At 32.7% G+C, this 115,343-nt stretch carries 92 protein-coding genes (2 of these 92 cut by a window edge); 63 read left to right on the top strand and 29 right to left on the bottom strand.

What is annotated here, in order from left to right:
• Positions 1-901 carry the 5' portion of a hypothetical protein gene (locus IW18_RS13840; protein ID WP_041518471.1) on the bottom strand. 281 nt of this gene lie to the left of the window's left edge, so the window shows 901 of its 1,182 coding nt (coding positions 1-901); it begins with the start codon at positions 899-901; the stop codon falls past the left edge of the window.
• A 220-nt stretch (positions 902-1,121) separates the two neighbouring features.
• A complete protein-coding gene (locus tag IW18_RS13835) occupies positions 1,122-3,893 on the bottom strand; it encodes a TonB-dependent receptor (RefSeq protein ID WP_041518470.1) in 2,772 nt (923 codons plus the stop codon).
• A gap of 233 nt (positions 3,894-4,126) precedes the next feature.
• Between IW18_RS13835 and IW18_RS13830 the strand changes: the two genes are divergently transcribed.
• The 3 genes from IW18_RS13830 (at position 4,127) to IW18_RS13820 (ending at position 7,576) form a co-directional block, all read left to right on the top strand.
• On the top strand, positions 4,127-4,810 hold the full coding sequence (locus IW18_RS13830; RefSeq protein WP_041518469.1) for a response regulator transcription factor: 684 nt from the start codon (positions 4,127-4,129) through the stop codon (positions 4,808-4,810).
• A gap of 221 nt (positions 4,811-5,031) precedes the next feature.
• A complete protein-coding gene (locus IW18_RS13825; RefSeq protein ID WP_041518468.1) occupies positions 5,032-6,111 on the top strand; it encodes a sensor histidine kinase in 1,080 nt (359 codons plus the stop codon).
• Between the two features lie 169 nt (positions 6,112-6,280).
• Entirely contained in the window at positions 6,281-7,576 is a 1,296-nt protein-coding gene (locus tag IW18_RS13820) for a porin (RefSeq protein ID WP_041518467.1), read from the top strand.
• A gap of 2 nt (positions 7,577-7,578) precedes the next feature.
• Here IW18_RS13820 and IW18_RS13815 read toward each other — a convergent pair whose 3' ends face one another.
• From IW18_RS13815 to IW18_RS13805, 3 genes are all read right to left on the bottom strand, one after another.
• Positions 7,579-8,649 carry a glycosyltransferase gene (locus IW18_RS13815; protein ID WP_041518466.1) on the bottom strand — a complete coding sequence of 357 codons (1,071 nt, stop codon included), beginning with the start codon at positions 8,647-8,649 and terminating at the stop codon, positions 7,579-7,581.
• Positions 8,650-8,880: 231 nt separating this feature from the next.
• A complete protein-coding gene (locus IW18_RS13810; protein ID WP_041518465.1) occupies positions 8,881-9,435 on the bottom strand; it encodes a hypothetical protein in 555 nt (184 codons plus the stop codon).
• A 63-nt stretch (positions 9,436-9,498) separates the two neighbouring features.
• The gene (locus IW18_RS13805) at positions 9,499-12,930 is read right to left on the bottom strand and encodes a hypothetical protein (protein ID WP_041518464.1); all 3,432 of its coding nucleotides are present in this window, start codon (positions 12,928-12,930) and stop codon (positions 9,499-9,501) included.
• A gap of 172 nt (positions 12,931-13,102) precedes the next feature.
• Here IW18_RS13805 and IW18_RS13800 point away from each other — a divergent pair, with 172 nt between their 5' ends.
• Together IW18_RS13800 and IW18_RS13795 are read left to right on the top strand one after the other, a co-directional pair.
• The gene (locus IW18_RS13800; RefSeq protein ID WP_041518463.1) at positions 13,103-14,164 is read left to right on the top strand and encodes a helix-turn-helix domain-containing protein; all 1,062 of its coding nucleotides are present in this window, start codon (positions 13,103-13,105) and stop codon (positions 14,162-14,164) included.
• A gap of 113 nt (positions 14,165-14,277) precedes the next feature.
• Positions 14,278-16,455 carry an outer membrane beta-barrel family protein gene (locus IW18_RS13795; RefSeq protein WP_041518462.1) on the top strand — a complete coding sequence of 726 codons (2,178 nt, stop codon included), beginning with the start codon at positions 14,278-14,280 and terminating at the stop codon, positions 16,453-16,455.
• A gap of 286 nt (positions 16,456-16,741) precedes the next feature.
• Here the strand turns inward: IW18_RS13795 and IW18_RS13790 are convergent, their stop codons facing one another.
• The gene (locus IW18_RS13790; protein WP_041518461.1) at positions 16,742-16,969 is read right to left on the bottom strand and encodes a DUF5808 domain-containing protein; all 228 of its coding nucleotides are present in this window, start codon (positions 16,967-16,969) and stop codon (positions 16,742-16,744) included.
• A 170-nt stretch (positions 16,970-17,139) separates the two neighbouring features.
• On the opposite strand from IW18_RS13790, the gene IW18_RS13785 reads away from it, so the two are divergent.
• The gene (locus IW18_RS13785; RefSeq protein ID WP_041518460.1) at positions 17,140-17,490 is read left to right on the top strand and encodes a helix-turn-helix transcriptional regulator; all 351 of its coding nucleotides are present in this window, start codon (positions 17,140-17,142) and stop codon (positions 17,488-17,490) included.
• Between the two features lie 883 nt (positions 17,491-18,373).
• On the opposite strand, the gene IW18_RS13780 is transcribed toward IW18_RS13785, so the two are convergent.
• Both IW18_RS13780 and IW18_RS13775 read right to left on the bottom strand, forming a co-directional pair.
• Positions 18,374-19,633 carry an aspartate kinase gene (locus tag IW18_RS13780; protein WP_041518459.1) on the bottom strand — a complete coding sequence of 420 codons (1,260 nt, stop codon included), beginning with the start codon at positions 19,631-19,633 and terminating at the stop codon, positions 18,374-18,376.
• A gap of 120 nt (positions 19,634-19,753) precedes the next feature.
• Complete coding sequence (locus IW18_RS13775) at positions 19,754-20,242, bottom strand: GNAT family N-acetyltransferase (protein ID WP_041518458.1); 489 nt, start codon at positions 20,240-20,242, stop codon at positions 19,754-19,756.
• A gap of 172 nt (positions 20,243-20,414) precedes the next feature.
• Between IW18_RS13775 and fbp the strand changes: the two genes are divergently transcribed.
• Both fbp and IW18_RS13765 read left to right on the top strand, forming a co-directional pair.
• Positions 20,415-21,422, top strand: a complete 1,008-nt coding sequence (fbp, locus tag IW18_RS13770) for a class 1 fructose-bisphosphatase (protein ID WP_041518457.1) — start codon at positions 20,415-20,417, stop codon at positions 21,420-21,422.
• A gap of 143 nt (positions 21,423-21,565) precedes the next feature.
• The gene (locus IW18_RS13765) at positions 21,566-22,054 is read left to right on the top strand and encodes a hypothetical protein (RefSeq protein WP_123902546.1); all 489 of its coding nucleotides are present in this window, start codon (positions 21,566-21,568) and stop codon (positions 22,052-22,054) included.
• A 199-nt stretch (positions 22,055-22,253) separates the two neighbouring features.
• On the opposite strand, the gene IW18_RS13760 is transcribed toward IW18_RS13765, so the two are convergent.
• Positions 22,254-22,685, bottom strand: coding sequence for a tellurite resistance TerB family protein (locus IW18_RS13760; protein ID WP_041518455.1), 432 nt, complete (start codon positions 22,683-22,685; stop codon positions 22,254-22,256).
• A gap of 169 nt (positions 22,686-22,854) precedes the next feature.
• Between IW18_RS13760 and IW18_RS13755 the strand changes: the two genes are divergently transcribed.
• The 5 genes from IW18_RS13755 to IW18_RS13735 are packed head-to-tail and all read left to right on the top strand — an operon-like array spanning position 22,855 to position 26,211.
• Positions 22,855-23,448, top strand: coding sequence for a HupE/UreJ family protein (locus tag IW18_RS13755; RefSeq protein WP_041518454.1), 594 nt, complete (start codon positions 22,855-22,857; stop codon positions 23,446-23,448).
• A 5-nt stretch (positions 23,449-23,453) separates the two neighbouring features.
• Positions 23,454-23,885, top strand: coding sequence for a deoxycytidylate deaminase (locus IW18_RS13750; RefSeq protein WP_041518453.1), 432 nt, complete (start codon positions 23,454-23,456; stop codon positions 23,883-23,885).
• Positions 23,885-25,462 (top strand): S41 family peptidase, encoded by a 1,578-nt coding sequence (locus IW18_RS13745; protein WP_041518452.1) that lies wholly within the window; start codon positions 23,885-23,887, stop codon positions 25,460-25,462. The genes IW18_RS13750 and IW18_RS13745 overlap by 1 nt, the downstream gene beginning before the upstream one ends.
• 18 nt (positions 25,463-25,480) lie before the next feature.
• Entirely contained in the window at positions 25,481-25,846 is a 366-nt protein-coding gene (locus tag IW18_RS13740) for a nuclear transport factor 2 family protein (RefSeq protein WP_041518451.1), read from the top strand.
• A 53-nt stretch (positions 25,847-25,899) separates the two neighbouring features.
• Positions 25,900-26,211, top strand: a complete 312-nt coding sequence (locus IW18_RS13735; protein ID WP_041518450.1) for a hypothetical protein — start codon at positions 25,900-25,902, stop codon at positions 26,209-26,211.
• Between the two features lie 100 nt (positions 26,212-26,311).
• Here IW18_RS13735 and IW18_RS13730 read toward each other — a convergent pair whose 3' ends face one another.
• The 3 genes from IW18_RS13730 to IW18_RS13720 all read right to left on the bottom strand — a co-directional run bounded on the left by IW18_RS13730 (position 26,312) and on the right by IW18_RS13720 (position 27,807).
• Entirely contained in the window at positions 26,312-26,917 is a 606-nt protein-coding gene (locus tag IW18_RS13730; protein WP_041518449.1) for an FAD-dependent oxidoreductase, read from the bottom strand.
• 3 nt (positions 26,918-26,920) lie between these two features.
• Positions 26,921-27,121: a hypothetical protein gene (locus IW18_RS13725; protein WP_017496183.1), complete on the bottom strand. Its 201-nt coding sequence runs from the start codon at positions 27,119-27,121 to the stop codon at positions 26,921-26,923.
• 107 nt (positions 27,122-27,228) lie between these two features.
• Positions 27,229-27,807 (bottom strand): MarC family protein, encoded by a 579-nt coding sequence (locus tag IW18_RS13720; protein WP_041518448.1) that lies wholly within the window; start codon positions 27,805-27,807, stop codon positions 27,229-27,231.
• A gap of 317 nt (positions 27,808-28,124) precedes the next feature.
• On the opposite strand from IW18_RS13720, the gene IW18_RS13710 reads away from it, so the two are divergent.
• From IW18_RS13710 to IW18_RS13610, 21 genes are all read left to right on the top strand, one after another.
• Positions 28,125-28,694, top strand: coding sequence for a DUF3109 family protein (locus IW18_RS13710; RefSeq protein ID WP_041518446.1), 570 nt, complete (start codon positions 28,125-28,127; stop codon positions 28,692-28,694).
• A gap of 336 nt (positions 28,695-29,030) precedes the next feature.
• Positions 29,031-30,008 (top strand): ribonucleotide-diphosphate reductase subunit beta, encoded by a 978-nt coding sequence (locus IW18_RS13705; protein WP_041518445.1) that lies wholly within the window; start codon positions 29,031-29,033, stop codon positions 30,006-30,008.
• Positions 30,009-30,275: 267 nt separating this feature from the next.
• Positions 30,276-32,675: a ribonucleoside-diphosphate reductase subunit alpha gene (locus IW18_RS13700; protein ID WP_041518444.1), complete on the top strand. Its 2,400-nt coding sequence runs from the start codon at positions 30,276-30,278 to the stop codon at positions 32,673-32,675.
• A gap of 208 nt (positions 32,676-32,883) precedes the next feature.
• The gene (locus IW18_RS13695; RefSeq protein ID WP_041518443.1) at positions 32,884-33,159 is read left to right on the top strand and encodes a hypothetical protein; all 276 of its coding nucleotides are present in this window, start codon (positions 32,884-32,886) and stop codon (positions 33,157-33,159) included.
• Positions 33,160-33,327: 168 nt separating this feature from the next.
• The gene (locus IW18_RS13690; RefSeq protein WP_041518442.1) at positions 33,328-34,725 is read left to right on the top strand and encodes a DUF1800 domain-containing protein; all 1,398 of its coding nucleotides are present in this window, start codon (positions 33,328-33,330) and stop codon (positions 34,723-34,725) included.
• Positions 34,726-34,737: 12 nt separating this feature from the next.
• Positions 34,738-35,904, top strand: coding sequence for a DUF1501 domain-containing protein (locus tag IW18_RS13685; RefSeq protein WP_041518441.1), 1,167 nt, complete (start codon positions 34,738-34,740; stop codon positions 35,902-35,904).
• A gap of 570 nt (positions 35,905-36,474) precedes the next feature.
• On the top strand, positions 36,475-37,302 hold the full coding sequence (locus IW18_RS13680) for a prephenate dehydratase (RefSeq protein WP_041518440.1): 828 nt from the start codon (positions 36,475-36,477) through the stop codon (positions 37,300-37,302).
• Positions 37,303-37,472: 170 nt separating this feature from the next.
• Positions 37,473-38,618, top strand: a complete 1,146-nt coding sequence (locus IW18_RS13675) for a pyridoxal phosphate-dependent aminotransferase (RefSeq protein ID WP_041518439.1) — start codon at positions 37,473-37,475, stop codon at positions 38,616-38,618.
• 207 nt (positions 38,619-38,825) lie between these two features.
• Positions 38,826-39,686 (top strand): prephenate dehydrogenase, encoded by an 861-nt coding sequence (locus IW18_RS13670; RefSeq protein ID WP_041518438.1) that lies wholly within the window; start codon positions 38,826-38,828, stop codon positions 39,684-39,686.
• A 12-nt stretch (positions 39,687-39,698) separates the two neighbouring features.
• Positions 39,699-40,781, top strand: coding sequence for a bifunctional 3-deoxy-7-phosphoheptulonate synthase/chorismate mutase type II (locus tag IW18_RS13665; RefSeq protein ID WP_041518437.1), 1,083 nt, complete (start codon positions 39,699-39,701; stop codon positions 40,779-40,781).
• Positions 40,782-41,102: 321 nt separating this feature from the next.
• Entirely contained in the window at positions 41,103-44,309 is a 3,207-nt protein-coding gene (locus IW18_RS13660; RefSeq protein ID WP_052480172.1) for a VIT domain-containing protein, read from the top strand.
• Positions 44,310-44,450: 141 nt separating this feature from the next.
• On the top strand, positions 44,451-45,434 hold the full coding sequence (gene rsgA, locus IW18_RS13655) for a ribosome small subunit-dependent GTPase A (protein WP_041518436.1): 984 nt from the start codon (positions 44,451-44,453) through the stop codon (positions 45,432-45,434).
• Positions 45,435-45,582: 148 nt separating this feature from the next.
• The gene (dtd, locus tag IW18_RS13650) at positions 45,583-46,035 is read left to right on the top strand and encodes a D-aminoacyl-tRNA deacylase (protein ID WP_041518435.1); all 453 of its coding nucleotides are present in this window, start codon (positions 45,583-45,585) and stop codon (positions 46,033-46,035) included.
• Positions 46,036-46,099: 64 nt separating this feature from the next.
• Positions 46,100-48,007, top strand: coding sequence for a DUF3857 domain-containing protein (locus tag IW18_RS13645; protein WP_041518434.1), 1,908 nt, complete (start codon positions 46,100-46,102; stop codon positions 48,005-48,007).
• A gap of 5 nt (positions 48,008-48,012) precedes the next feature.
• Positions 48,013-50,037, top strand: a complete 2,025-nt coding sequence (locus tag IW18_RS13640; protein ID WP_041518433.1) for a DUF3857 domain-containing protein — start codon at positions 48,013-48,015, stop codon at positions 50,035-50,037.
• A gap of 1 nt (position 50,038) precedes the next feature.
• A complete protein-coding gene (locus IW18_RS13635; RefSeq protein WP_041518432.1) occupies positions 50,039-52,033 on the top strand; it encodes a DUF3857 domain-containing protein in 1,995 nt (664 codons plus the stop codon).
• Positions 52,034-52,035: 2 nt separating this feature from the next.
• Positions 52,036-52,362, top strand: a complete 327-nt coding sequence (locus IW18_RS13630) for a nucleotide pyrophosphohydrolase (RefSeq protein WP_041518431.1) — start codon at positions 52,036-52,038, stop codon at positions 52,360-52,362.
• 132 nt (positions 52,363-52,494) lie between these two features.
• On the top strand, positions 52,495-53,718 hold the full coding sequence (locus IW18_RS13625; RefSeq protein WP_041518430.1) for a 3-phosphoshikimate 1-carboxyvinyltransferase: 1,224 nt from the start codon (positions 52,495-52,497) through the stop codon (positions 53,716-53,718).
• Positions 53,719-54,075: 357 nt separating this feature from the next.
• The gene (queA, locus tag IW18_RS13620; protein WP_041518429.1) at positions 54,076-55,125 is read left to right on the top strand and encodes a tRNA preQ1(34) S-adenosylmethionine ribosyltransferase-isomerase QueA; all 1,050 of its coding nucleotides are present in this window, start codon (positions 54,076-54,078) and stop codon (positions 55,123-55,125) included.
• 311 nt (positions 55,126-55,436) lie between these two features.
• Complete coding sequence (gene kynU, locus IW18_RS13615; RefSeq protein WP_041518428.1) at positions 55,437-56,714, top strand: kynureninase; 1,278 nt, start codon at positions 55,437-55,439, stop codon at positions 56,712-56,714.
• Positions 56,715-57,076: 362 nt separating this feature from the next.
• Positions 57,077-57,514, top strand: a complete 438-nt coding sequence (locus tag IW18_RS13610) for a glycine zipper family protein (RefSeq protein ID WP_041518427.1) — start codon at positions 57,077-57,079, stop codon at positions 57,512-57,514.
• Positions 57,515-57,576: 62 nt separating this feature from the next.
• Here the strand turns inward: IW18_RS13610 and IW18_RS13605 are convergent, their stop codons facing one another.
• Both IW18_RS13605 and IW18_RS13600 read right to left on the bottom strand, forming a co-directional pair.
• The gene (locus IW18_RS13605; RefSeq protein ID WP_041518426.1) at positions 57,577-59,388 is read right to left on the bottom strand and encodes a hypothetical protein; all 1,812 of its coding nucleotides are present in this window, start codon (positions 59,386-59,388) and stop codon (positions 57,577-57,579) included.
• Between the two features lie 370 nt (positions 59,389-59,758).
• Entirely contained in the window at positions 59,759-61,321 is a 1,563-nt protein-coding gene (locus IW18_RS13600) for a hypothetical protein (protein WP_041518425.1), read from the bottom strand.
• A gap of 115 nt (positions 61,322-61,436) precedes the next feature.
• On the opposite strand from IW18_RS13600, the gene IW18_RS13595 reads away from it, so the two are divergent.
• On the top strand, positions 61,437-63,827 hold the full coding sequence (locus tag IW18_RS13595; RefSeq protein WP_041518424.1) for a penicillin acylase family protein: 2,391 nt from the start codon (positions 61,437-61,439) through the stop codon (positions 63,825-63,827).
• A gap of 315 nt (positions 63,828-64,142) precedes the next feature.
• Here IW18_RS13595 and IW18_RS13590 read toward each other — a convergent pair whose 3' ends face one another.
• From IW18_RS13590 to IW18_RS13560, 6 genes are all read right to left on the bottom strand, one after another.
• The gene (locus tag IW18_RS13590; protein WP_041518423.1) at positions 64,143-64,592 is read right to left on the bottom strand and encodes a hypothetical protein; all 450 of its coding nucleotides are present in this window, start codon (positions 64,590-64,592) and stop codon (positions 64,143-64,145) included.
• Positions 64,593-64,766: 174 nt separating this feature from the next.
• Positions 64,767-66,215 (bottom strand): serine hydrolase, encoded by a 1,449-nt coding sequence (locus tag IW18_RS13585; protein WP_041518422.1) that lies wholly within the window; start codon positions 66,213-66,215, stop codon positions 64,767-64,769.
• Positions 66,216-66,402: 187 nt separating this feature from the next.
• Positions 66,403-66,870 carry a nuclear transport factor 2 family protein gene (locus tag IW18_RS13580; RefSeq protein ID WP_041518421.1) on the bottom strand — a complete coding sequence of 156 codons (468 nt, stop codon included), beginning with the start codon at positions 66,868-66,870 and terminating at the stop codon, positions 66,403-66,405.
• Between the two features lie 51 nt (positions 66,871-66,921).
• Positions 66,922-68,430 (bottom strand): serine hydrolase, encoded by a 1,509-nt coding sequence (locus IW18_RS13575; RefSeq protein ID WP_041518420.1) that lies wholly within the window; start codon positions 68,428-68,430, stop codon positions 66,922-66,924.
• Positions 68,431-68,507: 77 nt separating this feature from the next.
• Positions 68,508-69,314, bottom strand: coding sequence for a helix-turn-helix domain-containing protein (locus IW18_RS13570; protein ID WP_041518419.1), 807 nt, complete (start codon positions 69,312-69,314; stop codon positions 68,508-68,510).
• Positions 69,315-69,849: 535 nt separating this feature from the next.
• On the bottom strand, positions 69,850-70,443 hold the full coding sequence (locus IW18_RS13560) for a GNAT family N-acetyltransferase (protein WP_041518417.1): 594 nt from the start codon (positions 70,441-70,443) through the stop codon (positions 69,850-69,852).
• A 376-nt stretch (positions 70,444-70,819) separates the two neighbouring features.
• Here IW18_RS13560 and IW18_RS13555 point away from each other — a divergent pair, with 376 nt between their 5' ends.
• On the top strand, positions 70,820-72,163 hold the full coding sequence (locus IW18_RS13555; protein WP_041518416.1) for an FAD-dependent oxidoreductase: 1,344 nt from the start codon (positions 70,820-70,822) through the stop codon (positions 72,161-72,163).
• A gap of 134 nt (positions 72,164-72,297) precedes the next feature.
• On the opposite strand, the gene IW18_RS13550 is transcribed toward IW18_RS13555, so the two are convergent.
• The gene (locus IW18_RS13550) at positions 72,298-73,815 is read right to left on the bottom strand and encodes a helicase HerA-like domain-containing protein (RefSeq protein ID WP_041518415.1); all 1,518 of its coding nucleotides are present in this window, start codon (positions 73,813-73,815) and stop codon (positions 72,298-72,300) included.
• Between the two features lie 379 nt (positions 73,816-74,194).
• On the opposite strand from IW18_RS13550, the gene IW18_RS13545 reads away from it, so the two are divergent.
• The 8 genes from IW18_RS13545 (at position 74,195) to IW18_RS13510 (ending at position 80,680) form a co-directional block, all read left to right on the top strand.
• Entirely contained in the window at positions 74,195-75,019 is an 825-nt protein-coding gene (locus IW18_RS13545; RefSeq protein ID WP_041518414.1) for a MotA/TolQ/ExbB proton channel family protein, read from the top strand.
• Between the two features lie 56 nt (positions 75,020-75,075).
• The gene (locus tag IW18_RS13540) at positions 75,076-75,702 is read left to right on the top strand and encodes an ExbD/TolR family protein (RefSeq protein ID WP_041518413.1); all 627 of its coding nucleotides are present in this window, start codon (positions 75,076-75,078) and stop codon (positions 75,700-75,702) included.
• 19 nt (positions 75,703-75,721) lie between these two features.
• The gene (locus IW18_RS13535; protein WP_041518412.1) at positions 75,722-76,267 is read left to right on the top strand and encodes an ExbD/TolR family protein; all 546 of its coding nucleotides are present in this window, start codon (positions 75,722-75,724) and stop codon (positions 76,265-76,267) included.
• A 39-nt stretch (positions 76,268-76,306) separates the two neighbouring features.
• The gene (locus IW18_RS13530) at positions 76,307-77,107 is read left to right on the top strand and encodes an energy transducer TonB (protein ID WP_041518411.1); all 801 of its coding nucleotides are present in this window, start codon (positions 76,307-76,309) and stop codon (positions 77,105-77,107) included.
• Complete coding sequence (locus tag IW18_RS23370; RefSeq protein WP_026983456.1) at positions 77,107-77,337, top strand: hypothetical protein; 231 nt, start codon at positions 77,107-77,109, stop codon at positions 77,335-77,337. Before IW18_RS13530 ends, IW18_RS23370 begins: the two co-directional genes overlap by 1 nt.
• 1 nt (position 77,338) lies before the next feature.
• Positions 77,339-78,262 carry a PstS family phosphate ABC transporter substrate-binding protein gene (locus IW18_RS13520; RefSeq protein ID WP_041518410.1) on the top strand — a complete coding sequence of 308 codons (924 nt, stop codon included), beginning with the start codon at positions 77,339-77,341 and terminating at the stop codon, positions 78,260-78,262.
• A gap of 17 nt (positions 78,263-78,279) precedes the next feature.
• Complete coding sequence (locus IW18_RS13515; RefSeq protein WP_041518409.1) at positions 78,280-79,947, top strand: tetratricopeptide repeat protein; 1,668 nt, start codon at positions 78,280-78,282, stop codon at positions 79,945-79,947.
• Between the two features lie 100 nt (positions 79,948-80,047).
• Positions 80,048-80,680, top strand: coding sequence for a 7-carboxy-7-deazaguanine synthase QueE (locus tag IW18_RS13510; RefSeq protein WP_041518408.1), 633 nt, complete (start codon positions 80,048-80,050; stop codon positions 80,678-80,680).
• Positions 80,681-80,768: 88 nt separating this feature from the next.
• Here the strand turns inward: IW18_RS13510 and IW18_RS13505 are convergent, their stop codons facing one another.
• A complete protein-coding gene (locus tag IW18_RS13505; RefSeq protein ID WP_041518407.1) occupies positions 80,769-81,314 on the bottom strand; it encodes a YfiT family bacillithiol transferase in 546 nt (181 codons plus the stop codon).
• 11 nt (positions 81,315-81,325) lie between these two features.
• Positions 81,326-82,036, bottom strand: a complete 711-nt coding sequence (locus IW18_RS13500) for a class I SAM-dependent methyltransferase (protein WP_041518406.1) — start codon at positions 82,034-82,036, stop codon at positions 81,326-81,328.
• A gap of 74 nt (positions 82,037-82,110) precedes the next feature.
• On the opposite strand from IW18_RS13500, the gene IW18_RS13495 reads away from it, so the two are divergent.
• From IW18_RS13495 to IW18_RS13485, 3 genes are all read left to right on the top strand, one after another.
• On the top strand, positions 82,111-82,605 hold the full coding sequence (locus IW18_RS13495) for a YkgJ family cysteine cluster protein (RefSeq protein WP_041518405.1): 495 nt from the start codon (positions 82,111-82,113) through the stop codon (positions 82,603-82,605).
• Between the two features lie 98 nt (positions 82,606-82,703).
• Positions 82,704-83,939 carry an ABC transporter permease gene (locus IW18_RS13490; RefSeq protein ID WP_041518404.1) on the top strand — a complete coding sequence of 412 codons (1,236 nt, stop codon included), beginning with the start codon at positions 82,704-82,706 and terminating at the stop codon, positions 83,937-83,939.
• Between the two features lie 338 nt (positions 83,940-84,277).
• Positions 84,278-84,529 (top strand): GIY-YIG nuclease family protein, encoded by a 252-nt coding sequence (locus tag IW18_RS13485; RefSeq protein WP_041518403.1) that lies wholly within the window; start codon positions 84,278-84,280, stop codon positions 84,527-84,529.
• Between the two features lie 141 nt (positions 84,530-84,670).
• Here the strand turns inward: IW18_RS13485 and IW18_RS13480 are convergent, their stop codons facing one another.
• Together IW18_RS13480 and IW18_RS13475 are read right to left on the bottom strand one after the other, a co-directional pair.
• Entirely contained in the window at positions 84,671-86,791 is a 2,121-nt protein-coding gene (locus IW18_RS13480; protein ID WP_041518402.1) for a cation:proton antiporter, read from the bottom strand.
• Between the two features lie 3 nt (positions 86,792-86,794).
• A complete protein-coding gene (locus tag IW18_RS13475; RefSeq protein WP_041518401.1) occupies positions 86,795-87,370 on the bottom strand; it encodes a hypothetical protein in 576 nt (191 codons plus the stop codon).
• 393 nt (positions 87,371-87,763) lie between these two features.
• Here IW18_RS13475 and IW18_RS13470 point away from each other — a divergent pair, with 393 nt between their 5' ends.
• Positions 87,764-88,594, top strand: a complete 831-nt coding sequence (locus tag IW18_RS13470; RefSeq protein WP_041518400.1) for a phospholipase A — start codon at positions 87,764-87,766, stop codon at positions 88,592-88,594.
• A 188-nt stretch (positions 88,595-88,782) separates the two neighbouring features.
• On the opposite strand, the gene IW18_RS13460 is transcribed toward IW18_RS13470, so the two are convergent.
• Positions 88,783-89,307 (bottom strand): hypothetical protein, encoded by a 525-nt coding sequence (locus IW18_RS13460; protein WP_041518399.1) that lies wholly within the window; start codon positions 89,305-89,307, stop codon positions 88,783-88,785.
• Between the two features lie 435 nt (positions 89,308-89,742).
• Between IW18_RS13460 and IW18_RS13455 the strand changes: the two genes are divergently transcribed.
• From IW18_RS13455 to IW18_RS13400, 12 genes are all read left to right on the top strand, one after another.
• Entirely contained in the window at positions 89,743-90,339 is a 597-nt protein-coding gene (locus IW18_RS13455) for an RNA polymerase sigma factor (RefSeq protein ID WP_052480171.1), read from the top strand.
• A gap of 200 nt (positions 90,340-90,539) precedes the next feature.
• Entirely contained in the window at positions 90,540-91,685 is a 1,146-nt protein-coding gene (locus tag IW18_RS13450; RefSeq protein ID WP_052480170.1) for a FecR family protein, read from the top strand.
• 113 nt (positions 91,686-91,798) lie between these two features.
• The gene (locus IW18_RS13445) at positions 91,799-95,182 is read left to right on the top strand and encodes a SusC/RagA family TonB-linked outer membrane protein (RefSeq protein ID WP_084607953.1); all 3,384 of its coding nucleotides are present in this window, start codon (positions 91,799-91,801) and stop codon (positions 95,180-95,182) included.
• Positions 95,183-95,187: 5 nt separating this feature from the next.
• Positions 95,188-96,633, top strand: a complete 1,446-nt coding sequence (locus IW18_RS13440; RefSeq protein ID WP_084607952.1) for a RagB/SusD family nutrient uptake outer membrane protein — start codon at positions 95,188-95,190, stop codon at positions 96,631-96,633.
• Positions 96,634-96,649: 16 nt separating this feature from the next.
• A complete protein-coding gene (locus IW18_RS13435; protein WP_041518397.1) occupies positions 96,650-97,417 on the top strand; it encodes a DUF4843 domain-containing protein in 768 nt (255 codons plus the stop codon).
• Positions 97,418-97,449: 32 nt separating this feature from the next.
• A complete protein-coding gene (locus IW18_RS13430) occupies positions 97,450-98,943 on the top strand; it encodes a PKD-like family lipoprotein (protein WP_041518396.1) in 1,494 nt (497 codons plus the stop codon).
• 73 nt (positions 98,944-99,016) lie between these two features.
• Positions 99,017-99,889, top strand: a complete 873-nt coding sequence (locus IW18_RS22700) for a thioredoxin family protein (RefSeq protein ID WP_052480168.1) — start codon at positions 99,017-99,019, stop codon at positions 99,887-99,889.
• 4 nt (positions 99,890-99,893) lie between these two features.
• Positions 99,894-101,369: a retropepsin-like aspartic protease gene (locus tag IW18_RS13420; protein WP_041518395.1), complete on the top strand. Its 1,476-nt coding sequence runs from the start codon at positions 99,894-99,896 to the stop codon at positions 101,367-101,369.
• Positions 101,370-101,397: 28 nt separating this feature from the next.
• A complete protein-coding gene (locus IW18_RS23365; protein WP_052480167.1) occupies positions 101,398-102,783 on the top strand; it encodes a TlpA family protein disulfide reductase in 1,386 nt (461 codons plus the stop codon).
• Between the two features lie 93 nt (positions 102,784-102,876).
• Positions 102,877-105,711 carry a M16 family metallopeptidase gene (locus IW18_RS13410; RefSeq protein ID WP_041518394.1) on the top strand — a complete coding sequence of 945 codons (2,835 nt, stop codon included), beginning with the start codon at positions 102,877-102,879 and terminating at the stop codon, positions 105,709-105,711.
• A 145-nt stretch (positions 105,712-105,856) separates the two neighbouring features.
• The gene (locus tag IW18_RS13405; RefSeq protein ID WP_041518393.1) at positions 105,857-107,920 is read left to right on the top strand and encodes a protein-disulfide reductase DsbD family protein; all 2,064 of its coding nucleotides are present in this window, start codon (positions 105,857-105,859) and stop codon (positions 107,918-107,920) included.
• Positions 107,921-108,310: 390 nt separating this feature from the next.
• Positions 108,311-109,504: an MFS transporter gene (locus IW18_RS13400; RefSeq protein WP_041518392.1), complete on the top strand. Its 1,194-nt coding sequence runs from the start codon at positions 108,311-108,313 to the stop codon at positions 109,502-109,504.
• A 98-nt stretch (positions 109,505-109,602) separates the two neighbouring features.
• On the opposite strand, the gene IW18_RS13395 is transcribed toward IW18_RS13400, so the two are convergent.
• Both IW18_RS13395 and IW18_RS13390 read right to left on the bottom strand, forming a co-directional pair.
• Entirely contained in the window at positions 109,603-111,183 is a 1,581-nt protein-coding gene (locus IW18_RS13395; RefSeq protein WP_041518391.1) for a Na+/H+ antiporter, read from the bottom strand.
• Between the two features lie 24 nt (positions 111,184-111,207).
• Complete coding sequence (locus IW18_RS13390; RefSeq protein WP_041518390.1) at positions 111,208-112,104, bottom strand: helix-turn-helix domain-containing protein; 897 nt, start codon at positions 112,102-112,104, stop codon at positions 111,208-111,210.
• 193 nt (positions 112,105-112,297) lie between these two features.
• Here IW18_RS13390 and IW18_RS13385 point away from each other — a divergent pair, with 193 nt between their 5' ends.
• From IW18_RS13385 to IW18_RS13375, 3 genes are read left to right on the top strand one after another with little or no spacing between them, the layout of a single operon-like run.
• Positions 112,298-113,275 carry an aldo/keto reductase gene (locus IW18_RS13385; RefSeq protein ID WP_041518389.1) on the top strand — a complete coding sequence of 326 codons (978 nt, stop codon included), beginning with the start codon at positions 112,298-112,300 and terminating at the stop codon, positions 113,273-113,275.
• A 59-nt stretch (positions 113,276-113,334) separates the two neighbouring features.
• Positions 113,335-113,706 carry a nuclear transport factor 2 family protein gene (locus IW18_RS13380; RefSeq protein WP_052480166.1) on the top strand — a complete coding sequence of 124 codons (372 nt, stop codon included), beginning with the start codon at positions 113,335-113,337 and terminating at the stop codon, positions 113,704-113,706.
• A 26-nt stretch (positions 113,707-113,732) separates the two neighbouring features.
• Positions 113,733-114,710 carry an aldo/keto reductase gene (locus IW18_RS13375; RefSeq protein ID WP_041518388.1) on the top strand — a complete coding sequence of 326 codons (978 nt, stop codon included), beginning with the start codon at positions 113,733-113,735 and terminating at the stop codon, positions 114,708-114,710.
• 130 nt (positions 114,711-114,840) lie between these two features.
• On the opposite strand, the gene IW18_RS13370 is transcribed toward IW18_RS13375, so the two are convergent.
• Positions 114,841-115,343: the 3' portion of a hypothetical protein gene (locus IW18_RS13370; protein ID WP_041518387.1), read on the bottom strand. The gene runs 250 nt beyond the window's last position; only the last 503 of its 753 coding nucleotides appear in the window; its start codon lies off the right edge, out of view — the gene reads right to left on this strand; its stop codon occupies positions 114,841-114,843.

Raw genomic sequence — 115,343 nt, 5'->3', positions numbered from 1 at the left:
ATTTGATAGCTTGGTTTTCAGCGAAGTTAGCAACAGCTGCAGTACTTCCAGGACCAACAAGAGTTAAGTTTGTGATAGTTGGGTTAGAAATTGGTGCAAAAGCGTATCCAAATTCAAAGTTATCAGCTTCAATTCCTCTGTTTCCTTTTCCGAAATCTAATTTACCATACCAGTTTTCGTTTGTTCCACTCCAACCTTCAGTCCAGTCAAATTGGTCATCTTCGTTACCGATAGAGATTAAGTTTTTAGTATTTACAGTTCCTCCGAAGAATTCAAATCCGTCATCAGCACCGTAATAAGCTTGTACATTTTCAACAACTGTACCTGAACCAACTCCAAAGAATGAAAGTCCGTTGAATTCTTTTTCAGTATTGAAAGCAGCACCAGCGTACTCAATTCTTAAATACTTAATAGAACCTGAATTATCATTAGCAATAGTTCCACCATAAGTCAATTCAGCAACTTCAGATGTAGCTGTAGTAGTTTTACCATTATCACGGTTGATTGGTGCTTTTCCGCAAATTACCAATCCACCCCATTTACCAGCAGCTTTAGTTGTAGCAGTCATGATAACTGGTTTAGCAGCTGTACCGTTTACGTTGATTTTTCCTCCTTGAGCAACAGCAATGTAAGATGCAGTTCCGCCTGTTCCTTCAATTACAGTTCCAGCAGGAATTGTCAAAGTAGCACCATTTTCTACTCTAATACCGCCAGTTAATTTGTAAGTTTTAGTTGCATCAAGAATTACTTCGCCATCAGTGATTTTTCCTTGAAAGTTAGCAGGATCTGCTGTAAACGAAGAAGTAGGTTTTTTTCCATTATCGTCATTAGAAGAACAGCTTGTAAGCAAAGCTCCTGATAATGCAAAAACTGTAACGAAATTTAAAATTGATTTTTTCATAATCGTTTTAATAATTTTTTTGTGTGTGTTTAATTTCTTGTTGCAAAGATGGATTAGAAATCTTTTTTAGATGTTAAGCAAGTGTGATTGTTAGTTTAATAAAAAGCGGTTTTTATATTAACTAAACGTTAACAGCTTAACACGTTGTTTATAGTCGAAGATGCGCAAAAAAAAAGACAGCTCTAAAGCTGTCTTTTACTAATTAAAAGGTATGTCTTATTTAGAATTCATAACTAAATTGCAAGCTTAGGTTTAATCCTTTTTTGTAACTTAAAATGTCAACATCTCCAGATTGGTTTTCCTGAACTCTTTTTATAGTTGGATCAAGAATGTTTTTTACAACTAAACCAAGGCTATAGTTTTTGCTAAGTTTAGATTTTGCAATAAAATCTAATGAACCCGCAGCTTTGTCAACTAAGTCACCTTTTTGAAGCGTACCAATTGCATTAACTCGATCAGAGAAATAATTGTAAGCAATGGTTGTTGTTAGGTTGCTTTTTTTGTCATTCCATTCATTGTAGAAAGATAAATCTGCATTTAATAACAAAGGAGAAGCTCCTGTAAATTTACCGGTTGTATTGGTAAAAGTAGTTGGGCGTGATCCTTCTGTTTCTTCCTGAACTTTTTCGTTGTCTAATTCTTGTTTGCTGTATAAATACGAAACGTTAATTCCACCACTTAATTTTTTAGTATTTTCACTATCAAAAGTAAAAAGTGTTTTCTTGTATTCTAACTCAGCTCCTGCAACATAACCATAATCTCCAGAGTTTACGTAAGAGATGTCATTTGTAGAAGAGTTGATAACCACTTCATTGATTGGGTTTAAGATATATTTTCCAAAACCTGTAACAGAAAGAACTTCGTCGCTGTTAGGGAACATCTCCCATTTTAAGTCAAAGTTGTAATCATCTGAAGCATATAAGAATGGGTTACCAATTTTTGCTTGTAAAAACTCTTCATAAATAAAAGGTGATCTTTCTTTGAACTGTGGAAGAGTATAAGTTTTACTGAATCCAAAACGTAAATTTTGTTTTTCGTTAAGTTCGTATTTCAATACCAAACTTGGCAAGAAAGCTGTTTTTTCTAATTTATCGCTTCCTCCAGCAGGATCTAATTGTGTACTCCAATCAACATTTTGTGTGATAACTTCAGCTCTTAATCCTAAAACTGCAGTTAATTTGTTGAATTTATATTCTGTATTTAAATAACCACCATTGATAGTTAAATCTCCACTGTATGTTTGTGGATCAAGTGCATTTGGAACTTCTGGTCCTCCACGGAAAGTTGAAATCGTGAAGAAGTTGTTGTTCAAATTTTGTTGATTGTAAAATAAATCCAGGTTGTTAGGATCTACGACATCACCAGTGTGTGAAACAGGGAATGTTGTAGTTTTAAAGTTGAATTGAGTTGCCTCGAAATCTCTGTTTTTAAATCTTCCGTTGTAACCTACAGTAAATTTTCCTTTATAATCTCCATCTTCATTTTTGCTGAATTTGTAGTTTACAGATAAATTTGCTGCCAATTCGTTTTCCTTCAAAGTTTGGAAATAACGGTGATTATTAGGAGCAGATTGAGAGTTGATTACATATCCCTCAGGTAAAAGATTCATTGTATTATATGTTCTGTCTGGAATGTCTTGTTTTACAGTGTTGAAAGAACCTCCCCAGTTAAAAGTACTTCTATCGCTTAATTTATGTTCTCCCAATAATTGGTTTACCCATAAAGCTGATTTCTCGTATTCATTTCTTCTGATGTAACCGTTTCCTTCGTTTGCTAAGTCAACAATGTATCCTCTTGATTCTTCTTTTCTTTGTGTAGAAGTATTGATATACAAACTATTGAAGTTGATTTTGTTTTTGCTGTTGATTTTGTATCCAACATTAAACATTCCGGTAGTATTAGTGCTGTACGCAAGATAGTTGTAATCTAAATCTTTTCCTGCAACACCAGCTGCATTAACACTTCCTTTAGCAACACCTTCTGTTCTTGAAGCATAATCGTTTGTGAAAGATGCGGTACCAAAAATGCTTATTTTTCCTTGTTCACCAACGTTGTATGAATCACCGCCTGAAATTCCGAAAGAACCTGCAATTGGTGTTTTTTTGTCAAATTGTAAAGAACTGTAATTGTATTCTGTTAAAGGATTATTTGGAATCGAAGCTTTACTGAATCCAAAAGCATTTGGTCCTTTTTGCAAAGTAAAGTTATTTTCTCCAATAGCATTTGTGTTGACTTTTGATTCAAAATCAACTTTGAAGAATCCGTTTCCTTTGTAGTCTTTTGAAACGATATCAACATTTCCTCCGGCGAAATCTCCAAAGAACTTTCCGTTGTATACTTTATCAATAGAAACATACTCAATAATGTCGGTTGAGAAAATGTCTAAGTTGATGTTTTTCTTTTCAGGATCGTTTGAAGGAATTGGAAGTCCGTTCATTGTTGTAGAGTTGTAACGATCACCTAAACCTCTCACGAAAATGTTATTAGTTCCTTCCTGTTTTGTAATACCGGTAGTTTTAATAACCGCATTGGCAACGTCACTTACTCCTTTTTTAGAAAGTTCCTGCGCACCAATCGATTGTTTTATATCAACAGCATTTTTTTGTTCTAATAGTAAAGCAGATTCCTTTTGTCTGTTTACAGCTGATGATTTTACAACAACATCTTTTAGAGTAAAACTTCCTGATGAAAGAATTTGATTAACTGTAATAGTTTCGTTTGCTTTTACAGTTACTGGTTTTTCAACAGATTCATATCCAACGAAACTAAAAATAATAATGTAATTTCCTGGATTTACGCTTAACGAATATTTTCCGTCAATGTCAGTGTTCGCACTTGTATTAGTTCCTTTTACTAAAACATTTGCGAAAGGTAAAGCTTGATTGTTGGTTTCTTTGTCGGTTAATACACCAGAAATCGTACCTTTGTTTTGCGCGATCGAAATCGTACAAATAAATAATGTAATAAATAGAAATTTTAAATTGAATTTCATTTTTGTGTTGTGTTTGATTTATTTTTGTGCAAAGAAAGAAACGCCGTGTAAAGTTCATGTTAGGCACTTGTTATGTTTTTGTGTCTTGTAGATTATCAAATTGTTACCAGATTAAATTACCGTTAACCGCAATTTTTAACGGTTATTTTGTTAGTATATTTACCCTGTGAAATAAAAAACATCGAATGTTTAATGAAGAAAATTTGATGTAAAAATCTCAATTTTTGCTATTTATGAAAAAAACACAAACCAAGATTTTATTAGTTGACGATGAACCAGATATCTTAGAAATCGTTGGCTATAACCTTGCTCAGGAAGGCTACCAAATTGTAACAGCTTCGAACGGAAAAGAAGCTATAGCAAAAGCTCAGAAAGAATTGCCGGACTTAATTATTATGGATGTAATGATGGCGGAAATGGACGGAATGGAAGCTTGCGAACACATCAGAAAAATCCCAGAATTAAATAATGTTATCATAACATTCTTGACAGCCAGAAGCGAAGATTATTCTCAAGTTGCTGGCTTTGATGCAGGTGCAGATGATTACATCACAAAACCAATAAAACCAAAATTATTGGTAAGCAAAGTAAAGGCTTTGTTAAGAAGGTTAAAAGAACAAGAAGTTGTTAGCGATACCTTAAACGTTGGCGGAATCGAGATCAACAGAGAAGAATATAAAATCATAAAAGGCAATGTAGAAATTGCTTTACCAAGAAAAGAATTCGAATTATTTTACTTGTTAGCATCAAAACCAGGAAAAGTTTTTAAAAGAGACGAAATTCTTGATAAAGTTTGGGGTAATGAAGTTGTAGTAGGAGGAAGAACAATTGATGTTCATATTAGAAAACTACGCGAAAAAATAGGCGAAGACCTTTTTAAAACTATAAAAGGTGTTGGTTATAAATTTGAAGTTTAGACATTCAATAAATATTTGAACCATATAAGTGATATAAGTTCATTTAAATTATAGTACAACATACTTTTCGTATCAAAGTTTATCTTTGTCAAAGTTTAAAACTTTGACAAAGATTTCTTTTTTTAAGTTCTTAATGTAATCCATACAATTGCGCTTTGCTTTAAATGAACTTATATCACTTATATGGTAAAAATAAAATCTCTTAATGATTAATAATATCAATGAAAATTAATTTTAAAAAAACATACAAATTTGCTGTCAAGTCGGCATTATATATAAGTCTTTTTGCAACAGGATTTGTGCTGATATTGATGTCTTTATTGTATAAAAATCAATTAGAACATCAAATTGCATTTGGAATAATTTTTCTGATATCAATTTATATATTCGCTTTTTTGGTTTTACAATATCGTGTCGAACGTTTTATTTATAGAAGAGTAAAGAAAATCTACGATGAGGTTTCGTTATTAGAATCAACAACACTTATCAATCAGCCTATTACTACAGATATGGAAACGCTTTCGCGTGAAGTGAAAAAGTTTGCAACAGATAAAAAGCTTGAAATTGAAATGCTTGAAATTCGTGAACAATATCGAAGAGAATTTTTAGGAAACGTTTCGCATGAACTTAAAACACCTTTATTTACGGTTCAGGGTTATGTATCAACTTTGCTTGATGGAGCAATGGAAGATAAAAACATTAGGAAAAAATATTTAAAACGTGCCGAAAAAGGTGTAGAACGTTTAATTTATATTGTTGAAGATCTGGATATGATTACCAAATTAGAATCGGGTGATTTAGATTTAAACATGACTGATTTTGATATTGTCGAATTGATTCAGAATGTTTTCGATTTGTTGGAAATGAAAGCTGACAAGAAAAAAATCAAATTGGCTTTTGAAAGTAAAAATGTCAAGTCAGTTATTATTCGTGGAGATCAGGATAGAATTCAGCAAGTGCTCGAAAACTTGATTGTAAACTCTATTAAATATGGTAAAGAAGGCGGATTAACCGAAGTTGGAGTTGTAAATCTAACTAAGAAAAAAGTCTTAATCAGAATTAGTGATAATGGAGAAGGAGTTGAAAAACAAAATATTCCAAGACTTTTTGAACGTTTTTACAGAGTTGATAAAAGCGGAACGCGTTCTGAAGGTGGTTCCGGTCTAGGATTAGCAATAGTAAAGCATATTATTGAGGCTCATAAAGAGAAAGTATATGTGGAAAGTGAGTTTGGAATTGGTTCTGAGTTCTCTTTTACGCTTGAAAAAGCATATAAAACAGTAAAATTAGAAGTTAAATAATTGTAATCAGGTTTGAGTTGAAACCACTAAAACAGTGCGTTTTAACAATTACCAAACCTGAGCTAAAACTTCGTAACATTAAATTTTTATTATAGTAACATCCTGTTAATGATTTCTTAACATAGGAGAGTCATCTTTGCACCTTGAAATTAAGGGAATTATAGAAAGGATGATAAAAAGAAAAATCTTAGCCGTTTTATTGCTCATAACTTGCGCTTCAAATGCACAAGAATTAAGTAAGTCTGATGTGAAAAAAGAAGTAGTTCGTCTTCTTGATTCAATCAACAAAGCTAAATTACCAGATACACAATCAGGAGCAGGTACCGCAGAACATTGGTATGATAGAATATCTTTAAGAGGTTATGCTCAAATTAGATATAATGGTTTGTTTTCGACAAACGATAAAGTTTCCTGCGAGCAATGTGATAAATCTTGGGGAACAACTTCGACAGATCCAGATGCAAAATCCAACAACGGACTTTTTATCAGACGTGCACGTTTAGTATTTTCAGGGCAGGTTCATCCAAATGTTTTTTTCTATTTTCAGCCGGATTTTGCCAGTTCACCTAGCACCGGAATCCAGAATTTTGTTCAAATTCGTGATTTATATTTCGATCTTTCTTTTGATAAGAAAAAAGAATATCGCGTTCGTATTGGTCAAAGTAAAATACCTTATGGTTTCGAGAATATGCAATCCAGTTCGCAACGTTTGGCTTTAGATCGTAATGACGCAATGAATAGTGCAATATTAAACGAGCGTGATTTAGGGATGTTTTTTTATTGGGCTCCGGCCAAAATTAGAGAGCGTTTCGCCATGTTGGTAAATGATGGTTACAAAGGTTCAGGCGATTATGGAGTTTTTGCTTTTGGGGTTTATAACGGACAAATCGCTAATAAACTAGACGGAAACAGAGACTTAAATGTTGTAGCCAGAGTTACATATCCGTTTGTTATTGGTAGTCAAATCATAGAACCGGGAATTCAGGCGTATACCGGAAAATGGGCTTTTACAGGCGAAATTTCACCTGGAGTAAAAGTTGATGATCCGCAATATGTAAAAGATCAGAGAGTAGGAGCAACATTTGTACTGTATCCAAGACCTTTTGGAATCCAAACCGAATATAATATTGGTAGAGGACCTCGTTACAATACCTTGACCAATACTGTTGATGAAACAGATCTAAACGGTGGTTATGTGTTGTTCAATTATAAATTAGACTTTAAAAAACAACATATTTATCCTTTTGCTAAATTTCAATATTATGATGGAGGAAAAAAATATGAAAAAGATGCCAGAAGCTATGTTGTTAGAGACTACGAAATTGGTATAGAATGGCAACCGTTTAAAGCTTTCGAGCTTACGGCAGAATATGTTATTGCAGATCGTACTTTTGAAGACAGCGCGCTTCCAATAAACAGACAACAAGGAAATTTATTGCGATTGCAAGCGCAGTTTAATTTCTAAAATTAATCCTCAAAAACTGAAAATAGAGAATCCCAATCTATACTTTCGTTAAATTGAGTTAAACCTTTAAACGACTTTACTTTTGAAAGATCTTCAATGGTAAAGTCGTCTTGCATTGCGTACGGTACCAAATTTTCTTCCTGAAGTTTTATCGCCAGATATTCTTGTTCATATTGACCAGGTGTTGGAATAAAAAAGGCTTTCTTGCCCAATTTAGCCAAATCCATTACAGTAGTATAACCAGAACGGCATAAAACAAATTCACTCTCGTTAAACGTTTGTTCCAGTTGCTTAGAATTCATGAAATTGTAATAAGTCACGTTACCAGCTTGCCATTTGTTTTGAGTTTTCTCAACAATACCTTGTACAAAAACCACTTTACCCTTAAAATTAACCACTTCTTTTTGAAGTTTTTCATCCAAAAAAGTACGTTGAGGTTCCGGTCCTGACAAAATAATCATTAGATCATATATTTTTGGAGTTTCCTTTTTACGCATTCTGCTCAAAGGCCCAATATATTTTAAGTTAAGATCATTCGTTTTAAGATGACCAAGTTCTCCTGTTAGATTTGTCTTTTCATTAGTATCAGGAATCCAGCATTCTGTGTATTTTTTTATAATATATTGATGACATTTACTGGTAAACCAAGTCGTGTTTCCAGTCATTACATTCAATTGATGCGTCATAAAAACAGAAGGGATCTTTTTACTAAAAACACCCAATCGGTTATCAGAAATAATTCCGTCAATACCGTGTTTTTTAATCCAGCCTCTCACCATCTTTTTCTCATCCATAATGGCGACGATCATTTTAGGTAAGTTCTTAATTAGTTTCCATTTAAAGTTTTTACCATTCTTTGCATATTCAATATGGTAGGAAGGCAGTTCCAGAGTTTGTATGTATGGAAATTCTTTACGTAATAAAGCCAACGCAATACCATCAGAAGCTATTATCGGAATAAAATTATTTTCTTGCAGCGCTTTAATAATTGGGATGCATCTTGTCGCGTGACCCAACCCCCAGTTTAATGGAGCAACTAAAATTGTTTTGTTTGCAGAATAGTCAATGCTCATAGTTTAACGCTTTTTAAAAACGAAGATAGAGAAATATGTTTTCCGTGTTATTTCGAGCATATTACTAAATTATTAACTCTAGATTTTTTTTAAGGTTTTAAGGCATTGAGTGATTATCCCGAAGTTTCGGGACTAAGGTTTTTTGGATTGAACAAAAAAAGCCGAACGTAAGTTCGGCTTCAAAGTTTTATGTCTTAGCACCTTAGTATCTAAGTGCCTTAGTACCTTTTATTAATCCTGAATATAGGTTTTATTACCATTTTTATTAATGTAGTATTTACCACCTTTTGGGCCAGTATATACTTTTTTACCGTTGTATTCACCTGTAACTTTATCAGCAACTTTTGGTGCTTTTTCGTTGGTTTCTTTTACTGTTTTAGTTGCAGCTTTTTTTGTCGAAGCTGCGTCACTTTTTACAGTTTTTGCAGCTGCATCAGCTTTTGTAGCTGCTTTCTTTGCGTCAGTTTTTGCGCTTTCAGCTTTATCAGTAGCTTTTTTTGCAGTTTTAGTAGCATCGCTTTTTGCTTTAGCAGCATCTTTGTCTGCAGCTGTTTTAGCAGTCTTTGTAGACTCTTTTTTTGCTTTTGTTGCAGCATCAGTAGCTTTGTCTGCAGCTTTTTTAGATTTTGTAGCTTCTTTTTTCGCATCAGCTGTTGCTTTACTTGCATCAGTTTTTGCTTTTTTCGTAGCAGCTTCAGTTTTGCTTTTAGCTGTTTTAGCAGTTTCCTGAGCATAAAAATTACTAGAGAAAACAACTATAAAACATAGCAATAAGAATTTTTTCATAATTTAAAGATTTAAAGTTTCTATTAAAATTAATCAATTTATGAATATGTTTTTCGCAAAGTGTTAAAAATATGCACGAAGTTGTATGTTGCCTGTATGTACCACAGAACCGGTTTCGCTTTTTCGACCTTGGTAATTTAAATTAATATCTAGAAATTGAGTGATATTCTTCTGTAACAGAAGCTTCCATACTAAATTTTGTCCTGCCTGAAGTCCTTCCAGCATTTGAAATCCAACAGAAGAAAATTCATTTCCTGTAAATTTATTTTGATAAAAAGAAAACTCTCCGTTTATCGTTATCTTTTTTTCGCCCGCAAAGGAGAAAGAAGTTCCGAGTCTGTTTTGGACAAGTGTTTCAAAATTCCCTATCTGATTATCTTTGTTTTGAAATTCGTAAAAGAAATCTAAACTCGTATTTTTCGAAAATAAATAACTGATTTTTGGAGCCAATTGATATCCTTTTAAATCATAATTTTTCTCAACAAAATCTTCTGAAACTAAATTTGTTTTAATCGTCTTAGTGAAAAAATTAAACAACCAGCTTTTTTGATACAAGTGTGTGTATTGTAATTGATGTGAACCGTTTTTGATATTTTGCGAACCAATCGAAAGTAGATTTTTACCTTTATTAATCAGATAAGTATAGGTTACAGAATGTTTTTGTTTTCCTCTATTGAAATATAAACTGTTTCTAAAACTAGAATTTAAACCTAGAATATTTTCTTCAGAAGAATCAAACGGATTCAGCTCTAAACGTTCGCCCTGACTTTTTACCTTTCGATCCATAATAAACGAAGTTTGGTTGTAGAAATACGAAATCAGTTTTTTAAAACCTTTCTCATTTTGCCATTGCAACGGATTCAAGGCGACAGATTGGGAAAATTTATTTTGATTGGTTTTGATGTAGATTTGATTGGGTAAAAAGATTCGAATAAATCTTGCCTGATCCGGAAAAGCAGCAATCTCAAATTCTTCTAATTCCTGAATTCCGTTGCCGTTATAATCATTCCATGTATAAACACCTTGTCCCGTTGGAACTTCGATATACGTAAACTCTTGTTGCGCAATAGTTCCGGAACTGGTTTCGTAAGTTGTTCCAATTTGCATCAATTGATTAAAAAAGCGATCGTTGTATAAGATTCTCGAATTTAAAGATGGTTCATTTTTTCGGGACGAATCCGTAAAATCCAAATTTCGATAACTGGCATAAACCGCTAAATCCGTTTTTTTATTCTGAATCAATTTCGATTTCAGATAATAGGTTTGCGAATTGTTTACATGTTGCAGTAATCCGTTTTGTAAACTATCATTTCGACGTTGCAAATAACCAATTTCAACAAAAACTTTAGTACTATCGCCACGACCAACAAAAGCTCCGTATTCTGAAAATCTTTGACTTAAAGCCGAGAACTGATTGGTAACTTTATCTTTTTCCTGATTATCTTCGATTTGCATACTTGCACCAACCCAGTTTTTACCAAAATGATATTTAGTTCTGGTTTGATTTCTAATAAATTTAGAAGTCGAATTTGTTGCATCACTATTCAAAAAACTACCTTGATTTTCTATCGTCCACTTTTTTAATTTGAATAAAGCGGTCGTTGTATGTCTCGATCCCGAATAACTCTCGGAATAATCTAATTTTTCAAATTGATAGGAAAATAAGCCAAGGTTAGTGGTTTCCTTTTTAGCAAACAAATCAAAATTTAGACCTGTAACCAGTAAACTTTGATTGCCATAAAGAGTCGAATTTAAATTCCAATCCCGATTAAATTCAATATTATACAAACGCTCCACCGATCTGAAATTTTCCTGAACAAATTGATAATTTGCAAACCCATCCAAAGTCCACTCGCGGGTAAAAAGACGTTTTTTAATGTTGGTTTTTAGTGCAACACCGCTATTATTACCATCGTCAATCGTAGAAAATAAGTTCTTGTCATTATTACTCATGGCAATTTCAAAATCAACTAACGTTTTTTCGTCAGGATTGTATTTGCCTAAAAAGGTAGCAACCTGAAGTTTAATAGGCGCGACCAGTTGAACAATTGGCTCGTAATTTCCTTGTAAAGTACCATTAATTGGTGCGGCATATTCATAAATGCGTTCGACAGAATTGTTGTTCTTAATGATGTAATTTCCAAGATTTGCTCCAACAAGACTAAATTTTACATTGTATAAAACATTACTCGCGTCAGTAGAGTATTCGTAGATTTCGACAGAATTGTCAATTGTTTTTTTGTATAAAACCTTATTGTCTGCATATTTATCAACATAGGCCGATGGCGCTTTCATTAAACTGGGATCGTCACCGGCCTGACTTAAAATCTGTACCTGTTCTTTAGAAAGGTTTTGTTGTAAAGGCTGGTTTTTCATATCGTTTTCAGAATAAACATAACCACCAAAACTCCAGTTTTTGTTCTCGTGCGTTGCGCCGGCATAAGTTACCAATCGATTGTAATTTCTTTCAGAATATTGATATTCAACATTAATACGCATTTCTGAAGTAATTGTAAAAAGCGATGTAAAAGTGATTTCTCCTGCATTATAATCGATCACATAATCATTGTTTTCACCTCGTTTTAGCAAAACACCATTTACATAAACACGCTCAGATCCGGAAATGACCAAAACATACAATTCGCCATTTTGTCCCTTTAATTTATAAGGTCCCTGATTGCCTTCCTGACCCGTAAAAGTACTTTTGGCATATTGACCTTTTACAAAAGCAACAGAGGCAAAAATGTTGGTTTTACTCTCTTCAGTATTAAAATTAAAACTGGCAGAAAGTCCCTGAACTTTTTTATTGAAATTTAGAAATTGAGTTTTCCTGTTTTCCAGAAAAACATCTCCAGCCCGAATGTTCCAATCATTGCTAAAGATTTCCATGAAAATGTTGTCGAACTGATCTAGCTTTTGCGAATATCCGCCGTCTTGCAACGGAATATTACTATCTTGAAGTGAAGCTCGCAAACTAACTTTGTCTGATATTTTTCCGGTAATCTGAAGATCAAGGTTAGAATTTAAAACCGTATTTTGATTATTTCCAACCGTAACGCCTCGAGTAATACTACCAGAAGTATTCAATCCATCAAACGGAGTCACTTTTTTGGCATTCGTATTATCAATTTTGTATAATTTTTCAGTACCAACATCATTCGTAACAACTTGGTCTGCTTTGTATCGGCTATATTCTTTGGTTAGAAAATCGGGATATTTTAAATAATTTACAATTAAAGTGTCCGAAGTGGAACTTAGTTTTTCATTAAAAAGCAAAGTCCCTTTCTGGAAGTCAATGGTATAAAAACTTGAATTTATAGGTTCGTTTTTAGTGTTTAAAATTTGAAAAAAACTCGAATTAATGCTCACTTGTTCCAAATGAATTGTATCTCGGCTTACAATTACTTTTTTTGTTTTATACGATGATTCTGTTTCCTGAGCCTGAAGACCAGAAAACCAAAATAGCACCGTTAAAAACAGTAATTTTTTCACCATAAATATTTTAACTCTAAAAAGTCAAAAGTAGTATTTATAATTGGGAAAAAAATGAGGCTTTTATGAGAGGTCTATGCAAGAAAATTTAGTCGATAAATTCTGAATATTTATTTGTAAAGGCATAAACATCAATCTTTTTTTTAGCTTTGTGAGGATATAACAAATTAAAATTATGGATACAGGAAAAGAACTTTTATTCTTTTTTAGTGCTTTGGGAGTTTTCAACGGACTTATTCTAGGTGTTTATTTCTTTTTCTTTACCAGAAAAAAATACCTTACCAATTATTTTCTTGGAGCACTTTTATTTGCGTTGAGCATTAGAATAGGGAAATCTGTATTTATATATTTTAATCCCACTTTACCCAAAACGTATTTGCAATTTGGGCTTACAGCTTGTTTTTTTATTGGTCCTTTTCTATATTATTTTCTTAAATCGGCCGTTTCCGAAATTAACGTAATGCCAAGATCGTGGAAGTTTACACTTTTATTCTGGGCACTATTAATAGTTAGTGTTGGAGTTGTTTATCCGTATGAATATTATCCCGAGCTTTGGACCAATTATTTTATAAGGATTATCTATTTTCAGTGGTTTGTTTATGTTGTTCTTTCAGGTTTTTTAATCAAAGAAATATTAGCAAAAATCTTAAATAGAAAGCACAAAACAACGCCTTCGGAAACTTGGTTTGGAATGCTTTTTCTAGGTAATTTTCTACTATTCTTCTTTTATTTTCTTGCAATAGTTAGAGCCCCGGCCGCTAGTTATATTAGTGGAGCAGTTGTTTTTTCGTTTATTTTATATCTAATTATTTCGATCCTTTTATATCGAAAAAAAACCGATGATTTGTTTTTGTTGAATGGACCCAAAAATTCAGGCAAAAAAATAGACTTGGCAGAAGCCACGATTTTATCCGAAAAACTGGAAAAAATTATGCTTGAGAAAGAATGGTATAAAAATTCTAATCTTACTTTACAGGATTTGTCTAAAGAACTCAATATTTCCAGTCATCAGTTATCACAATTTTTAAATAGTAATTTAAATAAAAATTTTACCAGTTTTGTAAATGAGTTCAGAATAAATGAAGCTTGTAAAATCATAACTTCAAATGATAAACTAACATTAGAATCTGTTGGTTATGATGTAGGTTTTAATTCTAAATCGACTTTTTTTTCGGCCTTTAAAAAACATACCGGAACAACTCCTTTAAACTATCAACTCCAAGCTTTACATACGTAGAATCACGTTTGAATTTATAAATCCGTACTCCTGATTTCTATTTGGATTACCTCATGTTGCAATTTACAATAGACTTTTGTGGCAAACAAAGTCAAATTTTAAATTGCCAATTTATGAGATTCCATGTTCCTGTTTTTATTTTTATCTTTTGCTTATTCTTTTCTGTTTTAGAAACAAAAGCACAATCTAAACCAACACTTCCAGAGAAAGTCACAAGTCAAAATAATGAATTGAATGAAGTTGTGATTAAAAGAGACGCTTCACTAGTTAAATATTCTGCAAACGGAACAATCGATGTTAATGTCGCCAATACTTTGCTCTCGACCAGTAGTTCTGTAAATGAGTTGTTGAGTCGAGTGCCAAATGTTATTATTACAGAAGGACAAATAAGCGTACTTGGAAAAGGTGAAGCTATTATTTACCTGAACGGAATATTGATTAATTACGAAAGATTTGCAGCGATACCAGTTTCGCAAATTTCAAAAATTGAAGTGATTTCAAATCCATCTTCAAAATATGATGCCGAAGGAAAAGCAGTAATCAATATTATTACTAAAAAAAATATAGAAAGTGGTATAATGGGAACCGCAAGTCAGCAAGTAACCGTTTCGGAATTTGCAGGAGCAAGTACCAATACATTACTAGATTTTAATTATGCAAAGGGCAAGTTTTCGTTTATTACCAATTACGGATTGCAATTGGGCAAAGGGCGCGAATTATTATACACGACCAGAACGCGACCCAATCCCGAGGATTATATGCGATCTCAATTAACTACAGATTGGAAAAGGCAATTTAATAATTACTCTAATTTTGGGCTTGGATTGCAATATACGTTTTCAGACAAGAATTATATCTCATTGGCATATAGTGGTAATATTCAGGATTTGGGCGGTGTAGTATTAAGTCGAAATTCAATAGAAAACAATGCAGGAAATAGTTTTTATACAACAGATATCGCCAAAAACGATGTCTTACTAAATCAGTTTATTAATTTAAATTATAATGCAATAACAGATCGCAAAGGTTCGTCTTTATTTATTGGAACTCAACATTCTAATTATAACGGAACTGTAAGAGATTTTATTGATGAAAATAGTTTTATTGACGAACTTAACAAAGAAAAATATCTCAAGAATAATGTTGACAATAGAATTAATATTATCAGTATTCAAGCCGATTATTTAAAAAAGATAAATAAAAATTCAAAGCTTGAAACTGGAGTGAAGTTTAGCAATGCAACCATACTATCCGGATCAGACTTCCTGATATCAGATTCAAAAAATGAAGGTTTTGGACTTGATGATCAACTTTCGAGCAATTTTAAATATGTAGAGAAAATTAATGCAGCTTATTTTAATTTTGGAAGTTCATTAGGAGAAAAGTTCAATTTTTCTGTTGGCGCTCGAGCCGAATGGACTAATTATGATTTATATACTACTGCAAACGGAATCCAGCAATTCAAAAAAAATTATGGCAATATTTTTCCAAATGTTTTGCTGAATATGGATATTTCAGATGATTGGAAAGTACATGCGTCTTATGTTTCAAGAATAACCAGACCAAGATATCAAGCCTTAAACCCTTTTGTTATTTATCAAGATCCGTTTACTACAATCGAAGGGAATCCTAATTTGTTGCCAGAGAAAGTTCATGCTTTTGAAATTGGTACATTATACAAAAAGTTTGATTTTAAAATAGGATATACCTATAAAACTGATCCTATTAGTGGAGCAGCTTTACGTGGTGACAAGCCAAATAGTTATATTTTAAGATCACTGAATTTAGACAGAGAACATAGCTTTTTTACATCAATATCAAAAACTTTTACGAAGAATTGGTGGAATTCGACCAATACCATAAGTATGAATTTGACTAAAAGTATAGATGATTTTTACGGATATGCACTAGGCCCGGTCAAACCTCAAATATATCTGTACTCTAACAATACATTTACTATTCCGAACCTTTTTAAAATTCAATTGCTAGCCTGGTATTTAGGTAACAAAAGTTATGGATTGGGTAGTGATAATAGCAGATCGACGGTTACTCTAGGAATTGAAAGGAACTTTTTTAAAGATGCCTTAAAGCTAAATTTTACGGCAAATGATATTTTCCATGATTTCATGGTTTCCGGAGATTATAATGTGGGACAAACCGAAATTTATTATCACAGAACCTACACCACAAACTACTTTAGACTAATTGCAACCTATAGTTTTGGGAATTCAAAAAAGGCAACTTACAAAAAAACAGAAATTGAGCAAACAGAGAATAACAGAGCGCGATAAAGTGCAAACAAAACCAGCTTCACAATTTGAAGAAGTCTAATTCAAGTATTTGATATTTATGCAGGAGCTATTTTTTACTTTTTATTTCAGTGTACATTGTGATCATGAAAATAAGTGCTAAGACAAGTGATGTTCCAGTTTTTATTATTTTATCAGTATGATCAAGATCGAAAAAAAAATGGGCTAAATAAAGACAGCTAATGATGGCTATACTGTATTTGAATATAAAGAATTTCATTTTTTATAGAGGATTAGACGGGGGAGTCGAACCTGTTTTTAAATTTAATTATGTCGTGCTTTCTCCTATTATAAGAAGAATTGTAATGAAAATAATGACAAGAAACACAGAATTGGGATTTGCAAAATTAATAGTCCACCCTAGTTCTTTTATCCTTTTTGGAGGAAACAATCTACTGTCTTTTGGATTGTAGTATAAGAATCCCCAAATCCAGTTGTCTGGATCGTTGTTCCATTCGTTTTGGGTTTCTTGACTCGGCTCAATATCAGTATTCATGAGTTTAATTTTTTTGTCAGTCCAAAATTACCAATTTGTAAGAGTTTGTATTATGTGATTATCGGGTATTTCAATTATGGAGTGTTATTTTTAAAAAATAAATGATTTTTTTGTGAGTATATTTTTATAAATGTGTCCTCTGTTGTTTTATAAGGAAAACTTTATAGATTATGAATATCATTGTAGGGAATAAGCTCAAAACTCTTAGAAAAAATAAAGACCTGTCTCAAGAAGAAGTGGCTGACTTTCTAAACATCTCACAATCGGCTTATGCGCGAATGGAAAGCGGAGAAAGCCATTCTTGGGCAAACCATATTTTAAAAATCTGTGCGATTTTTGATATTTTGCCCGAGGATTTATTAAAAATTGATACTATTGGAGGAAAAGAAAATAGAAAAGAAAAGGCTTTTAAGGTTAATGTTTTTCAACTTTCTGATCAAATAATCGAACAATATGACGAACGAATAAAAGAACTAAAGAAAACCATTAAGGATTTGAAAAAAGAAATGAAAGTATCATGAAGTACGAGCATTTTTTTTTAGGTATTACAAAATCTAAGTTCATTTTAAATTTACATCAGTACGGAAATACTGTAGTGATTTATATTCTCTTTTTATAGAAAATAAAAGTTCTCTGTAGAACAAAAATAAAAGTAATTAATGTTGGAAACAAGGGATTAAAATCAGTTTTGCCAAGTTTATACAATATGCATAACGAAACTGAAAATAAAAGGAATAGGTATGCGGCAAATAGTTTGCTTTTTTCTGTTATCATAAAGGAATTATATTATATGGGAGTAGAATTATTTATAGATTACTAAATATTCGCTGGAAAAATCTTTAAAAAAATTACCCTTTTTTTTCTTTGTGAGTCTTATTATATCTATATGCAAGTGCTATAATTATGATAAGTAGTGTTATTGTTACTGATCCGTTAGTCATTTTTTTGTTTTTTTTATAAAGTTAAAATTACTACCTATTTAAAATAACTCTTATTCGGAAATAGGGTATTTAAGTCTGAATTTGAATATTTAGTTTTTTTTACACCTGTAAAATCTGTTATAAATAATCCATGCAGAACAGGACCCAACTATAATTGGAGATGTTCTAATAAGTAATTCTTTTGTAGAAGAAACTCCTAAAAATAGAACTTGATAAAACCCAAAAGCTATATAACAAATACAAGCGATGAAGTATATTTTTACAAATAATTTACTGGATTTTGACATTAATAAGGGTTTTATTAAAAGATAAAAATACTAAAGATTAATAAAAAGTCTTACTCGATAATCGGTTATTTTGGATTTAAATAAGTATAAACATTAAAAGCAAAAAAGGCTTCACTTTTGGTGAAACCCTTTTTTAGATATTTTTGAATTGAAATAATTAACTTTAAAAAGAAGATTTAGTTAATCTCTTTAGTAACAATTTGCATCGTTTCGCGGCTTACTTGTTTTAATAAAACCTCTTTATTTTCTTCGACCGTTTGAGCAGCTTGTTCCGTAAAATGACGAATTGTATATAAAGTCACATTTTCGTTATAATCTACTTTGAATTTTTTCGAAAGAATCGCGTTCAATTCGTTGAAATTTCCAAATTTATCCTCCACACAAACAGAAAAACTAATTGCTGAATTCTGAATCAAATTTACTTTGATTTTAAATTCATGAAACAAAGCAAAAATCTCGCTGATGTTTTCTTCCATGATAAAAGAAAAATCTATTGATGAAAGCGAAATCAAAAGCTGATTTCTTTTTACAATAAAACAAGGATATTGCGGTTCTAAGTCAACACCTTTAGAAACACAAGTTCCTTTTAATAAAGGGTTGATAAACGATTTTACATACAACGGAATTTCTTTTTTCTGTAATGGTTGTAATGTTTTTGGGTGAATAACGGTTGCGCCATAAAAAGCCAATTCGATTGCTTCGCGATACGAAATCTGATTCAATAAACTTGCATTTTCAAAATAACGCGGATCGGCATTCATAACACCAGGAACATCTTTCCAGATTGTAACACTTTCAGCATTTAAACAATAAGCAAAAATTCCGGCAGTGTAATCAGAACCTTCACGCCCTAAAGTAGTCGTAAAGTTGTTTTCGTCGGCACCTAAAAATCCTTGAGTAATGTTTAATATTTTGCGTTTTACATTTTTGCTAATGTTTTGTTGAGTGGCATCCCAATCTACTTCGGCATCTCTGTAAGTTGCATCGGTTTTAATAAAATTACGAACATCAAGCCATTGTGTTTTAATGCCTTTGTAATTCATAAAATGACTTAAAATTGTTGTCGAAATTAATTCTCCAAAACTTACAATCTGATCGTAAACGAAATTGTAATTTGGGGATTTATTATGAGCCAGAAAATATTCTAATTCAGTAAATAATGCTTTTACAGCAGTAAAAACCTCATGCTTTTCATCTTCAAACAAATCCAATAAGATTTGATTGTGATATTTTTTTATTTCTTGAACAGATGAATTTAACTCTGTCGATTTATCAAAATAATTCTTGATTACAACTTCAAGAGCATTTGTTGTTTTTCCCATAGCCGAAACTACAAGAATTACATCTTCATAACCTACTTTTTGTAAAACGTCGTATACGTTTTTAATTCCATCGGCATCTTTAACTGATGCTCCACCAAATTTAAATACTCTCATGTTTAATTTTAGATTTTTAATTTTAGATTTCAGATTACATGAAGTCTAGTATATCTTGTGTTTTTTTCTGCCACGAACAGAAAATCTTTTTAATCTTAATAATCTGTGGCAAATATATTTTTATAATTTTTCTAGAAACGAATTAATTCCGGCTTCGTCCATTTGTACCACTTGCCATCCGTTAAGGATTTTTGCACCTGAATTTTCGTAAAACTTTACAGCTGGAGTATTCCAATCTAGAACATTCCATTCGACTCTTCGTACATTATCTCTCTTTCCTTGTTGCATAATTTCAGAATATAACGCAGATCCTAAACCAGTCCCGCGCATTTTTTCTTTAACTATTAAATCTTCAAGGTGTATTGTTTTTCCTTTCCAGGTAGAATAGCGATAATAGTACAAAGCAATTCCAACAATTTCTTTCTGTTTTTGATTGTTTTCAATTTCTGCAACAAAAACATGAAATAAAGGTTTTTCGCCAAAGCCATCGCGTACCAAGTCATCAACTGTTATTACAACTGCATCAGGTTCATTTTCGAATATTGCCAATTCATGGATCAATTCTAGAACCGATTTCATGTCTTCAGATTTTCCTTTTCTAATATTCATATATTCTTATTATTAACTACTTATTTTCTCAGAAAGCATTTTTTTATTTGATGCTTACTGCTTTTAATTAGCAAATATACAATAGTGGCAAACTAACAAAATAATTTTTGAATCATTCTCACAAAAAAAGCGATATTTGTGACTTATAATCAAAATCTATAACGATATAGCAATGGAAGAACGCAATAAAACACTGGGAGAGTTTATTATTGAGAACCAAAAAGCATTTCAGTATTCGTCGGGGGAGCTTTCCCGAATTATCAACTCTATACGTTTGGCGGCCAAAGTCGTCAATTATAAAGTAAACAAAGCCGGATTGGTGGATATTATTGGCGCCGCAGGCGAACAGAATATCCAGGGAGAAGATCAACAAAAATTAGATGTGTATGCCAACGAAGTATTTATTCAGACGTTAATTAACCGTGAGATTGTCTGTGGTATTGCTTCAGAAGAAAACGACGAATTTATTACTGTCAAAGGGAGCGACAATAGTAATAATAATAAGTACGTGATCTTAATGGATCCGCTTGACGGATCTTCAAACATTGATGTAAATGTTTCTTTAGGGACTATTTTTTCTGTTTTTAGAAGAATAACACCAATTGGAACGCCGGTAACTAGCGAGGATTTTTTACAACCGGGAATCAATCAAGTGGCAGCAGGTTATGTAATTTATGGAACTTCGACAATGTTGGTTTATACTACAGGTCATGGCGTAAATGGTTTTACATTGAATCCTGCCATTGGTACATTTTATCTTTCACATCCGAATATGAGATTTCCAAAAGACGGACATATCTATTCTGTAAACGAAGGGAATTATGTTCATTTTCCGCAAGGAGTAAAAAATTACATTAAGTATTGTCAAAGAGAAGAAGATGACAGACCTTATACTTCTAGATATATCGGAAGTCTGGTTTCTGATTTTCATCGAAATATGATAAAAGGCGGAATCTATATTTATCCAACCAGTTCAAAAGCACCAAAAGGAAAATTACGTTTATTATATGAATGTAATCCAATGGCATTTATTGCAGAACAAGCGGGAGGGAAAGCAACAGACGGTTTTGGAAGAATTATGGAAATTCAACCAACAGAATTGCATGAAAGAGTTCCGTTTTTCTGCGGAAGTCATAATATGGTAGAAAAGGCAGAGCAGTTTATGGCGGAGGCGGAATAGTTTTCAGTCGCAGTCTCAGTTTTTAGACTCATTCAAACCCGACAGGTTTTTAAAACCTGTCGGGTTTTGTTTTGTGGTGAATTTAATTTAAATAATTTTTGAGAGAAATGGTGTATATTTTTATATATTTAACAAAAAAAATTATGAGGAAATTTACTTTATTTTTTTTATTAGTATTGGGTTTTTTAACTTCTTGTTCTTCTGATTCTGATAATAGAACTGATTTGTATTCATCAATTGTTATAGATGGATTTAGTTTTGAGCCAACTAAAGGAGTTTACTTTAGTCAAAAGGCAAGTTTTGATTCGCAGAAAAGTGTTCGTTTTTTGGTTACAAATGAGAAGAAAAGTGAAAACCTTTATATAGATCTTTCGTTTCCTTCTACACAAAAGAATTTAACTGGCATTTATTCATTTGGACCTGGATCGGCTAATGAACTTCTTGGGTTTTGTGAATTAGTAACCCCAAAAACAAGATATTATATTGGTGGAAATTCAATAAAGGTAACAGATTTAGGAAATAATAATTTTAAGTTTGAATTTATGGGTACGCAAGTCTTAGATGTTGTCAAAAACTATCAGGTGAATTTTGCAGGAGGACTTGAAGGAAAGTTCGAATTACAGGTTAAGTAAAAAAGTTTCAACGGGAGTTTTTATCTAAATTTAGTAATAACATTTTTAAAACCTGTCGGGCTTCTTTTTGCGATGAATTATAATATCACCTTAAAAAACAAAAAAACCGAGAGATTTCAAAGAATCTCTCGGTTTTATATTTTAGTTCCATTTTTAGAATTTCAGTTTAGAACTGAAAACTGTAACTGAAAACAGAATACTATTTATGCATGTGTTGCATTTCATAAACAAAAGTATCACCATCAACTTTTTTATCAACTAATGATAATGCTTTTGCGATAATATAATTTACGTTGCTTGGAGTAAATCCTAAAGCAATACCTAATTTTCTTAACATAACTTCTTGTTGGTCTTCAAGATGATGATCAACGTGTACCATTCTTGTTAAATCGTATAAACGCTCTAAACGCTGAACATGTAAATAAGGTGGGTTAATTGGATATTTTAATGGATCGTTAAGAATTTCTTCGTACTCAGACTCTGAAATTTCTAAACGTGAAGCTAATTTATCTAAGAAACTCTTCTCTTCAGGATGTACAATTCCATCGGCTAATGCTACACGAACAATAGCTGAAAAGTGACCTTTATTTCTTTGTTTGAATTCGCTATCAAATAAATCTGAAAATGACATAATTATAAGTTTTTTATCTCGCAAAGATAATTTTTATTTTAAATTATTAAATTTAAAGTTCTCATAAAATTTAACTTAATTTTTATTAGTTGTTTTAAAACAGCACGGAAGTATTTTTCAAAATAAATCGTAAGTTTACAACCCCTAATCATTTAATAGTACCACTAGTATGTCAGAGTTTTGGATTTATTTTCAAATAGGATTAAAGCATGTTTTAGATATTAACGCTTACGATCACGTTCTTTTTTTAATCGCATTAACAACACCTTATTTGTTTAAAGACTGGAAACGCATTTTGCTGTTAGTTTCTGTTTTTACAATAGGTCATACACTGGCTTTATTGCTTTCGGTTTACGGAATTATTGCGATCAAAGTAAATACAGTCGAATTTCTAATTCCGATAACAATTTTAATAACAGCGATTTTTAATCTTTTTACAGCAGGAAAAACATCTAAAAACGATGGAGTGAATTTAGTGTTTTTTGTAACCTTGTTTTTTGGAATTATACATGGTCTTGGATTTTCAAATTATTTCAAGACTATTTTAGGAGGATCACCTAGTTCAAAATTACTACCTTTAGGCGAGTTTGCTCTCGGGATAGAAGCAGCTCAGTTAGTTGTGGTATTTGTAGTTTTGATAATATCATATATTGTACAAACTGTATTTCGTTTTTCAAAACGCGATTGGGCACTTGTAATGTCGGCTTTTATTGTTGGAGTAGTTGTTCCGATGATTATAGAAAGTCCAATTTGGAACAGATAAATTAAATGGAAGAAAAAAAATTAAATAAATACGATAAAGCTTATCTAAGAATCGCAACAGAATGGGGAGCACTTTCTTATTGCAAGCGAAAACAGGTAGGCGCCATTATCGTAAAAGACCGAATGATTATTTCTGATGGATATAACGGAACGCCATCCGGATTTGAAAATTGCTGTGAAGACGAAGAAGGATTAACACGTTGGGATGTTTTGCATGCCGAAGCAAATGCAATACTTAAAGTAGCCAGATCAACACAATCGTGTGAAGGAGCAACTTTATATATTACACTTTCTCCTTGTAAAGAATGCAGTAAATTGATACACCAATCAGGGATAAAAAGAGTGGTTTATCACAACGGATATCGTGACGACTCCGGAATTCAATTTTTAATAAAAGCAGGTATCGAAGTAGAACACATTCCTGTTTTAGAAGAATAATGAAATTTAATTCAAAATATTTGCCAATCATCATCGGAGCTACTTTAGCTCTCGGTATTGTCATCGGAAGCTTAATGAGTGCTCCCGCTGATGACCAGCTTTTGGCTAAAAACTACTCGAAAACCAAGCTGAATAAACTCATTGATTTTATCAATAACGAATATGTTGATAGTATCAATACAGATTCTATTGTAAACCTTACAGTAGATAATATTCTCTCAAAATTAGATCCTCATTCTGTTTATATTCCGCCAAGCGAACAAGCAGAAGTTGCTGAAAGTATGAAAGGTGATTTCGTGGGAATCGGGATTAATTTTTATATGTATAAAGATTCAGTTGCAATTATAAAACCAATCGAAAACGGGCCTTCGGCAAAAGCAGGGATAAAATCCGGAGATCGAATTTTATTTGCAGGAAAAACAAAATTATTTGGACGTAAACTACCTTCAGATAGTTTGTTTTCAAAATTAAAAGGAATAAAAGGTTCTGAGATTGAATTGACGGTTTTTAGAAAATCAGAACAAAAGAAATTGAAAATTAAGGTAAAAAGAGATATCATTCCTATAAAAAGTGTTGATGCGTCTTTATTGCTTGATAATAAAACAGGCTATATCAAGATTAATCGTTTTGCCGAAACTACTTTTAATGAGTTTAAGACTGGCTTGACAAGATTAAAACAAAACGGAATTGAATCACTTATAATTGACCTTCGCGATAATGGAGGTGGTTATATGGAAGAAGCCATTGCTATAGCAGATGAATTTTTGAAAGATAAACAATTGATCGTTTTTACAAAAAATAAGAACGGAACAACCGAGAAAACTTACGCCACAAAAACAGGAAGTTTTGAAACAGGCAAGGTCTATGTTTTAATTAATGAAAATAGTGCATCGGCAAGTGAAATACTGGCCGGAGCAATTCAGGATAGCGATCGCGGAACTATTGTAGGACGTCGTTCTTTTGGAAAAGGATTAGTGCAGCGCGAAATGGATTTTAATGACGGATCGGCAGTGAGATTAACTGTAGCTCGTTATTATACACCAACAGGAAGATCGATTCAAAAACCTTATAAAAAAGGGAATGAAGAATATTTTAAAGAATCTGAGGCGCGAATAAAATCTGGAGAACTTTATGCTAAAGACAGTATAAAAGTTGCAGATTCATTAAAATTTAAAACGCCAAAAGGTAAAATCGTTTACGGTGGCGGCGGAATCGTTCCGGATGTTTTTGTGCCAATAGAAGCAGAACACGGAAATGAGAATGTTGCTTATTTACTTCAAACCGGAATTGTAGGGCATTTTGTTTTTGAAGAATTAGATAAAAATCGTGATGCTTTTGCAGGACTTCATTTTAATGAGTTTTTGGTAAAAATGAAGAACTCTGATGCGTACTTTAAAAAGTTTAGAAACTATATTTTAATGACAGGTTTAGATCTGAAATTAGATAAAACCAAAGGTTTGGTAAACCGTTATATAACAGCAGAGTTTGCCAGACAATTGTTTGGTGAATTGTATTACTACGATGTCATCTTGAAAGATGACGCCATGATTAAAACCATTTTAAATCCGAAAAAGTAATCCTTAATTCTTATTGAAATGAAAATAGACGCCATTGTTAATGCTGAGATTGAACTTCTAACTGCGATTAAAAATGCCGATGTTTCGACTTTGGATAAAATGTTGCATGACGACTTGCTTTTTAATTTGCCCGACGGTCAAACGATTACCAAAGAGTTTGATTTAGAAACTTATCGTTCCGGTAAAATGAAAATTGAAGTTCTGGAAGCTTCAGATCAAATTATTCGTATAATTGGTGATACAGCTGTTGTTAGTGTGATTGTTTTGCTAAAAGGAGTTTATGATGGTAAGGTTATCTCTAATTCGTTTCGTTATAGTAGAGTTTGGAAACAATTCGACGAAAGCCCTAAAGTAATTGCTGGAAGTTGTATAGAGTTGAAATAGATTACGGATAATTTTAATAAACCTTTAGACCTTTGTGGTTAACAAAATAAAATATGAAAAATTTAAAAAGAATTGGTTTTCTTGCAGTTTTAATAATGTTTGTGGTTTCTTGCGCGTGTATGAAAGATAAGAATACGATTTCAGGAAAAGTTGAATCTATCGAGTTTGGAAAAGACGGTTATACGGCCAAAATCAATACAGCCAAGAACGAAGTTTATTTTGCGACAATTAGCATTGTAAATGTTGGAGGGCCTCAAAATTATAAGAAATTAAAAGAAGGAGATGAGGTTTCGTTAAAAGGCGAAATCTGGAAAACTGATACTGAGAAACATATCAAAGTAAAAGAAATTGTTTCTGTGAAATAAGAGTTTAAACCATATAAGTTATATAAGTTATATAAGTCAATATAAATGCTTCGCGCATAAATTAAATGAACTTATATAACTTATATGGTGAAAATAAATTTTATCGAATACTATCGTGGGCGTGAGTTTGTACGCCGTTATTCCATAAAGTAAGAATATCTGTAGCAACTGCTGCGCCACTTCCGGCTGCAATAGCCAATTGACTTCTCCAGCCTGCTAAAGTTCCAATAACATAAATACCGTCGGTTACTTTATGATCGTCGTTTTTAAGCTGAATACGTTGTTTTTCTGGAAGCGCTTTTTTATGAGGTTCAATATATTGCATTAAACCTTCAATGTCAAAAGTATTTGCAGAACCAATCCCAATAACGATATTTTTGGTTTTGTATGAATTTTTATTTGTAGTAACAGTAAATTCAGGAAAAGAGCCTTCTACTTTAATTACTTTTTCATTTGGTATTTGAGAGATGTGTGGATAAGTCATTGCTAAATCCTGAGAACTTTCAATTAGCAAATCAGATCCCAATTTACCTGGTGTAATGCCGTAAGCATTGTAGAAAATTGCCTCTTGTAAAGAAGAATTTTTTTGATGCGTAAATATTCCTATTTTTTTATCGGTAACAAAAGCTTTGTTTTTGGCAGATCCTAAAACGAGAGCACAAGACATTCCTGAAACGCCGCCGCCGATAATTAAAACGTCAAACATATATTATCTTCCGTTTGTTTTTTCTTCAATTCTTTTAGAAATTCTAAAAATCAAAAGAATTAAAACGGCACAAAATGAAGCTGCGATTCCAATAAAAGCAACTACACTGTCTCCCTGAAAAGGGTTTTTGAAGTCTAGCAATGTAATATTAAAAACAATTAAAGCCAATGCCAGAAGCACTAAGATTGAAGTAAAGATTTTCATAATGGTTGTTTATTTGTCTAAAATAATAAAGTAAAACCCTCAGATGTGAAAAATATCTTAAAGTTGTATTTTAGAAATTTTATGGGGTAAATTTATAAAAATAAATGTTAGACAAACAAACCTTTAACATTAGCAGCAAATAATTTAACAGCAATTGCTAAAAGTATGACTCCAAATGTCTTGCGAACCACGCCAAGTCCGTTTTCTCCTAATAAATTTTCGATTTTTTTAGATGATTTCAAAACGATATAAACTAAGATGATATTCAGTATAATAGCAATAATAATATTGATGGTGTGAAATTGAGATCTAAGCGAAAGTAAAGTCGTCATTGTTCCCGCGCCGGCAATTAGCGGAAATGCTAATGGTACGATCGATGCAGATCCCGGTTCTTCGTCGCGGTATATTCTAATTCCTAAAATCATTTCTAAAGCTAGAAAAAACAGCACAAAAGAACCTGCAACCGCAAACGAATGTACATCGATACCAATAAGACTCAAGAATCCTTCTCCAACAAATAGAAAAACAATCATAATAAGTCCTGCAACGATCGAAGCCTTTTCAGATTCAATATGCCCCACTTTTGCTCTTAAATTAACAATGATCGGAATTGAACCTACAATATCAATTACAGCAAAAAGTACCATTCCAACAGTAATTATTTCTTTAAAGTCAATTTCTAACATATTACTTTGATTTTAAGGGTTTAAAATTTTTGCAAAGGTAGATAATAAAGATAGGTGTTTTTTTAATACGATGTATTTTTGTTATAAAAACACGTATCAGTATCTTAAAAAGTGATATTTGTAACAAATAATAATTTAACCGCAAAGATTCGCAAAGATTTACGCAAAGTTTGCAAAGGATAGAACTGATAAAGCTTTGCGTCCCGAGGCTTCGGGATTGCGTAAATCCCTGCGCCCTTTGCGGTTAAATATTTTGAGTGTTTTATCTGTTTTCTTTGACTATCTTTGCACTTTATAAATAACAGTATTTTAGTATCATGTTTCAATTAGGTAAAACCATTATTTCAGAAGATATTCTTGAAAAAGAATTTGTGTGCAATTTGTCAGCTTGTAAAGGAGCTTGCTGTGTTGACGGAGATGCTGGAGCGCCACTGAGTGAGGCCGAAACTAAAATTATGGAGGAAATTTACCCAAAAGTAAAACCATTTTTACGTAAAGAGGGAATTGCTGCTATAGAAGCGCAAGGAACTTGGGTAAAAGGAACTGACGGTGATCTTGAAACACCGCTAATCGATGAGAAAGATTGTGCTTACGTTATTTTTGACGGTAAAACTGCGCTTTGCGGAATTGAGCAAGCTTATAACCAAGGAATCGTAGATTGGAAAAAACCAGTTTCTTGTCATTTATATCCAATTCGTGTAAAAGATTTTACAGAGTTTGCTGCGGTGAATTATGATAAATGGGATATTTGCGATGATGCTTGTTCTTTAGGTAAGGAATTAGAAGTTCCAGTTTATAAATTTGTTAAAGAAGCACTAGTTCGTCGCTTTGGTGAAGACTGGTATTTGGAACTTGAAAAAGTAGCTCAGGAGCTCAAAAAATCTTAAAAATTCGGCAGCCATTACTATGACTGCGAATAGCTTCTTTTTAGCTCAAAAAAATAAAAGTGAAGCTTAAAAAAACTTTTAAAAAGTATTAAAAAATTCTTGCTTTTTATAATAAAAAGTCTATATTTTACAGCCCTTTAGAGTGTAAATATGGGTTTTAAAATACTCATTTACAATAATTTAATTATTGTCTGAAAAATATCCCATTTTTTGTCCGTTGTTAAAAACTACGCCCTTTTGTGAATAAGTTTGGCTTTTATTTTTGGCAACAATTGACAATCTTTGTAATCTACTGAAATAGTAAAATTTTGGTATAAAAATTAAATAAATACAGTCATGTCACAAGTCGAACCAATATTACAAGAAAATAAAAATCGTTTCGTTATTTTTCCAATCAAACATCATGATATTTGGGAATGGTACAAAAAGATGGAAGCTAGTTTTTGGACTGCGGAAGAAATCGATTTGCACCAGGATTTGACAGACTGGAATAATAAATTAAGTGACGACGAAAGATATTTCATTAAACATATTTTAGCATTTTTTGCTGCTTCTGATGGAATCGTAAATGAGAACCTTGCAGAGAACTTTGTAAACGAAGTTCAATATGCTGAAGCGAAGTTTTTCTATGGTTTTCAAATCATGATGGAAAACATTCACAGTGAAACATATTCTCTATTAATCGACACTTACGTGAAAGATGAAGCAGAGAAAGCAGAATTGTTTAATGCATTGGAAGTTTTTCCTGCAATTAAGAAAAAAGCAGACTGGGCTTTAAAATGGATCGAATCTGATTCGTTTGCCGAAAGACTAATTGCTTTTGCTGCCGTTGAAGGAATCTTTTTCTCAGGTGCTTTCTGTTCTATTTATTGGTTGAAAAAACGTGGTTTAATGCCAGGTTTAACTTTTTCTAACGAACTGATTTCTCGTGACGAAGGTGTACACTGTGACTTTGCAGTACACTTACACAATCATCACTTGATTAACAAAGTGCCAAAAGAAAGAATTAAAGAAATCATTGTTGATGCTTTAGATATTGAAAGAGAATTTGTAACAGAATCTCTTCCGGTAAGTTTAATTGGAATGAATGCTGTCTTAATGACGCAATATTTAGAGTTCGTTGCCGATAGATTATTAGTAGAATTAGGTTGCGAGCGTGTATATGGATCAGCGAATCCGTTTGATTTCATGGACATGATCTCTCTTCAGGGAAAAACTAACTTCTTTGAAAAACGTGTTGCCGAGTATCAAAAATCAGGTGTGATGAACACAGATAGTGATGCTCAGAAAATTTCATTTGATGCAGATTTTTAGACAACAAAATAATGTTAGTGTTTTCTATATAAACACTTAATAGAATAAAATTTAACAATACAATTTTAAGATTGAATCTCTTTGCCCCAAATCGTAGATTCAATGATATTTTTTAATGCATTTCGGTTTGATTTTCAGACTGGAATCAGGTAACTATTGAGAATCCTGCAATTCTCAATAAATAATTTTAAAACACGCAATGTTTAAGCGCTGGAACTCGTTCTTCTAGTGTCTTTCATTTTTTCAATAATTAAATATAGTAAGCTTATGTATGTAGTAAAAAGAGATGGCCACAAAGAGCCCGTAATGTTTGATAAGATTACAGAAAGAATCAAAAAATTGTGTTACGGTTTAAATGAACTTGTAGATCCTGTTAAGGTAGCCATGAGAGTTATCGAAGGATTGTATGATGGGGTTTCTACTTCTGAACTAGATAATCTTGCGGCAGAAACGGCGGCTTCTATGACAATTGCGCATCCAGATTATGCTCAATTAGCAGCGCGTGTGGCAATTTCAAACCTACATTCAAATACAAAAAAATCGTTCTCAGAAACGATGAAAGATATGTACAACTACGTAAATCCAAGAAATGGACAAGAAGCGCCATTACTTTCGGATGAAGTATTTAAAGTAATTCAGGAAAACTCAGCTTTCCTAGATTCTCATATCATTTATACAAGAGATTTCAATTACGATTACTTTGGTTTCAAAACCTTAGAGCGTTCGTATTTGCTAAAAATAAACGGTAAAATTGTCGAAAGACCACAACATATGTTGATGCGTGTTTCGGTTGGTATTCACCTTGACGATTTAAAATCAGTAATCGAGACTTACGATTTAATGTCTAAAAAGTTCTTCACGCATGCAACACCAACGTTGTTTAATGCAGGAACTCCAAAACCACAAATGTCTTCTTGTTTCCTTTTGGCAATGCAAGATGATAGTATTGATGGTATTTATGATACCTTAAAACAAACGGCTAAAATCTCGCAATCAGCGGGAGGAATTGGTCTTTCTATTCATAACGTTCGTGCGACTGGATCTTACATTCGTGGTACAAACGGAACTTCAAACGGAATCGTTCCAATGTTGAGAGTTTTCAACGATACGGCTCGTTACGTAGATCAAGGTGGAGGAAAACGTAAAGGAAGTTTTGCTATTTATATCGAAACTTGGCATGCGGATATTTTCGAATTCTTGGATTTAAAGAAAAATACAGGAAAAGAAGAAATGCGCGCAAGAGATTTATTCTTCGCCATGTGGACTTCAGATTTATTCATGAGACGTGTACAGGAAGATACAACTTGGACATTAATGTGTCCTAACGAATGTCCTGGGTTATATGATGTTTACGGAGAAGAATTCGAAGCAATGTATTTGGATTATGAATTTAGAGGAAAAGGTAGAAAAACCATTCGTGCACGTGAATTATGGGAGAAAATCCTGGAATCGCAAATCGAAACAGGAACACCATATATGTTGTACAAAGATGCAGCAAACCGTAAATCGAATCACAAGAATTTAGGAACAATTCGTTCATCAAACTTGTGTACAGAGATTATGGAGTTTACCTCTAAAGATGAAATTGCAGTTTGTAACTTAGCTTCTATTTCGTTGCCAATGTTTATTGATAACGGAAAATTCGATCACGAAGCGCTTTACAATGTTACAAAACGTGTAACTCGTAACTTAAATAAAGTAATCGACAGAAATTATTATCCTGTAAAAGAAGCTGAAAATTCTAACTTACGCCACCGTCCGGTTGGTTTAGGAGTTCAAGGATTGGCAGATGCTTTTATCATGTTGCGTATGCCGTTTACAAGCGATGAAGCTAAAGTATTAAATCAGGAAATTTTCGAAACATTATATTTCGCAGCCGTAACCGCTTCTATGGAAATGGCAAAAGAAGAAGGACCATATTCGACATTTGCAGGATCTCCAATGTCACAAGGAGAGTTCCAATACAATATGTGGGGAATGAAAGATGAAGAATTATCTGGTCGTTGGGACTGGGCTTCATTAAGAAAAGAAGTAATGGAGCATGGGGTTCGTAACTCATTATTAGTTGCGCCAATGCCAACCGCTTCGACTTCGCAAATTCTTGGAAACAACGAAGCTTTCGAACCATACACATCAAATATTTACACACGTCGTGTATTGTCTGGAGAATTCATTGTAGTAAACAAACATTTACTTCATGATTTAGTAGACAGAGGTTTGTGGAACGAAACGTTGAAACAAGAAATTATGCGCCATAATGGATCAGTTCAAAATATTGATGTGATTCCGCAAGACCTTAAAGAATTATACAAAACAGTTTGGGAAATGTCGATGAAAGACATTATCGATATGTCACGTCAAAGAGGTTATTTTATTGACCAATCGCAATCATTAAACTTGTTCATGCAAGATGCAAACTATTCTAAACTTACGTCAATGCACTTCTATGCTTGGCAATCAGGTTTAAAAACTGGAATGTATTACCTAAGAACAAAATCAGCGGTTGATGCCATTAAATTTACCCTAAACAACGATAAAAAAGAAGAAGATGCACCGGCAACAGCAACAGCTGTAGAAACTGAAGCAATCAGTGTTGAGGATTACAAAGCTATGTTGCTAAAAGCACAAGCCGGAGATCCTGAAGATTGCGAAATGTGTGGGTCTTAATTTTTTTTAGAGGAAAGAAAATAGAATAAAGAAGAAAGATTTTATTCTTAATTAATAAAAAGCAGTTATTGTAATGATAGCTGCTTTTGTTTTTGGAGCTATTTCCCGCTTTTCGTTACAATCTTTATATTTTTAAAGAAAAAATATAAAGGATTTCCACTTCAATCGGGGCTAGAATATTTAGAATCATTATTATAAATTAAAAGAAATGGATTTGTTAGAAAAAACGATTGATAGTAAAAATGAGCTTTACAATTTTGCCTTGGAATATTTTTATAATATAAATCCAGAACAATATGAAGATATTCAATTCGATAATGTTGTTTCAAAATCTATTTCGATTTTATTAGATCACGATTTTATTCCAACTCCCTGTATTGAAATCAAATTGAATATTCTTCAAAATCAAAAAAAAGTTAGAGACTATTTTTTATATATCAATGAGGAAAAGGAAGTTATTGATGAATTTCTTGTTATGTGTTAATTCCGAACATTTCGTGTTAATACAAATAGAACAATATCCTCTAAAAATCCCCGTTCTAATTATTACCAAAGATTTTTAAAACTTAGTCCCTTAGTAACTAAGAAACTCAGAACCTTCTCTTTAAACCTTTAAGAGAAAGTCAAGTCTTATTGTAATAATTTCTGAATTATGAAAAAAAGCAATCTTTGGTCCTTACGGTTGGGTTTTTCCGGAAAAGAATCCGATGCAATAGAAAAATTAGGATTAGAAAAATTTCTAAAACATTCCTATGATTCAAAATTCGATACACAACTTCCCGCTTTTTTAAACGATGACCCTAAAACATTAATAGAACTCAAAGAACTTCGAGAATCTATTAAAACAGCAGATTCTGAGCAGAAAAAGAAAGTTCTTAAAAGAGAGATCTACTCGGCAGTTGAGTTAAAAAAATGGTGGATTGGTAAAATGCGAAATGACGAATTTCCGTTACGCGAAAACATGGTTTGTTTTTGGCACAATCATTTTGTTTCTACGACTCAAAAAGTAAAAGTCAATTACTGGATTTACCAGCACAATATGATTTTGCGAGAACATGCTTTTGGAAACTTTAAAAAATTGACCAAAGAAATTGTAAAGTCGAATGCAATGGTGAAATACCTGGATAATGTTGACAACAAAAAAGGCAAATACAACGAAAATCTAAGCCGTGAATTACTGGAATTATTCACTATTGGAATTGGAAATTACTCTGAAAGCGATATCAAAGAAGGTGCAAGAGCTCTTGCAGGATTAAATTACGGAGACGATGGTGCAATTTATAGAAGTCTTGCGCAGGATAATACCAATAAAACATATTTCGGGAAAACAGGAAACTGGAATTCAGACGATTTAATTGATATTATTTTTGAGCAAAAAAATATTCCCTATCTCATAACACGGAAAATTCTCAAATGGTTTATTTATGATAATCCCTCAGAAGAATTAGTGACCTATTATGGCGATTATTTCAGAAAAGTAAAGTTTGAAATTCAGCCATTGCTAACGAAGATTTTTACCGAAGAATATAAAAAAGAAACCTCAGGAACCAAGATCAAAGATCCGTTGGTTTACATTTTACAACTTTTAGACGAATTACATGTTGATGATCTTGACGATGGAATGGTAATGTTTTTCCTGAAACAGCAAGGAATGGATTTGTATAATCAGGTTAATGTAAAAGGTTGGGACGGCGGAAACTCCTGGCTGACTTCACAAATTTATTTACAGCGAAACAATACGTCGGATATGCTTTGCAGCGGAAGAAGTATTACCAGAAAAGCATTGAATACAATGACTCCCGATACTGATAAACCAAAAACAGAAGTGGAGAAAATCGATGTGAAAATTGACTTTGATACTAACGGAACTAATAAAACCATTATCACTGAATTATCGAACAGATTGTTGTTTAAAGTAAATGATTCGATGCAAAAAGATATGGAGAATTTGCTGAAATATGATTTTGACCCAAAAGAAGATCATGCCAATTTTGCCGTAATACGACTCTTTGATTACATCACAAAACTACCCGAATATCAATTAATTTAGAAAGCTACAGTTATGAACAGAAGGAATTTTCTAACGCTTACAGGAACTCTTACCGGCGGAATGCTGATACTTCCTGATTTTTTACATGCATTTGGTTCGCAAAGTAATTTAGTAATTGGTGAGCAATGTGTTGTATTTGTACAGTTAAATGGGGGAAATGATGGTTTAAATACCTTTATTCCGTACGACAATCCGTTGTATTATGATTTGCGTACCAAAATTTCTTTAAATAAAGATTTAGTTATCAGTAAAAATAAAGGAATGGCATTTCATCCTTCTTTGAAAGATTTTGCTCAGATGCAGCAAAACGGAGATTTAACCGTAATTCAGAATGTTGGATATCCTGAACCTATTCGGTCACATTTTCGAAGTCAGGAAATTTGGCAAACAGCAGCAGATTCTAATAAATATATCAACGAAGGCTGGTTAGGGCGTTATCTTGATTTGCAATGCAACGGACATCAGGCAACGGCAGGAATAAATCTCGATTCGATTGATAATTTGGCATTAAAAGGATTAGAGCCAAATTCAATAACCGTAAAAGATCCAAACCGATTTAAAGTAAAATCAGATAAAGAAGAAAATGTAACCTTATCCGACAATCCACAATTAGATTTTGTTCGAAAAATAGCCAATTCAGTTACCGAAGGATCCGAAGAAATTCAGAAAGCTTTGGCGAAATCAAAATCAGAAATTAGTTATCCTAAAACCGATTTATCAAAAAATCTGGAATGGATTGGAAGATTGATAAAAGGAAATCTGAACTCGAAAGTATATTATACTTCGCTTGGCGGATTTGATACACACGATAATCAGCTTGCCATTCACGAGAAACAGTTAACGACTTTAAACGATGCTTTGTACAGTTTTTATCAGGATTTAAAACAAGCGCAATTGCTTCAGAATGTTACAGTCGTAGTGTTTTCTGAATTTGGACGACGCGTAAAAGACAACGGAAACGGAACAGATCACGGTACAGCGGCTCCAATGTTTATAATTGGAGGAAACAATAAAGGAACTGTTTTAGGTAATAATCCGGATTTATCTAATTTGGATAATGGCGATTTAAAATACGAAACCGATTTTAGAAGTGTCTATGCGTCATTATTGCAGCAAAAAATGAATTTCGATTATTCTAAAATAGGGATTAAGAATAAACCGGTTTCTGGGTTGTTTTGATAATCGCAATCTTGTCATTTCGAGGAACGAGAAATCCTCGCAAGTAACTCCACAATCAAAATCGCCAATCTTTGTAGAGCTACTTGCGAGGATTTCTCGTTCCTCGAAATGACAAGAAAAGAGAAAAACGGAATGACAAGAAGAAAGAAAAACAATGCTTTAATTCGAAAAATTGAATTGTAGAACCCCAATGATTTGCGCTAATTCGTGAATTCGTGGCAAAAAAATTAGCATCTCAGCATCTCAGAGCCTCAGTATCTCATTTTAATATTCTCATTTTAAACCAATATTTTTATATTATCATACAAAACCTGCTAAATTTGTTAAGAAATCCTTTTTTGTTTCATAAAATGCAATATTTTTTTTGGTGCACTGAAATTAATTTATACATTCGCAGAGAATTTAAATAATAACACAAACAAAATGGCATCTAACCGTTTTTATTTTAGCAACTCTTTTTATTTCTTCTTTAGTAGAAGTGAGGATTGTGCTATGGTTATTTGAAAAATATAAAAGACAAATAAAACTAATATACAATCCTGATGAAAATCAGGATTTTTTTTTGAATATATGACAACGAAAATTGCAATACAAGGTATAAAAGGTTCTTTTCATCATCAGGTAGTAAAAGAGTATTTCTCTGAAAATGTGGAGATTGATGAGTGTTTGTCTTTTGAAGAATTGATTGATAGCCTACTTTCAGGAAAATCTGATCAGGCAGTTATGGCAATTGAAAATTCGATCGCTGGGCCAATTATTCCGAATTATGCATTGATTGACAAGAATAATTTACACATAATTGGAGAGCATTATTTAAATATTAGTCAAAATTTAATGGCACTAAAAGGTCAGAAAATCGAAGATATAAAAGAAGTTCATTCGCATCCAATGGCAATTTTACAATGTATGGATTTCTTAAAACAATATCCGAACATAAAGTTGGTTGAAGATAAAGATACGGCTGAAACAGCAAGAAGAATTCAGGAAAAGCAACTAACCGGAATTGGAGCAATTGCAAGTAAAACGGCTTCGGAAATGTATGATCTGGATATTATTGCACCAGCGATTCAAACGATTAAAAACAATATGACTCGTTTTGTGATTATTAAAAAGCAAAATTCATTTTTGCCGGAAAACGAAATAAACAGAGCATCTATCAAATTTGAATTAGATCATAAAAGAGGAAGTCTTGCAGCAGTTTTAAATGTAATGAGCGATTGTAAACTGAATTTAACGAAAATTCAGTCGCTGCCAAAAATTGAAACACCTTGGAAATATTCATTTTTCGTGGACGTAACATTTGAGAAATACGAAGATTTTGCAAAAGCAAAAGCGTTATTAAACATAATGGCAGAGTATTTTAAAGTGTTGGGAGAATATAAGAATACGAAACCATAAGGTTAAATCTCAATTTTTTAAAATTCAAAATTCCAATTGTCAGGCTGAGCGAAGTCGAAGCCCACGTTCCAATTGGAAAGCCCTTCGACTTCGCTCAGGGTGACAAGTCAAAAAAAGAAAAAGCATAAAGCTTAAAGCCTACAGCTTAAAGCAAAATATAAATAAGAACAATGATTACAACAGCAAAAAGATTAGATAAAGTTGAAGAATACTACTTCTCATCAAAATTAAGAGAAGTGAGACAACTAATGTCTGAAGGAAAACCAATCATCAGCATGGCAATTGGAAGTCCTGATTTGAGTCCGTCAAAAGCAGTAATTGAAGCAGTCGCTGCAGCAATTCAAGACGAAAATGGGCATGGTTATCAGAACTATCAGGGATTACCGGAATTGAGAAAAGGGATGGCAGACTTTTATCAGAATCAATTTGGTGTTGAGTTAAATCCGAATAATGAGATTTTACCATTAATGGGTTCGAAAGAAGGAATCATGCATATTTCGCTTGCATTTTTAAACGAAGGCGATCACGTTTTGATTCCGAATCCAGGTTATCCAACGTATACTTCGGTAACTAATTTGGTTCAGGCAGTTCCGGTTTATTACGATTTGAAAGAAGAAAATGGATGGGAACCTGATTTTGAAGCTTTAGAAAAATTAGATCTGGAGAAAGTGAAAATTATGTGGCTAGGATATCCGCACATGCCAACAGGAGCGAGAGGAAGTTTAGCGTTATTTGAAAAATTGGTTGCTTTTGCTAAAAAACACAACATATTATTGGTAAACGATAATCCGTATAGTTTTGTTTTGAATGATAATCCAATGAGTTTATTGCAGGTTGATGGCGCAAAAGAAGTGGCTTTAGAGTTGAATTCTTTAAGTAAAACATTCAACATGGCAGGCTGGAGAGTTGGAATGGTTTTAGGAAATCCTGAAATTATCGATGCGATTTTAAAAGTAAAAAGCAACATGGACAGCGGTATGTTCTACGGAATTCAGAAAGGTGCAGTTGCAGCTTTAAATTGTGATGAATCATGGTTCGAAGATCAAAACAAAATTTACAGACGCCGTAGAGAATTAACAGAGCAACTAGCAGAAAAACTAGGATGTAAAGTTTATAAAGAAGGAGTTGGACTTTTTGTTTGGGCAAAACTTCCGGAAGGAATTGAATCATCAGAAAAGTTCATTGACGATATATTATACGAGAAACACATCTTCATCACACCGGGAACAATCTTCGGAAGTAATGGTGAAGGATATATTAGATTCTCGTTGTGTGCAAAAGAGGAAAAAATACAAGAAGCGATAAATCGATTTTAGATTTTAGATTTTTTGCCACAGTTTGTCATTTCGACGAAGGAGAAATCTCCACGAGAAACTCGACAAAGATTGGATTTTCGTTACGGAGCTACTTACGAAGATTTCTCTTTCGTCGAAATGACAAAAATGCGGAGAAGATTAAGAGTTGGAATTTGGATTTTAAAATTTGGAATTTTTAAAGAAGTTTAGCTTCGAATAAAAAGAAATATGAAAGTATACGTAATAGGAATAGGGTTAATAGGCGGTTCGATGGTGATGGACATCAAAGACCAACATCCTGATGCCACTATTTTTGGATTAGATAGCAACGAAAAACACTTGCAGGAAGCAATTGATTTAGGTGTTATCGATCAGGCAGGAAGCTTTGAAGAATTGGTTGATGCCGATTTTGTCATTGTTTCGGTTCCGGTAGATGTGGCGTTGGTGGTTTTACCTAAAGTGCTGGATTCGGTGGGAGATAAAACAATAGTTTTTGAAGTAGGATCGACTAAAAAACCAATTTGTGATGCAGTTGCCAGTCACCCAAAAAGAAGAAATTTTATTGCAACTCATCCTATCGCGGGAACGGAGTTCTCAGGACCTTCGGCGGCAATAAAAGGGTTGTTTAAAGGGAAAACAAATATAATTTGCGAAGTGGAAAAAACCACTTTTAAATTGCAGGAAAAGGCATTAAAGCTTTTCAGCGAAATTGGAATGAGGATTCGATATATGGATCCAACTTCGCACGACAAACACATTGCTTACGTTTCGCATTTGTCGCACATAAGTTCATTTATGCTTGGTAAAACGGTAATGAACAAAGAAAAAGACGAACAAGATATTTTCGATATGGCGGGAAGTGGATTTGAAAGCACCGTTCGTTTAGCAAAAAGTTCACCTGCAATGTGGACTCCAATTTTTAAGCAAAACAAAGAGCACGTTCTCGAAACATTAGAAGAATATATTTCAAACCTCAGTCGGTTTAGAGATTTGTTAAAAGAAGAAGATTACAATGCCATTTTTGAAGAAATGGAAAGCACAAATAAGATAAAAGAAATACTAAACGGATTAACAACAACTAAAAAGTAAATTAGAATTAAGATGGAAAATAAGAAAGAAATGAGAAAGTGGTTAGAAGATTTCAATTTAAATCACCCACTTGTGATAGCTGGACCATGTAGTGCAGAAACAGAAGATCAAGTATTAAAAATTGCTCACGAATTAAAAGATTCAAAAGTTAGTGTATTCAGAGCAGGAATCTGGAAACCAAGAACGCGTCCGGGAGGATTTGAAGGTGTTGGAGAAATTGGTTTAAAATGGTTGCAAAAAGCAAAAGCTGAAACTGGTTTATTAATGGGTACTGAAGTTGCAACTGCGGCTCACTGTAAATTAGCTTTAGAACATGATATCGACGTTTTATGGGTTGGTGCTCGTACAACTGCAAATCCATTCGCAGTTCAGGAAATTGCTGATACATTGAAAGGAACTGATAAAATCGTTTTGGTTAAAAACCCTGTAAACCCAGATTTAGCTTTATGGTTAGGTGGTGTTGAGCGTTTACACATGGCTGGAATCGAGAAATTAGGAGTTATTCACAGAGGTTTCTCTACTTACGAAAAAACAAAATACAGAAACATTCCAGAATGGCAGATCGCTATCGAATTGCAAAATAAATTCCCTGATTTACCATTAATCATCGATCCATCTCACATTACTGGAGATCGTAAAATGATTTTTGAAGTAACGCAAGAGGCTTTAGATTTGAACTACGATGGTATGATTATCGAAACGCACTACGATCCGGACAACGCTTGGTCTGATGCTGCTCAACAAGTTACTCCAGACGCTTTGAAACAAATCATTAAAGATTTGACGATTAGAAAAACGGATGATACTACAGATGAGTACAGCCAAAAAATGACTAAACTAAGAGCTAACATCGATGTTCTTGATGCTAATTTATTAGACTTGTTAGGAAAACGTATGAAAGTGGCTGACGAAATTGGTCAAGTGAAAAAAGATGCAAACGTAGCGATTCTTCAAAACAATCGTTGGAACGAAATCTTAGGGAAAATGATTCTTGAAGGTGAGAAAAAAGGTCTTACTGAAGAGTTTGTTTTGAGAATGTTCAAAGCAATTCACCAAGAAAGTATTGGTCACCAAGAGAAAATTTTCAACGCATAATTTTTTCTTAAACCATATAAGTGATATAAGATAATTTAAGTTTCTTTTGAAACTTGTTATTTAGTTTTATTATATCACGATTTTAAAAATAGATTGTTTTTTTATATTAAATCTCCATTGCTTTAGGGCTTTGGAGATTTTTTTTGGATCAATAATTTCTCCAAGTTTCTCCATTTTTAATAAAAATAAATCTACTAATCTGCGAGATAAATTACTCTCTCGCAGATTTTGTAGATTAAAGAGATAAAAAATAAATATTATCTTCCCAACCTTTTGTTGATTCTTGTTCTCTATAACAATATAAACCTTAATTTTTGTGTCATGAAGTTAAAATTGTTTTCGTCTGCACCTGGCATTTTTCAAATGAATTTGAATGTATTGCTTTTCTTTCTTTTTTTTATTGGAACAAAAACTTTTGCGCAAAGTCCGGAACTAACTGTTAAAGGAGAAGAAGCGGAAAAAGTAAGAATGAATAAGCTTATAGTCAATGTAAAAGTCGTTGGTAATATTGCTTACACAACTGCCGAAATGCATTTTTTTAATTCGGGAACTCGCCAGATGGAAGCGGAACTTATTTTTCCGTTACCGGAAAATGTTTCCGTTTCAAGATATGCTATCGATATTAATGGAAAAATGCGTGAAGCAGTTCCGGTGAATAAAAACAAAGGAAAACAGGTTTTTGAAGCCATCGAACATCGTCGTGTTGATCCGGGATTGTTAGAGAAAGTTGATGGAAATAACTTTAGAACCAGAATTTATCCATTGATGCCAAACGGAGAACGAATCGTAATAATAGGTTACGAAGAAGAACTTTCGGCATTTGACAAAAATAATCTGACGTATCAATTAGTGAGCCGCTATCCTAAAAAGTTAGACAAATTTGAAATGAATGTTTCGGTTTTAGGAACTGAGGTAGCTCCAATCGTTGCAGAGAATTCTGGTGACGAAATTACTTTTTCAAAATGGAATCAAGCTTTTCAGGCTTCTGTCAAAAAAGAAAATTATCAGCCTTCTGAGAAATTAGTTTTCAAGATCCCAATTCAACAAAATATTCCAAGCGTGTTGATGCAGAATGTAGGCGGGCAACATTATTTTTACGGAAGTACTTTTGTCGAAGGAAATAAAATCGCTAAGAAAACGCCAACTTCAATTGGTTTACTTTGGGATAATTCTTTGAGTTATAAAACGAGAGATTTAAAAAAGGAATTGGCTTTACTTGATGCATATTTTCAAAAGATAAAGAATACAAAAGTTACACTTTACTTTTTGAATTATACTTTTGAAAAACAAAATGAATATGTGATTGCAAATGGAAATTGGGCAGAATTAAAAGCTGTTTTAGAAAATACAAAATATGACGGTGGAACTCGATTTTGGCAAATAAATTTCACCAATAATGATGAGTATTTACTCTTCTCGGATGGACTTTCGTCTCTTAGTGAAAATGTTTTGCCAAAAACAAAAAAGTCAATTTACACCATTACATCATCTGCTTCTGCTGATTTTGCTTTTCTAAACTATACCGCAATGCAAACCGGAGCTAGTTTTATCAATTTAAATCAGATAAGTCCAGAGATCGCTTTAGACAAATTAGCAAATACGAATTTAAAATTTCTGGGTATTAAAGAAAATTTTACGGTTACCGATTTGTTTCCAATTGAAGGAACGACGGTTTCAGGAAATTTTAGTTTTGCGGGAATTTCGTTGAATCCAAAAAATGAAATTACGCTGTTATTTGGTTATAAGAATGATGCAGTTGTGGAAAGAAAAATTATTCTTGATGCTGCTGTTCAAAACACCAACGACGTTAATATAGAAAAACTTTGGGCACAGAAAAAAATTGCAAATCTTGATTTTGAATATGCTAAAAATGCTGATGAAATTGAACTTCTGGGCAAGAAATACGGAATCATTACTAAGAATACTTCGTTGATTGTTTTGGAGAATATTCTAGATTATATTTCGTATGATATTATTCCGCCAGCAGAATTGCGCGCAGAATTTGACAGAATTAAAAAACAAGAACACGATAATAATCTGGCGCAGCAAAAGAATAATTGGGAAAGCATCCAAAGTTATTATGAAGGATTAAATACTTGGTGGAAAAAAAATATTAAATACCAAGGCCAGAAAATTGCCTCAAAGTATAAGTACAAAAGAGAATCTCCAGTAGCAAGAGGTGTAGCAAGTGAAACGATAAAAGGTGATCCTGATGCTGCTTTAACAGTAGACGAACCAGTTGGAGCTGGAACAGCAAGTCAAGTTATAGAAGATAATAGTGTGTATAATGTTCCTGCTCTGCCTTCTGCACCTAAAGTTGATCAGGTTAAATTTGTTGCACCTGTTGTGGCAAGAGCATCAGAAACAATAGAAGACAATTTTAAAAGCAAAGATTCAAAATCTGATGAATTGGAGGCAATTGCTGTTGTAGGATATTCAACCCAGAAAAAATCAACATTAGTAGGTGGTTATCTTGCAGAAAAAACAATTGCGCCAGGACTTAGCAATAATTTGGTACAAGCACTTGCGGGTAAAGTAGCGGGAGTTCAAATAGGAGAATCGCCAAATGAAGTGCGCAAAGAGCTTAATTATTCTATGAGCGATACACTAACTTTTGATTCTAAGAATAAAGACAAAACATGGAATCCGGATCGATTGTATTTAAAAGCTTTAGCAAAAGCGCCAAAAGAAAAACAATATGATTTGTATTTCGAATTGAGAAAAGCGCAAGAGAGAAATCCAAGTTTTTATTTTGATGTGGCGCATTTTTTCTACAATCAGGGTGATGTCAAAAAAGCATTGCAAGTTATTAGTAATATAGCCGATTTAGGTTTAGAGAATCATCAGCTTTATAAAACGCTTACGTATACGTTGCGTCAATGGAAAGACTATGAAGATGCTTTGTTTACGGCAAAACAAGTTGCAAAATGGAGAGAACATGAACCACAAAGTTTAAGAGATTACGCAATGGCTCTTGAAGATGCAGGAAAATATCAGGAAGCTTTTGATCAATTGATTAAAGCGTTGGAAGTAAACTATTACGGAGAAATGAGCGGTCAATATGAAGGCGTTGAAGATATTATATTAATGGATATAAACCGTTTGATAATTGAGCATAAAGGTTTGAAAACAGATAAACTGGCTAAAAAATATCAAGAAAAAATGCCGGTTGATATTCGAATTATAATGAACTGGAATTTGATGGATGTCGATTTAGATTTACACGTCATTGAACCAAACGGAGAAGAATGTTATTATAGTCATACAAAAACTTTAGCCGGTGCAAGATTCTCGAAAGATTTTACCGAAGGTTACGGCCCAGAGCAATATTTAATTCGAAATGCTGTAAAAGGGAAATATCAAATTAGAACCAATTATTATGGCGAAACTGAATTGACCGAAAATGGTCCGGCCACAATTATGGTTGAGATTTACACAACAAGAGCCGGAAAAACATCAAAAACCTTGAAAACAATTCAGCTTGGAAAAGTAAAAGAAAATGAACTTTTGGCCGAAATTGTTTGGTAAACGTTTCAAATTAAGAGTAAGTCTTTAATTTTAAAAGGCGAAGTTGCGTTGTTCAATTCTAAAAACGTAATTTTGCCTTTTAATATATTTTAGTTTTTGAGAATAATCTAAAATCTAAAATCAGCAATCTAAAATTAAAGAATGACAGGACTCGTATATAAATCTACAGGAAGTTGGTATACCGTAAAATCAGAAACAGGCGATTTTATAGAATGCCGTATGAAAGGGAAGTTTAGGATGAAAGGTATTAAAAGTACTAATCCTATTGCTGTAGGTGATATTGTCGATTATGAACTCGAAGAAACCTCTGATGCCTTAACCGGAACTATTTTTAATATTCACGAAAGAAAGAATTACATCGTTCGTAAATCGGTTAATTTATCGCATCAAATGCATATTATTGCGTCGAATATTGATCGTGTTTTTTTATTAGTAACAATTAATAATCCACCAACAACATTCAATTTTATTGATCGTTTTTTGGTAACGGCAGAAGCTTACGGAATTGAAACTGTTTTGGTTTTTAATAAAATAGATACTTTTGACGAAACTACACTTGACGATCAATTATACATGCAACACGTTTATCAGCAAATTGGTTATAAATGTTTGCGTGTTTCATCAACAGAAATGAAAGGTGTTGAGGAGTTGAAAGAAATGATGATTGGCAAAGTAAGTATGTTTTCAGGACACTCGGGAGTTGGAAAATCGACTTTGGTAAATGCGATGGAGCCATCTTTACATCTTAAAACAAAAACTATTTCGGAGGCAAGTAAACAAGGTCAGCATACTACAACTTTTGCTGAAATGTATGATTTGTCATTTAACGCAAAAATCATCGATACACCCGGAATTAAAGGTTTTGGAATTGTAGATATGGAAAAAGAAGAAATCAGTGGTTATTTTCCTGAATTTTTTAAATTAAAAGATCAATGTAAGTTTAATAATTGTCTACATAAAGAAGAACCGCATTGTGCTATTAAAGCCGCTTTAGAAAGAGACGAGATCGCTTGGTCTCGTTATAATAGTTATTTGAAAATCTTAGAGGGCGACGACGAAAATTATCGTACAGATATTTACAACGATGATCGTGCTGCCAGTGATGAAACCAGAGGGAAATTGTAAATAATTTTCAATTTCTTAAATTCCAAATTCCATTAAAAAAATATCGACAAAAATTTAATGTAGAGATGCACTGCAGTGCATCTAACGTCAGAATTTAAATCTTTTTAATTCGTATAATCTGTGTTAAAACCACATCATTAGATAAAATATGAAAATTGTTCTTCAAAGAGTTTCCCAAGCATCAGTTACGGTTGATGAAAAAAAAGTAGCCGATATTCAAAAAGGTTTACTGGTTTTAGTTGGTATCGAAGATGAGGATACTCAGGAAGACATCGATTGGCTGGTGGGTAAAATCATTAAGATGAGAATTTTTGGTGATGAAAATGACGTCATGAACTGCTCGGTTCAGGATATCGAGGGCGACATAATTGTGGTAAGTCAATTTACACTTCACGCTTCTACAAAGAAGGGAAATCGTCCATCGTACATTAAAGCTGCAAAGCCAGAATATGCAATTCCAATGTATGAGAATTTTGTGCAATCTTTAGAAAAAGAGTTTGGAAAGAAAGTGCAAACCGGAATTTTTGGTGCAGATATGAAGGTTAATCTGTTAAATGATGGACCAGTAACGATTTTAATTGACAGCAAAAACAAAGATTAAAAAAATATTAGACAAGTGTTAAAAATTTCTAAAAATAATATATATTTGACGAAATTACTTACTAATGAAAATACCTTGTTCTGCACTGTTTTTTTTCTTATTTACCTTTATCTCTACTGCTCAAAAGAGTCAATATCCAGTAGCATCTATTGCAGATAGTCTTAAACAAAGTGTTGATGCTGTAGTACGTTTGGATCAAATGGACATTGTCATTTCTTCGCAGCGTAGCATGACTGTCAAATCGCAAAGAGTTGTGACAGTTTTTAACGAATCAGGATTAAGTGATATAGAAGCTTATCAAGGCTATGATAAATCAACTTCAATAAAAAGCATCGAAGCAATCGTCTATGATGCATCTGGCAATGAAATCAAGAAAATTAAACGTAAAGATTTTAAAGATCAAAGTGCTGTAAGTGGGAGTACTCTTTTCTCTGACAATCGTATCGTTTCTTTAGAGTATACTCCAATTTCATATCCTTTTACCATTGTTTTTACTAATGAGATCGAGAGCTCGAATACAGCCTTTTTACCACAATGGTATTTTTTAGGTGGCTACGCCGTAAGTGTAGAGAAATGTGTATTAAATGTTACTTACCCAAATAATCTTGGATTTAAAAAGAAAGAGTTTCAATTTTCCGGTTATAATATCAAGAAAACTTTAGATACAGATACACAACTAAGTTACGTTGCAACTAATATTTTGGGACAGAAATACGAAGATTTGAGCCCGTCCGGTAGTGATCTTTTTCCTAGAGTTATGATGGGGTTAGAAAGTTTTCATTTAGAAGGTTATGATGGTACAGCCAAAACATGGGAAGCATTTGGGAAATGGTACAGCGAAAAAATTCTAACAGGAACAACAGATCTCTCTGAGGAAACCAAAACAAAGATCAAAGCATTAGTGGGTGATGAAAAAGACCCAATTAAGAAAGCAAAAATCATTTATGACTATGTTCAAAAAAAATCTCGATATGTAAATATTGCTATTGGTATTGGCGGCTGGAAACCTATGCTTGCTACCGATGTTGACCGTTTAGGATATGGAGATTGTAAAGCATTATCAAATTATACAAAAGCACTCTTACAGGTAGTCGATGTTCCGTCGTATAATACAATTCTATACGGAGATCGTTATAAATCTAATATTCAGTCTGACTTTGTTTCGATGCAGGGAAATCATATGATATTAGCAATTCCTAATGGAGATAATTATACTTGGTTAGAATGTACGAGCCAAGACGATCCTTTTGGATATCAAGGAACTTTTACAGACGATCGAGATGTTTTAGTCGTGAAGCCAGAGGGAGCTGTAATTGTTAGGACAAACATTTATGCCGATAACGGAAATTCTCAGAAAGAAAAAGGATCTTATACCATAGATGAAAATGGGCATTTTTCAGGTTCAATATCGATTTATTCAGAAGGATCGATTTATAGTTCTAAATCTCGAATAGAACACTTACAACCAACCGAAAAAGAATCACATTACAAAGAGTACTGGAACAACATCAATAATCTAAAATTAGGTAAAATCACCTTTACTAATAATAAAGAAAATATAAGTTTTACTGAAGATGTTCAAATTAGTGCTACAAATTTTGCTACAATTTCCGGCAATAAAATGATTTTTGCCGTTGATGCTTTCAATCAAAATTCAGGTAACGTAAGAAGAATTAGAAACAGAAAAAATCCATTTCAAATTCAACGAGGTTATTTAAATACAGACGAAATCGAAATTAATTTACCTATGGGCTTCACGATTGAATTTTTGCCTTCAAAAGTTGAACTGAAAGGAAAATATGGAGAATACAAAACAGAAATTATAAAAAACGAAAACAATAAACTGACATACAAACGCTCTATGTTTTTAAATAAAGGGAAATATTCAAATAAAGAATATGATGAATTTCGCCTTTTTATGGAGCAAGTGTCTAGAAATGATAACGCCAAAATTATATTAACCAAGAATTAACCAACATGAAATTTATTAAACTTTTTAGTCTTTCAATTCTGTTGTTACTTGTTTCAAAAGTAACAGCACAAGAATTTAAATTAGGAAAAGTGTCTGTGGCTGAATTAGAGCAAAAAGTGCATCCTAAAGATTCATCGGCTGTAGCTGCAATATTGTATAAAAGAGGAAGATCAAGAATTGAGTATGACCAAAATGACGGTTTTATTACCGTTACTGATGTCGAAGCCAGAATTAAGATTTATAAAAAAGATGGTTACGACTGGGCCAATCAAAATGTTTGGTATTATAATCAGGATAATTTTAAAGAAAAAGTAAGTTTTGCAGATGCGGTTACTTATAATTTAGTAGATGGTAAAATTGAAAAAACTAAATTAAAGAGCGATGGTGCTTTTGATGAAAAAATAAATAAGTTCAGAGCTCAAAAAAAGATAACAATGCCTAATATTAAAGAAGGCTCAATTATCGAATTTAGCTATCAGGTTAGAAGTCCTAGTGATAGAATGATTAGAGAGTGGGATTTTCAAACCAGTATTCCTGTAAATTACTCTGAATTTAAGACGTGTATTCCAGAATATTATGTTTTTAATTCGAGACAAAAAGGATATATTTTTCCTAAAGTTACCACCGAGAGAATTCCTAAGTCAATCTTATTTACTTTTAAAGAGCGATCTACCGGAGCAGGAGGATTTTCTTCGACCAGAACAGATGTTTCTCATGAGAAACTTGATTATATGGAGACGCAAACGACTTATGTATCTGCTAATTCTCCGGCTATGAAAGATGAAGCATTTGTAAATAACATCGATAATTATACATCAAGCGTTCAGCACGAACTATCGATGATTAAATATCCAAATGAGGTTTTGAAACCTTATTCGACAGATTGGAATTCAGTAGTAAAAACCATTTATGAGTACGAAGATTTTGGACCTGAATTAAACAAAACAGGTTATTTTGAAGATGATGTAAAGAAACTATTAGAAGGTAAAAATACACCTGACGAAAAAATACTAGCCATTTTTAATTACGTAAAAACGAATGTAAAGTGGAATAATTATTTGGGATATAATTGTGATAACGGAGTTAGAAAAGCATATAAAGAAAAAACAGGAAACACTGCTGACATTAACTTGATGTTAACTGCAATGTTGCGTTACGCAGGTTTAACGGCCAATCCGGTTTTGGTAAGTACTCGTTCTAACGGAATTGCAATTTTCCCAAACAGAACAGCTTTTAATTATGTAATTGCTGCTGTTGAGACTCCAAATGGACATGTTTTATTAGATGCAACAGACAAATTTTCGACTCCAAATGTTTTACCATTTAGAGCTTTAAACTGGATGGGACGATTAATTCGTAAAGACGGAACATCTGAAGAAGTAGATTTAATGCCTAAAAAGAATTCGAATGACATTGTTTTCATGAATTATACTGTTGGTACTGATGGAAAAGTGACAGGTAAAACAAGAAGGCAAAGTACAGATTATAACGCCATGCAAAAAAGAGATAATATTGATGGTGTAAAAGAAGACGAATACTTAGAAAAACTTGAAAACAGACTGAATAAAATTGAAATCAGCGAGTATTCGAGAACAAACGAAAAAGATTTATTATTGCCAATGGTAGAAACGTATTCTTTTACCGGAAATAATTTATGTGAAGTAATTGGAGGCAAAATTTACGTTAGTCCAATGTTATTTTTTGGAGGCGGAAAAAACCCTTTTAAACAAGAAGTTAGAGAATATCCTGTAGATTTTGGATTTCCATTTACAGATAAGTATAATATTACAGTTAAAATCCCTGAAGGATATGCTCCAGAAGTATTGCCTCAACCAGTTGTTCTTAATATGGCCGATAACTTAGGAAGTTTTAAATTTAATATTGTTAATAGCGGAGATTTATTACAAATAAGTATTCAACATCAAATAAACGAAGCCATAGTTTCTACTGAACAATATGAAATGCTTAAGGAATATTATAAAACCATGATTGCAAAAGAAACAGAAAAAATAGTGCTGAAAAGAATATAATATGAAGTTTCGAAATTTTGTAGCGGTTTTTTTAGTTATAATTTTTGGTATTTCAGAAATGAATGCTCAAAGTTATGAGTTAGGTAAAGTAACAGTGGCTGAGCTGAAAGAAAAAGAAAATCCAAAAGACACCACGGCACCCGCTACAATTTTGTTTAAAAAAGCAAAAACTATTTTTACTTACAATAAAGACAGAGGTTTCTCTGCCAATCATGTTTATGAATTTAAAATTAAAATTTATAAAAAAGAAGGACTAAAATGGGCCGATCAAAAAGTGCGTTTTTACATTGGTTATGAAACTTTAAATCAAGATCTTCTTGAATTTTCGAATGCAGTTACCTACAATTTAGAAAACGGATCGATCGTAAAAACAAAATTGGACAATCAGGGAACGTTCAAGAAAAAAGTAAATAAATTTTGGAACGAGAAAACAATAACGCTTCCTAATGTAAAAGTGGGGTCGATTATAGAATATAAATATGTTCTGAAATCGGAAAACATTGTAAAGCTCCCGGATTTTGATTTTCAGTACGATATTCCAGTGCGCTACTTTGAGTATAAAACAGATATTCCGGAATTTTATATTTACAAAACACTTCTTATTGGAACTCGTAAAATTGAAACAGATTCGAAAATAACTAGCGGAAACCAGAGTTTTAATGATGAGTATAATAGATCCTCATCTATTTCATATAAACAAATTAGTGCATTTTACAGCGGGAAAGACATTCCCGCTTTAACAAAAGAACCCTATGTAGATAATATCGATAATTATAGAGGTTCCATTCAGCATGAATTAGAGCGAGTAAGATATCCAGATCAACCCGTAAAAGATTATGCGTTAACTTGGGAAGGTGTGGCAACTAATATTTTTAAAAGTGAAAATTTTGGCAAAGAACTCAATGATAAAGCTTTTTTACTTGACGATGTTAAGCGATTATTGGCAAATGTAGATTCTCTAACCGAGAGACTAAATATCATTTTTAAATTCGTTCAGAATAAAATGAATTGGAATGAAGTTAATGACTATTATACAGACAAAGGCGTTAAAAAAGCATATGCAGATCAAACCGGAAATGTAGCCGAGATTAACTTTATTTTAATCAATATGCTTAAAGTGGCTGGAATTGATGCGAACCCGGTTTTGGTTAGTACAGTCGAAAATGGGGTACCGGTTTATCCCACTAGAACAGGTTTTAATTACGTAATTGCTGCTGCTGAAATTGATGGAAAACAAACTTTGTTAGACGCAAGTCGAAAGTTTACCTATCCCGGAATTTTGCCTTTAAATGTTTTAAACTGGAAAGGAAGACTGATTAAAAATGATGGAACATCAAAAGAAATTAATCTAGAACCTACGACAACCTCAAAAGAGTTTTCGAATTTGGTAGTTAAAGTTGATCATCTTGGAAAAATTGAAGGTAAAATCAGAATTCAAAGAACAGATTATGATGCCTACGATTTTAGAATCGAAAATGTCGAAAAGAATCAAGAAAGTTATCTCGAGAAATTAGAAGGACGACTTGGAGATTTAAAAGTGTCAAATTACAACATCGAAAACAAAAAGAATAATCTTCAGGATCCGGTTGTAGAAACATTTAGTTTTACATCAGATAATAAGGCAGATATTATTGGCGGAAAAATTTATTTAAATCCGTTGTTGTTTTTTACACGATCTAAAAATCCTTTTAATCAGGAAATTAGGCAGATGCCGGTTTGTTTTGTATATCCGTCTCAGGAAAAAATCAATATAAACATTGATATTCCCGAAGGTTATGAAGTAGAATCGTTGCCAAGTCCTATTAGAATTTTATTAGAAGATAAACAAGGTATTTATGTTTTCAATATCGTTAAAGATGGAAACAAAATTCAAATAAGTAGTTCAAAAGAAATTAACAGTAGTATTTTTGCAGCTGACTCATACGGAGCTTTAAAAGATTTTTATCAGAAGATGATAATGAGTCAGAATGAGAAAATTGTTCTTAAAAAAATATAACTATGGATTTGAAAAATGCACAACTAGACGTCGATACCTGGATAAAAGAACACGGTGTTCGTTACTTTAATGAATTGACCAATATGGCACAACTTACAGAAGAGGTAGGTGAAGTAGCCAGAATTATTGCACGCAGATACGGAGAACAATCTGAGAAAGAAAGCGATAAAAATAAAGATCTAGGCGAAGAATTGGCCGATGTTGTTTTTGTGGTCTTATGTCTTGCAAACCAAACCGGAATAGATTTACAAGCCGCTTTTGATAAAAAAATGGATTTAAAATCAATTCGAGATAAAGACCGTCATAAAAACAACGATAAATTAAAATAATTGTGAAATATCACTCATAAGGTTTGAATTATGAGTTTTGAATTTTGAATTATGAGTGGGGAGTGGTAAATTGCGTGGCGAATTACGTTTCTAACCATTCATAATTCATAATTTCAATTTACAATTAAAAAAATGAATTTACTACTCCAAACAACTCAACATAATTTACAAGGACAAATTGCAGTAACAGGCTCAAAGAGCGAAACAAATCGTCTGTTGTTGTTAAAAGCTTTGTTCCCAAATATCACACTTTCCAATACTTCAAACTCTGATGATAGCGAAGTAATGCAAAAAGCCTTAATTGGTAATGACGAAATTGTAGACATTCACCATGCAGGAACAGCAATGCGTTTTTTAACTGCTTATTTTGCCGTAAATGAAGGTCGCGAAGTTGTAATGACAGGTTCAAGCAGAATGCAAGAACGTCCTATAAAGATTTTAGTAGAAGCTTTAGGACAATTGGGAGTAGAGATTACTTATGAAAAAGAAGAAGGTTATCCGCCAATTAGAATTAAAGGCAAAAAGGTTACAGCTTCAAAAGTAACATTAGCAGCCAACGTAAGTAGTCAATATATATCTGCGCTTTTATTAGTGGCTTCAAAATTAGAAAACGGATTAGAATTAACTCTAGAAGGAGAAATTACTTCAATTCCGTATATCAAAATGACTTTAGCATTATTAAACGATTTAGATATTCAGACCAGTTTTGAAGGAAACGTAATTAAAGTTTTTCCAAAAGCATCAGTAGCTTCAAAAGAAATGGTTGTCGAATCTGATTGGAGTTCAGCTTCGTACTTTTTTAGTTTAGTAGCTTTGGCAGATACAGCTACGATTACTTTAAGCAGTTACAAAGAAAATAGTTTGCAAGGCGATTCAGAGTTAGTTTCTCTTTACGAGAAATTAGGCGTAAAAACTACGTTTCAGGATAACAAAATGACTTTGGTAAAACAAGAAAATTTTAATTACGAAACGGTAAATTTTGAATTAAACAACACTCCGGATATTGCACAAACAATTGTAGTAACTTGTTTAGGTTTAGGACTTGGTTGTCACTTAACAGGTCTTCATACTCTAAAAATTAAAGAAACGGACAGACTTGAAGCGCTTAGAATTGAGCTTACTAAATTAGGAGCAAACATTTCAGTTACCAATGATAGTTTGACTTTAATAGCTTCAGAAAACATCAATCATAATATTAAAATTGCCACTTACAACGATCACCGTATGGCAATGGCATTTGCGCCATTAGCATTAAAAGTGCCAATTATTATCGAAAATGCCGAAGTAGTTTCTAAATCATATCCAGATTTTTGGAATGATTTAAAAGAATTAAAGTTCCAAATTTCAGAATTGTAGAAATAAAATAGGCGCCACGAATTCACGAATTATTTTTTAAGCTTTATTATTAAATTAATTCGTGAATTCGTGGCGAAAAAAATAGCCCCTAGTTTTAACTAGGGGTTTTTTGTATTACATTTTTCGGCTTTAGCCAAATAAAAACATCTACAATTTTTAAAGAATTCCAATTAAATGAACTTATATTACTTATATGCTGAAAAAACGCACCCCAAAGCCTCAGTAAATCAGCGACTTTTGAAAATAAACATCAAAACACTTGACAACGCCTATCTCACAGTCGTATATTTGCACACGATTAAAAATCAGGTATCCAAATAATCCTGATTGAAAATCTATAACTCATAACTTTCTCAAATGAAATTATCACATTTTCAATTTAATTTACCGAAAGAACTTTTAGCGGAATTCCCAGCAGAAAATAGAGACGAATCTCGTTTAATGGTAATCGATCGTCAAAAACAAACTATAGAACATAAAATGTTTAAAGATGTTATCAATTATTTTGATGACGGAGACGTTTTAATTCTTAACAATACAAAAGTTTTCCCTGCACGTTTGTACGGAAACAAAGAAAAAACAGGAGCAAGAATTGAAGTTTTCTTATTAAGAGAATTAAATTCAGAGCAACGTTTATGGGATGTTTTAGTTGATCCAGCTAGAAAAATCCGTATCGGAAATAAACTTTATTTTGGTGACGACGATTCGTTAGTTGCTGAGGTAATTGATAATACTACTTCTCGTGGTAGAACATTACGTTTTTTATATGACGGTTCTTACGAAGAATTTAGAAATAAATTGACAGAACTTGGAGAAACTCCAATTCCTAAATATATCAGTAGAGATGTAACTCCAGAAGATGCTGAAAGATACCAAACTATCTACGCAAAAGAAGAAGGAGCTGTAGCTGCACCAACTGCAGGTTTACACTTTTCTAAACACCTTTTGAAAAAATTAGAAATCAAAGGAGTAAACTTTGCCGAAGTAACACTTCACGTTGGTTTAGGAACATTTAACCCAGTTGAGGTTGAAGATTTGTCTAAACACAAAATGGATTCGGAAGAATTAATTATCAAACAAGAAGCTTGCGATATTGTAAATGATGCCAAAGCAAAGAAAAAACGTATTTGTGCAGTTGGAACAACTTCGATGCGTGCAATCGAAAGTTCAGTTTCATCACAAAATACTTTAAATCCTTATGAAGGTTGGACAAATAAATTTATTTTCCCTCCTCACGATTTTAGTATTGCAAATTGTATGATTACAAATTTCCACACACCAAAATCAACATTATTAATGATGATTTCTGCTTTCTGTGGACATGATTTGATGAAAAGAGCATACGAAGAAGCTATCAAAGAAGGATACAAATTCTATTCTTACGGAGATGCTATGTTAATTATCTAATTAGATATTTAAATAAAATATAAAACCTGTCAGTAATGGCGGGTTTTTTTATGTTTAAAAAGTTTCGGGTTTCAAGTTTGGCATTAGTTGTTAAATTTAAACGTAAAGTTCGCTAAAGTTTTTTTGCTTAGTTTGTTTTTGCCACATGCAAAAGCACGCAAAGCTTTGCTAACTTAACGTTTGCAAACGTTAACCTGAATAAAAATCCTTGCGAACTTTGCTGTTAAATCTCCAAAGTATATTAACGCAAAACTTGAAACATGAAACAAAACAAACAAAATTTGTTATTTTAGCAGACAAAACAAAAAACAATGACTTTTCTAAATACACGCGAATTCGCGAAACAACTTGATGCACAAGACGCATTGAATCATTATCAAGACCAATTTATTTTTCCTAAAGTTAATGACAAACGCGTTATTTATTTTACAGGAAACTCCCTGGGACTTCAGCCAAAACGGACTAAAGCTTATATTGATGAAGTTATGAACGACTGGGCAAATCTAGCTGTAGAAGGTCATTTTTATGCCGAGAAACCTTGGTGGGATTATCAGGAAAGATTTGCAGAACCATTGAGTAAAATTGTTGGTGCACTTCCGTCAGAAGTTACTGTAATGAATACTTTGACCGTAAATCTTCATTTATTGATGGTTTCGTTTTATCAGCCAAAAGGTAAACGTTATAAAATTATTTGTGAAGAAAAAGCATTTCCGTCAGATCAATATATGTTTCAAAGTCAAGTTCATTTTCACGGATATAAATCAGAAGATGCCATTGTCGAAATTAAGCGTCGTGAAGGAGAACACAATATTCGCCTAGAAGATGTTCTGGCAAAAATTGAAGAAGTGGGTGATGAACTTGCTTTGGTTTTAATTGGAGGAGTAAATTATTATACGGGACAAGTTTTCGATATCAAAACAATTACGGCTGCAGGACAAAAAGCCGGAGCAAAAGTAGGTTGGGATTTAGCGCATGCTGCCGGAAATATTAAATTGCAATTGCACGATTGGAATGTTGATTTTGCTGCATGGTGCAGTTATAAATATATGAATTCAGGACCAGGAAATGCTTCTGGTTGTTTCGTACACGAAAAACACCATAACGATTCGAGTTTACCTCGTTTTGCGGGTTGGTGGGGACATAACAAAGAGCGCCGTTTTAAAATGGAGCCTACTTTTGATCCTGTTCATGGAGCAGACGGATGGCAAATTAGTAACCTACCAGTACTTTCTTTAGCTCCATATTTAGCATCTGTTGATATGTTTGCTGAGGTTGGAATGGATGCTTTAATCCAGAAGAGAGATCATATTACCTCATATTTAGAATTTATTTTGCACGAAATAGATAAAGAAGTTGAAGGAAGTTTCGAAATCATTACTCCTTCAAACCCTGAAGAAAGAGCTTCTCAATTGTCTGTTTTTCTTCACGGAGAAGGAAGAAGTTTATTCGATTATTTAATGAAAAACGGAGTAATTACAGATTGGCGCGAACCAAATGTAATTCGCTTAGCTCCAGTTCCTTTATATTGTTCTTATGAAGATATGTATGACTTTGGGCAAATCCTGAAAAAAGGAATTCTCGGGAAGTAAAGGATATTTGTCTCGCAAAGACGCCAAGTCGCTAAGTTTTTTGTTAAAGACACTATTTACGTGCTATTTGTCATTTCGAGGAACGAGAAATCACACACGAAATTGCGTACCTGCAATTGCCAATCTTTGTCGATTTTCTAATGTGATTTCTCGTTCCTAGAAATGACATAAATTGAGAAAAACTTAGCGACTTGGCGTCTTTGCGAGATTTTTTTGAATCTTGCTTAAAAAAAATCCGTTTTAAATCTGCGTCAAATCTTAACTACAATCTTTAAATTCTATAACCTTTCCTCTAAATCATGTAACGTCAACAAAAGCAATCTTCTTTAATTTGTAGTGTATAATAATTTAAAACTACAATCATGAAAGCCTTATATATTTTATTAGCCGCTTTAACAATTTTTTCTTGTCAAAATCAAGGGAAAGAAGACATTAATAGAGCAAAACAAGCAAGTGTTGATTCTATGAAAGTTGAAATCAATAAGCAAAAAGTTATTGATTCTATGAAAACGGAAATGGCAAAAATCAAAGAAGAGCAGCAACAAAAAGTAGAAACTCAAAAAGTTGTTGTTGTACATCAACAAGCTGATGGAACTGCAACAAGTACAACCACAACCAAAAAGAAAGGTTGGAGTTCTACTGCTAAAGGTGCAGTAATAGGAGCAGGAGTTGGTGCTGTAACAGGAGCTATTGTAAGCAAGAAAAAAGGACAAGGAGCTATTATTGGCGGACTTGCCGGTGCCGGAGTTGGAGCTGGAACAGGTGCTATTATTGATGGAAGTAAAAAGAAAAAAGAATAGACTTTTACATAGCTATTTAAAATATAAATCCCCGATTTAGATCACTAAATCGGGGATTCTTTTTATACCAATTCTAAAGTTGGAATTTTTATTGCAGCCAGTTCCAGTTTATAAAAGTCAAATTGATATTTAATTTTTTCTTCATCGTTTTTAAAATAGAAACTAGATTCGAGCAAATTGTGGTAATACTCGATTCCTTCAAAAAGATTAGTTTTAAAAGTATTCCATTTTTTTAACTGAGCATTCGTTATTTCTCCTGAAATGTTTTCAATTTCATTTCTAAAATATTCCACATACATTTTTAGTTCTTTAACGAATAAATTTGGCCTGTTATCAGTTCTTAAAATCGATTTATTTCCATAAATATGACCCAACATATCAGATAAGGAAACTTCTTGGTCAAAATAAGCCATATTTGGCCCAGGACATATTACAACTCCTTGAGCTTGCCCTTTTATTTTAATATCATTTTCTAAATATGAGGCATTAGCCAAGCCAACACATAAACACGATTTCTCAGTAATTGCAAATTTTGCTTTTTCAAAAGATTTAGGAGTGTATGAGTCTTTCGATGCTTCTAATTCGGCTAGTTTTAAATCCTGAAATTTTTTAGATGCTGTACAAATTCCATGCGGATCGTATTCTTTGCTTAACGCCAAAAATTTCTTTGGACACGAGCTTCCGGCTTTATTCTGTTCAATTCTTTTTTGTTTTAAGGTTTCATTTGTTGTTCCTCTTAAAGTATTAAACGGAACTCCCAAAGGCGAAATATGACTTAAATATAAATCTTTCTCCTTTGCATTCATCAATAGTTCTCTCGTTGCTTGATCTACAGAAGTTGCTTCGGGAACCAATAAAAATGGAGAACCCCAACCTACAGAATCTACATTGTAGTTTTCTAAAAGAAATTCATGTTCCTCGGCAGTTCCAACTCCTCCCTGAACCGTAATTTTTAATGGTAAAGGTTGTTCAGGAACATGAATTTGTTTTTGTTGCAAAACTTTAGTCATTAACTCGTGCGCCGATTGGATGAGCTGATCTTTCTTCTCCTTGAATTCTTCTAAAATAGGACCTAATAAAAGACCATCAGTAGCAAAAGCATGTCCGCCACAATTTAGTCCTGATTCGATACGATATTCAGAAACCCATAGTCCTTTTTTAGCTAAAAAATTTCCTTGAATCATTGCCGATCTAAAATCACTAACCTTTAAAGTAATTTTCTTTTTAAGCTCGTTATTTAGATTTGGGAAAAAATCTGAAAAGTTCTCAAAATAACTAAACAATCTCGGATTCATTCCAGCAGAAAGCACGACTGAAGATTCAAGATTGCTTTTTGCAAAACCCCTTAAAGCAGCATGAGCATCATTAAACTCAATTGGAAGTTGTTCGTTTTTATCAAAATTATCTTTATCAAGTTTGGTCATGATATTCACGTCGATTTCTCCGGGAGAAAGATGTGATTCAATATAATTTTGAATGTTTTCTTTGAATGAAAGTCCGTCTTCAAGTAAATTTTGAAAGCCTTTTTTAATGTCAGACGTATTCGGCAACATTGCAATATAATTTTCAACTGCAGTTTTGCTTTCGGCTAATTCGGTTTTAAAGTTTTCGAATTTTTCTTTGACAATTTTGTCAACTAAATTTAAGTAAGAAGTGATTCTTTCGGCTCTGTAATCGTGAAATTTCTGACTTATCTCTTCGTACGGAAGATTAAATTTGGTACTGTAAAAATTACGCATCTTCTCAATTAAATCATCATCGGCGATAGAAACAACAGAAGAAATACCGTATTGTGCCACGCGTATTGGGCTATCAATCGTATATGCAAGTCCCATCACAGGAATGTGAAAAGTGTGTAAAGGATTTTTTGTCATTTGTTTTCAAATTAAAATAGAAACAAATGTTGGAAATTATAAGTTCTAAAAACCTGATAAATATCAGGTTTTTAAATTGTTGTGGGAGTTTTTTTTACAGCTAATTATCTTCATTATTGTCATTTCGACCGAAGGGAGAAATCACACTAGTAATTCTACAAAGTTAACGTAACGAAACCCGACAGTCCCGAAGTCTCGGGATAAAACCTGTCGGGTTTACTATGCGCAACAATCTTTGCTGAGCTTCTAGTGTGATTTCTCCCTTCGGTCGAAATGACAAGATCATAAAGATGATGAATAATAGTTTTACGAAATAATTCGCGCTAATTCGTGAAATTCGTGGCAAAAAAACATTCTTGCCAAAATAGATTTAAATCAAAATCTTCTTTAACGATTCGGCAATGTTTCTCCATAAAAAGTTATAAAAAGACTTTTCCTGAATTCGTTCCACTTCAACATCGGCTTTTTTTGTTTTGTCATTAGAATCATTTTTCAATAATAAATTGGCAACGGCTGTTTTTAGTTTGGCTTCTTTTTCCGGATGTTTCTTTTTGAACAGCTTTACTTTTAAATCTTCATAATCTAATGTTGCATTTCCTTTAGAAATCGCATCATTTCCGTAAAAATCAAAATGATATTTATTGAATTTTCCCGTAAACGAAGTATTGATATACGGTTTTGTAAAGCGCTCCATTGCCACAACATTAAAATTTGAAATAGTTCCCTGAATATGAAAACTGTCTTTTTGATCTAATACATTAAAACTCCAATCAACGTTTAAAGGAGACGTTTTCATGAACTGACAGTTTACTTTTATTTTTACATCAGCTGTTTTTTTTAAGCCAAAACCGCTTTTTAAATTGGCGATTTGCATATTAAAACGATCAAAGTTTAAAGTGGCGGGACCTTTAGCAAAATCAATTTCTTCTTCGTAAACGAGTTTAGATTTTAAAATTTGAATAGTGTCTATTTGAAGGGGAAATTTAATTTTTCGCAACAAAGCATTATAAAGCGGCTTTTTGCTTAAATCGTCTTTCGGAATTTTGTTGCGATAAATATTAGCATCAACATGATGAGCAACAAGGGAATTTGCTTTAAAGAAGAAACGGTTATTTTTAAATCCCCAATCCATTTTATTAAGATTGGCAGAATCTAATTTTATCGTAAAAATGTCTTTTTCTTTCTCCAGTTTTCGAACAAACTCTTTGCGGTTAAATTCTGGTAAATAAGAGAATTTTTTCAATTTCAAAAAGTTGTTTTCTGTACTAATCTGACCAATATTAATCTGATAAAATGCATTTGGTTTGTAGTATAAACTATCACAAACTAAAACGTATTTTTGAAAATGCATCGGAATTTTTTCTTTTAAAGTGGCATCGGTAATTAAAATTCCTTCAAGCTTTAAAATGATATTTTTGGTTCGAAAAATAGGTTTGTTATTGGTTAGTGAAACCACGTCTACGCTTCCATCATTAAGATAAATATTAGAAACCGCAATTATTTTCTCAAAAGGTTCCAGAATTTGAGTTTTAATACTATTGCTGTTGTTTATAAGTTTCTCGTTCTTTTTGTACAAGATGACACGAGGTTTATTGATGATAATACTCTCGGCTTGAATAATATCGTGAAATGCCAGATTCCAAATATTAAATTTTTTAATTGTTATAGATTCAATTTTAGAATAAAGTCCCGTTTTTGTAGTGCTGTTTTGAGGTTGGTTTTTTGGGTGAACTAAAAGCGTTTGAGCATTAATGGTTCTGGACCAAAGCAAAACTTCGATTTTTTCGTAATTGATGTTATATGCAGTTTTATTTTTCTCGTGTATAATAAGTGGTAATTGTTTTTTTATCCAATAATTGAGACCAATATTGACTAAAATCACAAAAAAGAATACAGAAATTAAACCTATTGCTATTTTTTTATAGATTGACATTTATTCTATTGATTTTAAATACATAAATTTAGACTTTAAAAAGTGTAGTCACTTACACGATTTTACTTTTAAGTTATATCATTTCCAAATCATTTACTGTTATACTCTTTTGAATATGAGAAAAATTAAAAAAATTCTGCTGGTTTTATTCGTATTGGTTATTGTTCTTGGGATAGGTTTGTGTGCCTATATTTTTCATTTGAAACCAAAATATGAAGGTGAAGTACAACTGAAAAATCTTCAGGAAGAAACTACAGTTTTTTTTGATGATTTTGGTGTTCCGCATATTTACGCTAATACCGAGAAAGATGCTATGACAGCTTTAGGTTATGTTCATGCACAGGAAAGATTATGGCAAATGGAATTGCTTAGAAGAATTGCGCCCGGGCGTTTGTCTGAGATATTTGGTTCTGTAGCGCTTAAAAATGATAAGTTTTTCTCTGGAATTGGTATCGAAGAGGCTTCGGCGAAAGCCATTGCCAAATTAGATAAAAACAGTCAGAGTTATAAAATGACAATGGCATATTTAGACGGAATTAATCAATATCTGGATAATGGAGTAACGCCAATTGAGTTTACTGTAATTGGAGTTAAAAAGGAGAAATTTACCATAAAAGATGTTTATAATATTTTTGGATATATGTCTTTTAGTTTTGCGATGGCACAAAAAACAGATCCTTTATTGACTGAAATTCGCAATAAATACGGCGCTTCATATTTGAAAGATTTGGGTATCGAGGGTGAATTTAATACTACAAGAATCAAGATTTCTAAAGAAAATATTCAAGAATACAGTACGATTTCTAAATCTGTGGCGGCTTTACTGGATAATTCGCCAATTCCGCCATTTGTGGGGAGTAATAGTTGGGTAGCTGGGCCAAACAAAACCAAAAGCGGAAAAGTGATTTTTGCAAACGATCCGCATATTGGTTTTTCGCAACCTGCAACTTGGTATGAAGCGCATTTAGTGACGCCAAATTTTGAATTGTATGGTTGTTATCTGGCAGGAACACCATTTCCATTATTAGCACACAATCGCGATTATGCTTATGGATTAACGATGTTTGAAAATGATGATATTGATTTTTATCAGGAAAGAACCTTAGGGGGAGATCCAAATCAATATGAAACACCTACAGGTTTTGGTAAATACGAATTGAGAAAAAAAGTAATTAAGGTTAAAGATTCTTCGGATGTTCTTTTGACGGTAAAATCAAGTCGACATGGACCAATAATGAATGATTTGTTGGATCGTCTGGATAAGAAAAATCCAATTGCGATGTCGTGGATTTACACACAGCAACCAATCCAGATTTTGGATGCTGTTTATGGACTTTCGCATGCAAAAAGTATAGAAGATTTTAAAAAATCGGTACAATTAGTTGCCGCGCCGGGATTGAATGTTATGTACGGCGACGCAAAAGGAAATGTTGGTTGGTGGGCAACTGGTAAGTTGTATAAACACAAAAAAGGAGTAAATACCTTTTTAATTTTGGATGGAACAAAAGGCAATGATGATATTGAGGAATATTTAGATTTTTCGAAGAATCCATCGGCAGAAAATCCTAAATGGGGATATGTTTATTCAGCAAATAATCAACCGGAAGCAATAGATGGTTTCTTGTATCCAGGTTATTATTTACCGGAAGATCGCGCCAAAAGAATTTCAAGTTTGATGGATGCAAAATCTGATTGGGACAAAGAAGCGATTAGCAAAATGATTTTTGATAATACATCTCTAATTGCGCCGGGAGTGGCTCAAACATTGATATCGAATGTAGATAATAAGTCAATTTCTTCGAAAGAGAAAGAAGTAATTGCTGCTTTAAACTCGTGGAAAGGAACTAATAATCTTGAAGATGTTGGTGCTACAATTTATAATAAATGGGTTTATTTATATCTAAAAAATACGTTTGAAGATGAAATGGGAGCAGATAATTTTAAATTGTTTCTCGATACATCTTTAGGAAAGCAAATTATTGCCAGACAAATTGAGAATGAAAACTCAGTTTGGTGGGATAATATTAAAACGAAAAATGTAAAGGAAACAAGAAGTGAAATTGTTTCGAAATCATTTCATGAAGCTGTTACTCAACTTCAGGAACAATTGGGCGATAAAATAGCCGATTGGAATTGGGGTAAAGTGCACTCGGTAGAACATGAACATCCTTTAGGGAAAGTTGCTGCACTGCGCATACTTTTTAATGTTGGGCCTTTTGCAGCGCCGGGATCAAATGAAGTAATAAACAATCAGTTTTTCGGATTTAATAAAGAAGGCAAATATCATGTAAAAGGTGGGCCTTCGACCAGAAGAATTGTCGATTTCTCAGATATTGAAAATAGTTGGAGTATTTTGCCAACGGGACAATCCGGAAATCCGTTTAGCAAACATTACGACGATCAGGCGGAAATGTACAATGAAGGTAAATTCAGAAAGATGAAATTGAACAAAGAGGAGATTATAAAAACTTCGACTAAATTGATTTTTAAACCAGCCGGGAAATAGGTTTTTTTGTTTCAGGTTTCAGGTTTTTGGGCTTACGTAATTTTACCACAAAGAGCACAAAGATTTAAGTTCAAAGTTTGTATGCGTATTTTTGTCATCCCGAGGAACGAGAGATCTCCGTTAGTAGCTCGACAAAGATTGATAATTTACTTCGCGGAGTTTCTTGCGGAGATCTCTCGTTCCTCGGGATGACAATTAATGCGCTTAATTTTCATTAAAAAAGGTAATTTTTGACAAAGATCTGAATACAAACAATATATAAACATCTGTCCCTCTGAACCTTTGCAACTCTGAACCTAAAAAAAACTCTGAACCTTACTTAGAAATATATTTCCCACGAACAATATCATTGGCAAATATTTCTAAATTGTAAGCAAGTGCATCATTAGTTGTCATAACGTTTGTGGTTTGATAAACAATGTCTTGTTTGTATGTTTTGAGTAGAGTTTCTAATTCAATTTCGTTATAAAACGCGAACATATTGTAAACGGCATCTCTAAAATTTTTGTAGTTAATACTTTCAGATACTTCGACTGTTTTTTGATCGTTCCATTTTTCTGCAAGAGCCGCTTCGTTTATGGTTGTTAGGCAAAAATCGATTACATGATTTTTGTAGTGAGCCGCTTCGACAATTTTATCGATTATAATTTTGTTTTGCTGTGTTGGCATTGCCACTTTTGACGGAGTTGTTTGAGAAAGGCAAATATTGACAACAAAGAGGCATAAGAGCGAAGTCAGAAAGACTTGCTTTTTTAGGTTTTTCATAGGTTAAATTTATTGTTTTGGGCGGAGCTAAAATAGCTTTTTTATTGCAGATAGTCAATTCGAAAATGAACTTCAAACAAAAAAAGAACTTCAATAAAACCAATTTAAAACTGGTTTTATTGAAGTTCTTTTGTAAGCGATTGTCTTACTTAGACTTTCGTTTATAGTAGTTATTTATTTTGAAATTTCTGCTAAAACTTTTTTTCCGTTTTCATTGCCTGGATCCAGCGCAACAGATTTTGTATAGTTTTCTATAGCCATTTTTTTGTCGCCATCTGCCAGATAAGCTTCACCTAAACTGTCGTATGCATTTCCTGATTTTGGAAAAGTTTCAGTGTTAATTTTAAAGACTTCAATAGCTTCTTTCTTTTTTCCGTTTTGTAATAATTCGTATCCAACTCTATTTATGTCTTCTTCTTTAATACCATAAGTTGGATCGTTTTTTAGTTTCTTATAAGTAGTTGTGCCGGCTGTAGTTCCTTTTTCAGAAAACACATCCAGTAATTCAAAAGCCAACGATCTTTTTGGTTGTTTTAGCGGCTGATTGTATAAAATTGCTCTAATGCCTGCATTCATTTCATCTAAAATAGTTCCGCCCGTATTATTTAGTAAAACCACCAGATTCTTATCAGCAGGAATACGCGAAATAACAGTATTAAATCCGTTGATTCCTCCACCGTGCTCAACAACTTTTAGTTTAGCTTTATCTCCATTTGGTTCTTCTTCTAAAAACCATCCATAACCGTAAAAACCATTTCCGGCTTTGATATAAGGTTTAAACAATGATTCCATAGATTTTTCTGAAAGCAGTTTAGTAGTATAAAGTGCCTGATCCCATAAATACAAATCTTCAACAGTAGAATATAACGATCCTGCGGCATACGGAATACTCATGTCCAGATAAAAAGCATTGATGATTTGTTTGCCTTTTTTCTCATATCCGGCAGCTCTGTTTTTTAATATAATATCGGCGTGATCGTAACCGGAATTAACCATTTTTAATGGAGTTAAAATAGTTTCCTGTAAATACTGTTCGTACGATTTACCACTAACTTTCTCAATAATGTATCCCAATAAGAAATATCCAGAATTACTGTATTGAAATTTTTCGCCAGGTGTAAATTCAAGAGGTAAACTCGAAAACGTTTTTACAAATTCTTCAGGAGTAAAAGGGTCTCTACTTTTATCTTTAAAGAAGTTTGGAGCTGAAGTATAATTTGGAATTCCGGAAGTATGCGTAAGTAAATGATGAATGGTTATTTTGTCTCCAGTTGCTTTGGGATAATCTGGTAAGTAAGTTGTAATAGGAACATCAAGTTTTAGTTTACCTTCTTCGGCAAGTTTAACGATCAAAAGTGCTGTAAATTGTTTACTAATAGAGCCTAATCTAAATTTAGTATTTGGCTGATTTTGAATATCCCATTCCATATTAGCAAAGCCGTAACCCTTTTTAAAAATGACTTTTCCGTTCTCAGATACAAGCGCAGATCCGTTAAATTGACCAAATTCGTTGTATTTACTTAGCAATTGGTCAATTTGTTTTGCTTTGTCTTGTGCAAAAGTGCTGAATGCAAAAAGCTGTAGCACTACAAATAGTGCAATAAGTTTGATTGGTTTTTTCATATTGATTGATGATTAAAGTTACTAAATTGATGTTTGTTCTTTGATTTGAATTGATGATTGAAACTTTATAATTGCTTGTGATTAGTTGAGCGTCTTTTATTTAGACGACTAAGTTTCAATTAAGTTTCAAGATCAATCATTTTTTTTCTTTTAGAAAGAGAAAAAAATGTAGAGCATAGACCAAATGCTACTTTTTTATTGGCCTATGTTCATAACTAACAATTCGTTTTAGTTTCCAATCATTATCTTTTCGTTCCCATATATGAATAAATTTTCCGGTTCCTTCCGGTTTTCCATCAAAATAAAACGTATGTTCACCCAATTGTACGGCTCCAAAATCGCCTAATTTGTCAATAGTGCATGAATTTAGTTTTCGGATTAATTTTTTAGACATCGCACATTTCGACATTAGCGATTTTATCTCATTTACTTTAGAAGTATTTAAACCAGAACGGTCATCATAAAACTCTATGTCGTCGGCAATTATTTTTTTGAAAAGTATTGTGTCACATTGATTAAAAGCAACATCAAAAAGCAAACTGTCCATCTGGATGATTTCAGTTTTTAGAACATCCATTTTTAGAATCTCCCGATTGTTCTGAGCAAATAGTACCTGACTTAAAAATAGTAGTATAATGATGATTAGTTTTGCCATGATTTTTTAAAGATGAGATTTTGTTGATATTTATTTTTTTTTGATTAACAGTTATTTCGTTTCAATCTCAATTATCTTTTTGCCCTTTTCGCCCAAATAATGACTGACTATTTTCTCGTAAACCTTATAACCGTCGTCAACATTTGTAAAAATGACTAAACCTTGTTTTGTTTTTGGTAACAGTAAAAAAATAGTTTGAACACCTTTGTCAGCCCCGCCATGAGATAATGCATAATCGTTATTACCTAAATCATATATTTCGAAACCAAGACCAAAATATTTGTTTTTCTTCGTCTCAACCTGATGAGAAGTCATATCGTCAAAAACGTTTTTGCTCAATCCGTCACTATTCATTACGCTGCATAAAAACGTACCATAATCGCCAATTGTAGTTAATAAATCATCGGCAGCATTGGCCGTTTTATTTTTAGTTGGTTCGTAAGCGTTGCCTTTATTGTCGTATCCAATTGCATATCTCGAAAGCTCAATTTTGTCATTCCAAACAAACTGAGTATCATTCATTTTGAGAGGTTTAAAAATCAATTCGTCTGCCAATTGATCTAAAGTTTTATGAAATTTGCTTTCTAAAGCCTTTCTTAAATATTCTAATCCTTCGCCAGAATATTGATATTTTGTTCCGGGTTTAAATTTAAAATCCAGTTTGCCGGATTCATTCGTAAATCTCCAATTTGGAAAACCAGTCTGATGACTTAATATAATTCTAGTTGTTAGCAGTTTTGTATTCGGATCTTTAGCAATATCCGGATCAATCCAGTATTTGTAAAGTGGCTCGTCTAGATTCCATTTTCCTGAACTTATTAGTTTTAAAGCTACAATTGCCGTTATAGGTTTTGTTAAAGAAGCAACATTCCAAATCGTATTATAAGGTGCAGTAACACCTTTTTTGAGTTCACCAAAAACTTTTATTTCTTGTAGTTTTCCGTTGTTTATAATGCCAATCCCTAAAGTTGGAACATTATTTTGTTTCAGCCATTTTTCGATTTCCTGATCATTCTCGAAAAAGTTAGATTGGGTAGTCGAACTAATCATTTTATGATCATAACTAAGCGATCTGGCTAATTTCCAGGATTTGTTTTGCAATAACCAAAGATGAGTAAATTTGGCAAAACTTCCTGGTTCTTCAGGTTTTCCTGGCGATTTTTCGTAAAAACGATGCGTTGACATTTGTATAGCGCCATATAAAACTCCGTTCTTATTATGTAGCGGATAAATCTCGGTACTTCCTTCAACTAATTCTCTGCGGTAATTGTATTTTCTAGTTGGCGAACATATCCCGTTTTTAAGATTGTATAAAAACTTAGTTTTGTTCGAAACACTATCTTTATCATGATAAAATTCAAAATCGTCCGTATATAAGTTTTCAAACTGTGAGATGTCGCAAGTATTAAAACCGATATCAAATAGAAGACTGTCTTTTGACATAATAGTCTTGTAGAGTTCGGGTTTTTTTTCTTCTTGAGAAAATCCAATATGAAATTGGAGTAGTAACATCCCAATTAAAATTGCTTTTAACTGGAAAATGGATTGGTTAATTTTCATTTTGTGATTGATTGATGATTAATGATTTAGCAAAAATAGTTCAATCAATGTTCACAAAATTGTATAAATGCGAAATGTCACCTTTTTTTAGAAAGAAAATACAAATCAGAGTTGAACATTTTTGGAGTTGTTTTCGTTACGTCTTTAAACTTCTTTATAAAATGTGATTGGTCAAAATATTTATTATAAAGGGCAACATCAGTTAGCTTTAGTTTCTCTAAATCTGAATTTACCATTTGGTCCACCGATTTTCTGAATTTTAAAATCTGAATGTAATTTTTGATCGTAAGTCCCGTTGCAATTTTGAATTTGATTTGAAGTGATCTTTGAGAAGAATTTAAGCTATTTCCAATTTCCGAAACCGTAACTTCTTCCTTGTAAAGCTTAATAAGTTCACATATTTTTTCGATTGTATTTTTTGATGGATTTGTATGGTTTAATTCTTCAAAATAATCATTTATTGTATTTAATAATTCTAAAATGTCACTATTTAAACCCGTTTCGATTTTGGTTTTAAAAGGCAATTCAGCCGAATTAAGTTTGATGATAGAATCTGTAAAATTACTCAATTCGTAATTCGGAAACATCGACAGTGTCCAGCCGTGCAACTGAATGATCGTAACTTTAGTTTTGGGCTGAATATTAACCAAAACTTTATTGGTCATTTGCGAACAAAAGTAAAAACCTTCGTTCATTTCATACTTACTTTTGCTGGTGTGGACTTCTATTGCGTTTCCGCTTACAATAGCCAAATTAAAACAGCCATTTGGTAGAACGAGTTTGTTTTCGATCAGGTTTTCGCCGATGCTATTATCAAGACACCAAATTTTATTGACAAATCGTTCGGATTCTTTACTGACATAATATTCTGAATATAGGTTCATATTTGTGTATTATGCTGGATTTCGATTGATTTGTTAAAAGTAGTTTTTTATTATTACATCAAGTATAATGTATTTTAAAATGTAACAAAAAAGCAACGGTAAAATGGTTAATGAAAATTGAAACCATTCTTCAATTGTGGTAACTTCATTTGATTCTTTATCGACCCAAACTGAATTATATTTTTTTTTGAAATATATATTTCGATTATTTTGTTTTAAAATATAATTATCGAAGTATTTATACATTATAAGGAATATCAAAAGATATATAGACAGGAAAGAAGTTTCTTTTCTGTTTTGTAGCATACTATCATTATATGCAATTATTGCTAATATTGGGGTTAGGATTGAAAAATATAAAAATAAATTATAAGTTTTTTTATCTCGTAAAATTCTATGTGCCGGAGGATAGATGAGTGTGACATACCAAATAAATGCAAATCCCACTAAAGAAGCAATTAAGCTTATTGTTACCATGTTTTAGGATTTGCTTTTAGTAATTATCGATTCTGTTTTTAAGCTAAAATATACATTTCTATAAAAATTCTGGGAAAAATCTTCGTTTCGTTACATTCCATTCTTCCAAAATGATACTATAATAAACATCGTCTTTGCTTTTTTCTTCAGAATCAACATAATTATTTCTAAAAATACCTTCTTTTATTGCTCCAAGTTTTTCTATTGCTCTTTGTGATCTTAGGTTTTCTAGATCTGCACTAAATTGTATTCTTTTAAATTGAATTTTTTCGAAGCCAAAATTCAATAATTCGTATTTGCAGGCTTTATTTAAACCAGTTCCTTGAAATTGTTTTCCATACCAAGTCCATCCAATTTCGCATTTTCGACTCGCATGATTTAAGTAACCGTAACGCGTGCTTCCGGCAACTTTGTTTGTTGCTTTATCGATAATTAAAAACGGATAACAAATTCCGTCAGCTTTTTGTTTTAAAGTGTTTTGAATATAATTTTCAAAATCCTGATCGTTGCGAATGTACATTCCCATATATTTCCAGATTTCGTCATCAAAAATAATTTCTTTGAGTTCGATGTTTCCTAAGTCCTCAAAAGGAACTAATAAAACTTTCTCGTTTTCTAAAATAATATGGGATTGTAGTATTTCGCTTTTCATTGTTACTTAAGTGTAATTATTTTTTTTAATAAATGAATTGAAGTTAGCCCTCGCAAAGTCGCAGTCCCGAGGTTTCGGGAGCAAAGTTTTTTTCTCCTTTCAGTGGAAATGACATACAGTATGTTATTACTTTTAAAAACTTTGCGACTGTGCAACTTCGCGAGATTGTTGTGTTTGTTAGATCAACTTATAATCAAACGAAAATAATCTTTTCCAACTTTTTAATAAATCCATAAAAACGAAAATTTGTTATGAAAACGGTTCTTGCAGGAGCATCCGTTTAATTATAACGAATTGAGGGTAAATATTTGGTTTATTTTAAAGCTGTTGGATATTTATTACTTATTTTTACGATCTTATATTTAGATTTTTCTTGATGCAAACTCCACTAAAAATTGCTATTGTAGGTTCTGGATTGGTAGGATCACTATTGGCAATTTATCTCAAAAAAGAAGGTCACACCGTTCATGTTTATGATCGCAGTCCTGATATTCGTAAAATTAATTTTTCGGGTCGTTCTATAAATTTAGCTATGTCTAATCGTGGCTGGAAAGCTCTTGATGGCGTTGGTGTTGGCGATTCGGTTCGCGAAATTGCAATTCCAATGGACAAACGTGCCATTCATTTAGTCGATAAATTAAACTTTCAGAATTATGGACAAGAAGGCGAGTCGATTTATTCGATTTCCAGAGGAACTTTGAATCGAAAAATGATTGATCTTGCTGAAGTGGCAGGAGCTGAATTTTTCTTTGACCAAAAAATCTGGGATGTTACGCTAAGTGAGGCAACTTTGCATATTGGCGAAACTGAAAGAGGCGAGTGGGAAGAAGTAAAATATGATATGGTTTTTGGTGCCGATGGTGCTTTTTCAAGAATTCGTCACAGAATGCAACGTCAGAGCATGTTTAATTATTCGCAGGAATTTTTGAATATGGGGTATAAGGAATTGAATATTCCAGCAAATGCCGATGCAACTCATAAACTGGATAAGAATTCTTTTCATATTTGGCCTCGTGGCGAATATATGTTAATTGCGCTTCCTAATCTTGATGGAAGTTTTACCTGTACTTTATTTATGCCTTTTGAAGGCGAAAATTCATTTGCTTCGCTAACTGATCGAAAAATGGTAGAAGATTTCTTTGAGAAAAACTTCCCGGATTCGATTGAAGTGATTCCAAAATTAGCCGAAGATTTCTTTAAGAACCCAACAAGTACTTTGGTTACTATGAAATGTTTTCCATGGACTTATGAAGATAAAATTGCTTTAATTGGAGATGCTTGTCATGCTATTGTTCCGTTTTATGGACAAGGAATGAATGCAGGCTTTGAAGATATTACGGTTTTAAACGAAATGATCGAAAAATACGGAAACGATTGGAAGAAGATTTTCTCAGAATATCAAATTTCACGTAAACCAAATGCCGATGCTATTGCAGAACTTTCGTACCGAAATTTCATGGAAATGAGCACCAAAACAGCAGATGAAAAATTCTTACTGCAAAAGAAAATAGAGAAAGCATTCTCAGACAAACATCCAGACAAATGGATTCCGCTTTACAGTCGTGTAACTTTTAGCGATCGCCCATACGCCGAAGCTTTGGCAATTGGAGATTTCCAAAACGGAATTATGGAAGAGGTTTTAAAACTCGATAATATTGAAAATATCTGGAACACAGCAGAGGTCGAAAACAAAATTTTAGAACTGCTGCAAAACGCCTAATTTTTTTAAACCATATAAGTTCATATGAAAGCTATGGATATAGTAAACCCGACTGGTTTTAAAAAACCAGTCGGGTTTGATATTTAGATACTTGGTATATAAATTAACTTATATTACTTACATTTGGGAATTTTTTATTTTTTGAATATTTTAGATAAAACTCCAAAAACACCTCTTATAAAAGTAGCACTTGTAACCACTTTCAAAACTGATTTTGTAACAACACTTGTTGTACTTGGTTCAGCTTTTGAAGATCGCGTTGGAGTTTGTTCTTCTTGTTCAGCACTAGCTTGCTCAGCGTCGGTAATTTTTTTGGTTAAAATTTCATAAGCACTTTCGCGATCAATTTCTTCAATATATTTTTTTACCAGTTTCGATTTACTGTTAATAGCTTCGATTTCGTCAGGTGTTAAAACATCCATTCTGCTCATAGGAGCACGCATCATCGTGGCAACAAGAGGTGTTGGAATACCTTTTTCATTCAAAGCAGTAACAAGAGCTTCTCCAATTCCTAAACTAGTTAGTAATTCATCTGTTTTGTAATATTGTGAAGTAGGATAATTGTCTGCTGTTTTTTTAATCGCTTGCCTGTCATTTGCAGTAAATGCTCTCAATGCATGTTGAATTTTTAATCCTAATTGTGCCAAAACACCACTTGGTACATCCATAGGGTTTTGCGTTACAAAATAAATTCCAACACCCTTAGAACGAATCAGCTTTACAATAGTCTCTATTTGTTCCAAAAGCGCTTTACTGGCCTCATTAAAAATTAAATGCGCTTCATCAATAAAAATAACCAATTCAGGTTGAGCAACATCTCCTTTTTCTGGCATTTGTTGGTAAATCTCAGCTAATAAACTCAACATAAAAGTCGAGAATAATTTTGGTTTATCCTGAATATCCGTCAAGCGAATGATGTTTACATATCCCTTGCCATTTTCATCAATTCGCATCAAATCATCAATTTCGAATGATAATTCTCCAAAAAACAAATCGCCACGTTGTTGTTCTAATTCGATAATTTTTCTGAGAATAGTTCCTGTAGTTGCAGTAGAAATTTTGCCGTAATTGGCAGAGATTTCGTCTTTACCCTCTTCAGTAATATAATTAATTACTTTTTTAATGTCTTTTAAATCAAGTAAAGGCATTTTGTTATCGTCGCAATATTTAAAAATTACTGCAACTACGCCGGCCTGAGTATCATTTAAGTCTAAAATTCTTGAGAATAGAACAGGACCAAATTCCGAAACCGTCGCTCTTAAACGAATGCCATCTTGTTTAGAAAGTGACATTAGTTCTACAGGAAATGAAGCAACTTTATAGGGTATATTTATTTTAGCATGGCGTTCAGTAATAAAACCTTCTTCCTTACCTTCTTTTGCGATTCCACTAAAATCACCTTTAATATCCATCATCAGTACAGGAATCCCAACATTCGAAAGCTGTTCAGATAATACTTGTATCGTTTTTGTTTTTCCAGTTCCCGTTGCGCCAGCAATGAGTCCGTGGCGGTTTAGTGTTTTTAAAGGAATTTTGACGTGAACATCAGCAAGAGGTTCGCCGTCTAAAATTGCACCTCCTAGAATTATACTATCACCTTTAGAAAGGTACCCATTGTTTATATCTTGAATGAAATTATCCCTTTTATCCATGTTTTTATTTGTAATTTAGATGATTATAAGAGTATTGCTTGGTTTTTTAACATTTTGAGCTCGTTTTTTTTAGTAGGAAAAAGCTTTTTTCGATTGAAAAATATATAAAAAATAATTTCGCAACTTTTTAAGAAGATATCAAAGGAATGTTTGAATATTTACTAAAACGTTGTAATTTTCCCATTAATCGTCCTTTTTTTTGTCTTATTTAAAAAATGATGAGGCCAATTTAATGAGATATTTTTTAAATTGACGTTAAATTTCGTTCAATTAAATTAAAAAAAGTTTTTTTATTTAAACTAAACGTATAAATTTGCTCCTCTACAAGTTAAATATAACTAAAAAATAAAATTATTTAAAACTATTAAAATTAAAAAAAATGGCAAACGTTAAAGTTAAAAAAGAAAGCACTTCAAATGGAGGAGGAATGATTACTGGAATCATTATTGTTGCGTGTATTTTAGTTGGGGTGTTTATTTGGAAATTTGTTATGGGTTCACCTGCTAACTTTGAAGGAGGAAATCCTGAAACAGGTCACCCAATCAATACATTAGGAATGGTATATAAAGGAGGTTTTATTGTACCAGTATTATTAGGAATGTTTTTAATGGTTGTTGTTTTTTCTATTGAAAGATTTATCGTTATTGGTAAAGCTGCTGGTAAAGCTAACTTAGATGCATTTATGAAAAATGTACAAGGAAGTATTAAAGAAGGAAACATTGAGGCTGCTATCGCTTCATGTGACAAACAACAAGGTTCAGTTGCAAATGCAATTAAATCTGCTTTGATTAAATATCAAGATGTTAAAAAAGAAGGTTTCAACAGTGAAGAAGCTTCAGAAGTAATCCACAAAGAAATCGAAGAGGCAACTTCATTAGAAATGCCAATGTTAGAAAAAAATATGACTATTATCTCTACTTTAGTATCATTAGGAACTTTAGGAGGATTATTAGGAACTGTATCAGGTATGATTAAAGCGTTTGGTGCGTTAGCTTCTGCTGGAACTCCAGATCAAGCTGCTCTTGCAACAGGTATTTCTGAGGCACTTATCAACACTGCAACAGGTATCTCTACTTCAGTTTTAGCAATTATCTCTTACAACTTCTTTACTGCTAAGATTGATGATTTAACTTACTCTATCGATGAGGCTGGTACTACAATTGTAAATACTTACAGAAGATTCAGAGGAAGTTTGAAACAATAATTAATTTTTGATTAGTATTAATTATAATTAATTATATCAAAATAAAATAAAAGATAATGGCTAAAATAAAAATGAAAAAAAAGTCAACATCGACAGATATGACTGCCATGTGTGATGTTGCGTTCCTTTTGCTTACGTTCTTTATTTTGACCGCTACTGCTAAGGTGCCAGAAGCACTTCCTGTAGATATGCCTTCTTCTGTTGCTCAAACTAAATTACCGGATTCGGATTTAGCTATTATTACAGTAGGAAAAGACAAAGACGGGAAAAGCAAAGTGTTTTTTGACATTAAAGGAAGAGAGATTCGTAAAAGAACTCTTGAAGGAATGGGTGCAAAATTCGGCGTGACTTTTTCAGAAGATGATAAAGAAAAATTTGCTTTAATGGATGACTTCGGTGTGCCAGTTGCAAATTTGAAAGATATTATTGCAATGAAAGCGTCTGATAGAACTAAAGCAAATCAACCTGGAATTCCAATCGATTCTTTGGATAATCAATTAAAAGAATGGCTTTTAGTTTCAAGAAGAGCTGCTATTGATCTTGATGATAAAGAATTGCAGATTGCAATTAAAGGAGATGCTAAAGAAGAATATCCACAAATCAAAAAGATCATGGATATTTTACAAGATCAAAAAATCAATTCCTTTAACTTAGTTACAGGTATGAGAGGAAGAGACTTTTAATTAAAAAATATACACTAAAATGGCTGAATTAAATACCGGCGACGGTGGTGGCGGAAAAGGTGGTAAAGTAAGAAGTAAAAAGCAAAGTTCAAAAGTCGATTTAACGGCTATGGTGGATTTGGCATTCTTATTGATCACGTTCTTTATGCTAACAACATCGTTGTCAAAACCTCAATCGATGGATTTATCTTTACCAGATAAAGATCCAGATGATAAAACTCCGCCGGTTAAAGTTGATGAAAATCGTACAATGACTGTGATGTTAGGAGAAGATAATAAAATGATTTATTATATGGGATTATTGGCTACTCCTAAGATTGGTCCAAAAGATATTGCATATGGTAAGGATGGGATTCGTAGAGAACTATTGACTCAAAAGAAAGCTGTAGTTCAATATACAGGTGATAAGAAAAAAGGAATTATTGTTATCATCAAGCCAACTAAAAAATCAAATTATCGTAATTTGGTTGATATCTTGGATGAAATGGCTATAACTGGAGTTTCTACTTATGCGATTGTTCCTGAGTTTACACCAGAGGAAACAAAATTGTTAGAGAAAAAATAAGATTAAAATTATTATTCGATAACTTAATAATCAAGAAAAATGAAATTAGATATAATTAAAAATCAGTGGCTTGATATCGTATTCGAAGGACGTAATAAGATATATGGTGCATATGAGTTAAGAAAATCGAACGGTAAAACAACGGTAAGAGCACTTATCTTGGGTTCGATTATTTTTAGCTTGGCTATTGCAGCTCCTCTTATTATAAGTTTGTTGCCAGATTCTAAAGAAGAAGAAGTAAATAACGATATTAAGATTGCAACAGTAAAATTACCTCCTAAAAAAGAGGAAGTAAAGCCTAATCAACCACCACCACCACCACCACCACCAAAAGTGGATCAGGTTAAGTTTGTGAAACCGGTTGTAGCTAAGGCTAATGAAGTTACTGAAGATCCTCCAAAAATTGAAGATCTTAAAGATAAAAAAGTAGGTTCTGAAACTATCAAAGGAGATCCAGACGCAGTTTTAACTGTTGATGAACCAGTTGGTAAAGGACCGGTAGCGGAGATTGTGCAAGAAGATAACAATGTTTATAATACTGCAGGTATCGAAGTAAAACCAGATTTCCCTGGAGGAATTGATAAATTCTACAAATTCGTAGGAAACAATTATAAGACTCCGGAAGAAGAAGGTTTAAAAGGTAAAGTTTATGTTACTTTTGTAGTTGAAAAAGACGGTTCATTAACCGACATTAAAGTTTTAAGGGATATCGGTTACGGTACAGGAGCAGAAGCAATTCGTGTTCTTAAAAAATGTCCAAAATGGACTCCTGGCGAGCAAAATGGTAAAAAAGTTAGGGTACTTTACTCTCTTCCTATTACTATTCAATCTGCAGAATAATGTTAAAAGATATGCTTAATAATATTCAGAAGAAATCGCTCAAAGAGCGATTTCTTCTTGTTTTAGGAATACTGTTTTTTTTAATATATCTTGTGCTAGGTTTAATGATTATGTTTTGGAAGAAGCTTCCATTAGATATGGAACCTAAATACAGGTATGCTTTTGGTGGATTGTTGATCGTATATTCGGCAATTCGCTTTTTAAGATTAATTAATTCAAACGCAGAATAACATGTTAAAATATAGTAAGATTGCAGGCTTAGTTGTTTTTGTTTTTTTGTTTGCCATGTGTAACCAAAAAAGTAAAAACGAAGCTGATAAAGAAACAATTTTAAAAGGATCTATTGATATTACTGTTGATGAAACAATAAAGCCAATTGTAGACGATCAGGTTGCTGTTTTTGAAGGAACTTATTATGATGCTAAAATTAATGTAAAACCAAAGTCAGAAGCGGAGCTTGTAAATGATTTATTAAATCAGAAAACAAAAGTTGCGGTGATGGCAAGAGATCTTACTAAGGATGAAATTGCTAAATTTGAAAAAAACAAAATTAATCCTAGAGTTACCCCTTTTGCAATAGATGCGATTGCTTTTATTTCAAGTAAAAGCAATAATGATACATTAATTGCGTTGAAAACGGTAATTGATTTTATGCAAGGTAAATCAGATCCTAGAATTAAAGGTCTTGTATTTGATAATCCGAATTCTAGTACAGTGCGTTACATGAAAGAGTTGGCAAAAGTTAAAGATGTTCCAGTAAAAGGAGTTTTTTCTTTTAAAACTAATGACGAAGTTATTAAATTCGTGTCTGAAAATGACGGAATGATTGGGGTTGTTGGTGTAAACTGGTTGTCTCAGCCTTCGCCTAATATGATCGATGTTATTAAAAAAATAAACGTTTTGAGTGTTAAAGGATTAAATGATAATCAATATTATAGTCCAACTCAAAATGATCTTGCTGAAGTAAAATATCCTTTGGCACGTGATTTGTTTATTGTAAATTGCCAGGGTTATTCTGGTTTAGGAATGGGGTTTGCTTCATTCATTGCTGGAGATATTGGACAGAGGATTGTTTTAAAATCTGGGTTATTACCGGTAAGGACTCCTGGAAGAAAGCTTAAAATAAGGAATCAAATTATTAAAGATAAAGAATAAATTAATTACAATTAAAGATGAATAAATTTAAAATTTTTACTCTTGCCGTAGTTGCTTCAGTTTCTGTAGCAAATGCACAAGATATCAAGGAAGCTAAAAAAGCAATTGATGCAGAACAATTTCAAAAAGCAAAATCATTGCTAAAAGCAATCATCAAAGCAAAACCTTCTGATGGAGAAGCTAATTTTGTTTTAGGTAATGTATACTTAAATCAAGGTATTGCTGATTCTGCTAAAATTTATTACAATAATGGATTACAAGCATCAGACAAGAAAAACTTAAATTATATTGGATTAGGTCAGTTAGATCTTGATGCAAAGAATGTTGCTGCAGCGCAAGCTAACTTTGGTTTAGCAACAAAAGACATGAAACGTAAAGATGTTGATGAGTTTGTCTATATCGGTAGAGCTTATATTAATTCAACTTCTCCAGATTATACAAATGCTATAGCATCTGTAAAACGTGCTTTATTAGTTGATCCACAAAATGCAAATGCACTTTTAACAATTGGAGATGCATATTACGGTGCAAACAATCAAAATGATGCTTACAAATCGTATCGCGATGCATTTACTGCAGATCCGACGCTTTTAAGAGCTAAAATGCAATTAGGAGTTTTGTTAAAAGGTGCTAAGTCTTATGATGAAGCAATTAAAGCTTTTAATGAAGTTATTGCTATTGATCCTAATTACGGTCCAGTTTACAGAGAATTGGCAGAGACATATTACAAATGGGGAAGAAACAAACCTTCTACTTCTAAAGTTAATATGCAAAATGCAATTACTAACTATGAGAAATATTTAAGTCTAACAGATTATTCTTTAGATTCAAAAATGCGTCACGCAGATTTCTTGATCTTAGTTAAAGATTATAAAAGTTTAGAGACTGTAGCAAATAAAATGATTGCTGAAGATAAAGTTAATCCTAGAATTTACAGATATTTAGGATACGCTGCTTACGAAAATGGTAATGTAGAAGTTGCTATTAAATCTATTGAAGATTATATGAAAGTACCTTCAAACAAAGTAATTGGTAGAGATTATTTATATTTAGGTCTTTCAAAAATTAAAAAAGGAACTGCTGCTGACGGAACTGTAGATCAAGCTTCTTTTGATGCTGGTGTTGCTGATCTTAAAAAAGCGATTGACTTAGAGCCTTTAGTAGTTGAGGAATTAGCTGATTTAGGAAAAGCATTATTTGGTAAAAAACAATTTGCACAAGCAGCTACAATTTTTGAGTTTGGTACAGCTAACAAAGAATCTAAAAATTATTTAGATGATAATGTTTACTATGGTATCTCTTTGTATTATGCTAATGCAAATAAAACCAATGGTGCTGCAGATGCTGTTGCTTTAGGTAAAGCAGATGCTGCTTTTGATAGAATTTTAGAAGCTTCTCCAACTTATGATGAGGCATACTTATACAAAGGTAGAATTAACAACTTGCTAGAGAAAGATGATTTGATCATTAAAAACTACGAAGAGTATGTTACAAGAACTACTGCTAAAGGTGCAGAGGAGTTAGCAAAACCTGCTACTATGAAAAAAGTAATAGAAGCTTACAATAGTATTGGTGCTAGTTACGCTAATACTGATAAAGCAAAAGCTATTGAGTATTTTAATAAAACTTTAGTTTTAGATCCTGCAAATGCTTATGCTGCGCAATCTGTAAAAAGTTTAAAATAATAATAGATTTTCAGTTTAATAAAAAACCGATAGTTCAAACAACTATCGGTTTTTTTTGTTCCGTATTTAATTGACTATCTTTGCACTTTAAAATATAATAATGTTATCAAAAGAAATACAATTAGAAGTTAATAAAGGAGCGATGTTGCCTTTGATGGAAGAGTTTTATACCATTCAGGGAGAAGGTTTTCATACTGGGACAGCCGCTTACTTTATACGAATTGGAGGTTGTGATGTTGGTTGTCACTGGTGTGATGTGAAAGAAAGCTGGAATGCAGAATTGCATCCGCCAACAAGTGTTGATTTAATTGTGAAAAATGCGTCAAGTCAGGCTGATACTGTTGTAATTACAGGAGGTGAGCCATTAACTTGGGATATGAGTTTGTTAACGCAGGAATTAAAAAATAAAAACTTAAGAGTTCATATTGAAACCTCTGGAGCTTATCCGTTAACTGGTATTTGGGATTGGATTTGCCTTTCTCCAAAAAAGAATAAACTACCAACTCAAACTGTATATGATAATGCGCATGAGTTAAAAGTGATTATTTATAATAAACACGATTTTATTTTTGCGGAAGAGCAGGCGGAACTAGTAAATGATAATGCTATTTTGTTTCTTCAGCCCGAATGGAGTAAAAAAGAAGAAATGACTCCGTTGATAGTAGATTATGTAATGAATAATCCTAAGTGGAGAGTATCTCTTCAAACTCACAAGTATTTAAATATTCCTTAAATGGAAAAAAGTAAAAATCTCTTCAATTGAAGAGATTTTTACTTTTTAGGTAAATTTTACACAGTGTGTAAAAAGGAAACAGGATTTTTTACTTCCAGTTTTTTAATCGTTTTACATTTGTAATGTGTGCTAAATGATGTTCACTGTGCCACGCATACATTCCTATTATTTGCTTTACATGATATTCAGAATTGTTTTCCGGATGAATAAATGACTTTTCTAAATCAGCAGGTGATAAATTTTTCATTATATAAGCCAATCTAAAATGTAATCCGTTTAGTAAATTCAACGTTGGTTCAATAGGCATGGTTAAGCTATCGGGTAGTTCAGACCATAGTGCTTCATCATAAGCTTTTATCACTGGATTGTTTTCTGTTAAAGACCACTTAATTCTGATGTAGCAATTCATATGGCTTTCCGCGCAATGATGAATCACTTGTCGAATCGTCCAGCCGCCAGGTCGGTATGGCGTGTTTAATTGTTCTTCTGTTAACTGAGCAGTTTCTTTTCGTAATCTTTCTGGAAAAGATTCGATGATCGCAATTTTTGCTAATAAATACTCAGAAGTATATTCTTTCGGGGCTTCAAACTTTCCGATAGGGTATTTTAGCTTTTCTAAATCTACTGGATCCATAATATTGATATTTATTCTATTGAAAGTTTTGCTAAATAGTCATAATGTTCGCCTTCTAAAATTAGCTCACATTTTAATCCGTTTGCAATTGCTGCATTTTGAAGAGTGTTGTAGTCTAAATATAACCAGTCAAAAGGCTCCTCTTTTTCTCCTTTGTAGGAGATGTTAAAAACAAGTTCGCCGTAATAATCATTATTTGAAGGAATCCATTTTCCGCCATCTTCATCCTCATCAAACATATAGATAATATCAGAGCTGTCTAATAAGATTTGTCCACCGGAATTTAAAAGAGATTTTAATTTAGATAAATACTTGTTGCAATTGTCTAATTTGCCAAAAATTCCTACACCATTCATTAAAAGAATAATCGTGTCAAATTTTTCACCTTCAAAGTTAAGGATATTTTGAACTTGAGCATTTTTTACGCCTCTGAGTTTGCAGGTTTCAATCGCTTTTTCAGAGATATCTATTGATGTTACATCTAAATTTCTATCATTTTGCAAAGACAAGGTATGGCTTCCTGCGCCACATCCAACATCTAGGGTTTTTCCAATTGCCAATTGAAGTGCTTTTTGTTCGAGTTTAGGCATTTCGTTATAAGACCGAAATAAATAGTCGACACTCATTTCGTCTTCTTCAGAAATTGTGGTTTCTGTAATGATGTCTTGAGGTGAATTATTGGTTTGAAAGTCGAGCATTGCTTTTCCAAAAAGATCTTTCATCGTATTTTAATTCAAAGTTTAAGGTTTCAAGTTTAAAGTTGTTTAATTTTGCAAATCAACTTTAAAAATTAAACTTGAAACAAATTTTAAATAACTTAAATAAGTTAGCCAAAGATAAGCATATCGAGAATAAAAAGTATTTCGATAAGCTTAAAAAGAAACAACCTAAGAATTTGGATTACATCATGCAGGATTTGCATGATGCTGAGTTTAAAAAAACAGATTGCTTAGAATGCGCTAATTGTTGTAAAACAACGGGGCCGTTATTTACTTTGGCAGATATTGAGAGAATTTCGAAGTCATTTAGGCAAAAGCCACAACAGTTTATTGAGCAATATCTGCGAATTGATGAAGATAAAGATTATGTGCTAAAAAGTGTTCCTTGTGCCTTTTTGGATAATGATAATTATTGCATGATTTATGATGTTCGTCCAAAAGCTTGCAGAGAGTTTCCTCATACAGATCGTAAAAAGTTTCATCAAATTACGGACCTCACATTGAAAAATGTGGCGATTTGCCCTGCGGCCTATAATATCGTAGAAGAAATGAAAAAGAAGTTACCTTTATAAGAACTTAAAAAGATGTAATTCTTTTTGTTTTATAAAATGTAATTTTGATTCGTTCGATTACGAAAAGGATAATTAATAATATTTAGATAGCTGAAACTTTGAATATAGAATATTTTATAGCGAAACGGCTTATTACTGCCAGAGATTTTAAAAGTAGTATTTCGGCACCGATCATAAAAATCGCCATTTCGGCTATTGCAATTGGTATAATAATGATGATAGTTTCGGTTGCGACTGGAATTGGATTACAAAAAAAAATACGTGACAAAGTATCGGCTTTTAATGGTCAAATTATAATATCGAATTACGATAATAATAATTCAGAAGTTACTTTAGTTCCAATATCCAAAAAACAAGATTTTTACCCAGATTTTAAGTCAGTCCCAGAAGTTAGTCATATTCAAGCAATCGCTAGTAAGGCTGGAATAATCAGGACGGAAAATGCATTTGAAGGAATCGTTTTTAAAGGAGTGGGAGCAGATTATGATTGGAAAAACATACAAGAGTATTTAGTTGCTGGTAAACTGCCAGATTATTCTAAATCTTTAAATGAAGATGTTTTAATTTCAAGATTTCTCGCAGATAGACTTAATCTAAAAGTCGGAGATTATTTTAATACCTTTTTTATGAAAGAAGAAAAGGGGAAATTGCCCAATAGTCGACGTTTTAAGATTGCCGGTATTTTTAATTCTGGTTTTCAGGATTTTGATGCAACATACATATTAGGTGATATTCGTCATATCCAGCGAATCAATAAATGGAATTCAGATCAAGTGGGTGCGTTTGAGGTTTTTATTAAAGATTTCAATGATATTAAAGTTGTTGGTGATAAAGTTTACGAGAAGACGGCTTCAAGTTTAGATACAAAAACAATAAAAGAAAAATACAGTTATATTTTCGATTGGTTGCAGCTGTTTGATTTTAATATAATAGTGATATTGGTTGTAATGATTTTGGTGGCTACAATTAATATGGTAGTTGCTTTATTGGTTCTTATTTTAGAACGTACCCAAATGATAGGAATTCTTAAAGCTTTGGGAGCTAATAACTGGACAGTTCGTAAAATATTTCTGTACAATGCTTTTTATCTTATCGTTCGTGGATTGTTCTGGGGTAATTTAATTGGTATTTCGTTGTTGGTAATTCAACAGCAGTTTGGGGTTGTTAAATTGAATCCTGAAAATTACTACGTCAACCAAGCTCCGGTATACTTGAATTTAGGTTATATCGCTTTGTTGAATTTACTTACCGTAACAGTTTGTTTTGTTGTGTTGTTAATCCCGTCCTATATAATAACGAAGATATCGCCAGTTAAAGCTATTCGTTTCGATTAGTTTTGTCTATATGTAAATAAGGCATGAGTTGGCGCGCATGAACCCGACAGGTTTTTAAAACCTGTCGGGTTTGTTTTTAATACCTATTATATATAAGAATAAAACAAAACTTAGCGCCTTAGCGTCTTTGCGAGATTAATAAAGTATTAAGAAGCATTCAGGTAATAAATCCCTTTATAATCTTCCAGAAATCTAAAAATTCAACAAAAGAGCACCCCTTATAAAAGTAAAAATTGCAAAAAGCACAAACGGTTAAGGAAAAACCTTTCAAAAGTTCAGAAATATAAAAAGTTAAGTTTGGTGTTATCAGAGAGTTAAGAAAAAGAGATAAAAAAGATATGAGTTTTTTCTATATTCTTTATTCAAATTTATTAAATCAATATTATGTTGGTCATACATCCGAAAGTTTACAAGAACGATTACGCAAGCATCTATCAAATCATTCTGGATTCACTGGTAAAGCAAAGGATTGGATTGTAATTTATTTTGAAGAATTTGAAACCAAATCACTGGCTTATAAACGTGAATTAGAAGTCAAGAAATGGAAAAGTAGGGTTAGAGTTGAAAAATTAATAAATGAGTCAAATTGATAGCTCAACTAAATAGAGTATCCCGATTTTTAATCGGGACGGTCGAATGTTCGAATCCTTCTGCGTTCACTACAAAAAAAAGCCACTCAAATCGAGTGGTTTTTTTGTTTTGTGGTGATCTTATCTTATTTGTGTTTAATTTTATTTAAAAATTCGTCCAATAATTTTTCCAATATCAGCAAAATCGTCTAGGTTACTTACAGCTCTCTTTTCAGTAACAGTTTTGTCAATTTTCGAAAAAGGATAAATTAGTATATAATTGTTGTTACTCAGATTCTTATTTAAAATTTCAGGTACATTTTGCATTTGTGAAATATAGGAATTCATTCCTCTGTCTGCCATTAAAACAATCAAACCCTCGTCCTGTAGTAAATTGCAGGCTGTTTCCTGAGCTTCCTGCCATGTAGTTACGGTATTAAAAACAGCTTCAATATTTGCTTTTTTTATAATGCTCTTTAAAATTTCGGTTGTTTTATCGTTGGCATAAAAGCTCATCTTTGCTCCTGAATTTTTGCCAATATTCCAGACTCTTAATAATGAATGAAAAAAACCTGGTTCGTGTTCTGCATTTGCAGGGATAAGAACAGCGTATTTTTTTATCGTGGCAACCGGTTGAACAGCGTGATATATAATGACATTTATTTCCTTATTTCGTAAGTATCCATTATAAAGATTATATGTAAACGAAGAGGAGAAACCTTTTTCTTCTTCTAATCCAATGATTAAATCGGTAATATTTTGTTCTTTTACAACATTGCTAATACCTAATACTACATCATTGTCATGTCTGGTAATAGGATTTATTTTTACATCTGCTCCAGCAGCCATATTTACTGCTTCACCAAGTAGTTTTTCTGCATTTTTAGAAGAAGATTCGCTTTTGTCTTCATTGATTATATTTACAGCAAACAGACTGTCTTTATTGGTTTGAGTTTTAATGAGCAAGCCAAGATTAACTATTTTTTCAACGGTGTTTTCATGGTTTAACGCTAACAGAATTTTTTCATTTTCGTGACTTGTTCCTGCTACCGTTTCTTCTTTATCAGAATCTGCTATTCTTTGAGCACTTGCCATCGAAACAAATGATGAAATAGTACAAGAAACCAATATCAGTAAAATACTTCCGTTAAGTACATGTTCATTTAAAAGACGCACAGGTTCTCCGGCTTCATTTTCGAATAAAATAATATTGTATCCAACCATTACAGATGCTAATGTCGCTGCCGCAGAAGCTGCACTCATTCCAAAAATAAGTGTACCCTCATCATTAGTAAGGCTGAATGTTTTTTTAGTTAAAATAGCTGCTACGTATTTTCCTCCAATCGAAGCTATAAGCATAATCGAAGCTACACCCAATGTTTCCCAACTCTGAATAAAAGCGTTAAAATCGATAAGCATACCAACACTTATAAGAAAGAAGGGAATGAAAATTGCGTTTCCAACAAATTCTACGCGGTTCATAAGTGATGAAGTATGTGGTATAAGTCTGTTTAGCGCAAGACCGGCAAAGAAAGCTCCAATTATCGCTTCAATTCCGGCTAATTCTGCCAATAAAGCAGCAAGATATATCATGACAATAACAAATATATATTGCGAAATTTTATCTTCGACATTCTTAAAAAACCAACGCGCTATAATAGGAAACACGATTAAAACTATAAGTGCAAACACTATCATAGAAACGGATAATTTTACCCAGAATGAAGTTCCTACTTCTCCTTGCGACATGCCAACCACCACAGCCAATACAACCAATGATAGTACATCTGTAATCATTGTCCCGCCAACAGTTATGTTTACGGCCAGTTTTTTAGCGATGCCAAGTTTGCTTATCATAGGATATACGATAAGAGTATGAGACGAAAAGAGGCTGGCAAATAATACTGTGGTTAAAACGGAGAAATGCAATATATAATAACCGCCAATAAGCCCTAGCACAAATGGTACTATAAAAGTATAGATGGAAAAGGTGATACTTTTCCATTTATTCTTTTTAAAATCTCCCATGTCAATCTCAAGTCCTGCCAAAAACATGATGTAGAGAAGTCCCGTTGTACCTGTTACCACAACGCTGCTATCTCTGGCTAGTACATTAAATCCGTTAGGACCTATTACAGCTCCGGCAATGATAAGACCTAAAAGATGTGGTACTTTTATCTTGTTTAATAAAAGAGGAATACATAATATTATAATAAGCTCAATTAGAAATTTTAACAGAGGATCTTCAATAGGCAGGCTAAGGTGTTGTATACTTAAAAACATATATTATTTTTTTTGTGGAAGAGTAAGTTCTACAGAAAATCTCGCAGTACAATTATCTTGTCCCGTAATAGTCTGAGTGCCTTTAATGACATTATCTTTTATATCATCAAGAACAACATTTATTTTTGCATTATTTTTCGAAATACTATCAGTTTTAAATTCAAGCATAATTTTATCATCAATATATTTTGCTTTAAATATGCGAATGAGCTTTTTATTATTTAGAACATTCGTATAAATTCCTGTCGAATCCGATAAAAATTCCCAGGTTTCATTGCGCTGATCTCCTATTACGTATTGATTACATTTCGATTCACGACAAAGCATTTTACTGTTCCAGATACCCTTAATATTTTCAGGCCATTCTTTTACTGAAGTAATATTGTTTTTGATAGAATCTTTTAAGGCATAAATACTATCTCGAAACAGGAGTAATGCTTGATAGTCAGCTTCTTTTTCGACTATTTTTTCTTCTCTTAAGTTCAAAGCTTGTTCTCTTTTTTGGAGTTCAATTTCTTTTTTATTTTCGCATGAAATAAACAAGCATACAAGGAATAATAATAGAGGGATTTTTTTCATAAAAAAGGTCTTACGATTAGATTTTGTAGAAATATAAATTCACACTTTTTTAGTAGTGTAAAAGAAACTTAGGTACTACAAGGTACTAAAATAATTGCAGAAATGCCTGTTTTTGACTTGTTAAGATTTATTCTGATTTACCTTTTGTTTGAAAAAAACAGCGTATTAGACAATGCAAAACATGAAAAGTTAAAGCTTAAACGGTTGTATAATAATGTATTGTGGTTCTTTTTTTTTACAGATGATTAGTGGTTTCTGTAAAATTTTGTGATCCCTAAAAAAAACAGTGTAAATTTATTGAGTTAACCTTATTTTTATTGAGTTAATGCGATGTGTTAAAAAAAAGTACATTTATTTTAAAAATTTAAAATAATTACAATTTAATACAGATACATGCATTTCAAATACCTATTGATTTTTTTTGTTTTATTTTCAATCAAATCAAATTCTCAAATTTCTCAAATTTTAGAAGAAAAGAAAAATTTTCGCGCAGCAGATTCGCTGTTAAAAGAACCTAGTTTTTCTGTTCATAAAGACAATTATTTTTTAACTGGCGTACCAATAAATACCAGCATTACGCGTGATAATTCTGATGTAAAGTATCAGGTAAGTTTTAAATTAAGATTAAAATCGAAGCCTTTGTGGGGTGGTTTTTTTCCTTATTTAATGTATACACAAAAAGCGTTTTGGGATATTTATGCAAGTTCTAAACCATTTTCAGAAATTAATTTTAATCCTGGTGTAGCCATCGTTCGTCCGTTTTATCTAAAGGGCAACCGACTTACTTACGGAACAATCTCGTTAGAACACGAATCAAACGGTAGAGACTCTATTTACTCGAGAACTTGGAATATGCTTGCATTTTCATTAAAATCACAAATTTCTCCACGATGGATTGTTGGACTAAGAGGTTGGATTCCGCTTGTGGATAAAGAAGATAACCCTGAACTTACAAAATATGTAGGCTATGGTGAAGCAAGTGCAACTTATCAGATACAGCCCGGAAGATGGAGCGCCGATATTCTTTTCAGGAAAGGAAGCGGTCTTATTAATTACGGATCATTGCAGACGCAAGTAAACTGGAGACCTTATAAAACTGAAAATTATTATTTAACGCTTCAATGGTTTGTGGGGTATACAGAAAGTCTGATTGATTATCAAGAACATAAAAGTATGATACGGATAGGTTTTACGATCAAACCGGAAAATATGGGGATTTTTTAAATTTTGCGCTGTTTAAAATAAAGAGATTTATAGATCAGCTAGATAGAGCATCCCTATTTTCAATCGGGACGGTCGAAGGTTCGAATCCTTCTGCGCTTATTACAAAAAAAATAAAGCCTCAAATACCTAGGTGACTAGAATATTATTGTTGTTGTTTAGATTAAAAAAATAACAATAATATTTATTTACTATTTTTCATTTTGATCAAGGACGATGTTCTTAAAGCATAAAATTTTATGTTTCTTTAAATCTAATAAATTATAATCCGTTCCAATTTCTGCAGATTGAAATTTTAGTTTGTATAATTTTGAAGAATTGGCTGTATCTAATGAAAGATAGTTTTTTAAAATAAGTTTTTCGGTATAAAATTTACTTGTATCTGTGATGCTGATTTTTATATCATATATATCTTGCTCTTTATTATATGTATAATAAATGAGTTCTTTGTAGTAGTCATATATCAAACATTGAAAATCATTTGTACCCGCTCGAGGTAAATGATTTACCCAAGAAAAAATAGCTAAAAAATTACTACTTATTTCAGTATCCAGTTTCTTAAGCACTTCTTTTAAAGGAAAGAAATTTTTATTCGATGTAACAATTGAGCATTTACTGTCTTTAGCACTATGTTTAAGATTTTCGATTTGCTTATATTTAGTGGATGAACAACCGATAAATATTATTCCAATAACACACAGTATTAGTTTCTTCATTCGTCCACTTTTTTTAGTTTTTTTTTACTTTAGAGAAATCTAAGCTCATTTTATTAAACAAATTTAGGTTAAAAGAATATGTTCAACAATTAGAACAAAACTTTTAATATTCCTTTTATTACAATCAAAAAACTTCCAAATTTTAAATTTAAAGAAATTAACTACAGACATTTTATTTTCAAAAATTAACCGAAAAAAAACACAACAAACTTTAGTATTGAAAAGGTGTTAAGAAATCTGTTTTTATAACAGGAAAGAATTAAGAATTTAAAAATTTCATACATTATTTCTAGATTAAATTTAAATATCGATAAAATTGGTAGAGTTTAAAGAGGTTTGGCATTATTAGAACAGAAGCTCTTGGCTACTACCAAATTAAATTTATTGAATTATTTTATTATGTTTGCTCAAAATAAATTTTTTCAAAAGAACTAATTGTCAAAATCAGATTTAAATAGTGATATAATTTTAATCAATCGCCTGCGAAATGGGGATGAGTCTGCGTTGACTGAATTATACAATAAATTTTGGCAATCTTTATTTGTTTCCTCTTATAATGTATTAAAAGACAAGGAGTTGTGCGAGGATATTATTCAGGATATCTTTATGAATATTTGGCATAACCGTGAAAAGCTTGAAATTAATATTTCTTTGAAAGGTTATATGTATGCTTGCGCCAGATATCAGGTTTTTAATCAGTTTAAAAAGAATAAAGATAAAATTCATGTTGAACTTTTTGAGGATTTAGATAAACGTTTTCAGTACTCAACTCCCGAAACTCAACTGATGCACGATGAGCTTTTGGATCAAATTAATTCAATCGTACAAGCGCTTCCCGAAAAATGTCAGTTAGTTTATAAACTAAGTAGAGAAGAGCAATTATCACATAAAGAAATTGCCGAACGCTTGGATATTTCTACAAAAACAGTCGAAAATCATATTACAAAAGCGCTTCACGTTATTCGGCTTTCTATGGGAACTTCTGCCAGTATGGCTATGGTTTTATGGTTGTCAAAAAATCTTTTTAAGTAAGCAGTTATTTTCTGTAAATCTCAAAGTAGCAGATTAAATAATGTATTAGGTTTTTTGGTTTTTAGCATAAAAATTTTCTTATTTTTTTGAGTTTTTATATAGAATTTTCAAAAAATATAAAAAAAAGTTATATCTCGACTAGGGGGTAGATGGCTTTTTGTTTACTTACTATATAACCTCGCAATTAATTTTAATAAAGAATGAAAAAAGACGAATTTTTGGTATTACTGAACAGATATCTTTCTGGGGAAACCAATTTGGAGGAGGATAAGTTTTTGGTGAATTATTTTGAGAGTTTTCAAAATGCTCCGGATTGGAACGAAGATTTGGGAGTAAAAGACGAAGTTCAAAATAAAATGCTGAATAGAATTCAGGATACATTAAAAGCTGAAAAAGTTAAGGTAATACCAATAAGACCATTTTATACAAGATCTACTTTTAAAGTAATTGCGGCAGCATCTGTTTTAATGCTTATTTCGCTTACATTATTATTTAATGTCGATAAAACTACAAAAGGGACTTTACCGGTTGCTGTAAATAAAAAAATTGAGATTGGTAGTGATAAAGCTACTTTAACATTAGAAGACGGATCTGTAATTGCATTAGAAAAAGGAGAAACTTACACAACAGGAAATGTTTCGAGCAATGGTGAAAAGATAGTTTACAATTCAAAAAACGTAACTAAAGCTATTTCAAACAATACACTAACGATACCAAGAGGCGGACAGTTTTTTATACAATTGGCTGATAGTACAAAAGTTTGGTTAAACTCTGAGTCGCAATTAAAATATCCTGTTGCTTTTGTCGATGGTGAAATCCGCCAAATCGAGTTAGTCTATGGTGAAGCTTATTTTGAAGTGTCGCCAAGTACGAAACATAAAGGTTCGAGATTTAAAGTAAAAACACAATCGCAAAATGTTGAAGTTATAGGGACTGAGTTTAATATTAAAGCTTATCGTGACGAAACTTCAATGTATACGACATTAGTAAAAGGTAAAGTGGCTATAAGTAATGCAACGGTAAAAGAATTTTTAGAGCCAAGTCAACAATCTAAAATAAACTTCAATAGCAATACCATTTCAATATCGAAAGTAGATGTGTACAACGAAATTTCCTGGCGAAAAGGATTATTTGTGTTTAAAGGAATGCCACTAAAAGATATTGCAAAAGTATTATCACGCTGGTACGATGTGGATATTGTATTTGCGGATCCAGCCTTAGGGAATGTGAAATTTAACGGAGTTTTGAATAAGAATCAAAAACTGGAAGACATATTAACAACCATCAAGAATATTAATTTTATTAATGCCTATGAGATAAAAGACCATAAAGTAATATTGAAATAAAAAGAAAAGGGATTAAAGTTTAGACTTCCGACGGTACCGCGCTTTATCCCTTTTTTGAGTATTAATCAATTAATCCATTTTAACAACCGACCAACCAATTAACATGTAAATTTATGAAATTTAAATTAACCAGCGCACTTTTCTATTGTAGAAGAGGGCTAATTATTACCATTATGAGAACCTTTATCTTCTTGTTTTGCACAACAATTTTTGGTTTTTCTCCAGTAAAACTCTTTTCTCAAAATGCAAAAATTGTTATAGCAGCTGATAAAACAGTGAGTGTTGATGAAGTTTTTGACATAATCAAACAACAAACCAATTACACCTTTATTTATCAGGAAGATTTATTTAAAAAATTACCTAAAGTACAATTAAAAAAAGGTACAATTCGAGTAAATGATCTTCTAAAAACCAGTTTTTCGAGCAAAGATTTTGATTTTAGTTTTGCCAACGGAAACACCATTTTAGTAAAAGAAGTGCGTGTAGAAAAAGTAATTGTACAGCAAGCCAAAAATATTGAAATTTCCGGTACTGTAACCAATGACAGGAAGGAACCATTGCCCGGAGTAAACATTAAAGTGAAAGGGACAAATGCAACTGCTCAAACTGATTTTGACGGAAAGTACACGATTACAGCACCAAGCGACGGAATTTTATTGTTCTCGTACATTGGGCACAGATCTGAAATTATTGCGGTAAACAATAAAAAAGTAATAAATATAAGTCTTACCGAAGAAACAAAACAGTTAGAAGGTGTTACTGTAAATACCGGAGTTACTGTTCGTAAAAAAGAATTAATTACGGGCGCAGTAACGATATATAAAGGGGAAGAATTACGACAAATTTCGACGCAAAACGTTGTTCAGGCCTTAAAAAGTTTAGATCCTTCATTTATTGTTTTGAATAATAATTTAGTAGGATCGAATCCAAATATTTTACCAACTATCGAGGTAAGAGGGCAAACTAGTTTAAGTGCTAACCAGGTTGACAGTCAGTTTAGAGACGACCCAAATCAGCCGTTGTTTATCTTAGACGGGTTTCCAACAACATTGCAACAAGTTGTCGATCTTGATATTAATCGAATTGCGAGTATCACATTACTTAAGGATGCTGCTTCAACAGCGTTGTACGGTTCACGTTCTGCAAATGGAGTTGTTGTTATTGAAACCAACAAACCAATTCCGGGGAAATTGCAATTTTCTTACGTTTACAATTCTTCCTATGAATTTGCAGATTTAAGTGTATATCATTTAATGAGTGCTGAACAAAAACTGGAATTCGAAAGACTGTCGGGGGCTTTTATTGCTCCAAATGGATCGACGGCAGTGACGCAATACAAGTGGGATCAGGAATACAATCGACGCTTAGCCGGTGTTCGTAGAGGCGTAAATACCTATTGGTTAAACGAGCCTATCCAAACGGGAATTACTTCTGGACACAGTTTATCTCTTGGTGGAGGATCTGAAGAATTTAGATTTAACATTGCCGGAAATTATAAAACCCTTACCGGAACGATGAAAGGTTCTGAGCACAATACTTGGGGCTATAATACCACATTAAACTACAGAAAAAATAGATTAAGCCTTAACAATAACTTTTTTGTTTCGGGCGGAAACAATCAGGAATCGCAATATGGTTCATTCGAAACTTGGGCAAAAGTAAGTCCATATTATCCAAAAGTGAACGAAAACGGAGTGATAACACGTTATTTAGATGGTTCTTCATTACCATTAGCAACAAACGTGGCTGTGGTTGTAAATCATGCTATCAATCCGCTTTACAATGTCTTTTTACCAAGTTATGATAAAGGAAATGACTTTAATTTCACCAATAACTTTGCAATCAATTACGATATAAGTTCGCATCTTAAAAGCACAGGAGCAATATCAGTTTCCAGAAATAGTAGTATAGGAACCGTATTTGTATCTCCGGATGATACTCGATTTATAAGTAAGATTGCAACAGAAAAAGGAACTTATACCAGAAATGAAGCGATAACCAATAAATGGAATGCCAACCTTGGAGCTACATATTCTAATGTTTTCAATGGCGTACACTCTTTCAATTATACCATTCGAGCATCGGCAGAAGAAAAGAGAAATAACTCTTATTTATCGGCCTTACGAGGATTTCCAATTGGAGTTCCCGGGAATCCGTCATTTGCTTTTGGATATGAGCCCAATGCAAAACCAGGAGTTTTTCAGGAATTAATTCGCAGTGTCGATTTAACCAACCAAATTAACTACGCTTACGATCGAAGATTTTTGTTCGATTTTACCCAAACTATTTCGGGGGCAACCAATTTTGGAACGAACAAAAAATATTCACCTTATTGGGGCGTGGGACTTGGATGGAATTTAAATCATGAATTCAAAATGAACGAAGACATCGTAAACATTTTAAAAGTTCGTGCGAATGTGGGACAAACCGGAAATCAAAATTTAGTAGGTTTTGCATCTTATGATGTTTATGCTTACGATCCAAATACCAACGTTTTTGGGGCAGGATTAGGGATTTCTCAAATTGCAAATCCTAATCTTGAAGCTCAAAGAACCAAAGACATATCTATAGGATTAGATCTTGGTATGTTTAGAAACAGATTAACAGCTACCATAGGAGCATACAGCCGTAAAACGTCACCCCAAATTGTAGCGATAGATCTTGCTTCTTCGACAGGTGTAGACGGTTATCCGTTAAACGTTGGGTATTTAACAACAAAAGGATTGGAGCTAAAAATTAACTACAACTTTATCTACGATTTAAAAAACAACTTTGTTTGGGGCGTAGGTTTAATGTCTACATCAGGAAATAATAAATTAGGAGGTTTCAACAATGCGCTGGCTTCTTTAAATGCTGCGGCACAAAAAACATCAAGTTTAACCAGATTTTACGATGGCGCAAGCAGTAACGACCTTTGGGCAGTTCCATCGTTAGGGATTGATCCTGCAACAGGGCAGGAAGTTTTCCTGAAGAAAAATGGACAATCGACTTTTACTTTAGATAAAAAAGATGAAGTGGTTATGGGTAATTCAAGAGAAACAGCAACAGGAGTAGTTTCGACAAACCTTACTTACAAAGGCTTTAGTTTTGGATTGTACGTACGTTACAGTTTTGGTGCCGAAAGATTCAACTCAGCCCTATACAATAAAGTAGAGAACATTGCAAAAGCTGATATTTTTGATAATCAGGATGCAAGAGCTTTTACAGATCGTTGGACAACACCAGGGCAAATTGCACAATTTAAAGCCATTGGTTTAAAAAACGATACCCCAATATCATCAAGATTTATTCAGAAAGACGATTATATCTCAGGCGAATCTATTCGTTTTGGTTATAGAATAACAGATAGAGCATGGCTAAAAAGAAACGGAGTAACAGCATTAGGATTTAATGCTCTGGCAAACGAATTTTTTAGAGTATCTACTATAAAAGCAGAACGAGGTATCGATTTCCCTTTTTCAAGAATCTATTCACTTAGTTTAAACGTATCATTTTAATCAATATGAAAAAGTATATATATAAAATAGCGAGCCTTTTTCTAGTATCCGTAACAGCAATTAGCTGTAGTGATTTTTTGGATGTAGTGCCACAAGACAAAATTTTAGAAGAACAAATTTATAGTTCAGAAGCAGGAGTTCAAAATGCGCACAATGGACTTTATATGCAATTGGTTTCTAATAGCCTTTACGGAAGACAATTGACTATGGATGCCATCGAGATTTTAGGACAACAATACAATATGACATCAAACTCTGCACAATCTCCATTGGCAAATTATTCATATGCCGAAAAAGCACCAAAAGCAACCATTGCACCTATTTGGGAAAAAGCGTTTGCAACTGTTTTATCAGCAAATAAATTTTTAGAAAGTTTAGACGAACACAAAGGAGTAGTTTCTGAAGAAAAAGCCGATTTATTAAAAGGTGAAGCTATTGCCATTCGTGCGATGTTACAATTTGACATGCTTAGAATGTTTGGACCTATTTATAAAGTATCACCAAGCGATCCTGGAATACCATACTACGATAAATTTGAAACCGTAAACAACCCAATTTTGCCTGCAAACGAAATAATGGCTAAAATTATTGCTGATCTTGATTTATCACTAAAACTTTTGGCCAATGATCCAATTCTAACCATTGGAAAATATGGAACAACAAACGCATACAATGGTAATCCGTATTACTTTACCAATAGAGCGCAAAGAATGAATCATTTGGCAGTAAAAGCTTTAAAAGCGCGTGCGCTATTGTATTCAGGAGATAAAGTAGGTGCATCAAAAGTAGCCAATGAAATTATAGACTTTTTAAAAGCAAAACCATATTTTACCTGGACTCCATTTTTAGAAGCAACAAATGCAGCTAACCCTGATCGTACCTTTTCTTCAGAAAATTTCTTTGCTCTAAGCGATTATACCTTATATACCAAGCAAAAAGCATTATTCGATGCTACTCTGGAAGATCAGGTAATCTACGCACCTATTTTAAGCAGATTAAATGCTGTTTTTGAAGCGAACGATAATGATTACAGAAGTTTGCCAAGCTGGAAAATTCCTATTGTAGGAGGAAAAACGCAGAAAACATTTTACAAATACGAAGATGTTGCCGATAAAAAAATGACGTTTCGTTTTCAGATTCCGATACTAAAAATGGCTGAAGTTTATCTTATTGCCGCCGAAACCGCTGCGGTTCCAGCTGATGGAATTGCTTTTTTAAATACACTTCGTTTCAATAGAGGATTAACCAATTTAGGCACAACGGCAGTGGTCGCTACAGAAGTTACCAAAGAGTACAAAAAAGAATTTATTGGCGAGGGACAATTGTTTTTCTATTACAAAAGAATCAATTCTTCCACCATACCAAACGGTTCAGCATCATCTGGAAACATCACCATGAGTAAAGTGCAATATGTAGTACCAATGCCGGATTCTGAAATTAATTTTCAATAATTTAATAAAGTAGAACATGAATAAAATATTGATTTTTAGCATCATCTTTTTGTCTCTAGTAGGTTTATCCTCTTGTAGTCAGGAAGAAATAAAGACTTATAAAGACACCGATAATATTTATTTTTCAAGAGCATATTTTCCTTTGTTTAGTACAGATCCGGTAATAGACAGTACAGGCTTTAGTTTTGGGTTGGAGAATCCTTCAATCAAAGAAAAGGTTTATAAACTAGCAGTACGAGTTCAGGGAACAGTAAGTACTGTCGACCGAAAAATAAAACTTACCGTAGATCCTTCGAGCACCGCTATTTTAGGAACTCATTTTACATTACCCGAAAATATTCTTTTTCATGCAGGAAAAGAAGTAGATACCATACCGGTTACCGTAAAAAGAACTACCGACATGAAAACGAACAAGTTTACATTAGTGTTGAATTTGGAAGAAAATGAATTTTTTAGCACAAAAATGCAAAGCAAAGTGATCAATGTTATCACCAAAAAAACAATAAGTTATATTCGATTTAAACTTACAGTTGAAGATCAGCTTACACAACCAAAAGGTTGGGTTGCCGGATTTTTTGGTCCTTTTTCAGCAAAGAAATTCTATTTAATGTGCGATTTAATGCATTTAGATCCCACTATTTTTAACATGTCACCGGGAGGTCCAGGGTTAAGTGTACCGGATGTACAATATTATCAAAACTTTATGAAGCGATATCTCATCGATCAAAAAGCTTCCGGAAACACCATCTACGAAGAAAATGGTACCGAAATGTTCTTTCCATAAAATCATTCTTTTTAATTTAAAAATATAAAACAATGTTTAAAAATATAAAAATACAATTGAGCTTGTTGTTAGTTCTTTTAATGACTTATGGTTGTGTAAGCGACGAGGGGAATTACGATTATAAAGCTATAAATGAACCCAATATAACTGGACTTGCAGAAGAATATACAGCTTATACAGGAGATTATTTTAAGATTGCACCAAAATTAAATCCAACGCTCGACGATGGTACTGACCCTAATCGTTATGAATATTTATGGGTAGCAGTAAATCCAACAAAATTGGTTTCAGAGTCCAGAACTACAATCTCAACGACTAAAGATATTGATGGAATATTAAAATTGCCGCCTGCAAAATATACCGTTTATTATTTTATAAAAGATAAAGTTACAGGAGTAAACTGGCAGCAAACCGCTTTTACACTAAATGTAGTATCGTCTATTTATGAGGGTTGGTTAGTTCTTGGAAATGTCGATGGAAAAGCCCGTTTAGACATGGTTTCGATTATACCAAATGTGGCTACACCACGTATTGTTACCAATGCTCTTGATGCTTCAGGATCGGCATTGAAACTAAGTGGAAAGGCCGTAAATGTCTATTGTGTTCCTCAGGCATTATCAGGTACCAATATTTATGGTATTTATGTAACTGCTTCAGAGTCTGGAACTGCAAGACTTGACCCAGATTCTTTTGGTTGGGTACAATCGCAAAACTTAGCATACGAAACAGTAGGAGGAGCATTGCCAACCAATTTTGGTGTCGATTTTATGAAATCGCCTACAAATGGAGAAAATTTCCTTTACAGTAATGGAAATATTTATTGTTACTTTAGAACTTTTCAAATTAAATATGGTTTACCGCAAAATAAAGTCGATACCGAAAGCAAAGATTTTTATGCAGCACCATTTATAGCAGAAAATGGAGGTTCATCCGGATCACCAATATTTTATGATAAAAATGCCCGCCGTTTTATACGATACAGTATGACAAAAAGTACTTGTTCTATAATGCCTCCATTGGTAGCTTCACCAACAGTATTAGACTGGAATAATACTAATTGTGATTTGGTTTATATGACAACTTCAGGTTTTAATACGAATGAAAATTTTGCCGTACTTAAAAATATTTCAACAGGAAAATTTCATTTAGTTCGTTTTACAACAGGTTTAGCACAAGTATATTACAAAGAAATACTAAATGCACCGGATTTTGATAAAGCAACCAAATTTGCCGTTAGTCCAGATTCAGGATATTTATTTTACGTAGTTGGAAACAAGATCTACGAATACGATAACGGAACTCAATCGGCAAAATTAATGCTCGACAAAGGAACAGAAGAAATAACCTATATAGGTTTCCATTCAAGAGCAGCAAAAGGACTAACCAACAAACTAACCGTAGGAAGTTACAGTACAACCGGAAAACTTGAATTGTTTACCGTTCCGCCAGTAAATGGAGATTTGATTCTGGAAAAAAGTTATTCAGGATTATGCAAAATTGTAGATGTTGCGTACCGTGCGCGATAGTCAAAAACTTTAAAATATTAAAAAGCCGAATGAATTTTAAACATTCATTCGGCTAATAAAACAATCAAACTTTATGAAACCTATTTTTAAAATTGCAAGTGCATTTTTGCTGCTTGCCTGGACTTCTATTGCTGTAAAAGCACAAACAACAACTGCAGATGAAAGTTGGGAATTGGCTAAAAAACAGGCCGCTACAGAACATAAATTAATTTTTGTCGATTTGTATTTTACAGGTTGCATGCCGTGTGCACAAATGGACAAAGACGTATTTCCTGATCCAAAAGTAGCATCGTTATTAAAAGATAATTTCGTTACATTCAAATCAGACATCTTAAAAGAAGAAATTGGAAAAAAATTAAGCATGAAATATGGCGTTACAGGATTTCCAACCTTTCTATTTTTAAATGCCGACGGAAAAGTGATTGATAACGCAATGGGTTTTCAGGCAGTAGAACCTTTTATGGCTTTGCTTCAAAGTGCAAAAGAAGCTGCGAAAAAAGGAGACTTTAAAAAATACAGTCCGCAAATTAACGAAAAAGACTATCCGGAGTTTTACCAACAAGCTTACATGGCAGGCAAGAGAAATGTTTCTTTTGAGGTTGTCGATGCATATTTAAAATCTCAGCCTTCAATAGTTGCAGAGGTTCCTTTCGTAATTATTACAGGATTAAAAATTGGCAGACAATACGACGATCTTTTCTTGAAAAATATCACACAATTATCTAAAGATTTTGCCAAAGGAAGTGTTTCCAGCCACGTATTTACCATTTTACAACATAAAAGAAAAGACTTCGAAAAAACAAATGATTTAACTGGTTTTAAAAAATTATTGGCAGAGGCAAAACCACTTTATACCGCCGATGAATGGACAAAATTTGAGGGTATTTTGTTGAAAGATTTTGGCGTAACAAAAAGCACAAACAACCCATACACTTTACAAAAATAAAGCGATGAACAAGATATTCATATTTGCTGTTTTGTTTTTGAGTTGTTCTGTTTATGCGCAGAACAAGTCAATTCAGGAATCGCTAAAAGCATTCGAAAAATCATTTCAAAACAAAGATTATAATGCAATAAAAACATTGCTTGCACCAGATTTTACAGTTGGCGTGGGCGATGCGTCATCAAATGAATTTTATTTAAATACTATTTTCAAAGCCTCATCGGCATTAGATTCTTTGCAAATAGGAAAATCTGTTGCAGTTAAAAATCAAACACGCGTTGCCGTAAATTTTTTCTTTAAAGGAAAAGAAAAGAAAGCTTCAGAAATCGTTTTTAATGCAGCAAATAAAATACAATATGTAACTTTTTTTGATGGCTTGTACAGAATAGATCGAAATGCTGAGGTAAAAAAAGTAGCCAGCATTCCGTTTGAAATGATCGAAAACGGAATCGCTGTCAAAATAAAACTGAACAATACTGATCGCGAATTTCTTATGTTGTTTGATACCGGTGCAGACGGAATGGCGTTAAACCCAGATAGCGCATACAAAGCAGGAATAGTTGTTACGAGCAATAAATCGGCATCAGTTGTGGGCGGAAGTCAGCAAGTACAATATTCGGCAAATAATACAATTCATATTGGTAATCAAAGTATTCCCAATCAAGGATTAGTTATTTTTCCTAAAAGTAGTGTTTACGACGGATTATTTGGTGCCAATTTACTTCGCAATTTTATTACCAAAGTTAACTTCGATACCAAAACAATTGACCTTTATAATTTTGGAAATTTTGTGTATGATGGAAAAGCAAAACCACTTGTTTTCGATTATAAAACAGGTTTACCAATAGTTCCGTTAACATTGACTTTTGAAGATAAAAAAACAGTAGAAGGCAATTTTACTTTTGATACCGGAGCAGGTTATGATTTGATCGCTTTTGGACCTTTTAATCATAAGAATAACTTAGACAAAAAACTTCAAATAGAGTACACATCAACAAATCATAGTTTAGGACATCAAACACAAATTATGGGAGGAACGCTTCCAAATGTGTCTATTAACGGAAATAATTTTTCGAACGTTACAATTGCTTTGCAGGAATATCAGGAAAACAATAAAAGTTGGGCAACTGCCGATGGATCACTTGGAATTGATTTAATAAAACGATTCAATTTTACGATTGATATGTTGCATAAAACCATGTACTTAGAACCCAATAATGCCTTTAAAAAAGCATCATCTTTTTATTTGTCTGGACTTGATTTAGATTTTGATGATCAGAACAATTTAGTCGTAAAAAGAATTACGGATACAGAAAACGAAGAACTCAAAAAAATTAAACCAGGCGCAAAAATAGCGCAGATTAACGATTTTGAAATTACTGATTTACGAAATCCTGAAAACATCAAAAAATTAAAATCCATTAAAGAACCCAAAGATTTTATTATTGAACAGAATGAACAATCTATTCGAATTTCACTTTAACATATAATCAAAAAACAACTAAAATATCATGAAAAAACAAACCATTTTACTTCTGTTAATTGCCATTTTTGTCGGGCAATTTAGTTTTGCAGCAGACATTTCTGAGTATGCAGTAATCAAAGGAACAATTTCGATTCCTGAAACTAAAATAAAAGAAATTACCATTTATAATGTCGAAGAAGGACAGCCTGCCGTAGCGGCGACAGCCAAAGTGAATCCTCTAGGCGAATTTGGATTTATGTTACCCATTGCAACACCTGGTTTTTATTACGTGGATTACGGACAATTTAAAGGCCGCAATCAATTAATCCGTTTGTATCTGGAACCTAAGTTAGATATCAATCTTTCTATAAGTAAAGACAATTACGTTTTAAGCGGTAAAGCTGTGGGGCAAAATGCTTTGGTTCAAAAAGCAAATGAAATTTATAATGAGTTTGCGCCGTTTGCAAGAGTTGGAGGCAATGTGACTTACTTAGATTTTTATCCTTGGATAGATAAAGGGATTGCAAAAGCAGATGCTTTTACAAAAAGTATTAAAACGAAAAATGCAGCTTTTGATAAATTATTAAAATTAGCCGTAACAACAGATGTTGAAGAATTAACATATTACTTTTTCAGAATGCCAAGAACTGCATTTCCTGACAAAGACGACCGTCCTGCTATTATTAAAACATGGCAAACCGATAAAAAATTTACAGATCCTGATTTGTTGAAATTGGCAAATGGAGTTTCGTTAATGTCAAATTATTTCTTTTATGTAACTGTAAATGGAGCTGGAGGTCCAAAGCGTTTAGACTTGGCAGAAGCTATTACGCATATTACAGATCCTACTTTAAAAGATGTTTTTTTACGTGATGCAGTAGCAACTTCTCGCATGAAAATCGAAGAATATGAAAAAGTAGCTCCAAGCATTAAACCGTACATGATTTCTGAAGCTAGTAAATCATTTTTAATCGATTATGAAAAAGTACTGCATAAAAATGTAGGTCAAAAAGGACTAGAATTTACTTATAAAGATATTGAAGACAAACCGGTTTCTTTCTCAGATTTTAAAGGAAAATTAGTGTACATCGATTTGTGGGCAACTTGGTGTGGACCTTGTAAAGCAGAGATTCCTCACATGAAAAAAATGGAAGAAGATTATCATGGTAAAAATATTGTATTTGTAAGCCTTTCATTAGACAAACCAAAAGACAATCAAAAGTGGAAAGACTTCGTTAAAAAAGAACAACTAAAAGGGATTCAAATTATGGCTGATAAAGATTTTGATTCTGATGTTGCCAAAAATTACGATGTAAATGCCATTCCAAGATTTTTATTATTTGACACAAAAGGAAACATTATTAATTCAAATGCCCTACGTCCGTCAAATCCAGAATTGAGAGAGCAATTAGATAAATTATTGAAGGTGTAGAAATTAAACACGTAGAGGACATAGTTTGAAATTGTTAATTAACAATTAACAATTTCAAATTATACTTACCAATTAAAAAAAAAGAAAAATTATATGTTTTACAAACAAAAATCAGTACTTCTTTTCTTCGTTATAATTGCCAATTTATTTACGGGTCAGGCTCAAAATTTTAAAGCCGGTGATCCAATTGCCGTCAATCAAAAAATAAAAAAAGGAGTTTTGCCAAACGGAATGACGTATTATATTTATCCAACAACGGTAAATAAAAATACTGCAAGTTATTACATCATTCAAAACGTAGGTTCTATTTTAGAAAACGATCAACAAAAAGGTTTGGCGCACTTTCTGGAACATATGGCGTTTAACGGAACCAAAAATTTTGAGGGAAAAGGAATTTTAAACACACTCCAAAAACAAGGAGCTGTTTTTGGTAAGAACATCAACGCATATACGAGTACAGACGAAACGGTGTATAATCTTGACAATATCCCATCAAAAGATAGTGGAGTAGTCGATACCTGTTTATTGGTTTTACACGATTGGTCTGGGTTTTTATCCTTAACCAATCAGGAAATTGATGCCGAACGTGGTGTAATTACGGAGGAATGGCGTACGAGACAAAATGCATCGCAACGTATTTACAATCAGCTTGCGCCTTATTACTATAATAATAGTTTGTATGCAGATCGTAAACCAATTGGCGACATGGAAATCGTTAAGAATTTTGATTATCAAGTTTTAAAAGATTTTTATAAGGATTGGTATCGTCCGGATTTGCAAGCAATCGCGATTGTTGGAGATATAAATGCTGAGGACATTGAAGCAAGAATAAAAAAACTTTTTGCAGATATTCCGGCGCGTCAAAACCCTAAAAAACGTTTTGAAATTGCCATTCCGGATAATGATAAAGCGACATTTAAACTGGCTTTAGACAAAGAAATTTCGAGTTCGAATATTATTTATATGATTCGTCATAAAGCCGAAAAACCAACAGGAACATTTGCTGATTTAGAAAAATCGACACAACGTAGTATCGCATTCTCCTTAATCAATAACAGATTGGGAGAAATGGCACAAAAAGAAGATTGTCCGTTTAAAGGCGCTCAAATTGGTTTTCAAAATTACAGTCGTTTAAATGATATTTTATTTATAAGTCTTTCTCCAAAACCCAATCAGCAGGAAGCGGCTTTTACTGTCGTAATGAACGAATGGGTTCGTGCGACTAAATTTGGTTTCTCAAAAGGAGAGATTGAAAGAGCAGTTACCGAAAGAATTTCATCGTATGAAAATTATCTGGAAAAACTCAACGAGATTTCGCATAAAAGTGTGATTTCGGCAGTGAAAAAAGATTACTTAAAACATGAAATTATAAGTGATCCCGTAGCTGAGTTTGAAATGTTAAAGACAATTTGGAATAACTTAGATTCAGCAATTCTTCAAAAACAACTAAATGATTTGTACACAACAAATAATCGCGTAGTTGCCGTTACCGGAGTAGAAAAAGAAAATAACTTGAATGAGGAAAAAGCCTTTGATATTATATCCAAAGCAGAAAATAATCCTACTTTAAAACCCTATGTAGATTCGTTTGCTGGTAAATCTTTAATGGGCGATATAGTAGTGAAACCTGGTAAAATTGTTTCTGAAAAAACAACGAAAGAAATCAATGCAACGACTTATATATTAAGTAACGGCGTAAAAGTACATTTTAAATTTGCGGATAAAAATAAGAAAGATGTCAAATTAATTGCCGAGAGTACAGGAGGAGAATCATTGTACGAACCTAAAGATTTACCCTCTGTAAATTATGCAACAAATTTGGCAGAAATGTCAGGTTTAGGAAATCTAACAAGTACAGATCTGGAAAAAGTACTAACTGGAAAAATAGCAAATGTATCTTTTGATTTACTAGATTCTAAAGAAAAAATTTCAGGAGCATCCAATGTAAGAGATTTAGAAACCATGATGCAATTGATCTATATGCGTTTTGAAAAACCAAGATTTGACGCAGAGATGTTTGGACTCTTGAAACAAAGAATGCAAAATTCTTTAAACGAGAAAGAACAAGATATCGAATCTCAAATGAATGATAGTATTGTAAATACGGTGTATGGAAAAAATAGTTTTAAAAAACGAATGATAGAAAATCAGGAATATGTTGATGATTTATCTTTTGATAAAATGAAATCAATTTATCTTGATCGTTTTGCAGATGTATCCAATTTCGAGTTTTATATCGTTGGAGATGTAACTCCAGAAATTTTAAAACCGCTTTTAGAAAAGTATATTGCCAGTATTTCCGGAATTAAACGCAACGAAAAATATGTAGATAAAGAAGTTGAATGGATTTCTAAAAAAATAGACAAAGACATTGTTATCAAAATGGAAACGCCAAAAAGTTCTGTAAACATTTGTTATGCTAAAGAATATCCTTACTCATTGAAAAACATAATTTTAGTTTCATTTTTTAATGATATACTTACATTAAGATATACTGAAAGTTTGCGAGAAAAAGAAGGAGGAACTTACGGTGCGCACTTAAGATCTAAATTAGTAAAACTTCCAAAACCTTCGTCAAAATCTAAAGCAACTGTTTCTATCAATTTTGATTGTGATGCTGAGAAAGTAGAGCATTTATTGCCTATTGTATATCAGGAAATTGATAAAGTAAAAAATGGAGAAATTGTTGCCGAAGATTTAGAAAAGACTAGAAAAAACTATCTAAAATCAAGAGCAGACAGCAAAAATTTTAATAATTATATCATGAGTTTACTGTACAATTATTTTACAGAAAATTATAACATGGATGATCCTAAAAACTATGAAGATATTGTAAATAGTATAACACCAAAAGATATTCAGGATTTTGCCAATTCATTCCTTAGCAATGCAGATACTTTTGAAGTAGTTTTTAAACCGCTACAATAGATATTTTTAGAAACTTTATAAAAGAGTTTAATTAGTTCTCCCTATCAATAATTATTTTGAATTAGTAAGCAAATAAGTTTTTATAGCGGATTATTAAGGGGGCTGTTTATTGCTATTCAGCCCCTCTTCTTTAAAATTTTATCCCATGAACAAGAACATATTTTTAGCGAGTATTATGCTATTGTTTTCGATAATGGCAAATGCTCAGATATACAGTCCCATAAAGTGGAAAACGAGTGTGCAAAAAGTTTCAGATACTGAATATGAATTGCAGGCGCAGGCTTCAATAGAAAATGGCTGGCATTTATACAGTCAAAATGTTGCCGATGGAGGGCCACTGCCAACTCATTTTAATTTTACAAAAAGTCCCGATTTTGAATTACTTGGAGATGTAAAAGAGGAAAAAGGAAAAATAATTAATGATCCTGTATTTAAAATGTCCATTAAGTTTTTTGAAAAAGAAACTACTTTTAGACAACGTATAAAAATAAATAATAATAAGCCCTTTAAAATCAAGACCGAAGTTGAGTTTATGGCTTGTAATGACGAAAACTGTCTTCCGCCAAGTTACGATGAGCTTGAATTTAACATAAGTCCAATTGCTAAGATTACTCCATCAAAAGATATTGATGCAAATGTTGTGACTGAAATTGTAAAAGAAGACTCTTTGAAAGTGGTCGAAGAAGTTCCCGTAAGTAACCTTCCGATTAAGAAAAATATTTCGCCAATAGAAAAACAGCAAAAAACAAAACCAAATAAACAAGATTTAAACAGTTTAGGAACCATTTTTATATTGTCTTTTTTATCCGGATCTGCCGCTTTGTTAACGCCTTGTGTTTTTCCGATGATTCCAATGACAGTAAGTTTTTTTACCAAACAAAGCAAAACAAAGTCGCAAGGAATTAAAAAAGCATTTTTTTACGGAATCTTTATTATTACAATTTATATTTTTCTTGGTGCGGTCGTAACATGGGCTTTTGGTGCCGATTCGCTAAATGCGCTTTCTACCAACGTTTGGTTTAATCTTATATTCTTCCTTTTGTTATTGTTTTTTGCCTTTTCATTTTTGGGAGCATTCGAAATTATGTTGCCTAATTCGTTGGCAAATAAAGTCGACAATCAAGCCGACAAAGGCGGTATTATTGGAATACTTTTTATGGCATTAGCTTTGGCAATAGTTTCTTTTTCTTGTACTGGACCAATCGTAGGAACATTATTAGTCGAAGCGGCTTCAAGAGGCGGAATTGCACCTTTTGTTGGAATGTTTGGTTTTTCTTTGGCTCTGGCTTTGCCATTTACCTTATTTGCCGCATTTCCGGGTTGGTTAAATTCTTTGCCAAAATCAGGAGGTTGGTTAAATGCCGTAAAAGTAGTTTTAGGATTTTTGGAACTGGCTTTGGCTTTCAAATTTTTATCCAATGCCGATTTGGTTTTGCAATTGCATTGGTTTCAAAGAGAAACTTTTTTAGCAATCTGGATAGCTGTTTTTGGAGCATTAGCATTTTATTTATTCGGAAAAATACAATTACCACATGATTCGCCCGTAGAGCATATTTCTGTTGGTCGTTTAAGTATGGGATTACTCGTTTTAAGTTTTACCATTTATATGATTCCCGGACTTTGGGGAGCACCGTTGAACTTGATAAGTGCTTTTCCGCCACCTCTGGATTATAGTGAATCTCCTTATGGTGTTGGAAGTTCCAGTAATAATAGCGAAAATAGTCATTTAACCGCTGAATTGCCAGATGGAGCTCATCTTTTGGCTCCGCATGATATAATGGCTTTTAACGATTATGACAAAGGATTGGCTTATGCTAAAAAAGTAGGAAAACCTGTTATGTTGGATTTTACAGGTTGGGCTTGTGTAAATTGCAGAAAGATGGAACAGAATGTTTGGACAGAGCCTGCAATTATGAACATCTTAAAAAATAATGTTGTTTTAATTTCTTTGTATGTAGATGATAAGCGAACATTGACTGCTGAGGAAATTGTTGATTCTAAATTAAATCCGGGAAAGAAAATAAAGTATTTTGGACAAAAATGGAGTGAAATGCAAACGCTTCGTTATCAATCAAATTCGCAACCTTATTATGTATTAATGGATCATAACGAAAAAACATTACTCGAGCCCGTTGGTTATACAGCGGCGTCAGTTGATTATAAAAGTTGGTTAGACGAAGGACTTTTGAAATTCTCAAAAGAATTATAGACTTAAATAATTTGTCGAAGCTTTTTTTAAGATTTTATACACTTAAGTTAACCTTTTGAAGCTAATTAGGAATGAAACATTTAAACACATAGTCCCGAAGCTTCGGGACTATGTGTTTGAAAAAATAGCCAACGGTTTTAGTTAATCTTACCACAATATAATTCGTACTCTTTAAAGAGGAAAAAAGTCTTTGAACAATAATGTTTGAAGACTTTTTTTGTTTCATAATGATTTCCAGAGAATTGTTTTTTTTCAAATGTATAGCGTAAATCGCTTTGGTAGTATTTTAATAATATACCCGTTTGTAAAAGCAATAACTTTTGCCATTTAAGATTAATTACTAGTTTACAACTTGAGTTTTCGCTATTTTCGCACTTTTAAAAATTCCTCATGAATTCCCCTTCAAAAGCCATCAATCCAATTTACAATCTCCAATTTGGATTAGTCTGTTTAAGTTCACTGCTCTTTTCAGCAAGTTTTAATATGTTAATTCCTGAACTTCCTGAATATTTGAGCAATATGGGCGGTGCAGAATACAAAGGATTGATTATCGCTTTTTTTACATTGACAGCAGGAATTTCACGACCTTTTAGCGGTCGTCTAACCGATACTTTGGGTAGAGTTCCCGTTATGGCAGTAGGTTCTATTGTTTGTTTTGTGTGTGGTATTTTGTATCCAGTTTTAGGAACTGTTTCGGGATTTTTATTCTTAAGATTAATTCACGGATTTTCTACAGGATTTAAACCTACAGCAACAGCAGCTTATGTCGCAGATATTATTCCGCGAGAGCGTTGGGGCGAAGCTTTGGGATTACACGGACTTTGTTTTTCTATTGGGATGGCACTTGGGCCAGCAATTGGAAGTACAATTAAAATGTATTCTTCTATGAACATGCTTTTTTATGCTTCTTCTGTTTTTGCGTTGATGTCCATTGTTATTTTAATGAATATGAAAGAAACTTTAAAACACAAACAACGTTTTAGCCTTCGAATTCTGAGAATTTCAAGAAAAGATATTATTGCTCTCGAAGTATTACCGGCAGCTATAGTGACTTTTCTATCTTATATGGCTTATGGAGTAATTTTGACATTAATTCCAGATTGGAGTCAGCATTTAGGAATAACCAACAAAGGTTTGTTTTTTGTAGTTTTTACGATTACTTCGGTAATGATTCGCTTTGGTGCGGGAAAAGCTTCAGACAAATACGGACGTCTTCATTTAATAATTATTGGTCTTTTTTTATTGATTATTTCATTGGTAATCGTTGGATTTTCAACTTCAATTATGGGACTTTTAATTGGAGCGGCCGTTTACGGAGTTTCTACCGGAATTGTTTCGCCAGCTTTAAATGCCTGGACAGTCGATATGAGTTTTCCGGAACATCGAGGAAAAGCTATGGCAACAATGTATATTGCACTTGAAGCAGGAATTGGTCTTGGAGCACTTTTTGCAGGATGGGTTTATCAAGACGTAATTGCAAAAATTCCAATGTTAATGTATACCAGCGCAGCAATGGTTTTTTTAGCCTTGGGATATGTTTGGATTCAATTTCAGAAGAATAAAAAATCTAAACTTTCGGAATAATCGCAATTTGTAAAAGTAGATATGCTATATCTTAGAAGTAGCATATTTAAAATTTATTCCCGATGATTTAGCAGAACACTATTTCAAGCGGCGTTCGATTAAATGTAACGTAATTTTTCTTCTTCAATATCCAGATAATGCATTTGTCGCCTAATAATAGCTTCATCTAAAGATTGATCTTCTTTATTTTTATTTATTAACCATTGTCTTTGCTGGTTTAATAAATCAAGATAAATGTCTTTAAGATCCTTTCCAATAGATTCATCATCCATTCCGTTACTATGCTGTTCCCATTTTTGAATTAATTGCTGCAATGACGAATTACTTTCGATCTGGTCGCTATAATTAGTCCTCAAATAATTTGAAGCATGTTCTGCTAATTCTTTTCGCAAGAGATGATATGCTTCATCGCGCGGTAAAGTATCTTCAAAAGCAGTAAAATTAATTTTTCGAATAAAATAAGGCAATGTCAATCCCTGAATTAATAAGGTCAAAAGAATAACAATAAATGTAATAAACAAAATAAGGTTGCGCTGAGGAAAACCATTTCCATTATTTAAATAAACAGGTATCGATAGTGCAGCTGCCAATGAAACAACACCTCGCATTCCTGTCCAACCTAGTATAAAAGGTGTCTTTAAACCCGGATTTCTACTATCAGCAACAGTGATAAAATTACGCGCAATTAAAGTAACAATTACCGCACCGTAGGATGACAATATTCTACTAACGATCAAAACTAATGTGATCAAAACGCCATATCCAATTGCTGTTACAAGGCTAATATTAACTGCTTCAAGCCCTTTGGTAATTTCAGGCAAATCCAATCCAATTAGCATAAAAACCAATCCGTTTAATATAAAGCAAAGACTTTCCCAAACATTTACTCCTTGTAAGCGAGATTTACTACTCAGGAAACGATGTCTATTATTAGATAAAAGTAAACCGCCACTTACTACGGCCAAAACACCTGAACTATGCACTTCTTCTGCAGCGAGATATATGATGTAAGGTGTAAGTAGAGACAAAACGATGTCTGCATTAGCATCTGTAGGCAAATATTTATGAGCTTTCATAAATAACCACCCAATTAATAAACCAATTGCAACACCGCCAATAATCATCCAGCTAAAACTTATAGCTGCTTTGTAAAATATAAATTGTTCCGTTGCAACGGCAATCATTGCAAACCTGAAAATAATTAATGAAGAGGCATCATTCAATAAACTTTCACCCTCTAATATAGATGAGATTGTTTTGGGGACTTTTACAAATTTTAAAATAGCACCGGCACTCACTGCATCTGGAGGAGATACAATTCCTCCCAATAAAAAACCTAGTGCTAATGAAAATCCCGGAATAATATAATTTGCCACTAAGGCTACTGAAAGAGCTGAGAGAAAAACGACAATAAAAGCAAAACTTGTAATAATACGACGCCAGCGCCACATTTCTTTCCACGAAACCGTCCAAGCAGCTTCATACAATAATGGCGGCAGGAAAATAAAAAATATCAATTCAGGTGCGATGTTTACAAGAGGAACGCCCGGAATAAAACTGATAGCCAATCCTGCCAAAACTAATAGTACAGGATAAGCCACTTTTATTTTATTAGCCACCATAATCAGCAATAAAATAACGATTAATATAGCCAGATAAAAAGGGAAATTCTCAAGCATTCTTTTTTGTTTATATTAAAAAAATTAGTTTAAACTTCTGTATTCAATAGGCGTAAAGCCTGTATTCTTTTTAAACATTCGATTAAAGTGTTGAGGATATTTAAATCCTAACTCAAATGCAATTTGACTGACAGATTTGTCCGTGTCAAAAATTCGTTCTTTGGCTAAATTGATTAACTTTAATTGAATATGTTCCTGAGCGGTTTTGCCAGTTTCTTTTTTAATTAAATCTCCAAAATAGTTTGGCGAAAGATGTAAATGATCTGCAAAATATCCAACAGAGGGAAGGCCTATAACCTGAGGCGTTTCAGATTGAAAATAGTTATTTAATAAGTTTTCGAATTTTGATAAAATATCAGTATTAATGTTTTCTCGGGTTATAAATTGTCTGTCATAAAACCGAACACAGTAATTTAGCAGCAATTCGATATTATTGACAATTATACCTTTACTATGTTTATCAATAGATTGACTTAATTCGTACTCTAATTTATGAAATAAATCTTTTATAATTTGTTGCTCTTTTAAAGATAAATGTAGCGCTTCATGAAACTCATAAGAAAAAAAAGAGTATCTACTCATTAGTTTTGCCAGAGAAGTTCCCTTTATTAAATCTGGATGAAAAAGTAAAGCCAAACCAGTAGGCTGATAATCGTCTTCATTTTTAATTTCTATTACTTGTCCGGGAGCAACAAAAACCATAGTTCCGTCATCGTAATCATAATTGTTACGTCCGTATTTTAATTCGCCACATTTTCCGGCTTTCAAAAAAACAGCATAAAAACCAAAATGCATACGGCTGTGATTTGGTAATGCTTTTGTTTTATAATTATCAAATACACTTATTAAAGGATGCTGAGTTTCAACACCTTTAAGGTTATTATAATCGGCTATTTTTTCGACTTTGATAATCTCTTCCATCTTCAGGTTCTTTTAGTTTATTGATACAAATATACAGCTCAGATTGTTAGTGAGTTAGGTTAGAAATGTAAATCAGTAAAAATGGTAATAATAGCAGTAATCTGTATACAATAAAGATACTGTTATTGAAGGAAATTTGTACCATCAAAATTTTAATGAAGTTTTGTTATCCATAAATTTAAAGAATATCTAAATGAAAACAAGAATATTAGGAACACAAGGTTTAGAAGTTTCAGCTCTAGGAATGGGCTGTATGAATTTGAGTTTTGGAACTGGAAAAGCTGCAGATATAAATGAAGGAATTAAAGTAATTCGTTCCGCTTATGAAAAAGGAATCACTTTTTTTGATACTGCCGAAGCTTATGGTCCATTTACTAACGAAGAACTGGTTGGAACCTCATTAAAACCTTTTCGTAAAGAAGTAATTATAGCTACAAAATTCGGGATGATTTCAGATACCGGAATTAATAGTAAACCTGAACATATTAGAAAAGTGGTTGAAGCTTCCTTAAAAAGATTACAAACAGATTATATTGATTTATTGTACCAACATCGTGTAGATCCAAATGTGCCTATTGAAGATGTTGCAGGAACAATAAAAGATTTGATTCAGGAAGGAAAAGTAAAATATTTTGGACTTTCAGAGGCTGGTGCCGAAACCATTCAGCGCGCTCACAAAGTTCAACCCGTTTCGGCAGTTCAAAACCAGTATTCTATTTGGACAAGAGAGCCAGAGGTTAAAGTTTTACCACTTTGCGAAACACTAGGAATTGGTTTTGTGCCTTGGGCTCCAATTGGAACTGGCTTTTTAACCGGTAAAATTACGCCTGATACCAAATTTGATAGTGATACAGATTTACGAGCTGCTTTCCCGCGTTTTACGCCCGAAGCAATTAGAGCAAATATGCCAATTGTGGAGTTGCTAACGAAAATCGCAAATCGAAAAAATGCAACAGCTGTTCAAATTGCTTTGGCTTGGCTACTAGCTCAAAAGCCTTTTATTGTACCAATTCCAGGAATGGATAAAATAGAATATTTAGATGATAATATAAAATCTGTAAAGGTCGAACTATCGTCAGAAGATTTACAAGAGATTGAAGGCGGACTTGCAAATATAACTTTTCAGGGCGCTAGATTGAATCAAGGATTACTCGATTTATCTGAAGAATAAATAATAAGAAATTTGATAGAGACAAAAGCTTTTGTAACTATAAAAAAAATTATTGCATAATGGAAGATACTATAAATACTTCGAAGGAAATTTTGAACTTATCACTAGATAAATTCAAATGGAAAACTAGTGGGCAAATTGATAGAGTCCAAGAATTATTTGATGATGATTTGGTTTTTATTCATATTACAGGTCACATCACTACCAAAAAAGAATGGATTAATCAATTAAAATCAGGAAGTTTTGTGTACAATAAAATTGAGTTAAAAGAACATAGCGCTAAAGTATATGGTGATACAGCTGTTTTGGTTGGAAAAGCATTATTTACCGTAAATGGCGTAAGCAAATATAATTTGGTTTACACCGAAGTTTACACAAAGAAAAATAACCAATGGAAATTGGTTAACTTACATACGACTTCAGGATATTAAAATTAATTTAATTAAAATATATAGTCATGCAAAAAAGAATATTAGGAAACGGATTAGAAGTATCGGCTCTTGGAATGGGCTGTATGGGATTGAGCTTTGGTTACGGACCCGCGATTGATAAAAAAGAAGGTATAAAATTAATTAGAGAAGCTTACGAACAAGGAATTACCTTTTTTGATACGGCAGAAGCTTATGGTATTGAAAATGAAGAATTAGTTGGAGAAGCCTTAAATCCGTTTAGAAAAGAGGTTGTTATCGCAACCAAATTTGGTTTTAAAGATGGAAATGCTAATAATGGACAAGACAGCCGACCTGAAAGGATTAGAGCAGTTGCTGAAGAATCCTTGAGACGATTAAAGACTGATGTTATAGATTTATTTTATCAACACAGAGTAGATCCAAACGTTCCAATGGAAGATGTGGCAGGAACTGTAAAAGAACTTATTCAGGAAGGAAAAGTGAAATATTTTGGACTTTCAGAAGCAGGTGTTGAATCCATTCGAAAAGCACATGCAGTTCAACCTGTAACGGCTTTGCAAAGTGAATATTCTATTTGGTGGAGAGAACCAGAGTTAGAAATTTTACCAACACTTGAAGAGTTAGGAATTGGTTTTGTTCCATTTAGTCCGCTAGGAAAAGGTTTTTTGACAGGAGCAATCAACGAGAATACGAAATTTGACAGTAGTGATTTTCGAAATATAGTGCCACGTTTTACTGAAGAAAACAGAAAGGCAAATCAAAGATTAGTAGAGCTATTAAGTGAGATTGCTTATCAAAAAGAAGCTACTCCTGCACAAATTGCATTGGGTTGGTTATTGGCACAAAAACCTTGGATTGTACCTATTCCCGGAACAACAAAATCGCATCGATTAACAGAAAATATAGGAGGCGCATCAATTAATTTATCTAGTAATGATATCAAAAAAATAGATTACGCATTTTCACAAACCACAATACATGGAGATCGTTATCCTGCTCACTTGCAAAAAAGTGTAGGGAAGTAAAAATCAAACTTACATTATCCGCAATAATCTCAAACATCAATATTGTGTTTGAGATTATTTTTTAAGTTGAGATGCAAAATTACTATTAGCTGTAATTAAGAAATTTCGAATATTGTACTTTATTTAATGATTATATAGTAGCATTTATATGTGAGATTAAATTCTCTTTAATTCCCGTTTTTAAATTGATGATTTCAAATCTTTTGGTCGAATTAAAAGAACCTACATCACTATCACTGTTAATCAAAATTATACCAGCCAGAATAACATATTTACAATTGTATTCTGTAGCTGCAACAAGTTTTTGAATTCGTTGGTCAATGGCTTCATAAACTACTTCTGTAGCTTCATAAAGCGGAATGTTGTGGTTTAGAATTCTATCTTTTTGATTGTATAAGATTTGTTCAATAGTATTCATTTGATAATCCATTTCTGTAATATTTCCAGGTTCAATGCTATTATCGAATAATTTATTTAAGGCTCCTTTGGCAGCACCGCAGCAACTCGAGTTTTTATTTTGCCCAAAGCGATTGATCTCACCAACAATTCCTTCTTTCGAAATTCCAATGTGAGGGCCGTAGTATATAAAAACAGCACCTTCGTCTGGTACATGACTTGCAAATGCTTGCATTC

The sequence above is a fragment of the Flavobacterium hibernum genome, from assembly GCF_000832125.1.
Taxonomy (GTDB): domain Bacteria; phylum Bacteroidota; class Bacteroidia; order Flavobacteriales; family Flavobacteriaceae; genus Flavobacterium; species Flavobacterium hibernum.
Note: the sequence above shows the minus strand (reverse complement) of the source record. Positions and strands in the feature narration are given on the sequence as shown.

Coding starts and splice junctions, on each gene's coding strand:
- IW18_RS13530 (WP_041518411.1), top strand. CDS start 76,307: ATGAAATTAGATATAATTAAAAATCAGTGGCTTGATATCGTATTCGAA.
- IW18_RS13555 (WP_041518416.1), top strand. CDS start 70,820: ATGCAAACTCCACTAAAAATTGCTATTGTAGGTTCTGGATTGGTAGGA.
- IW18_RS13695 (WP_041518443.1), top strand. CDS start 32,884: ATGGATTTGTTAGAAAAAACGATTGATAGTAAAAATGAGCTTTACAAT.
- IW18_RS13755 (WP_041518454.1), top strand. CDS start 22,855: ATGTCAGAGTTTTGGATTTATTTTCAAATAGGATTAAAGCATGTTTTA.
- IW18_RS13805 (WP_041518464.1), bottom strand. CDS start 12,930: ATGGTGAAAAAATTACTGTTTTTAACGGTGCTATTTTGGTTTTCTGGT.
- IW18_RS13390 (WP_041518390.1), bottom strand. CDS start 112,104: ATGGAAGAGATTATCAAAGTCGAAAAAATAGCCGATTATAATAACCTT.
- IW18_RS13810 (WP_041518465.1), bottom strand. CDS start 9,435: ATGAAAAAATTCTTATTGCTATGTTTTATAGTTGTTTTCTCTAGTAAT.
- IW18_RS13510 (WP_041518408.1), top strand. CDS start 80,048: ATGTTATCAAAAGAAATACAATTAGAAGTTAATAAAGGAGCGATGTTG.
- IW18_RS13460 (WP_041518399.1), bottom strand. CDS start 89,307: ATGAAGAAACTAATACTGTGTGTTATTGGAATAATATTTATCGGTTGT.
- dtd (WP_041518435.1), top strand. CDS start 45,583: ATGAAAATTGTTCTTCAAAGAGTTTCCCAAGCATCAGTTACGGTTGAT.
- IW18_RS13420 (WP_041518395.1), top strand. CDS start 99,894: ATGAACAAGATATTCATATTTGCTGTTTTGTTTTTGAGTTGTTCTGTT.
- IW18_RS13725 (WP_017496183.1), bottom strand. CDS start 27,121: ATGAAAATCTTTACTTCAATCTTAGTGCTTCTGGCATTGGCTTTAATT.
- IW18_RS23370 (WP_026983456.1), top strand. CDS start 77,107: ATGTTAAAAGATATGCTTAATAATATTCAGAAGAAATCGCTCAAAGAG.
- queA (WP_041518429.1), top strand. CDS start 54,076: ATGAAATTATCACATTTTCAATTTAATTTACCGAAAGAACTTTTAGCG.
- IW18_RS13760 (WP_041518455.1), bottom strand. CDS start 22,685: ATGTCATTTTCAGATTTATTTGATAGCGAATTCAAACAAAGAAATAAA.
- IW18_RS13405 (WP_041518393.1), top strand. CDS start 105,857: ATGAACAAGAACATATTTTTAGCGAGTATTATGCTATTGTTTTCGATA.
- IW18_RS13645 (WP_041518434.1), top strand. CDS start 46,100: ATGAAAATACCTTGTTCTGCACTGTTTTTTTTCTTATTTACCTTTATC.
- IW18_RS13690 (WP_041518442.1), top strand. CDS start 33,328: ATGAAAAAAAGCAATCTTTGGTCCTTACGGTTGGGTTTTTCCGGAAAA.
- IW18_RS13475 (WP_041518401.1), bottom strand. CDS start 87,370: ATGAAAAAAATCCCTCTATTATTATTCCTTGTATGCTTGTTTATTTCA.
- IW18_RS13570 (WP_041518419.1), bottom strand. CDS start 69,314: ATGAACCTATATTCAGAATATTATGTCAGTAAAGAATCCGAACGATTT.
- IW18_RS13520 (WP_041518410.1), top strand. CDS start 77,339: ATGTTAAAATATAGTAAGATTGCAGGCTTAGTTGTTTTTGTTTTTTTG.
- IW18_RS13705 (WP_041518445.1), top strand. CDS start 29,031: ATGTCACAAGTCGAACCAATATTACAAGAAAATAAAAATCGTTTCGTT.
- IW18_RS13575 (WP_041518420.1), bottom strand. CDS start 68,430: ATGAAAATTAACCAATCCATTTTCCAGTTAAAAGCAATTTTAATTGGG.
- IW18_RS23365 (WP_052480167.1), top strand. CDS start 101,398: ATGAAAAAACAAACCATTTTACTTCTGTTAATTGCCATTTTTGTCGGG.
- IW18_RS13385 (WP_041518389.1), top strand. CDS start 112,298: ATGAAAACAAGAATATTAGGAACACAAGGTTTAGAAGTTTCAGCTCTA.
- IW18_RS13745 (WP_041518452.1), top strand. CDS start 23,885: ATGAAATTTAATTCAAAATATTTGCCAATCATCATCGGAGCTACTTTA.
- IW18_RS13830 (WP_041518469.1), top strand. CDS start 4,127: ATGAAAAAAACACAAACCAAGATTTTATTAGTTGACGATGAACCAGAT.
- IW18_RS13380 (WP_052480166.1), top strand. CDS start 113,335: ATGGAAGATACTATAAATACTTCGAAGGAAATTTTGAACTTATCACTA.
- IW18_RS22700 (WP_052480168.1), top strand. CDS start 99,017: ATGAAACCTATTTTTAAAATTGCAAGTGCATTTTTGCTGCTTGCCTGG.
- IW18_RS13595 (WP_041518424.1), top strand. CDS start 61,437: ATGAGAAAAATTAAAAAAATTCTGCTGGTTTTATTCGTATTGGTTATT.
- rsgA (WP_041518436.1), top strand. CDS start 44,451: ATGACAGGACTCGTATATAAATCTACAGGAAGTTGGTATACCGTAAAA.
- IW18_RS13785 (WP_041518460.1), top strand. CDS start 17,140: ATGAATATCATTGTAGGGAATAAGCTCAAAACTCTTAGAAAAAATAAA.
- IW18_RS13400 (WP_041518392.1), top strand. CDS start 108,311: ATGAATTCCCCTTCAAAAGCCATCAATCCAATTTACAATCTCCAATTT.
- IW18_RS13735 (WP_041518450.1), top strand. CDS start 25,900: ATGAAAAATTTAAAAAGAATTGGTTTTCTTGCAGTTTTAATAATGTTT.
- IW18_RS13485 (WP_041518403.1), top strand. CDS start 84,278: ATGAGTTTTTTCTATATTCTTTATTCAAATTTATTAAATCAATATTAT.
- IW18_RS13610 (WP_041518427.1), top strand. CDS start 57,077: ATGAAAGCCTTATATATTTTATTAGCCGCTTTAACAATTTTTTCTTGT.
- fbp (WP_041518457.1), top strand. CDS start 20,415: ATGGAAGAACGCAATAAAACACTGGGAGAGTTTATTATTGAGAACCAA.
- IW18_RS13430 (WP_041518396.1), top strand. CDS start 97,450: ATGTTTAAAAATATAAAAATACAATTGAGCTTGTTGTTAGTTCTTTTA.
- IW18_RS13780 (WP_041518459.1), bottom strand. CDS start 19,633: ATGAGAGTATTTAAATTTGGTGGAGCATCAGTTAAAGATGCCGATGGA.
- IW18_RS13790 (WP_041518461.1), bottom strand. CDS start 16,969: ATGAATACTGATATTGAGCCGAGTCAAGAAACCCAAAACGAATGGAAC.
- IW18_RS13800 (WP_041518463.1), top strand. CDS start 13,103: ATGGATACAGGAAAAGAACTTTTATTCTTTTTTAGTGCTTTGGGAGTT.
- IW18_RS13665 (WP_041518437.1), top strand. CDS start 39,699: ATGGAAAATAAGAAAGAAATGAGAAAGTGGTTAGAAGATTTCAATTTA.
- IW18_RS13710 (WP_041518446.1), top strand. CDS start 28,125: ATGTTTCAATTAGGTAAAACCATTATTTCAGAAGATATTCTTGAAAAA.
- IW18_RS13500 (WP_041518406.1), bottom strand. CDS start 82,036: ATGAAAGATCTTTTTGGAAAAGCAATGCTCGACTTTCAAACCAATAAT.
- IW18_RS13675 (WP_041518439.1), top strand. CDS start 37,473: ATGATTACAACAGCAAAAAGATTAGATAAAGTTGAAGAATACTACTTC.
- IW18_RS13740 (WP_041518451.1), top strand. CDS start 25,481: ATGAAAATAGACGCCATTGTTAATGCTGAGATTGAACTTCTAACTGCG.
- IW18_RS13605 (WP_041518426.1), bottom strand. CDS start 59,388: ATGACAAAAAATCCTTTACACACTTTTCACATTCCTGTGATGGGACTT.
- IW18_RS13815 (WP_041518466.1), bottom strand. CDS start 8,649: ATGAGCATTGACTATTCTGCAAACAAAACAATTTTAGTTGCTCCATTA.
- IW18_RS13640 (WP_041518433.1), top strand. CDS start 48,013: ATGAAATTTATTAAACTTTTTAGTCTTTCAATTCTGTTGTTACTTGTT.
- IW18_RS13550 (WP_041518415.1), bottom strand. CDS start 73,815: ATGGATAAAAGGGATAATTTCATTCAAGATATAAACAATGGGTACCTT.
- IW18_RS13480 (WP_041518402.1), bottom strand. CDS start 86,791: ATGTTTTTAAGTATACAACACCTTAGCCTGCCTATTGAAGATCCTCTG.
- IW18_RS13660 (WP_052480172.1), top strand. CDS start 41,103: ATGAAGTTAAAATTGTTTTCGTCTGCACCTGGCATTTTTCAAATGAAT.
- IW18_RS13825 (WP_041518468.1), top strand. CDS start 5,032: ATGAAAATTAATTTTAAAAAAACATACAAATTTGCTGTCAAGTCGGCA.
- IW18_RS13560 (WP_041518417.1), bottom strand. CDS start 70,443: ATGAAAAGCGAAATACTACAATCCCATATTATTTTAGAAAACGAGAAA.
- IW18_RS13600 (WP_041518425.1), bottom strand. CDS start 61,321: ATGTCAATCTATAAAAAAATAGCAATAGGTTTAATTTCTGTATTCTTT.
- IW18_RS13545 (WP_041518414.1), top strand. CDS start 74,195: ATGGCAAACGTTAAAGTTAAAAAAGAAAGCACTTCAAATGGAGGAGGA.
- IW18_RS13580 (WP_041518421.1), bottom strand. CDS start 66,870: ATGGCAAAACTAATCATCATTATACTACTATTTTTAAGTCAGGTACTA.
- IW18_RS13585 (WP_041518422.1), bottom strand. CDS start 66,215: ATGAAAAAACCAATCAAACTTATTGCACTATTTGTAGTGCTACAGCTT.
- IW18_RS13775 (WP_041518458.1), bottom strand. CDS start 20,242: ATGAATATTAGAAAAGGAAAATCTGAAGACATGAAATCGGTTCTAGAA.
- IW18_RS13445 (WP_084607953.1), top strand. CDS start 91,799: ATGAAATTTAAATTAACCAGCGCACTTTTCTATTGTAGAAGAGGGCTA.
- IW18_RS13820 (WP_041518467.1), top strand. CDS start 6,281: ATGATAAAAAGAAAAATCTTAGCCGTTTTATTGCTCATAACTTGCGCT.
- IW18_RS13375 (WP_041518388.1), top strand. CDS start 113,733: ATGCAAAAAAGAATATTAGGAAACGGATTAGAAGTATCGGCTCTTGGA.
- IW18_RS13540 (WP_041518413.1), top strand. CDS start 75,076: ATGGCTAAAATAAAAATGAAAAAAAAGTCAACATCGACAGATATGACT.
- IW18_RS13450 (WP_052480170.1), top strand. CDS start 90,540: ATGAAAAAAGACGAATTTTTGGTATTACTGAACAGATATCTTTCTGGG.
- IW18_RS13680 (WP_041518440.1), top strand. CDS start 36,475: ATGACAACGAAAATTGCAATACAAGGTATAAAAGGTTCTTTTCATCAT.
- IW18_RS13730 (WP_041518449.1), bottom strand. CDS start 26,917: ATGTTTGACGTTTTAATTATCGGCGGCGGCGTTTCAGGAATGTCTTGT.
- IW18_RS13515 (WP_041518409.1), top strand. CDS start 78,280: ATGAATAAATTTAAAATTTTTACTCTTGCCGTAGTTGCTTCAGTTTCT.
- kynU (WP_041518428.1), top strand. CDS start 55,437: ATGACTTTTCTAAATACACGCGAATTCGCGAAACAACTTGATGCACAA.
- IW18_RS13410 (WP_041518394.1), top strand. CDS start 102,877: ATGTTTTACAAACAAAAATCAGTACTTCTTTTCTTCGTTATAATTGCC.
- IW18_RS13685 (WP_041518441.1), top strand. CDS start 34,738: ATGAACAGAAGGAATTTTCTAACGCTTACAGGAACTCTTACCGGCGGA.
- IW18_RS13835 (WP_041518470.1), bottom strand. CDS start 3,893: ATGAAATTCAATTTAAAATTTCTATTTATTACATTATTTATTTGTACG.
- IW18_RS13795 (WP_041518462.1), top strand. CDS start 14,278: ATGAGATTCCATGTTCCTGTTTTTATTTTTATCTTTTGCTTATTCTTT.
- IW18_RS13635 (WP_041518432.1), top strand. CDS start 50,039: ATGAAGTTTCGAAATTTTGTAGCGGTTTTTTTAGTTATAATTTTTGGT.
- IW18_RS13590 (WP_041518423.1), bottom strand. CDS start 64,592: ATGAAAAACCTAAAAAAGCAAGTCTTTCTGACTTCGCTCTTATGCCTC.
- IW18_RS13440 (WP_084607952.1), top strand. CDS start 95,188: ATGAAAAAGTATATATATAAAATAGCGAGCCTTTTTCTAGTATCCGTA.
- IW18_RS13670 (WP_041518438.1), top strand. CDS start 38,826: ATGAAAGTATACGTAATAGGAATAGGGTTAATAGGCGGTTCGATGGTG.
- IW18_RS13630 (WP_041518431.1), top strand. CDS start 52,036: ATGGATTTGAAAAATGCACAACTAGACGTCGATACCTGGATAAAAGAA.
- IW18_RS13750 (WP_041518453.1), top strand. CDS start 23,454: ATGGAAGAAAAAAAATTAAATAAATACGATAAAGCTTATCTAAGAATC.
- IW18_RS13625 (WP_041518430.1), top strand. CDS start 52,495: ATGAATTTACTACTCCAAACAACTCAACATAATTTACAAGGACAAATT.
- IW18_RS13765 (WP_123902546.1), top strand. CDS start 21,566: ATGAGGAAATTTACTTTATTTTTTTTATTAGTATTGGGTTTTTTAACT.
- IW18_RS13720 (WP_041518448.1), bottom strand. CDS start 27,807: ATGTTAGAAATTGACTTTAAAGAAATAATTACTGTTGGAATGGTACTT.
- IW18_RS13505 (WP_041518407.1), bottom strand. CDS start 81,314: ATGGATCCAGTAGATTTAGAAAAGCTAAAATACCCTATCGGAAAGTTT.
- IW18_RS13435 (WP_041518397.1), top strand. CDS start 96,650: ATGAATAAAATATTGATTTTTAGCATCATCTTTTTGTCTCTAGTAGGT.
- IW18_RS13700 (WP_041518444.1), top strand. CDS start 30,276: ATGTATGTAGTAAAAAGAGATGGCCACAAAGAGCCCGTAATGTTTGAT.
- IW18_RS13470 (WP_041518400.1), top strand. CDS start 87,764: ATGCATTTCAAATACCTATTGATTTTTTTTGTTTTATTTTCAATCAAA.
- IW18_RS13395 (WP_041518391.1), bottom strand. CDS start 111,183: ATGCTTGAGAATTTCCCTTTTTATCTGGCTATATTAATCGTTATTTTA.
- IW18_RS13535 (WP_041518412.1), top strand. CDS start 75,722: ATGGCTGAATTAAATACCGGCGACGGTGGTGGCGGAAAAGGTGGTAAA.